The organism is Corallococcus caeni, from assembly GCF_036245865.1.
GTDB lineage: Bacteria > Myxococcota > Myxococcia > Myxococcales > Myxococcaceae > Corallococcus > Corallococcus caeni.
The window spans coordinates 282,231-388,880 of the sequence record NZ_BTTW01000009.1; the positions used below are offsets into that span (position 1 = coordinate 282,231).

Genomic DNA, 106,650 nt, shown 5'->3' on the forward strand with positions numbered 1-106,650 from the left:
CGGCGCGGTGCTGATGGGCCAGTTCCGGAGCGGCACGCTGGGCCTGTTGCAGGTGGCCTACAACTGCCCGGACGCGTACCCCCGGCGCACGCTGGAGCTCATCGGCACGAAGGCGCGCGCGCTGGCGTACAAGACCATGGGCCAGACGCCCGGCGGCTCCCTGTCCCTCACCGACGCGAGGACGGGCGAGGAGACGTGGATCCACCTGTCGCCGGAGGAGGACCGCAGCCCCTTCCTCAACCAGCTGGAGACCTTCTCCGCGTGCGTGCTGGAGGGCCGTCCGCAGCCGTACGCGCCGGAGCGCGACGTGCGGCTCGTGGGGCTGCTGACGCAGGCGACGCAGGACGGGAAGGCGTATCCGTCATGTCACTGACCCGCTACGCCTGCACCCACTGCGGCACGTGGCAGCCGGGCTTCCCGCGCGCGCAGCCCACGGGCTGCCCCACCTGCCTGGACGTGCGCAACGCGCTGCCGCGCGACGGCTGGGAGTTCCACACGACGGGCCAGGTGTCGGAGCGGCTCGCCACGCGCTGGGAGGAGACGCTGCCCGGCATCTGGGGCTTCTCCTGCACGCCGCCCTTCGGCCTGGGCTCCACGGGGTGGCTCCTGCGCAGGCCGGAGGGCAACGTCGCCTTCGAGGGCGCGCCCTGGTACTCGCGGCCCGCGCTGGAGTTCATTGAAGTCCTGGGCGGCATCCAGGTGCTGTCCGCGTCGCACCCGCACGGCTTCGGGGCGCTGTGGCAGCTGCAGGAGCGCTTCGACCCGCTGCTCGTGCTGCACCGGGACGCCGTCCAGTACAGCAAGGCCTTCCGGGTGCGCTGGCCGGTGGACGACGAGCAGGAGCTGGCCAGGGACCTGACGCTGCACTGCGTGGGCGGCCACTACGAGGGCCAGACGGTGCTGTACGACGCGCGCACCCGCTCGCTGTTCTGCGGCGACGTGCTGAAGGTGGACCTGGACGCGCAGGGCAGGCCCACGGCGCTGTCGTGCCACAAGGGCTTCCACTACGCGATTCCGCTGAGCCACGGCGAGCTGCGCCGCTACCGCGCGGTGCTCAAGCAGCTCCCGTTCGAGAACGTCTTCACCCCGTTCGAGTTCGCCCGCGGCGTCACCCGCGAGCACGCGCTGGCGCTGTTCGACCGGCTGCTCGCGGGCATGCCGCACACCCGTCCCCTGCCCTTGGAGGAACTGTCATGACCATTGCCCGAGCCCTGGATGCCTACCACCGCGCCGTGTCCACCGGCGCCCTGCAGATGTTCCGCATCGACCCCATCGACCGGCTGGGAATTCCCGTGGCCTCCGCCAGCCTGCGGCTGGGTGACGGTCCCGGCGCGGTGCTGCACGGCAACGGCTACGGCCGCACGGACGAAGAGGCGCGCGTGGGCGCGCTGGGCGAGCTGGTGGAGGAGACCTTCTGTGAGTACGCGATGAAGGTGATGCCGCGCGTGCACGGAAGCTACACGGCGCTGGTGCGCGCGAGGGGACCCACGGCGGTGGCGGATCCGCTCACGCTGGGGCTGCCCGCGGGCAGCCCGTACACGCCCGACATGCCGCTGGTCTGGGTGGAGGTGCAGCGGCTGGCCACCGGGGAGCGGGTGCTGGTGCCGGAGGAGTACGTCGCCATCCACCCCGGGCAGTTGCAGGGGCGCGCGCCGCTCATCACGCCCATCACCAACGGCCAGGGCGCGGGGCTGACGCGGCCCCAGGCGCTGGCGCACGGCCTGCTGGAGCTGCTCCAGCGCGACGGCAACGGCCTCATGTACCGCGCCATGGACCAGGGCGTGGTGCTGGACCTGGAGGGCGCGGACCTGGCGCCGGACGTGCGCGAGCTGATGGAGCGCTACCGGCGCGCGGGCGTGGAGGTGATGGCGAAGCTGGCCAGCACGGACTTCGGCATGGTGAACCTGTACGTGGTGGGCCGCGACCTGTCCGTGGGGGACCAGCCCCTGATGGTGACGGCGTGCGGTGAGGCGGCCGACCCCGACCGGGACCGCGCGCTGCGCAAGGCGCTGCTGGAGTACGCCTGCTCGCGCGCGCGCAAGGCCTTCATGCACGGGCCGCTGAGCCACGTGGCCCGGGTCGCGACGCCGGAATACATGGAGCGCTTCGTGCCGCAGGTGGACCTGGACGCGGAGGAGCCGCGCGCGCTGAACGCGATGGTGGAGTGGGCGCGGATGCCGGCCGCGGCGCTGCGCGAACTGACGGCGTGCACGCTGATGGTCCGCCAGAAGGTGCGCTTCGAGGACCTGCCCCGCTCGCCCGTGGTGGAGGACCCGTCGCTGCGGTGCGACCACGTGGTGCGGCAGCTGCACGCGGCGGGCTTCGACATCCTGCTCGCGGACCTGTCGCCGCCGGGCCGCCAGGTGCACGTGGTGAAGGCGCTGGTGCCGGGCCTGGAGGTGGAGACGATGACGTACTACCGCGTGGGCGAGCGCAACGTGGCGCGGCTGCTGGAGCGCAGGGACCCGCTGGTGGGCCTCGGGGCGCCGCCGGCGGGAGCGCAGCCGGTGCGGCTGACGCCGGAGGCCGAGGAGCGGCTGGGCGGGCCGGTCTGGTTCAACGTGCGGCTGGCGGAGGCGCGCGTGGGGCGGCTGTACGCGCTCTACCGGGAGCCGGACCGCCACGCGGTGCCGAAGGTGCTCGCCAGCCGTCGCTTCGGGGGGCAGTGAGCCATGGCGCTGCGCTTCGCGTACAACACCAACGGCGTGTCGAATCATCGCTTCGAGGACGCGCTCGGCCTCATCGCGGACAGCGGCTACGACGGCGTGGCCCTGACGCTGGACCACCACCACTTCGACCCGTTCGCGCCGGACTTCGAGCGGCGCACGGAGCAGCTGGCCACGCGGCTGGAGCGGCTGGGCCTGGGGCTGGTGGTGGAGACGGGGGCGCGCTTCCTCCTGGACCCACGCCAGAAGCACGAGCCCACGCTCATCACCCCGGACGCGCAAGGGCGTGCGCGGCGGCTGGAGTTCCTGAAGCGCGCGGTGGACGTGTGCGCGACGTGCCGGGGCGAAGCGGTGTCCTTCTGGGCGGGCGTGCCCCGCCCGGGCGTGACGGAGCAGGCCGCGTGGCCCTGGCTGGTGGACGGGGTGGCGCGGCTCTCCGAGTACGCGGCGGCGCACAACGTGGTGCTGGCGGTGGAGCCGGAGCCGGGGATGCTGGTGGAGACGGTGGACGGCTGGCGCCAGTTGCAGGCGCGGGTGCCCGGGGTGCGGTTGGCATTGGACGTGGGGCACCTGCTGGTGACGCAGGAGCGGACGCCCGCGCAGGCGGTGCGCGAGTTCGCGCAGGTGCTGGGCACGGTGGCGCTGGAGGACATGAAGCGCGGCGTGCATGAGCACCTGCCGTTTGGTGAGGGGGACGTGGACGTACCGTCGGTCCTGCGCGAGCTGACGCGAGCGGGCTGGGACCGGCTGGTGTGCGTGGAGCTGTCCCGGGACGCGCACCGGGCGCACGAGCTGGTGCCACAGGCATTGGAGTGGCTGAGGGAGCGCCTGCCGACGGGCGCGGAGGTGGCGGCGTGAACAGCGTGAACGGGCTGCGGATCTGCTTCATCTCCCGGCGCTTCTTCCCGGCCATCTCCGGGATGAGCGTCTATGCGCTGAACCTGGTGCGGGAGCTGGTGGCGTGCGGGCACGCCGTGACGATGGTGAGCCAGTACCGCAACGACCCGGCGGGCATGGCGGTGTACGGGGGCGGGCCACCGCCAGGGATTCCGGGCGCGCACGTGCTGGGCTGCGAGTCGGTGGGCGAGCAGCGCATCAACCAGGGCCAGCCGGCGAGCTTCGAGCACGACCTGGAGGTGATGGTGGACACGGTGGTGCGCGAGCACCGGCGCCGCCCGTTCGACCTCATCCACGCGCAGTACGGCTATCCGTGTGGCCTGGCGGCGCTGGAGGCGTCGAGGCGGCTGGGCCTGCCCAACGTCGTCTCCATCCAGGGAGGGGACGGGCACTGGGTGGGGACGTGCTGCGGCACGCACAAGCAGGCGATGCTCGCGGTGCTGGGCCACGCGGGGGCGCTGCTGATTGGCAGCAGGAGCTTCGCGGAGGAGGTGAGCGGACATCACGGGACGCCGCTGGAGCGGTTCACCATCGTCCCCGGCGCCACGGACACGCAGCGCTTCCATCCCAGGGATGAATCGGCGCTGGGTGGGACGCGGGACGTGCCGGTGTGGCTGTACCACGGCCGGGTGGACGCTCGGAAAGGCGTGATGGAGCTGCTGGACGCCGTGCGGCGGCTGGTGGCGGACGGGCGGACGTTCCGGCTGCGCGTGTCTGGGATTGGACCGGACGTGGAGGCGGTGCGCGCGAGGGTGGAGGCGGAAGGGCTCCAGCGCGTGGTGGAGCTGACGGGGGTGTCCACCTACGCGGAGGCGCCGGACCTGTACCGGAGCGGGGACCTGTTCGTGTCGCCCACGTATTCGGAGGGGTTCTCCAACACGTTGCTGGAGGCGATGGCGTCCGGGCTGCCCATCGTGTCGACGCGGGCGGTGGGCGTGGTGGACTGCCTGGAGGACGGGCGGGACGGGCTGCTGGTGCCGCCGAAGGACAGCGCCGCATTGGCGGAGGCGATGGGCCGGCTGATGGACGACGCGCCGTTGCGCAAGCGGCTGGCGGCCACGGCGCTGCGCGAGGTGCGGGAGCTGTACTCCTGGCGGGCGGTGGGGCGGAGGATTCAAGGCGTGTACACGGAGCTGACAGGCACGCGGCCGGACACGCGGTGGACGCACCTGTATGACCCGGCGACGACGCAGGAGCGCGCGGATCCGGCGTGCCGGTTCCGGGCGGCGCCGCACCTGCTATGAGCACGGCCCTGTTCGTGTCGCCGCACCTGGACGACGTGGCCTTCTCCTGTGGTGGCACGCTGGCGGCATTGAAGGCGAAGGGGTGGACGGTGGGGCTCGTCACCGTCTTCACGCGGTCGGTGCCGGAGCCGAAGGGCTTCGCGCTGCAATGCCAGACATCGAAGGGGCTGGGGCCGGACGTGGACTACATGGCCCTGAGGCGCAAGGAGGACCGCGCCTTCGCGGCCTGCATGGGCGTGGACCACCTGAGCTGGGGGGACCTGGAGGAAGCGCCGCACCGGGGCTACGGGAGCCCGGAGGCCTTGTTCCAGCCGCCGCGACCCGATGACGTCATCGAAGCGAAGGTGGCGGCCTGTCTGAAGCCGGTGTTGCGGGAGCTGAAGCCGGATCGGGTGTTCGTGCCCCAGGCCCTGGGAAGCCACGTGGACCACGTGCAGGTGGTGCGAGCCGTGAAGGAGCTGGGCCTCCCCGCGAACCGCGTCCTCTACTACCGGGACACGCCCTACGCGGTGCGCGACCCCAGGGCCCATCCGGACGCGGCCGTGCCCCAGGGCCTGCGCCCATGGGCGGTGGACATCACGGAGCACCTGGCGAAGAAGGTGGAGGGCTGCGTCCGCTACGGCACGCAGCTGGCATTCCAGTTCGGCGGAGTGGACGGCCTGGCACGGACGCTCACGGCGTTTCACCGGATGGAAGCACAGGCCCAGGGTCAGGCAGGAGCGGCGGAGGTGTTCCTGGCGGACGGGGTCAGCTGAGGGACCACAGGGAAGTCAGCAGACCCGCTGCATCGAGCAGCTGGTGCACCTCCGTGGCCAGCCGGACGTGTTCCGGGTTCGTCACCGTGAACCGTTCCTCCGTGAGGATGACCAGGGTTCCCAGCGCACCCACGGGTTCCACGCGCACGGGAGCAGGGAGCGGTGGGAGGGTCCCTCTCTGGCGGGAGAAGTAGGTCATCCAGCCCAGGAAGGTGCCTGGTGCCCCCGAAGCAGACGCCTGATCCCGGTACTGCTCGGATGCAACGACTCCCCAGTCAGGCTCCCAACTATGAACCAAGGCACGGAGCAACTCGGCCAAGACAGGTGCAACCATGACGCGTCCAGCCACTTCGCCTTGAGCAGGAAGACTGATCACACAGTTTGCAGTCGGCTGGGCATCCGCGGAGCCGCAGTAGCCACCGACCCCGGTTGTTTCGTCCTCGTGTGGGCCTGTCCAGAGCCAATAGCGAAAGGCATCGCCAATCCGGTTCTTCTTCCGAGCGAACAACTGCAGGAAGGATTCACGGTCTGTCTGAAATGTGCGTGAGCGCGCTGCTTCGAACGTCCATCCGGTTTCGTGCCACTGACGCCACGAAGGTTCAATGCGGCCCAGACTGTCGAACAGCGCTTCCGCTCGGCGGGCGCAAGACTCAGCGTCCTCATGTCGCCCGGGCCAGTAGGTCCCCAGGTAGTAGCTGTCCGTCATGCGGTCCGTGGTGGTCATTGAGCGGGAGGGATGAAGCGTACTTCCACATTAACGCCTCGGAGCCTGAACAGCGCACGCAAGGCGTCCGCGAACCGCTCCTCCGCGACCACCCAGCGAACGCGTACACCTCCAGAGACCCTGAGCTGGCGCTCAGCCTGCTCGACCAGAGGATCAGCTCCCTGAAAGAAGTTTTTTGCCTTCAGGTCGGCACCAAAGAACTGCTCGTAACCAGGGCCCTTGGCCTCCAGCAGAACGCTCTCCTCCGAGTCGAAGCCGTCGAAGTCGACATCCTGGTCCCCCCGCTTGACCCGATACGCGGAGCCCTTCGGCGCTCCCGTCACCTGGGCTTGATAGTCGCGGGCCCGGTCGGACATCGACTCATTCACCTGCACCCATTTGCCCGGGCCTCCTGGACTGCTCGGAGGCGGTGGGCCCACCGTGACCATGGCCACCGCCGTGGACGCGAGCGTCACCTCCACCACTCCGCCCACCACCGCCACGGAGCTCACGTCCCGCACGAGTGCCACGTTGAAGCCCGCCTGCGCCGTGCCCAGCCGCACCGCGTCCGGGAAGCCCGGCATCAACGTCAGCGCCGACGACAGTCCCACCGTCACGCCGTGACTCACCAGCACCGTCACCGCGAGCACGAAGACACGCGCCACGTCTGGCCCCAGCGCTTGCGCGAAGACTTCCGCCGCCTCCTCCAGCTCCTGGAACGTCCGCGCCCGGTCCGTCGCCGCCTTCAGCGCACCGCACGCCCGCACCACCGCGAGGAACGACTGCACCCCCACGTACGCCAGGAACACGGCGGCAATCACCGCGGCGGCCTTCGTAAACACGGGCTCCGGCGCCGCCGCCAGCACCACCCAGGAGGCAATCGCTCCCGATACCACGGACACGAAGAACGCCGGGTTCAGCGTGTCCTCCAGCGCGTCCCCAATGCTCGCGCGCAGTGGGTCCAACGACATGCCCACCGCGAGCGTCAGCCGGTCCAGTTCGCCGAAGCCCGCGCCGTCCTCCAGCAGGGACAGACAATCCCCCGGTGCCTCATGCGCCCGGCACCACCGCCCGTACCGCTCCCGCAGCATGAACCCGAGCCCCCGGTCCAGCTCCGCGCCCTTCCTGGCGACCGCGCGCACCACCCTCGGTGACCGCACTGTCAGCGGCACGTCCAGCACCAGCCGCGTCAGCGCCTCCTCGAACTCCCGAGCGCTGACCGGCACCCGCCGGTCCCACGTCGCAGGGACATACGTCCGCGTCTCCCGCTCCGTGCGCAGCCGCACCGTGGGTCCGCTGGCGCACCCCACCCAGAACACCAGCAACAGCGGCCAGCAAACAGTCCGACTCCACGGTTTCGCATCCAAACCCGTCTCCAGTCCACGGCGTAACGTCACCCTGCTAGGCTTGCTATTCCTCAAATGCCAACAAGGCAGGGAGTGACAATGCGCATCCAATCCATCCTGAGCGGTGTGGTGCTGACGGCGGGCCTGATGCTCGCGGGCTGTGGCGGTGTGGAGCCCACCGAGGAGGCGCAACAGCCGGACCTCGCCACGCGCAAGGACCGGCTCCCCCCCTGCAGCGGGACCGAGCAGTACAGCCGCGTGTTCTACAGCGACCCCGGGTTCACCAATGAAGTGGGCCGTTGGAGGTGTTACTGCGGCGAGGGCAGTGCCTGGGTCTCCGGCCAGTGGCAGGGCGCGCCCTACTCCCGCGAAGAAGACGTGCTGGAGTGCTACTGAGGTTCCTGCCCCACGGCTAGACTGCCCCGAGGATCGCGAATGTCTCCCCGGTCCTCGGAGCCAGGATGACGTCGATTTCGGATGAGACCCACGAGCGCATCACCGACCTCTGCGCCCAGGGAGACGCGGCCGCCGGCGACGACGACTTCGAACAGGCCTTGAAACACTTCAAGGCCGCCCTCGCCTTGATTCCGGAACCCACCCGCGACCATCAGCAGAACACCTGGGTGCGCGCCGCCATCGGCGACATGTACTTCCAGCTCGAGCGCTTCGAGGACTGCCACGAGCACTTCCGCGAAGCCGTCCATTCACCGGGCGGACTCGGCAATCCCTTCATCCACCTGCGGCTCGGCCAGAGCGCCCTGGAGCTGGGAGACGAAGCCCGCGCCGCCGACGAGCTGGCCCGCGCGTACATGGGTGGCGGCGAGGAGATCTTCGAGAGCGAAGACGCGAAGTACCTGGAGTTCATCCAGCCCCGCCTGCTGCCACCCCAGGACGCCTGAAGGACCCGGGAACCCGAGCGCCGGGCCCTCCGCTCGACCCGGCACCTCACGGGCGCGGGGCATGCACACCCTGAGGCGTGAAATCGCTCTCGCGCGGAGGCGCCGATGACACGCCAGCAGCCGAACCCCACGACGACCCCAGCCAAGGCTCCAAGCGCCGTCCGTCCCTTCTTCCCCGAGGGCTTCCGCGAAGGCGACGAGGACGTCAACGGCACGCGGATCCACTTCGTCATCGGAGGCAAGGGCAGCCCCGTCCTGCTGCTGCACGGCTACACGCAGACACACCTCATGTGGTGGCGCCTGGCGCCGGAACTCGCGAAGCAGCACACCGTGATCATCCCGGACCTGCGAGGCGCCGGTGCCTCGGCTGCCCCCGCGCAGGGCTACGACAAGGAGACGATGGCCCGCGACATGCGCGCGCTGGTGAAGAAGCTCGGCTTCGACAAGGTCTCCGTCGTGGGCCACGACATCGGCCTGATGGTCGCCTACGCCTACGCCGCCCAATTCCCCGACGAGGTCGAACGCCTGGCCCTCCTGGACGCGTTCCTGCCGGGAATCGAGCCCTGGTCCGACCAGGTCATGAGCAGCCTGGCCGTGTGGCACTTCACCTTCAACGGCCCCACCGCGGAGAAGCTGGTGCAGGGGCGTGAGCGCATCTACTTCGACCACTTCTGGACCGACTTCGCCGCCAATCCCCAGGCGGTCGGCGAAGCGGAGCGGCAGGCGTACACGGAGGCCTACGCGGCCCCGGGCCGGCTCCATTCGACGTGGGGCTACTTCCAGGCGCTGGAGCAGGACAAGAAGGACTTCCGGGAGCTGGCCCGGAACAAGCTCCCCATGCCCGTGATGGTCATTGGCGGTGACAAGTCCATGGGCGAACCGCTCGTCGCGCAGACGCGCGCGGTGGCGACCCAGGTCGAACCCCACATCCTCCGGGACACCGGCCACTGGGTGACCGAGGAGCGACCGGAGGAGGTCCGCCAGCTGCTCGGCGACTTCCTCCGGGCATGACGCCTGGACTCCAGACACGCTTCAGGCCCCGAAGCCTCCCAGCGCCGTGCGGCTGAAGCTGGCCGCGCCCTGGCTGACGCGCACGGCGGACTGGCTGAACACCTGGAACGCGGCGCGGATCTCCTGGGCGCTCTGTCCCGGCGTGAGGATCCACCGGTCCGCGATGCCCATCTCCTGGAACACGCGCCGGAAGTCCGTCACGCCGTCGTCAATGCCCATCGCCGCGACGATGTGGTTCTCCACCCGGTGCAGGTCCTTCACCAGCGCCGCCACGTCCTTCGCCCGCGCCTTCTGCGAGCCCGCGTCCGCGCCGTCGGTGATCAGCAGCGTCACCGTGCGCACCGGCACCCCGTTGCCGCTGAACTCCTGCGCCTTCGCCAGCACCGTACCCAGCAGCACCACCGCCTGGTCGTACAGCGGCGTCCCCATGTCCGCCGAGTAGTTCCCCGAGTGCATCCGCACCACGTCCTCCAGCGGCCGGAACGGATTGAGCACGTGCCCGTTCAGGTAGCGCGTGTGGAACAACACGCCGTCCTTCTGCTGGCTCGCCAGCAGCGCATCCAGCACCAGGTTGTGCCCGTCGCACACCGTCTTCGTGTGCCCCGCGTGCGAGATGCTCCCGGAGTCATCCGGCATCACCGTCACCAGCACAACCTCGCTGGCCTGCACGTCGTCCACGTGGATGCCCAGGCCTGCTTGAATCTGCGCTCCCAGGTCCACCACCGTGAGCGTCTGCAACCCCGCGGGGCTGAGGATGCCCTCCGCGTGCGCGTCCTCGAAGAGCTTCGTGACACCCGTCCCGTTCGCCTTGCTCATGTCCGTGTCTCCCTTCGTGTCAGTGCCAATGCCAGACGTCACGCCAGGTGCAGGTCCGGCCAGCTCGCCAGCGGATCCGTCGACTTCACCAGGTGCATGCCCGCGTCCGCGAAGCGCTTGAGCGCCGCGTCCGCCTGCGGCGTGAAGTCCGCCGCGAAGCCGCCCTTGCCGTCCGGCACCGTCACCGACGACATGCAGTCCGTCAGCAGGTACACCTTGCGAGCCAGCGCCGCGTCCTGCGCGACGATCTCCCCCAGCAGGTCGTCGATGCTGCTCTTCACGCAGTGGCTGGCGGCCTGCCCGCCAATCACCACCGCGTCCGACGTGAGCAGCGTCTTCAGGAACTGCGTGTTGCGCTGCGCGAGCGGCTGGCCGTCATGCCGCATCAGCACCTCCGGCCGCATCACCGAGTAGTTCTCCGTCAGCGGGTTGCCGCCCTTCACCTCCACCCACGACTGCATGCCGCGCGCGTACGAGTGGAACAGCCGCGCCTCCTGCACCACGCCCGACAGCGCGTGCCCGTCGCTGCCCAGCAGGCAGTGCGGCGGCCACAGGTAGAGCGTGTACTTCCCCGCGCGCTCCAGCTCCTCGCAGTAGAACTTCACCTGCTTGAGCAGCCACGGGTAGTTGCCGCCGCACAGCCACTTCGCCATCGCCGGGTTCGGCCGGGCCTGGCCGCGCTCAAGCTGCTCGCGAGTCACCTCGCGGTACGGCTGGAGCGGCTGGTCGTCCTGGTCCACCCAGAACGACGGGAAGAAGATCTGGTAGGCGAAGTGCGTGTCCAGGGTCGCGGTGACGTTCGTCAGCGTGCCCAGGTTCCGGTAGATGAACTCCGCGATGCGGCGGTTGTCGTCGATGGCCCCCCGCCCGCTGCGCCCCGCCACGTACAGCGAGCCGTCCGGGAAGCAGAAGTCCTTCTGCACGTCGATGAGCAGCAGGTGCAGGTTGAAGCGGTCCGTGGCCGCCGCCGTCACGCCCTGCGCCGCCTTCCAGGCGCCGGCGTCCCGCTGGAGCTTCCCTGCGTTCGGGCCGTAGCCGTACTCCGCCGCGTGGTTGGCATTGTAGAACCCGGGCAGCGGCAGTTCCTTCGCATTCGCCTTCGTCATGTCCATCCCCCTGTCTGTGTTTCAGCTCATCCGCAACACGGTGAGGTCCTGAGCCCCCACCACCGTCAATCCCTCTCGCGACAGCAGCAGCCCCCGGCCCGCGTCCACGAACGGCTCCGCGTCCGGGAACTCGCGCACCGCCTCCAGCCGCCCCTGCCGGTGCTCCACGCGCGTCAGCCCCGCGTCCGTGGCGCAGAAGAGCGCGCCCCCCACCGCGCACTTCCCGCGCAGCGTCCCCAGCCACGAACCGTCCCCCGCGTCGGCCCGGGCGCTCGCGCGCACCGCCCCGTCCGGCCCCAGCAGCACCGCGTGATGCACCGTGCGGCCGCCGGCCTCCTCCGCGAGCAGCAGCCACACCGAGTCCCCGTCGAACACGGCCTCCGCGTCCAGCAGCTGCCCCGACGGCCACGGCAGCGCGAGCCCGTCCCTCAAGCCCTTGCGCTCCACGCTGAACAGGAAGGCCCCCCTCAGCCCCGCCGCGCGGTGGAACCCCAGGCCGAACCGGGGCCCCACGAACAGCCGCGTCTGTCCTTGCAGCACGTCGCCCCACCGCTCGGGGCCGTACGTCCCGTCCCGCCACAGCCCGCCGCCCACCGCCCAGAACCGGTGGCTGGCATTGGCCGCGAACACCGGCCGGTTTTCACAGACGTCCACGCCCAGGAACTCCGGCCCCCGGCCCGGCGTGAACACCGCCACGCGCCCGCCCTGCCCCAGCAGCGTCACGTCCCCCTGCACCGCCCAGCGCAGCGACGGATCCAGCGCGCCCTGCATCACCGTGCGGCCGTCCTCGCGGCGGTACGCGCCGTCCGCGTGGTAGACGAAGCGCACCGTCCCGTCCTCCGCGCTCGCGTGCACCAGCACGCCGCGCGTCGTGAACTTCCGCTTCGCCGTCACCTGCCCGCGCACCGCCGACACGGGCGTGGCCGCCACAGTCGCGTTCGGCTGACACGTGGGGCACGAGGCCCGCGCATGCTCCAGGCCGCACGACCCGCACACCGAGAAGCGAAGCCCCTCCAGCACCGGCAGCGGGAACGCGCCGCGCCGGTCCTCCACGAACACCTGGTGGAACAGGTGCAGCACTTCATCCGGCAGCGAGGCCCGGGGCAGCGCGGGCTTCGGGTACTGCACGTCCGGGTGGAACACGGTGACGCGCTGGAGCAGCCGCCCCACCGCGTTCAGCCGGGCCCCCTGCGCCTTCGGCTTGTGGATGCCGCCCTGCGGCCCCACGCACAGCAGCGACTGCATCACGGTGACGGCGAAGGCATACCAATCACTCTCCACCGTCGCCGGCCGCGCGGGCGTCAGCGCCTGAGCGCCCGCGTCCAACCGCAGCGGGTCCAGGAACTTCTCCGTGAACACCGGGCAGACGTACGGACCGAACTGGAAGCTGTCCGCGTCGATGAAGTACGCGTCCGGGCCCACCGTCAGCACGTTCAGGTCGTTGAAGTCCCCCACCACCACGCCGCCCGCGTGCACCGCCCCCAGCACGCGGTGCAGCCCCGCCAGCACCGTCACCGCGTCCGCGGCCTTGCCTCCCGCGCGCCGGAACGCCGGCTCGCTCCACCGGCGCAGCGGCTCCACGCCGTCCAGCTTGCGCATCGCATAGCCCAGCACCTCCACGCCCTTCTTGTCCGTGGCCAGGGCCTGCGGCGTCACCACGCGCGCCGGCAGGCCCGTGGGGAACGCGCGCAGCTTGCGCTGGTGCTCCGCGAGCCGCGCCTTCGCGGCGGCCTGCTCGGGCACGAGGCCCAGGTAGTCCGGGTGCTCGGGCCGCTTGAAGACCTTGAGGGCGCGGCCATCGCCCAGGTCATACACATCCGCCTCGCCGCCCTTGCCCAGCGCGCGCTGCGGATCCAACCGGACCTTCTTCCCCTCCAGCCAGACGTCCATGGCCTCACGCCCTCCCCATCCTGCGGCGCAGCACCACCAGCGTGGTGTCGTCCGTCAGCAGCCCCGGCGCGCGCAAGAGCCGCCGCTCCGTGAAGTCCGCGCGCACCGACTCGCGGTTGAGCTGCGCCAGCCGCCGTCGCACCGCGTCCGGGTTCGTGAAGTAGCGGTCGTCCGTCCAGAACCGCGACAGCGGGCCCACCGGCTCGTCGCGCTCCGGCAGCCGAGCCTGCGAAAGGCCCAGCAGGTCCCCCACCCCGTCCGTGCCCACCAGCAGCGCGTGCACGTCGTCCGTGGGCAGCAGCGCCCGGGGCACCAGCGGCACGTCCTCGCCGCGCAGCAGCGCGTACGCCAGATACGGCGGCGCGTTGCCCGGGAACGGCCCCAGCGCGTGCACCTGTCCGTTGAGCATCCACACCCCGTCCCCCGACGAGAAGACGAGCGTATGCGCCGGCGTCATCACCGCCCCCACCAGCGTGAAGAGCAGGTCCCCCAGCACGTCCCGCCCCAGCGCGGACGCCAGCCCCTCCATCAGCTCCAGCACGTCCCCGCGCAGCTCCGGAAGGAAGTCCGGCCCGTCCACCGGCTCGCCCCGCGCCAGCCGCGCCTGCGCCGCCTGCGCCAGCCGCCGCACGCCCAGCTGCGCCCCCAATTCGCTGCACGGCTGGCTGCCACACCCGTCCGCCACCACCACCACCAACCCGTGCGCGCTCTCCCGGACGCAGGCGGCGTCCTGGTTGTTGCGTCCCGAGCGCGCGTGCTCCCGGCCCTGCACCGAACCCACCGCGACGTCGAAGGGCAGCGTGGACATGGCTCTCCCGTGGCCCTCGAAGGGCACGCACGACACAGGAACCTGCTGGCGAGTGGACGGCCCCGCGCCGCCCCGACTTCGTGTATCTACGACACAAACATAGTGTCTGAATGACACGAAGTCAAGGCGACGTGGGACAACCTGTCAGCGGAGGGCCTGGGAGGTGGCGGGAGGTGTGGGGCCTACAGCTCGAAGTTGAAGCCGGCCTTCTCGAGCTGTTTGTACTTCTTGTGGTCGAACCGGTAGAGGCGCGCGGCGCGGTGGGAGACGTCCTGCTCCACCTCGTCCAGCTCCTCCAAGAGGTCCATGGCGAGGATCTTCTTGCGGAAGTTGCGCTTGTCGAGCTCGCGCTCCAGCACCGTCTCGTACAGCCGCTGGAGCTGGGACAGCGTGAACTTGGGCGGCAGCAGCTCGAAGCCGATGGGCTGGTAGCGCACCTTGCCCTTGAGCCGTTGCAGCGCGGTGGCCAGCACGTCCGCGTGGTCGAACGCGAGCTTCGGCGTGTCCCAGACGGAGAACCACGCCGCCTCGCGCGCGTCGGTGGACGCCTGGAGGTGGTGCGCGGACAGCTTCACCAGCGCGAAGTACGCCACGGTGATGACGCGCCCCCGGGGGTCGCGGTCCGGCGCGCCGAACGTGTAGAGCTGCTCCAGGTGGCTGGTGCGCAGGCCCGCCTCCTCCTCCAGCTCGCGGCGCGCGGCGTCCTCCAGGGACTCCTCCATGCGCACGAAGCCGCCGGGCAGCGCCCACCGGCCCTGGTACGGCTCCACGCCGCGCTGGATGAGCAGCACCTTGAGGTCCTCCTCGTCCAACCCGAAGACGACGCAGTCCACCGTCACCGCCGGGCGCGGGTACTCATAGGTGTGGCTCATGGGGAAACCCTCCGGCCGGCATCGTGTCCAGAGGACACGGTGCCGGCAAGGGGTGTGTTCAGGACGCCGAGCGCGGCAGCAGCTTGAAGGCCACCTGCCGCCCCTGGCCGCCCTTCACCGCCAGGTGGATCCACAGCACGGCCAGGTGCTCCAGCAGGCTCGCGTTGCGCAGCGGGCCGCAGTCCACGGGCTGGAAGCCCGCCTGCTTCGCGATGGCGGCCACGGTGTCCTTCGCCGCCGCGTCGTCACCGGCCAGCTGCACGTCCACCGCCATGCCCGACAGCGCCGGGTCGCCGTGGAACTCCGCGCCAAAGGTGTTGAACGCCTTCACCCAGCGCGCGCCCGGGACCGCCTTCGCCAGCGCCGCGGTGAGGGAGCCCTCGGGGACCGGGACCACGGTGGGGCCGCTCGCGTCGAAGAGCACCGGGTTGTTGCAGTCCACGGCCACCTTGCCCGTCAGGTCCCCCGCGTCCCGCGCGGCGGCGACGGCGGCCGTGGAGGGCACCGCGAAGAACACCACGTCCGCCCAGGCCGCCACGTCCCGCACGCTGCCCGCCTGGGCCTGGCCACCGCACCGCTCCAGCAGGGCCTTCACGTCCGCGCCGGGCCGGACCCCGAAGCGCACCGGGAACCCGCTCCGCGCCAGCCGCACGCCCAGGTTCCCGCCCACGTTGCCCACGCCAATGATTGCAATCTTCACGTCCGCCATGACCTGCCTCCGCGTGTCCGTCCGTCAGTGTCCCAGGGCCTGGATGACGAGCCGCGCCGTCTCCCGCCCCGAATTCTGCTGCTGCCCGGTGATGAGCTGGCCGTCGCGCACGGCGAACGGCTTCCAGGCCCCCGCGCGCACGAAGTTGGCGCCCCGCTCGCGAGCGACGTCCTCGATGCGGAAGGGCATCACCTTGCGCCCCACCATCTGGTCGGCCGCATCCTCCTCCACGTTGGCGAAGCCCGTCATCGTCCGGCCCTCCAGCAGCGGCCGTCCATCCGACAGCCTCACGTCCAGCAGCGCCGCCGTGCCGTGGCAGAGCGCGGCGGTGACCTTGCCGGCCTCCAGGAAGCCGCGCAGCAGCCCCTGCAGCGCGCGGTCCTCGCGGAAGGTGAACATGGGGGACTGCCCTCCGCAGACGAGGATGGCGTCGTAGTCCTCCACCCGCGCGTCGGACAGCTTGCGCGTCGTCTCCAGCAGGGCCGCGTGCCGGGGGCTGTGAAGAAAGCCCAGGCTGAGGAGGTCGTGCGCGGAGTAGCCGCTGGGGTCGCGCGGGTCGCTCAGCGCGTCGGGCGTCACCCGGCCGCCCTGGGGACTGGCCAGCTCCACCGCGTAGCCGACCTCCGTCATCTCCATGTACGGGTGCACCAACTCCGACGCCCAGAAGCCCACCGGCCCTCCCAGCGTGGTGGAGACAGCGGGGTTGGCCACGACCATCAACACCCGCTTCTGGGAGGACACCTTCGCCTGGGAACCCTGCTCTTGCATCGTCCGCTCCTGTCGCCTGGGCCGGGAGCGTCACGCCCCGGGCCGTTCGTGGAGGGCAAGATGCGGTGGGGGACGGGTTTCATGCCAGTGAATCCCCTGCAAGGTTATGTTTCGCCGCATGAAACTGGCGTCGGTGGACCTGAACCTGCTGGTGGCCCTGGAGGCGCTCCTGCGCGAGGGCAGCGTGACGAAGGCGGGGCTCAGCATGGGGCTGAGCACCCCGGCCATGAGCCACGCCCTGGCGCGGCTGCGCACGCAGCTGGACGACCCGCTGCTGGTGCGCGCGGGCCGGGGCATGGTGCTGACGCCGCGCGCGGTGGCGCTGCGGCCCCGGTTGCAGGCGCTGCTGTCGGAGGTGGGCACGGTGCTGTCGCCCGCGCGCACGTTCGAGCCCGCGCGGCTGGAGCGCACCTTCCGCATCCACGCCACGGACCACGTGCTGACGGTGCTGGGCACGGCGCTGGACCGGCTGGTGCGGCGCGAGGCTCCCGCGGTGACGCTCCAGTTCCTGCCCAACTCGCCGGACGACGGCGCGATGTTGCGCGAGGGAAGCATCGACCTGGCGGTGGGCGTCTACGTGGACCTGCCGCCGGAGCTGCGCACGCGCAAGCTGTTCACCGACCGCTTCGTGTGCGTGGTGCGAAGGGACCACCCCACGGTGAGGCGCACGCTGACGCTGGAGCAGTACCTCGCGCTGGAGCACCTGCAGGTGGCCCCGCGCGGCAGGCCCGGCGGCTACGTGGACACGGTGCTGGCGGTGCGCAACCAGCGCCGGCGCGTCGCGCGCGCGGTGCCGTACTTCCTGGCGGGGCTGCAACTGGTGGAGGGGTCCGACTACGTCCTCACCATCTCCGAACGGGTGGCGAAGGCGGTGGCGCCCCGGCTGAAGCTCAAGCTGCTGCCGCCGCCCCTGCCCCTGGAGCCCTACACCCTCACGCTGCTGTGGCACCCGCGCGAGGACGCCGAACCCGCGCACCGCTGGCTGCGCGACGTGTTCGTCCGGGCCGCGCGCGCCGCCGCGCCGTGAGGGGCCCTCCCTGCGTCAGACCGCGACGAGCCGGCCCAGCCGTCGCCAGTCGACCAGTTGGACGTTCTCCTCCGCCAGGTCGAACTCCAGCGAGCGGCGCATGCCCAGCACGTCGCCGCCCATCTGGAAGGGCACGTCGCGGTCGAAGTCCATCCGCAGGCGCTCCACGAAGAAGTCGTGCATGCGCGGCATGGGGTGCTCGCCGCGCCACAGGCGGAACATGTTGCGCGTGGCCTCCATCACGCCCGCGCCGTACACGCGCACCGACAGCCGGTGCGGCACCGCCTGCGCGAACGGGAACGCCTTGAAGCCGAAGCCCCACTCCGGCGTCGTCGCCGCGCCCGCCACGCCCGCGGGGCCCTGGTACAAGAGCTGCCCCGCGCCGCCGTTGGGCACCGGCCGCACCGCGCCGGTCGCGTCGACGGTCAGCGCGGACGCGCCCAGGTTGTAGACGGAGACGTTCGGGTTGCCCTCGCCGAACAGGTGGCGCGGCACCGTGCGCGTGAACATGGCGCCCAGGTAGCCGCGCAGACCGGACTGCGACTTCTTCAGCGGCCCCGCGGCGGCGAGCTGGTTCTTGAAGTCCTGGATCATCTCCGCGTCCCAGCCCGTGCCCGCGAAGGGCGCCACCCGGCCCTCCACCCGCACCAGGGAGAAGGGACGCAGGGGCGGCAGGCGCTCGCCGTACGCGGCGATCTGCTTCAGGGCCACCTGGGGGCGCGGCGCGCCGGTGACGCGGGCCCAGGCGTTGCCCGTGCCCAAAGGCAGCACGCCAATGGCCGGCAGGGCCACGCCCTGGGAGCGCAGCTCGTTGAGCAGGCCCGTGATGGTGCCGTCGCCCCCGCCCGCCAGCAGCAGGCTGGGCGGGTCATGGCGGAGCTGGTCCACCCACTCCCGCGCCTCTTCCAGGGAACGGGTCAGGGCCACCCGGGCCCGGGGGAGCAGGTCTCTGACGAGCCCGCCCATCCCTTCGGTCCCTTTACGCGCACGCAGATTGACGAGGACGGCGATGTTCATGGCGGGCGCGACTCTTCCCCAGGTCATGTCATGGCCCCGTCACGAAAAGCGCACCCGGCATGGGGACGCCCCTTGGGAACATGGTCATCACGCCCCCAGGGCGTGGGCGAGCCGCGCCTCCAGGTGACGCTCGGCCGCACGCCGGCGCAGCGTCACCGCCGCGGCGGCCAGCCCACCGGCCACCAGCAACCGCCGCAGCCATGTTTTTCCGGTGCCGTGGTAACCACCCGACGCCGTGTCCCCCTCCGCCATGGGCTGGAAGATGTTGCCGGGCGTGGGCCCCTGTCGCTCGTCCTTGAAGTGCAGCACGTCCGTGCCGGACTTCATGGTGCGCTCGAACGTGCGGGGGAGCAGGCCGTGCATCGCCGCGAAGCTCTTCCCGGCGGGGCCGACAATCACCTCGTCCTGCGGGTGGCGCAGCACGCGGAGGATGGTGCGGGCCACGCGCTCCGGCGTGTAGACGGGCTCCACCGGGCGGATGCGCCAGCCGGTGTAGTTGGCGGTGTGGCGCCACAGGGGCGTGTCGATGGCGGCGGGCATCACCGTGCACACGTCGATGCCCGTCTCCAGCAGCTCCTGGCGCAGCGACGCGGAGAAGCCGCGCACCGCGAACTTGGAGGCCACGTAGGCGCTCAGGTACGGCGCGGGCACGGTGCCAAAGGTGGAGGACACGTTGACGAGCGTCCCGTAGCCCTGGCGCCGGAACTGCGCCAGCGCCGCCCGCGCGCCGCTCACGGTGCCAAAGAAGTTGGTCTCCATGAGCTGGCGGAACGCCTCGTCCGGCGTCTCCTCCAGGCTGCCCAGCATGTAGACGCCCGCGTTGTTCACCCAGCCGTCGAAGTGGCCGAAGGCGCCCACCGCCGCCTCCGCCAGCTTCTTCACGGCTCCGGCGTCCGCCACGTCCGTGGGCACCACCAGGGCCTGGACGCCGTGGGACTCGCACTCGGCCGCCAGCTCCTCCAGCGGGTCCTCCCTCCGTGCGGCGAGGACCACGTGGGCGCCCTTCTTCGCCAGCAGCAACGCCGTGGCCCGGCCGATGCCGCTGGAGGCGCCCGTGATGACGATGACCTTCTTCTTCCAGATGCGATCCATGGGGTGGGGTCCTTGTGGCTGGCTCGGCGGCCCCCGGGGCCCGAGCGTTCAAGAGGGTCGGTGGGCGCCTCATCCATGACGCCGCACGTCGGAGAAGGTGGGGACGGCCCCGACGTCCTACCCGGGCCACCGGCGACTCACCTGGAGGGCAGCCAGCGAGGCAGGGGCCCGGAATCCGGACGGAGGTCCACATGCGGGACCGGGAGGCAGGGGGCAGGGGTCGCTGGCCTGGAGGGTGGACAGTCCGGTAGAGGACGGAACGCGGCCTGCATCGTCGGTCCGGCCATCCCTTCCACACCCACGAGCCCATGCCCTTCCGACCGAAGCCGTCCGCGTTCGCGCTGCTGCTGTGCCTGCTGTGCGCCACCGCCCCGGAGGCCGCTCCCCACCGGCTGGTGGTCTCCAGCGGTGACTGCCGGGACGCGGAGCTGAGCGGCCAGTCCAAGGCGTTCTACGACGCCCTGCGCGCCCGCCCCGAGCAGCGCGTGCTGGGCGTCCCCGAGTTCGCCGAGCGCCTCTTCCCCGCGTCCTCGCGCTCCTTCGAGGACCTGCAGCGCCAGCTGGACGCCGCGCAGGACCAGTTCTACGAGGGCCGCAACGCCCGCGCGTCCCAGCTCCTGGACGACGCCCTGCGCGACATCCGCCGCCTGCCGCCGGGCGAGCCGCGCTGGAAGCTCTTCGCCCACGCGCAGCTGCTCCACGGCCTCAACCAGCGGGCGCAGGGGAAGACGAAGGACAGCGACGCGGCCTTCCTCCAGGTGCTGCGCCTCCAGCCGAAGTACCAGCTGGACCCGGACCAGTACGCCCCCTCCATCCGGCAGGCCTTCGAGAAGCTGCGCCGCGACCTGGCCCGGACGCCCAAGGTGAAGCTGTCCTTGAAGTCCACGCTGCCCGCGTCGGACGTGTACCTGGAGGGGCTGGGCGTGGGGCAGACGCCGCTCACGCTGGAGCTGCCCGCCGGGGCGTACGAGCTGTCCATGGTGAAGGGGGACGCGGTGAGCTTCCCCCGCCAGGTGCAGGCGCAGGGGGCGGACACGCCGCTGCTGGTGGACCTGGCCTATGAGGGGTCGGTGACGGCCGCGCCCTTCCCGTGCCTGTCCGCCGCGGACGGCAACGAGGAGCGCACCTGGAGCCACGCGGTGCGCCTGGGCGGCACGCTGGGCGTGGAGGAGGTCATCGTCGTGCGGCTGGAGCGCGCGAGCAGCGGGCCCAAGTGGTTCGCCGCCACGGTGCTCAACGTCGAGGGCGGACAGAAGCTGCGCGAGGGCGGCTTCAAGACGCAGGGCCTGGACGCGCCCGGGGAGGCGCTCTCCGCGCTGGTGGACTTCGTCACCACGGGACGCTCGCCCTCCAACCTCGTGGTGATGAACAGCGCCAACGGCAAGGCGCCCTGGGACGCGGGGAGCACCCGGGGCACGGCGGCCTCCTCCGGCACGGGCGCGGAGCTCACCGCCCCCAACCTGCTGTCGGAAACGGACGTGTCCGGCGCCGCGGCCTCCCCCCGGACGGGCCTGCGCACGGCGTCGTACGTGGCGGTGGGCGCGGGCGTGGCGGCGCTGGGCGGCGCGGGCGTGGTGCGGCTGCTGGCCCAGAAGGACCTGAACGGGCTGGAGGACCGCCGCGCGGCCAACGGCGGCCAGCTCGTCAGCACGGACGCGCGAGCCGTGGCGCTGCGCGACTCGCTCGTGGGCAAGAGCCACCTGATGACGGGGCTGCTCGTGGGCGGAGGCGCGGCGGTCGTCACCGGGGCGGTGCTCTTCCTCGTGTCCTCGCCCGCGAAGGCCCCGCCCGTGACGCTGGGGGTGGCGGCGGACGGCACGGGCGCGGCGGCGAGCGTGTCCGGATCGTTCTGAGGGGACGTTCCCGGCCGGAGGTTCCTGGCCGGGAAGCACCGGGCGCGTAGAGTCGCGCCTCATGCGCGCTTCCCTCCTGCTGCTGCTGTTCACGGCGAGCACCGCCCTCGCCGCGCCCCGGACGTTCCGCGTCGACTACTTCCACACCGGCAACGCCACCGAGGAGCGCTTCAGCCTGGAGCGGCTCGTGGTGGAGCCGCTGCCCTGGCCGGGCCACCCGGCGCGGGCCATCGACGAGACGAACCTGGGCAAGTACCTCTTCGAGGTGCGGGACCGGGAGACGAACCGGCTCCTGTACTCGCGCGGCTTCGCCTCCATCTTCGGCGAGTGGGAGCTGACGGACGAGGCGAAGGGGGCCCACCGCACCTTCAGCGAGTCGCTGCGCTTCCCCTCGCCGGACCGCCCCGTCCAGGTCATCCTGAAGAAGCGCGACGCCCAGAACGCCTTCCGCGAAATCTGGTCCGTGGTGGTGGATCCGAAGGACCCCTTCGTGGACCCCTCCTCGCCGCCCGCGCCGGGCCCGCTGCTCAAGCTGCTGGAGAACGGGCCGTCGCAGGACAAGGTGGACTTCCTCATCCTGGGGGACGGCTACACGGAGGCCGAGCGCCCCAAGTTCGAGAAGGACGCGCGCAAGCTGGTGGACATCCTCTTCAGCTACTCCCCGTTCAAGGAGCGCAAGGCGGACTTCAACGTCTGGGGGCTGATGCCGAAGGCGGCCGAGTCCGGCATCTCGAGGCCGTCCACCGGCGTCCACCGCCGCCCGCCCCTGGGCTCCACCTACGACGCCTTCGGCGCCGAGCGCTACATCCTCACCTTCGACAACGCCGCGCTGCGCGACACCGCCGCCTTCGCGCCCTACGAGTTCGTTGAAATCCTGTCCAACGGCAACACCTACGGCGGCGGCGGCATCTTCAACCTCTTCAGCACCGTGGCCTCCGACAGCTTCTGGGCCCCCTACGTCTTCGTCCACGAGTTCGGCCACCACTTCGCGGGGCTGGCGGACGAGTACTACACCTCCGCCCCCATCTACGGCGCCGCGCCCGCGGAGCGGGTGGAGCCCTGGGAGAAGAACGTCACCGCCCTCCACGACCCCGCCCAGCTCAAGTGGAAGGACCTGGTGGCCCCCGGCACCCCGCTGCCCACGCCCTGGAACCAGGCCACCTATGACGCCCATGCCCTGCAGGTGCAGCAGCGGCGGCAGAAGATTCGCGCGGAGCGCAAGCCCGAGGCGGAGATGGACGCGCTCTTCCTGGCGCAGCGGGACTGGGAGGAGAAATTCCTGGGCACGCAGAAGGTCTCCGGGAAGGTGGGCGCCTTCGAGGGGGCGCACTACGAGGCGAAGGGCTACTTCCGGCCGCAGACGGACTGCATGATGTTCACCCGGGACCGGGTGCCCTTCTGCGCGGTGTGCCAGCGCGGCATCAGCGAGGTCATCGACCTGTACGCGGGTCCAGCGTCCACCCAGACCCGGAAGAGTCCCTGACTTCCTTCGATTCCCAGGCCCCTGTGCATCCTTTCGGGTGACGGGGACGTGGCAGGTGGTTGGGCAAATGGACGCCCCTCGGTTTTCGGGTGTAAGGGGGACCGCATCTGCAGTCTGACCCCATGGGAGGCATTCACATGCTGAAGCGGAGCCTGAAGCGCAGCTGGCTGCCGGCGCTCGTCACCACCGTGTTCGTCACGGTTGGCACGGGTTGCGGCGACGAGTGTGTCGATCAGTTCGACTGTCGTGACAAGGGCACGCCCCCCGAGGGGCAGGTCTACGCCTGCGTGGAGAACAAGTGCGAGCTGCGCACGCTGAACACGCCGGAAGTGGACGCGGGCACGGACGCGGGCACCGGGACGGACGCGGGCTCTGACGCCGGCACGGACGCGGGCACCGGGACGGACGCGGGCACGGATGCGGGTACGGACGCGGGCACCACGACGGACGCGGGCACGGGCCCCACGGCGTGCACCCCGGCCTGCGCGCTGACCGAGTCCTGCAACATCGAGACGAACACCTGCACGCCCTCCAGCGTCACCACGCCCCCCGCGGACACGAGCGCGCAGATCGCCGCGTTCGTCGCGGCCCCGGCGGGCGTGCTGGCCTCGCCGCTGCCGGTCAGCGGCGCGTTCGTGACCTTCATCAAGCCCGACGTGGCGGGCAGCGCGGCCACGGAGGCCTCCGGCTTCTTCCTGCAGGCCGAGGCCGGCGGGCCGGCGATGTTCGTGCGCGGCTCCGCGTCCACCACGACGGTGGCCGTGGGTGACCGCGTGACGCTGAACGTCACGGAGAAGGAGATCATCAGCAACCTCAACGTGGCGAAGACCGTCACGGACCTGACCGTGGTGAGCCAGAACCACGGCGTGTGGAACCTGGACACCGCGACGCCCGCGGGCCTCAAGGTGGACGTGAACGCGGTCAGCACCTTCGAGGACGCCGGCACGACCAGCGTCTACGAGAGCCGCATCGTCACCGTGTCCGGCAAGCTGGCGGCGGGCAACAACAGCGGCGCGGCCTTCACCGCCTTCCCGGTCATCACCACGGGTGAGCCGTCCCCCAGCCCCCTGCTCCTGCGCGTGCCCTCCACCGTGTCCTCCTACCTGGACATGGTCTCGGGCTGCGACGTGGCGGTGCCCACCGGCGTCGTCTGGCGCTTCGCCGCCCAGCCCCAGGTGTCCGTGTTCGCGCCGGAGCAGCTCTCCGTCACCGGGTGCCCTGCCCCGCTGCTGGCGAGCGCCTTCGCGACGTCGCTCACGCAGGTCAAGGTCTCCTTCAGCCGTTCGGTGGACGCGGCCAGCCTCACCGCGGTGCCGACGCAGTTCACGTTCAGCGGTGGCCTCCAGGCGCAGAGCGCGACGGTCAGCGGCAGGGACGTCCTGGTGACCACCAGCGAGCAGACCGCGGGGGCGGACTACACGGTGTCCGTCGCCAACTCCGTGAAGGACACGGTGGGTAGCGCAATCACCACCCCGAACTCGGCGAGCTTCAAGGGCTTCCGCACGGGCGCCGTGCTGCGCATCACCGAGGTGCAGCCCAGCGCGGCGAACAACCTGGACCTCGTGGAGCTGCAGGTCGTCACCGCCGGCACGACGGCGGGCCTCCAGCTGCTGCAGGACGTGAACTCCGCCGTGACCCTGGCCACCCTCCCGGACGTGGCCGTGGCCGTGGGCGACATCATCGTGGTCCACATCGCCGGCACGGGCGAGAGCGAGACCAGCGCGAAGAACCAGTTCCCCACCAGCACCAACCCGGCCAACTACGACACCGCCTGGGACTTCAAGGGCGGGACGACGGGCATCACCTTCTCCAGCCGCGTCATCCTGGTGCGTGACGCGCAGAACGCCATCCAGGACGCGGTGCCGTTCGCGCGCAACTCGGGCACGCCGCCCGCGGCCTTCCCGGGCAACCTCCAGGCCATCCAGGCCGCCGGTCAGTGGCTGCCCGCGGACTGCGGCGGCGCGCTGTGCACGACGGCCACCACCCCCACCGCGGCGGCCGTCTCCGCGGACTGGACCAGCCTGCTGGGGTCCAACGCGACGCCGGCCAGCAACACCGTCCGTCGCGTCAGCGCCACGGACACGAACATGGCCGCCGACTGGGCCGTGGGTGCTCCGTCGTGGGGCGTCGCGAATCCGTAGTCGCCGTCCCTGACACCTTGTCGTGACCTGGGGCCGCGCTCCTCCATCCGGGGAGCGCGGCCCTTCTTCTTGGATGACAGGGGGATGTGTCACGCTACGAAGCCTGGGAACGCACCGCCCGTCATCGCGATGGGCCGTGGTCCCTCTCCGGCATCTGGACCGGATGGCTTCCATGCCCCTTCCTCGCATCGTCGCGCCCCTGCTCGCCCTGCTGCTCGCCGCGTGTCCTGGCTCCACGCCTCCTGGGCCGGGGACGCCCTCCGACAGCGGTGTGCGTTCCGATGGCGGCAGCCCGGGTGACAGCGGTGTGCCCGGTGACGGAGGGGCCTCCACCGACGGAGGCGTGCCCGGCGACGGCGGCACGACTGACGATGCGGGTGCATCCACCAACGACGGCGGCGTGCCCGGCGATGGCGGCACGACTGACGATGGGGGTGCATCCACCACCGACGGCGGCGTGCCCGGCGACGGCGGTCTGCCTTCCGACGGCGGCGTGCAGGGCGATGGCGGCGTCCCGGATGGCGGTGGGGTTCCGACGCTGACGGTGGATTCCCCGGCGCTTGGGGACGGACGCGTGGGGCAGCCCTATGCCGCGCAACTCAGCGCCTCTGGCGGCCTGGCGCCGTTCACCTGGAGCTTCACCGGGACGCTGGCCGCGGGGCTCACCCTCTCCTCGGACGGTGCCCTGTCCGGCACTCCCACCGCCGCGGGCACGACCATCCCCAACTTCATCGTGCGCGACGCGGCTGGCGCGACCGCGTCCCTCCAGGTGGTGGTGCGTGTGCAACCCCCGCTCACGCTGTTCACCGTGGGGCACTGGAACCTGGAGTGGTTCGGCGCGCCCAACCAGGGCCCGGCGAACTCCACCTCCGATGGCGGCGTGACCGACGACCTCCAGATCGCGGGGGCGACGAACGTCATCCGCGGCGCGGGGGCCCACGTCTGGGGCCTGGTGGAGATGGTGGACACCGCGGACTTCAACACGCTCCTGGCGGGGCTGCCCGGTACCTACAGGGGCTTCCTCGCCAACAACACCACCTACGTCCTCAGCGGCGCGTCGCAGTACTCCGCCGGTGAGCAGAAGCCCGGCATCGTCTACGACAGCACGCTCACCTACCGCAGCGCCCAGGTCATCCTCACCGCGCAGGCCGCGGACTTCGGCGGACGCCCGCCGCTGCGCGTGGACTTCACCACCCGCATCCACGGCGAGGACGCGCCGCTGGTCGTCATCGTCACGCACATGAAGGCCTTCGAGGACCGGACGTCCTACGACCAGCGCCTGCGCTCCTCGGTCGCCCTCAAGAACTACCTGGACCAGTGGCTGCCCACGGCCCGCGTGCTCGTCATCGGCGACTGGAACGACGACCTGGACCACTCCATCACCACGGAGAACGGCGTCGCGCTGTCCTCGCCCTACCTGAACTTCCTGAACGACCCCGCGCACTACACCTTCCTCACGAAGGTGCTGACCGACGCCACCATCCGCACCACCACGGAGTACGACGACGTCATCGACCACACGATGGTCACCGACGAGGTGGCCGTGGACGCCGTGCCCGGCGGCGTGCAGGTGCTCCGGCCCGACACGTCCATTCCGGACTACGCGCACACCGTCAGCGACCACTACCCCGTCCTCACCCGCTACGACCTCAGCGGCGTTCCCGGTCCGCGCGTGCGCCTCACCGCGCCCCTGGGCGGCACGTTCGTCACGGGCACCCAGCTGACGTTCACGTGGCGCTCGGTGGGCGTGGACACCGTGCGCATCGAGGCCTCCTACGACGGCGGCAACAGCTGGGACGTCGTGGTCCCCTCGGTGAGCGCGGACGCGGGCTCCTTCGCGTGGACCGTGCCTGCCGTGGAGAGCGACCTGGTGTGCCTGCGGGTGGTGGACACGGCCAACGCGTCGCGCTTCAGCATGAACTCCGACCGCATCTGGTTCCTGCGCACGGCGCCCCGCGTGATCATCAACGAGGTGCTCGCCAACGAGCCCGCGCTCCCCGGCGGCACCGCGCACGAGTTCGTGGAGGTCTACAACGCGGGCTCCGCCCCGGTGGACCTGTCCGGCTGGAGCCTGTGGGACGCCCTGAACCGGCAGCACGTCTTCGCCCCGAGCACGGTGCTGCAGCCGGGCCGGCCCATGGTCGTCTTCGGTGGGCCGGAGGGCTTCACGCCCGGCACGCCTGACACGGTGGCGTCCTCCGGCGGGACGCTGAGCCTCAACAACACGTCGGACATCGTGCGGCTCAAGCGCGCGGACGGGGGCGTCGAGGACAGCGTCGAGTACTTCAGCACCGTGGACGCGGTGTCCATCAACCGCTCCCCGGACCTGTCGCCGGACGCGGGCTTCGTGCTGCACACCGTGCTGACGCCCGGGCGGCAGTCCTCGCCGGGCCGGAGAGCGGACGGCGGCGCGTTCTAGTCAGCGCAGCGGTGGGGACTGGGGGTTGACGCCAGGCGTCGCGGGCACGGGCACCGCCTCCACGTCCCGGGCGATCCACTCCTGGCCCTGGTCCTCGTAGGTGACGCGGATCTCATCGCCCTCGGACAGGTCGCGCAGCTGCGCGTTCTCATCGCCGCGCTTGAGCCGGGTGGCCTCGTCCACGCGGACCTCCTGCTCCTGACCCTGGCCGTCCACGAAGAGCAGCTCGTCGTCACCCACCCAGGACACCCGGCCCGCGGCCCAGCCCATGGGCCGCTGCTGCGAACCGGAGCCGCCCGTTCCCTCGGGGGCTGGAGCGGGGGCCGGCGCCCCCTTCGCCTCCGCGCCCGCGGACTTCAGGGCCTTCGGATCCACGGTCTCCTTGGAGGCCATCAGCCCGCGCAACACCTCCGAGCGTCCTTCGCGGTGCTTCGCGGAGGGCCCGTCCGACGCCGGCTCTCCCCTGTTGCACGCCGACAGCCCTCCGAATCCCAGCAGGCCCGCCACCAGCAGGCCCGCCGTCCCGCGCATTCTTCGCATTGGCCACGTCCTCCCGCATCGTGCGAAGGAGCCCGCGCCCCCATGGAGTTCGCCTCCACGGCGGCAGGGGCCCGCTCTCTCCCCGGTAAAGATGCGGACACCCTGCCCCGCGGGGAACCACGACCGCCCGGGCATAGGCACGGCGGCCCGAAGCCCGCTTCTCCCTGGCCCGGAAGGCAGGCGAGCGAGCCCTGCCCGCATGCACGCCGTCCCTGGCAATGCATATCCGGCCCCCAAGGGCCGAGGCCCGCTGCACACGCGCCGCGGTCAGCCGAACTGGTAGCCGGAGATGCGCGTCCCCATCATGGCGCCGGCCCAGGCGGTGGTGCCCCGGTCCTCACCGGCGGCACCGGCGGCGACCATCAGCGGGAGCAGGTGCTCCTCGCGCGGATGGGCGAGCCGTGCGAAGGGCGCCTGCGTCCATTGCGTGAGCATCTCGTCACGGAGGGACGCGGGGGCGGTCGCGGCGTCCTGGACCCACGCGTCGAACTTCGCGGAGACCTCGTACGCGCGCGGGTCTCCGAAGGCGCGCAGGTTGTGGAACGTCAGCCCGCTGCCGATGATGAAGACGCCCTCGTCGCGAAGCGGCGCGAGCGCCCGGCCCATGGCCAGGTGCTCCGCGGGGTCCAACCCCTGCTTCAGCGAGAGCTGGACGCAGGGGATGTCCGCCTCCGGGTACGTGAGCTTCAACGGGATGAAGGTGCCGTGGTCGTAGCCGCGCGCGGGGTCCTCCGCCGTGGCGAAGCCCGCCGTGGAGAGCAGCTCGCGCACGCGCGCGGCGAGGCTCGGGCTGCCCGGCGCCGGCCAGGTGATGCGGTACGACTCCGGCGGGAAGCCTTGATAGTCATACAGGATGGGCGGCGCTTCGGACGTCATCACCGTGGGGACGGGTTCCTCCCAGTGGGCGGAGATGACGAGCAGCGCCTTCGGCGGTGTCGTCAGGCGCTGGCCCACCTGACGCAGGTACGTCGCGAGCGACTGGACCTCCGCTTTCGGAAGGCCCATCTCCACGAACGGCCACGGGCCGCCGCCGTGCGGGATGAAGACGACGGGCAGGCGTGACGTGCTGGAAGGGTGGGTCGGCATGGTTCCCAGGTGTAACGCGCATCCTCCCTGCGCGCAGGCCGTCGAGCCATGACGCCCCGGGGTGCGCGCCCATGCCGACGAGCGCCGATGTGGACCCAGGCACAGAGCCCGGGGCTACGACACCCTGGAGAGCACCGTGTACGGCGGCAGCCTGGACAAGATGCCCCACCCCCGGTCGCACCCACGATCTCGAGTCCACGTTCCAGGACGAGCTCCTGCTCAAGACCCGGCACCGCACTCCGGGTGGATGACCGCGTCCTCGTGAAACACGGCGCTTCTGCTATGAATCGGCGAGAGGGACGGAGGGGCGGTCCCGTCGCGAAGGGGGTTTCATGAAGAGCATCACTGGAGGCCTGCTGGTCGCGTTCGGCATCCTGGGCGCTGGCGTGGAGATCGACAACCTGCGCACGGGCACGGCGGAACACACGGTCACGGGGTTCCTCCTCGCCATCCTCTTCATCCTCGGAGGGCTGGCCCTGGTCCGCTCCGCGCGGCGCGCGAAGCTGCCGCCCGAGCTGAGGGATGCGCCCGCCGTGGTACGGCCCACCCTGGATGCACGCGACGTCGAGCGGGCCGTGCTCGCCTGCGCCCAGGAGCACGGCGGCCGCGTCACCATCGCCGAGGTGGCGGCAGGCAGTCAGCTGTCGTTCACCGAAGCCAAGGAGGTGCTCGAAGGGCTCTCCCGCGCGGGTGCCTGCAGCGTCGACGTCACGGAGAACGGCGCGTTCATCTACGAGTTCAATGGCCTGATGCCGCGCGAGCCAGCACGCGCGGCCCTCAAGTCCTGAGCAGCGCGCCGGCCGGCCGCGGCTTGACTTTAAATCTACATAGGTAGATTTATGGGGCATGCCACGAACCCGCGCGTTGTCGAATCACGCCCGCTCCGTTCTTGCCGCGCTGCTGGATGCCGGCGCGGGCTGGTCGCACGGGTATGAGCTGTGCCGTCTCGCGGACGTGAAGTCGGGCACGCTCTACCCGCTGCTGATCCGCCTCGAAGCGCAGGGCTATCTCGAAGCCGAGTGGCAGCAACCGGCGGAGGGCGGGCGGCCGCCAAGGCACGCCTATCGCCTGACCAAGACCGGGGTCCAGCTCGCGCGCGACAATCCGCCAGAGCGCAAGGTGGCTGCTCGCTCCGGCCTTCGCACGGCGACGACATGAGCGTCCGAGTCCAACGACGTGTGGCAGACCTGCTGTGCCGTGCCCTGCAGTTCATCCTGCCGCCGCGGCTGCGCGACTGGGGGCTGGCCATCCGCTACGAACTCGCGGAGATCCCCGACGACACCCAGGCCCTGCTGTTCGCGCTCGCGAGCGTCCGTGGCCTGGCGCCGCGTGCCCTCGGCCAGCTCCTGATGCACCCCTTCGTCGCCCTGCTTGGAGCCGCGGTCCGTGCGTCACGGGGTTTCGGTGCGTTGCACGGCCCGCGTGCCGTCGGTGCGCTCTGCGCGGTCGGCGCGGTCGCCCTCGGGCTCGTCTCCATGACGGTCGCCGGCGCGCCTGTCCGCTATCTCGGCGTCAACGCTGGCGCGCTCGTTCTGGGCCTTCTCTTGCTGGCCCTCGTCAGCCGCATCCCGGAGGGGGCTGGACGCTTGTCCGGAGCCCTGATTCTCGGACTCTCGGTCCTCCTGCTCGCCACCGCGCTCGTCGGCCTCCGCATCGAGGGGATTTCTCGCTGGGTCAAGCTCGGTGGCGTGGTCGTGCAACCGAGCCTTGTCCTTCTGCCGTTCATGCTTGCCGCATTCTCCCGGACGCGCACCCCGCTTGCGACGACGGGGATGGTCGTTGCCGCGCTGGCCATGGCGCTCCAGCCCGACCGTGCGATGGCGGCCATGATGACCGCGACGCTGGCGACTGTCGTGGCGACGCGCGCGGACCGGCTGACGTGTCTGGCACTCACGGCCAGCCTCGCGGCGTTCATGGTGACGCTGCTGCGCCCCGACGCGCTTCCAGCCGCCCCCTTCGTCGACCAGGTCCTCCTTTCGTCCTTCGCGGTCCATGCCCTTGCCGGGCTGGCCGTCGTGGCCGGCTCGGCACTGCTGCTCGTCCCTGTGCTCATCGGTGGTTCCTATGACGAGGAGCGCCGCGCGACCTCTCTCGCCTTCGGGTCTGCCTGGCTTGCGGCGAGCCTTGCCGCCGCGTTCAGCAATTCCCCGACACCGGTCGTGGGCTACGGCGGCAGCGCGATCCTCGGCTATCTCCTGAGCCTTTCGACCCTGCCGAGGCCGGTGAGCGCGCGGGGCGGCCCAGCAATCGCCCCGCCCGACAAGCCGCTGGCTTCGCGCGACAGCCATTCAAGAATCGCACTCGCCTAGCCCCCCAAACGGATGCCCAGCCATGACAATGCCTCGCCCTGGACGGCGGGTTCGCTACCTATTGCCTGCGGTACTGCTCGCGGTCGTGCTCTGGTTCACGTGGACGCGGCTCACGCGCAGTCGCGGCGACCAGCGGGCCTCGTTCACGCCCGCGATTCAGCAGTGCGACGCGCTAGGGCCCCTGCGTTACTGCATCAACAGGGCCGCCGGGGGCACCAACGGCGACGTCGTCTATCATCACCACGGGCGCAATCTCGACGAGACGAGCTGGAACGACGACACCTATTTCACCGGCATGCTGCAGGCGCAGTGGCAGGCCACGGGAGCCCTCCCTCCCACGGTGGTGACCGTTTCGTACGGCTCGACGTGGCTCCTGACTCCGAAGGGCGCGAAGGAGAAGAGCGGACTCCTCGATGACTTCATGGCACGTCTGCCCGCCATCGAGGCGAAGGTGGGACGCCCCCGGCGGCGGATGCTGTTGGGGGAGTCGATGGGTGGGCTCAACGTCCTTGTCGCGGGCCTGTCCCATCCGGCGCGGTTCGCGAAGGTCGCGGCGCTCTGTCCGGGCGTCTACACCGACACCCCCTTCTCCTCCTTTGACACCATCAGGGCCTCGATGGAGCGCACCGGGGCCGATCCCAAGATCGTGTTCGGCGTCTGGTTGATGGCGCGCGAATACGTGGCCGACGAAGTCGAATGGCGCCGCGTCTCGCCCCTGGAGCTGGTGGCGCAGGCGGGGCCCGACCATCCGGAGCTCTATCTCTCCTGCGGCCTCTACGATGCCTACGGCAACTACGAAGGCACCCAGCGCCTGGCCAACCTTGCCCGTCAGCGTGGCGTCAGGACCGAGTGGAACCCGCTCTATGGCGGCCACTGCGCGTCCGACGTGGCGTCGCTGGCCGACTTCCTCGTGAGATGAGCCAACGGGCTGCTCCCCTCATGGAGCACTGAGCGCGTGGTTGCTCAAGGTGACGCGGACTGCATGAGCCCTGCCCGTGCCAGCAGTTCACGCACACGCCGCGCCAGCGTGATGTGCTCGGGGTTGGCCACGGTGAAGCGCTCGGGGGTCAAGATGATCAACGTGCCCTTGTCCTCCACGGGCTCGATGCGCACCGGAGCTGGAAGCGGCGGCACCGTGCCCAGGTGACTGGAGAGGTACGTCACCCAGCCAAGCCACACGTCGGCCTTGCCGTCCTTGTCGTCCAGGTCTCGATGCGTGCGGGACATGGCCGCAGCCCAGTCGGGTTCCCAGGCAAGTGCCATGCTGCGCGTCACGTCCATCAGCACGGAGGGCGTGAAAATACGCTCCGCGTTCGCTCCCTGGCTGGGGAGCGACAAGAAACAGGAGTTGGAAACCGCTTCCGCATATCCGCCGCAGTGGATGCGCAGGGCCGCGCAATCACGACTGGCTCCGCCGTTGTCGAACCAGAAGCTAAAGCCCAGGTCCTCAAAGACGGGCCCCCCATTCTCCCGGTTGACGCCTCGCCGGAACATCTCAGCGAGCGTAGGCATGTCGGGCGGCATGAGTGGATGCTTGCGCGCGTCCTTGCGCGACCTGGCGGGCTTGTACCAATGGGCCAGGAACGGGTCACACTCAGCCAAGAAGTTGAGCAAGCGCGCTGTGCGACGGGCGCACTCCTCGGGAGACTCTTTGCGCGGCCCCCAGTAGGCACCTGCAAAGTAGGTATCGGGATAAGTCTCTGAGTCGGCCTTCACGCGCATGAGGTTATCCACTCAGAAAGCTGGGGTGTGGACGATTTCGACCCCCACAACACGCGCGTTCTTGAGGAGTTCGCGGAAGGCATCGGCAGCCACCTTTTCCGCGACATGCCACCGGACGGGAATACCCATGCCACGAGCCATTCTGCTCTGGCGCTCTGCTTGCTCAACGAGCATCTGTGCTCCGGAGTTCCGGAACCAATCCTTGGGCTCAAGGCCATCAAAGAACTTCGCGTATCCGGGTCCCTTGGCCTCCAGCAGTACTCCGTCCTTGAAGCCGTCGAACTTCACGCCACCAGCCTGCGTGCTCGCGCCACCGACCCAATACGCTTCATCCGCGGTGTGCCCGGTGATCTGCTCCTGATAGCGCCGAGCGGGCGGCTTCATGGACTCCTTCGCCGGTCCCCACTGTCCAGGCCCCTGGGAAGGCGCTCCTCCCTTCGGGGCCGTGTTCGCCCGCTGGAGGATGACGGCCGCCCCGGGGCCGCCGCCGAGGGCCGCCGCCGCGCGCCCTGCTGGCACCGCGACGCGCTCCAGCGCCAGCGCGCCCTCCGCCGACAGCGAGAGCACCGGCACCGTGACCTCCGCGCCCAGCGCCATCCCCTTCAACGTCCGCGTCGTTGCTGAAGCCGCGCCCCCGGTCATGAGCAGGCCCGTCGTCAGCCGCGACACCTCGCGGATCTGCTCGCCACGGGTCATGGACTGGAAGCGCTCCCAGTACGCAGGCGACGAGGCGATGAGCGCCGCGACACCCGCTGGCAAGCGGCTCAGCCCCACCAGGCTGTCCACGGGACGCGTGAGCAACTGGCCCAGCGCGTGGTACAGCTCCACGAAGGCGTCCTCCGCTCCATCCAGGGTGCGGCTGATGACGTCCGCGTCGTCGTACACCTCCGCCAGGGGCCGCCAATCCGACGCCCGGAGCTGCGCGTCCACGGCGCGGAAGACACCACCCTTGCCGCTGTAGAATCGGCCCAGCTCGAAGCCATGCGCTCGGAAGGCGCCGTCCTTCCACTCGACGGGGGCCACCTTCTGCTGCGTGCGCCCGGTGACGACCCACGCCAGATGGCCGTCCGGTCGCAACACCGCGATCTGCTCCCGAGAAAAGCGCTCTACCCGCCGCAGGAGTTCCTGCCGCGTGACTTCGCCTCCCTCCATCACCTCGCGCAGGATGAAGCCCGCGGCCATGCGAGGCGGAAAGGCGCTCAACGTGACGGACTTGCCCAGCAGCACGCCCAGCAGTCGCGCCGCTTGCGCGGGCGTGAGTGAGCCTTCCAGGGGGCGTTCGTCTCGCGACTCCAGCCCCGCGTTCGTCAGCAACTGCTCCCAGGCATCCATGCGCACGCCGGAGCCCGTGATGGCGCGAACGGAACTGGAGCCTGGAGCCCGCGCCCGCGCCCGCGCGGAGTCCGCGGACTCCCGGGGCGCGTAGCGCAAGGTCCTGCTGGAGGCAGTCGAGGCACAGCCCGTGAGAAACACGACCGCGCAACACAACAAGATGCCCAGGCGCATGGCTCCACTCCAGGTCCGGACGCCGGTGACGACGTCCCGGCCGGGAGTGTCTCGCATTCAGCCACGTCAGCGGTGAGCCTGGCCGCTGACGTGGCGCCAGCCGCGCCTACTGAATCGCGAAGATGAGCGTCACCTTCGCCTGCACCGTCTGCTCCTCCGGCTGGATGGGCGTGGTGGGCGCGGCTCGCGACTCCGCCATGTCCATGGCGAAGGTGGCCGGGTACAGGCGCGGCGCTTCCGTCACCGTGCTCGCGTCCAGCACCGCGCCCAGCTTCACGTTCAGCGACGCGGCCAGCACGTCCGCGGACTTGCGCGCGCGCGACACCGCCTGCCGCAGCGCCTCTCCCTGCACCGCGTCCTGGCGGCTCAGCCCGAAGCGCACGGAGTCCACCCGGTTCGCTCCCGCCGCCAGCGCCTTGTCCAGCAGGCCCCCCACCTTGGAGAGGTCCGTCACGTGGACGCTCACCAGGTTGCTCACGCGGTAGCCCTTGAGCTTCGGCTCACCGCCCTGCGGCGGCGACGGCGTGTACTCCGGATAGACGTTGTAGTTGCGCGTCTGCAGGTCGCGCTTCGCGATGCCCGCCCCCGTGAGCGCCGCGAGCACCTTCTCCATCCGCTTCGCGTTCTCTTCCCCCGCGGCCTTCGCGTTCGGGGCGGACGTCTCCACCGCCACGTCGATGAAGGCCTCGTCCGGCTGGGCCTTCACCTCGCCCGTGCCCTCCACGCGCAGCGTGCGCACCTGCGGATCCACGGGCGGCCGCGGCTGCGGCGAACCCGACGGCGGGACCTGCGTCTGCGCCGCGGCCGTGAAACCCGCGAGCACCACCAACGTCGTCAACATCCTGCGAACAGCGGACATGGCGCCTCCTTCCCAAGGCTCGAAGAGCCCTCGCGCGTGTAGCGCGAAAGCCCCTCACGCCCCAAGGACGCCCCGACCCCGGCGGACATTCACCAGGACCCGGGCGTCTGGCGCCGAACGCTCGCTTCAGTGCAGCGAGTCGCCCGAGGAGTCCAGCGACATCACGGACTCCAGCGGCTTCCTCAGCTTGCGCGGCGCGGCCTTGCGCACCTGCGTCACCGCCTTGCGGCGCGCGACGCGCAGCGCGTCCCGCCCCATGTCCATCACCGCCGCCACCGCCCCCGTCAGCAGGTTGCCCGGCGGCGTGTCCGGCTGGGCCGGGTGCGGGTGCGTGGGCGCGGCCTTCTTCGCCAGCTCCAGCGCCTCGCCCACCTGCCGCAGCTCCTGCGGCTTGAAGGCCTTCTTCACCTCCGGGAAGAGGTACTGCTCCTCCTCCGTGACGTGGGCGCGCACGTTCTCCATCAGCACGTGCACCTTGGCGTCGAAGCGCTCGGCCTCCGGCGGCAGCGTGTCCAGCTCCGACAGCACCCACTTCACCACGTGGTGCTCCTCCAGCCCGCGCAGCACGTCCGCGGACAGCGACTCCGAGCGCGCGCGCACGGCCGGGTAGAAGACCTGCTCCTCGATGGCGGCGTGGATGGACAGCTCGCGCACCATCTCGTCCACCAGCTTGCGCTTGTGCGCCAGCGCGTGGTCGCCTGCCTTCTCGAACTTGCGGAACAGCTGCTCCACCGTCTTGTGGTCCGCCTTCAACAACATGATGGCATCCATGGGCCGTCTCCCTTCCGTCGAATCAGGGGCCGCGCCTCCCCCGTCGTGAAACCGCCCGGGTCCGGAAGGGCCCTGGCGCAGCGCGGCACGGAGTGAAGGGTGGGGATGGATTCCCGGCCGTGCCCACCCCCGCCGCCCAGGTCCCCGCGTCCGCACGGAGGGCAGGCGGGCGACGGGGCCCGAGTGTCCGGTAGCTGTCGAAAAACCGCACCGGTCCCCACTCCCCGGACGGCCCGGGCGTGCACACCGTGCGCGGCCAGATCGGTCTCGCGCGGGCGGCGGGCAAGGGAACAGGGGCAATACCGTGACGACGAACACGCTGCGTCTGCGGGTGGCGCGCATCACCCGCGAGGCGGAAGGCATCCAGTCCTACGAGCTGGTCTCCCAGGACGGCGGCGCCCTGCCCGAGTTCGAGGCCGGCGCCCACCTGGACGTCCAGGTGCCGGGCCTCAACGGCATGCGCCAGTACTCGCTCTGCAACGACCCGGGCGAGACGCACCGCTACGTCATCGCCGTGCAGCGCGACGCCAACGGCCGCGGCGGCTCCAAGGCGATGCACGACCACGTCCACGAGGGCGACGTGCTCACCGTGAGCGAGCCCATCAACGACTTCCCCCTCCTGTACGGGCGCAGCTATGTGCTCATCGCGGGCGGCATCGGCATCACGCCGTTGCTGGCCATGGCGCGCCTGCTGGAGCGCACCGGCGCGCAGTGGGTGCTGCACTACTGCGCCCGCGACGCGGACCGCACCGCCTTCCGGGAGCTTTTGTCCACGCCGTCCTTCGCGGGCCGCGTGCACCTCCACCACGACGGGGGCGACCCCACGAAGGGGCTGGACGTGCGGGCGCTGCTGGCGACGCGCGGCCCGGGCACCCGGCTGTACTGCTGCGGCCCCGCGGGCCTGATGAAGGCCGTGCGCGAGGCGGCCGCGCTGCACAAGTGGCCCTGGGAGAAGGTGCACTTCGAGGCCTTCACCGCCGAGGGCACCTCCGCCACCCATGCGACCGCGGAGGAGGACTTCGAGGTGGCGCTCAAGAGCACCGGCCAGGTGCTGCGCGTCCCGGCCGGCAAGACGGTGCTCAACGTGCTACGCACCCACGGCGTCAAGGTGGAGAGCGACTGCGAGGCGGGTTCGTGCGGCACCTGCGTCACCCGCGTGTGTGAAGGAACCCCGGACCACCGTGACACGTTCTTCCAGCAGGAGTCCGCAGGCGACGCGCGGATGCTCGTTTGCGTGTCACGCGCCCGGTCCAAGCGGCTGGTGCTGGACCTGTAACCTCCCCGTGCCCGGCGTTTTGGAGCGCGCCAGTGCGCGGCGGGCCGCCTATGCTCGCGCCCCGCTCGTACACGAGAGAGGCTGATGAGCGACGGGACGTTGTTCTCCATGGACACTCCGCCCACCGAGGCCCGGTTCCAGAACCGGCTCTGGGTGGCGGACCTGCTGGACCTCACGGGCGCGGCGCTCGTGGGTTGGGGTGCGGTGCGCGCGGCGGAGTGGGTGTCCACGGCCGGTCTGTTGGGGTTCGCCATGGGGGCCGCCTGGCTCCTCCTGTCCTGCGTGGGCGGGCTGACGGGGCTCACCCCCGGCCGCCACGCCCTGGGCCTCAAGCTGGAGCGCGCGGAAGGGAAGACGCCCGGCCTGGGCGCGGGCCTGCTGCGCGCGCTCACCGCGCCGGTGGAGCTGGTGCTCCAGGTGGTGCTGCAACGCCGGCCGCTGGATGCGCAGCTGGGCGTGCACGCGAGCGTGATTCCGGGCGGCTTTCGCGGCTGGGCGCGCAGCCTGCCCTTGCCGCTGGTGGGGCTGGTGCTGCTCCTGGGCGCGGTGTGGAGCATCGTCACGCCCACGCGTCAGGAGATGCTCCAGTACCTGGACCGCACGCTGACCGGGTGGCACTGCTGCCACGGCACGCGCGAGGTGACGTGGCAGTGCCGCACGTCCCTGTCCCGCGCCGTGCGCAACGCGAGCGGCGGCGACACGGAGGTGGCGGACTTCGTGCGCAACGAGTGCCCCGTGGCCGCCGCGCGGCTGGGGCCGTGAACCGCGGGGAGCCCCGGGCTCCCGTGCCGCGCGCTCAGCGCTTGATCAGCGCGAAGGTGTCCTCGCCCTCGTCGCAGCTCACCCACACGGCCTTCTCCGGCACGGGGGGCGCCTTGTAGTTCACCCGGAAGTAGCGATCCTCCACCGGCACCTTGTGCGTCTGGTAGGGGTCGAGCTTCGCCATCCGGGCTTCCTTCCGCCCGCTCAGGACGATGGCGCAGTTGTGCCAGGTCCGGGTGTCGGAGCTGACCAGGTAGAGGGTGCGGCTGAAGCTGCTCCCCAGCAGGCCATCCATCTCCGCCTGTCCCAGGAGGCGTGAGCGCTCCACGGGCTTCGGCTCGGGCGTGGGCGTCGCGACCGGCGTGGGCTCGGGCTCGGGCGGGGGCAACGTCGGGCCCGAGGGGCGCGCGGTCATCAGCACGAAGCGCGGCTCCTTCGACGCGTCCGCCTCCGCGTCCAGCCGCAGGGTCATGCGCTGGCGGTTCGGGTGGATGGACTCCACGGTCGCCGTCCCCAGCACCGGGCGCTTGCGGGTCCCCTTCTGCGGGGGCCCCACGACCTTGAACACCGTGCCCGCGTTGATGCCCTTGGGCACCTCCGCGTTCACCACGCGCTGGCCGCTGCCCGTTTCGCCGATCTTCGCCACGGGCAGATGCGCGGGCACCAGCTCCACCGGACGCGGCACGGGCCGCTTCGTCCCGGCGACGGGCTTTACCTCCGTCGGGGGCTTCACCGGCTCGGGCTTCACCTCGGGCTCTTCCGCGCTCGCCACCACGCCCGCGTCCACGGCGGCCTCGGGAGGAGGCTCCACGGGCGGCGTCACCGCGGGAGGCGGCTCCACCTTCGGAGGCGCGGCCGCCACCACCGGCTCGGAGGGCGGGAGTGCCTGGGGCACCACGGGCTGCTCGGCCGTGTGCGAGCGGAGCACGAAGGTGGTGATGCCCACGGAGGCGCCCACCAGCAGCAGCGCCGCCACGGCGATCCGCGCCACCGGCCTGCGCTCGGGCCGCGCCGGCACCTCCCCGGACGTGCTCGGGGAGACAGCCCCCTGGGCCGGTGCGGCCGGCAGGTGCACCGCCGTCGCGCCCAGCGCGGCCGCGTCCACGTCGTCGGTGCTCCGCGCCACGCCACCAGAGCCCGGCGTGCTCCGCGCCACGCCTCCGGACCCCGGCGTGCTCCGCACGCCTCCAGAGCCCGGCCCCTCCGCCAGCCCTGGCGAAGGATGGGACACGAACGTGCCCCCGGGCCCCATCGACGGCCCGTCCACTTCGATGCGCCCGGTGTTGGGCCTGTTGCCGGCCGGATCCTCCGGGGTCCGCAGCGCCGTGGCACCGAAGGCCGCTTCGTCCGCGGCCGCGTTGCTCCCGGAGCCGGAGCCGCTGTACAGCGCCGTGCCGGAACCGCTCCGGGGCGCCGGGGACGGCGTGCGCCGCTCGCCGTGCACGCCGGACGTCAGCTTGCGCTGCTCGGCGAAGGCCTCCGGGCAGAGCGCGCGGACGAACTCGCCCACCTCCTCCGCCCCCATGGGGGTGCCCGAGCGCAGGAGCTCCGCGTTGAGCGCCCGCGCGAAGTCGTCCGCCCGCGAGTACCGGTCCGCCGGAGTCGGCGCGAGCGCGCGGCGCAGCACGGCCTCCAGCGACGGCTCCACGTCCGGACGGAAGTCCGTCAGCGGCGGCACCACCGGGTGCGACATGGCCGCCATCATCTCGCCCACGGTGCCGTGGGGAACCAGCCCACGGCCCGCCAGCATCTCCCACACCACCACCGCGCAGGAGTAGATGTCGCTGCGGTGATCCAGCGGCTCCGCGCGGACCTGCTCCGGCGACATGTAGCCCAGCTTGCCCATCACCGTGGACGGCAGCGTGTACTTGCTGCGCGCGGTGGACTTCGCGAGGCCGAAGTCGATGACCTTCACCTCGCCCTCGTACGACACCATCACGTTGTGCGGGGACACGTCGCGGTGGACGATGCCCAGGGGCTCGCCGTCCGTGCCCGTCTTGCGGTGCGCGTACCCCAGGCCCTCCGCCATGCGCTGGCCGACGTAGAGCGCCACCGGCGTGGGCACCGCCCGCCCCTGCACCCGGGCCTGCTCCAAGAGGTACCCCAGGTCCACGCCCGCCACGTACTCCAGCGCCATGTAGTAGGTGCCGTCCGCCTCGCCCATGTCGTACACCTGGGCGATGGAGGAGTGGACCAGGTGCACCAACACCTTGGCCTCGTGGTGGAACCGGTCCAGGAACTGCCGGTCCTTCACCAGCCCCGGCAGGATGGTCTTCACGATGCAGGGCTTCTCGAAGCCCGCCGCCCCGGACAGCTTCGCCAGGTACACCTCTCCCATGCCGCCCTGGCCCAGGAGGTGGACGAGCTCGTAGCGCCCGAAAAAACGGGGGGACTCTGTGGGTGCGGTGCTCATGGCTTGGCGCTCCGGAGCGCAGCACGGACTCCCCCATGGAATCAAGCCGCGCACCACGCGCCTCCCCTTCCTTCCCTGCCTCCAGACCCCGCGGGCGCAAAAAAGAGAAAGTCCCGAGGCCAACGGAATTCCCGAGCCCGTGTTCCTCCTGACAACAGGTCTGTTGTGCACCCCAGCACGTCCGGGCCGCCCTCTGGGCCTGGGGACGATGCGAGTCCGCCCGGGGATGCGTTCCCTCAGAGCAGCACACCGCTTCCTTCCCAGGTGAGGGGGGCGGGCACCTCCCGGTCCTCCGCCATGCGGGGGACCACCCTCGGGAGGGGCGTCCTGCTTGGAAGGAGTCGCGTCATGATGCGTTGGGGTTTCGTCGGGTTGCTGGCGCTGGTCGCGTGTGCGCCGGAGTCGTCCACGCGCGCCTCCGCGCAGGGACAGGTGTGCCCGGGTGTCCTCACCGGAGAGGTCATCGGAGAGACGGCGGCCCGCCAGGGACTGGACGGAACGCAGCCCTCGCGGACGCAGGACGACGGGCGCGAGCCGGTCATCATCCGCTTCCGCCGGGGAGGAGACCCCACCCACGCCTCGGCCGTCACCGCCTCCGGCGCCAGCTTCACCGCGAGCACCGGCGCGAAGGTGAGCGCCGTCTACCGCAACATCCCCGCCGTGGCCGCGCGCGTGTCGCCCACGGAGCGCTTCATGCTGGAGCGCAGCGAGCTGGTGGAGAGCATCGAGGTGGACCAGCTCTGGAGCGCCCAGGGTCTGGCGCCCGCGCCATCCGCGCCGCCGCCGCGCCAGGTGGCGGCCGCCAACCTCACGCCCACCGACGAGTACACGGAGGGGCTGCGCCTGGTGCAGGCCCCGGAGGTGTGGGACGCGAACGGGGACGGCGTGCTGGACGACGGCGCGCCCACGGGCCAGGGCGTGAAGGTGTGCATCATCGACAGCGGGCTGGACCTGGAGCACCCGGAGTTCAAGGGCGCCGTGGCGGCCAGCCACGACTTCCTGGACAACGACGACGACGCGAACGACCGCGGCGGCCAGGGCCAGTGGGGCCAGGGCCACGGCACGCACGTGGCGGGCATCGTCGCGGCGCGCATGGGCCAGGGCGGCGTCACCGGCCCCCGGTCCAGCCCCGGCGGCATGGTGGGCGTGGCGCCCAACGCGTCGCTGCTCATCGCGCGCGTGCTGGACCTGCAGGGGCACACGCAGATGAGCGTGGTGCTCTCCGCCATGGAGTGGTGCGAGTCCCAGGGCGCGCGCGTCGTGTCGCTGTCGCTGGGCGGCGGCACCGCGACGCGCAGCACGGTGGAGGCGTTCCAGGCGCTCCTGGACCACGGCCTGCTGGTGGTGGCGGCCGCGGGCAACCAGGGCGGCCCGGTGCTGTACCCGGCGTCCGACCCGTCCGTGCTCGCGGTGGGCGCGGTGGACTCGCGCGAGCGGCGCGCGAGCTTCTCCAACGCGGGCCCGGAGCTGTCGCTCGTGGCGCCCGGCGTGGACGTGCTGTCCACCTTCCCCCGGGGACTGGGCGCCTTCGCGGAGATGTCCGTGGAGGACGCGTCTCCCCTGTCGCGCTCGCTCCTGTATTCGCCCACGGGTGACACCTCCGGGCGGCTGGTGGACTGCGGCCTGGGGGATTCCCTGGACGCGTGCCTGGACGCCACCTGCGACGGCTTCGTCGCCTACGTGCGGCCGGGCGCGGTGCCCGTGGATCAGGCCATGGCCAACGTGATGCGGCAGGGCGCGCGCGCCGTCATCTTCGGCGCCGAGGACGCCCCCGCGGGCGGCGCGGTGGACATCCTCTCCCTGCCCCGCAACGGCCACTGGGCCCCGGCCGTCAGCGTCAACCAGGCCGCCAGCACCATGCTGCGCCAGCGGCTGGGCGCGGACGCGCGGCTGTCCCTCCTGCCGGTGGACTACACCCACGTGTCCGGCACCTCCATGGCCGCGCCCTACGTGACCGGCGTGGCCGCGCTCCTGTGGAGCGCCCGGCCGGAGCTCACGCCCCAGCAGGTGCGTGAAACCCTGGAGTCCTCCGCGCGCGACCTGGGCACCCAGGGCCCCGACTTCATCTTCGGCCATGGCCTGGTGCGCGCGCGCGACGCCTTGCAGCGGCTGCAGTGAGGCGCGCGTTTCTCAACAGCTGGGAGACGCAGGCCGGACGCGGAGCGCGGGTGTCGGGGAGCGAAAAAATGCTCCGCGTAACGAAATCGAGAACTCACTTCTGCGTGGAATGAAAGCGCGCCGGGATTGTACGTGGCGCGCGCCAATGGCTGCCGGGAAGGCGGCCAATCGGCGCGAAAACCCTTTCATTCTTGAATTGAGGATCTCCATGTTGCGAATTGCAGTTGCCGCCCTGGTCGTTGCCGCTACGGGTTGCGCCTCTTCGAGTGGCGCGGCGGCCGCGGGTCGTGCGGGCAACGCCACGGTCACGGGCAGCGTCGCGTACCCCGCGACGGGCCTGCAGGGTGACCCGTGCTCGGCGGTGCGGGTGACGGTGGCGGAGGGCAACTCCCCGGCCCTGGGTTGGGGCGAGGTGAAGCAGAGCCGCAACAACCGCTGCAGCTTCAACGTGCGCGGGCTGCCCGAGGACAAGGACCTGACCGTGGAGCTGGGGGTGGACGCGGGCCTCAAGTGCGCCAACGGCGCGGCGCCCACCGTCACCCCGGGCCCCACGAAGATGAAGATCGCCAAGTTCGCGGCGCCGGTGGTGAGCTTCAAGCTGGCCTGCGAGTAGCGCTCCTGAAGTCCCGTTGAAGTGCCTCACCGCGTGAAGGCCGGGTGGCCCCCAGAGGGGTCCCCGGCCTTCGTGCGTGGACGGCTGCATGCCCGGCGGGGAGACAGGGACCATTGATTGCTGAACACAAGGGCGCGAAGCTGCCCCGGCCCATGACTGGTCTCCGTCCGCGTACCGCCGTGCTCGCCCTGGCCCTGCTGGGGGCCGGCTGCGAATCCGAAGTGCCCTTCCCCACCGACGACGAGTTGGATGAGCTGAGCGCCCTGCATACGCAGAGTGCGAAGCCGGAGGTGGACCCCACCAACAAGTGGGGCGACAACGCGGACGCGGCGGCGCTGGGCCAGCGGCTGTTCGAGGACCCGGGGCTGTCGCGCTGCGGGACGGTGTCCTGCAAGAGCTGCCACGCCGGGGAGTCCTACACGGTGGAGACGGCGACGGCGGAGGGCTGCGGAGGCCACCCGTCCGAGCGCAACCCGCCCAGCCTCCTCAACATCGGCTACAGCCGCTGGTTCATGTGGGACGGGCGGGCGGACCGGCTCTGGTCACAGGCGGTGCTGCCGCTGATGAACCCCATCGAGATGGACTCGGACGCGACGGTGGTGCGCACGCGGCTGTCCGCGGAGCCCTCGTACACGGCGGCGTACGCGCAGCTGTTCGGCAAGGCGCCCGCGGACGAGTCCGACCCGGACCGGCTGATGACGAACGTGGGCAAGGTGCTGGCGGCGTACCAGCGCACGCTCAACCGCACCGACGCGCCCTTCGACGCGGACGTGCGGCGCTTCCTCCAGGCGGTGGAGGCGGGCACGCAGGAGCAGGACCCGGCGTACCTGGGCCTGAAGACGTTCGTGCGCAAGGGCCAGTGCGTGGTGTGCCACAAGGGCCGCTCGCTGACGGACGACAAGTTCCACAACCTGGGGCTGAAGGACTCCGGCCCGGGGCGGCGCGGGCAGGCGGCCGCCGTGGACGCGCTGCTGGCGTGGCCGCTCAACGCCTCGGGCGCCTACAGCGACGCGCCCGGCGGCACGGACGCGGCGCGGCTGTCCACGCTCAAGGCGCAGGCGCAGGCGAAGCCCACGGAGGTGGAGGGCGCGTTCCGCACGCCGTCCCTGCGCAACGTGGCGCTGAGCGCGCCGTACATGCACACCGGCGCGGAGAAGACGCTGGAGGACGTGGTCGAGTTCTATAACAAGGGCGGCGACCCGGACGGCAGCTTCGCCGGCGTGCGCACGGAGACCATCGTCAAGCTGGACCTGAGCAGCGAGGAGAAGCAGGCGCTGGTGACGCTGCTCAAGTCCATGACGGGCGCGGCGAAGTAGGCCTCAGCGCACCAGGTGGAAGGACGTCTGACGCTGAAAGGCCCATTGCACGGCGCCTTCCGCGTCCACCACGACGTCCTCCTCCTGGGCGGAGCGCACGGGCTGGCCCTTCCATTCCGGCACGGGGCTGGTGGCCTGCAGCTCGATGGAGAACCAGGAGTTGGGCATCACCTTGTGCTCGCCGTTGCCGGGCACGCCCTCCTGGCGGTCCCACATGCCAATCATGGGGCCCGCGCCGTGGCCGTGCAGGCCAATGGGGTGTGAGTACACGCTGCCGTCGAGGCCCTCCGACTTCATCTTCGCGAGCGCGGCGCGCAGGACCTCGTTGCCGGTGCGGCCCGGCTTGATTTCACCGGTGACGATGTCCTGGAGCCGGTTGGACGCCAGGAGCGCGGCCTTGAGGCCCGCGGGGGCGTCCGTCTCCCCGTCGCGCAGCACGTAGCCCATGTGCTGGGTGTCGGTGTTGAGGCGCAGCGCGGTGACGCCGAAGTCGCAGTGGAGCACGTCGCCGCGCTGGATGACGGGGGTGTCGCCCAGCTGTTCGTCGGTGGCGCCCTGGCGCTGCACGTCCACGTCCGGCTGGAACCAGGTGTCCAGGCCTTCGTCGGCCAGCCGCTGGCGCATCCACCACTCCACGTCCTGGGTGGTGGTGGTGCCGGGGGTGATGACGGCGCTGGAGAAGGCGGTCTGGATGAGGTTCCAGGCATACTTCTGGAGGTCGGCGTAGAAGCGGACCTCGTCGGCGCTCCTCCAGCCGAGCACGTCCAGGGGCAGGCCGCCGGCGGGCTTGAGGCGCTTCACCCAGGTGGGGCCCAGGGCCTGGGCCATGCCCTCGTATTCGCCGTGGGTGAGGCCGTCCGCGAAGGCGATGGCGGGGGACACGTTGATGGCGATGGAGTCCGGCTTGCGCTCCTCCACGACCTGCTTGAGGAGCTGCCACTGCTCGGGGCCCAGGAGCTCCGCGGCGCGCTGCGAGCCGCCCCGGTCCACCATCATCGCCGCGCGGCGGGCCTCATAGAGGCCGCCCTGGGTGCTGCCGCCCAGCGCCAGGCGCTCCACGCCCTTGTCCGCGCCGCGGTCGAAGAAGACGTAGATGGTGCGGCGGCGGGCGGAGAAGGTGGTGGGGGAGACGAGCGCCTTGAAGACGGGGTCCTCGTTGTACTCGCGCATGGGGACGACCCACATGCGCACGCCGTACTTGCGCATGAGCTGGGGCACGCCGGTCTCCAGCCGTTCCTGGAGCCACGCCTGCTGGCGCGCGGCCTGTTCGCGCAGCGAGCCGAAGGGGCGCACCGGCGCGGCGGGAGCTGACGGAGCCGCGGCGGCCGGCGCGGCGGCGACCGGGGCCTCGGGCTTCGCGGGAGCGGCGGGCGCGGTGGCGCAGGCGGAGGAGCAGACGAGCGGGACGAGGAGCAGGTGTTTCCAGGAGCGCATGGGCGCGCAGTCTGTCACGCGCCCTGACACGTCGCGCGGCGGAACGACCTTCCGGAACCGCCGTTGTCAGTCATTCGCGGAAAAGCCAGACACGCTGTCCTGGCTTCACTTTGAATCCGTGGACTGTCTGCCCAAGCCCCAGGGCTACTCCAGGGGCGTGGCCTGGGCCACGGCCGGGGCTGGGACGTACTCCTCGCTCGTGGCCAGGGTGCCCAGCTCGTTCACTCCGCCCACCACCAGCACCGTGCCCCGGCGCAGCCACAGCGCTCCAGCTTCGCCTCGCGGCTCATGCAGCGTGGGTGCCTGCGTCCACGTGCCCTGTGCCGGATCGAAGCGCTCCGCGGAGGCCAGCGTGCCTCGCGACGAGTGCTCACCGCCCACCACCAGCACCGCGCCCTCTCCCGTCACCAGCGCCGCGTGGTGCTCTCGCGGCACCGCCGGGGCCTCCACTGCCTCCCAGGCGTTGCGCTCCGGCACGTAGACCTCCGCCGTCCTCGCCGCCTGCGTCGTCGTGCCGCCCACCACCAGCACGCGGCCGTCCGGTAGCAGCGTCACGGTGTGCCCCAGCCGGTGCGTGCCCGCCGCGCCTCCCACCGCTCCCGCCTTCTCCCAGTGGCCCGTCACCGGGTCGTACAGCTCCGACTGCAGGCCGCTCGCGAAGAGCACCTTGCCCGTGCGCAGCACCACCGCCGTGCCCGCGCCGCCTCGCACGTACCCCGGCGCATCCACCGCGCTCCATGTCCCCGACGCCGGGTCGAACAACTCCGCCGAACGCACCGGCCGCAGGTCCACGTCCGTTCCTCCCGCCACCAGCACGCGCCCGTCCGGCAACACCACCGCCGCAGGGTCGTTGCGCGCCTCGGCCATGGGCGCCGCCTGCGTCCACACGCCCGTGTCCGGCGCGTACAGCTCCGCGCTCGCCAGCGCGCCCACCGTCACGCCGTTGGAGCCACCCACCACCAGCACGCGCCCATCCCGCAGCCGCACCGCCGCGTGGTTGCGCCGCGCCGTGCGCAGCGCCCCCGTGGACCTCCACCGCCCCGTGTCCGGGTCGAAGACCTCGCAGCTGCCCAGCGTGCGGCCGCCGTCATGCCCTCCCGCCGCCAGCACCCGCCCGTCCTCCAGCGCGACGTAGGGCAAGAGCCGCCGGGGCGTGGACAGCACGCCCGGCACCGGGGACTCCACGCTGCCCGCATCCGCTCGCGGCGCGGGACCGCACGCGAACACCACCCCCAACCACAGCATCGTGACGCAAGATGTCGAAAACCGTCGCATGACCCCACCGGGACGTCTGGCCGAGGGGTTCGTTTACCGCGCCGGTCTGACACCCCGGCCCGCGCAAGACCCTGTGATTCCAGGGCCTTGCCCTGCCCTCCGGGTGGGCCGCGCTAGTGCCGCGGGGGACCCACGGGGTCGTTCGCGGGCTCCGCTTCCAGGCCCTCGCTGTGGCGCGGCGGCAGGGCGCCGCCGTCGTCGTCCTCCTCCAGCGTGAGCTGGGAATGGTCCGCCGACTTGAGCAGGACCTCATCCCCGGTGACGGCCTCCACGTCGCCGTACTCGACCAGGTAGTCGCGCCGGGGAATGGGCACCAGGCCCTGCTCCAATTCGAAGTGCGTGTCGCCCACGCCCGCCACCCGGCCCAGTTGCTGTCCGTCGGCGGTGCGCACCGACATGCCCTCGCGAACCTCTCCCGCGTGAATCATCGCGTCGCTCCTCGCGCTCATGGGGTCCTCACCCAGAGTGGGGTCGCTCCCGCCGTCGTGCGCGCCGTGGCAGGCAGCCCGGTGGGCCCTCGGGCCGCCTTCTTCCAGGCCAGGGGCCGGCCCCGCGCGCGGCCCCGTCGCGCGGTGCCTAACGTTGACGCAGGAGGCCCCATGTTGCTGGAACTGTCGAACGACGAGTCGCGCGTGCTGAAGGACGCGGTGGACTCCTCGCTGCACACGCTGCTGGAGGAAATCGCCCACGCGGATCAACGCGAGTTCAAGGAAGCGCTGCGCCAGCGCTACGACCGGCTGGCCGCGCTCCAGCGCCGCCTGGAGCCCGTCGTGGAGAGCGAACAGGTCTACGCCTGACTCACACCGCGAGGCCCGTCCTCGCGTCGAACCGGCGCAGGAACCGCGCGTCGTGGCGCAGCCACACCGGGTCTCCGCTCGCGGCGCGGAAGTCCCCGGGCGCCCGCGCCACCAGGCGCTCGCCGCCTGACTCCACCGTCACCCAGACCTCCGCGCCCATGGGCTCCACCAGGTACACGCGCCCCTCGCGCGCGTCCGGCGGACGCGGGCCCTGCCCCACCTGGAGGTGCTCCGGCCTCAGGCCCAGCACCGCGTCACCATCCGACAGGCCCAGCGTCTGGGGCTTCACCAGGTTGATGCGCGGCGAGCCGAAGAAGCCCGCCACGAAGAGGTTCGCCGGCGCGTCGTACAGCTCGCGCGGCGGGGCCACCTGCTGCACCTCGCCCTGGCTCATCACCACCACGCGGTCCGACAGCGTCATCGCCTCCGCCTGGTCGTGCGTGACGTAGATGAACGTGGCCTTGAGCTGTTCGTGCAGCTTCTTGATTTCGCCGCGCATCTGCGTGCGCAGCGCCGCGTCCAGGTTGGACAGGGGCTCGTCGAAGAGGAACACCTTGGGCCTGCGCACCAGCGCGCGCCCCAGCGCCACCCGCTGCCGCTGCCCGCCCGACAGCTCCTTCGGCCGGCGCGCCAGCAGCGCCTCCAGCCCCAGCACCCCGGACACCTCGCGCACGCGCGCCTCGACGTCCTTCGCGTCCAGGCCCGCCACCTTCAGCGGGAACGCCAGGTTCCCCGCCACGTCCAGGTGCGGGTAGAGCGCGTAGCTCTGGAACACCATCGCGATGTCGCGCTCGCGCGGGGACAGGTCGTTCACCAGTTGCCCGTCAATGCGCAGCTCGCCGCCGGACAGCTCCTCCAGCCCGGCGATGAGGTTCAACGTCGTGGACTTGCCGCACCCGGACGGGCCCACCAGCGACACGAACTCGCCGTCCGCGATGTCCAGCGTCACGCCCTTCACCGCCGCCACCCCACCCCGGTACACCTTGCGCACGTCCTGCAGGGACACCGTCGCCAAGGCTCCGCTCCTCCGCGCGGGCCACGCCCCGCGAAAAGCCTCAGCATCGCTGCTTCCTTCCCCCTCGCGGCCCCGTCCCGCCCCGCCCCGTCACATCCCCTACGTGTCGGGTTTTTCAGGCCGGGCGGTTTGTTACAGGCTTAACAGTTCCCTAGACTGCGCCGGCACATCCCACCGGAGCCCGCCCCGCCCATGCCCTTCATCTTCCGTGGCCAGAACCTGGACGCCCTGCTGGGCGACCCGCTCAACGCCGCGAACAGCCTGTACGGCATCATGAGCGCGGCGGAGCCGCAGTTCATGGAGGACCTGCGGCAGCACTGGAAGACGCATGTGCGGACCACGCCCGGCGTGAACGGCACCGCGTGGCGCCCCGCGCTGAAGGCCTTCTCCGCCATCGAGGGCTTCTGGGGCAACACGTACAGCGACCACCGCATCGCGCAGGTGATGTACGGACCGGCGCACTCGGTGGCCACCCAGGCGGTGACGGGCGTGGGCTCCTCCGCCCAGTTCCTGCGCGACTTCGAGGCCGCGCGCGACGAGGCCTTCTACGTCTTCTTCCAGGCCACGTCCGTCAACCAGCTGGCGGGCGTGTCCTTCAAGGCCACGTACTACCACAAGGACGTGTCGTCGCTGTTCGAGCAGCGCCCGCACAGCAAGCTCCGCGCCATCGTGTCCCGCCGGGTCATCGACACCGCGCAGATCATGCTGCGCATCCTCTACGGCAACATGAACATGGGCTGGGGCAGCCTCTACAGCACGCGCACGCTGGCCACGACACTGCTGCTGGCGCAGATGCACAACTCCGCGCTGGCCCACTACCGGTCCGGCTACACGGGGCGGCGTTGCTACAACCAGAGCGCCGTCGCGTTCACGCTGCTGACGTTCTCGTACATCGTCGCGCAGGCGTGGGTGGACAAGAACTACGAGTACAACGAGCAGCGCTGGTACTACTTCTGGAAGCTGGTGGGCTCGCTGTTGGGCGTGGACTCGCGCCTCATCGCGGACGACCACGCGGAGGCCGCCACGCTGTGGGACCTCTTCTTCGCGCGAGGGGAGTGCTTCGGCGGCACGCCCGCGCCCTACCCCACGACGCTGGACCCCAACCGCATCGACGACGACCTGTGGAACGGCTACGCCGTGCAGCCGGAGGCGAACCTCATCCAGTGGGTGCCCGCCTTCGTCGTCACGCAGATGCGCAACAGCGTGCGCTGGGGCAAGTACATGCTGGGCCTCTGAGTCAGCGCTCCACCGTCACGCCCTTCCAGAAGGCCACGTACCCCTGGATGTTGGACGCGGCCGGCTTGGGCTCCGGGTAGTACCAGGCGGCGTCGGCGTTCGTCTTCCCGTCCACCTCCACGGAGAAGTAGCTCGCCTCGCCCTTCCAGGGGCAGTGGGTGTGCGTGGCGCTGGGCTTGAAGTGCTCGCGCACCAGGCTGTCCGGCGGGAAGTAGATGTTGCCCTCCACGGTCTCGTAGGTGTCGCTCTTCGCGAGCACGACACCGTTCCACTTCGCGACTGGCATGGGAAAGCCTCCTTGGGGCTTCTGGCTAACGGCGGGTCAGCCGGCATGCGCGGCCTGATTGGACGCGTGCTGCGTGAGGAAGGGGGCGAGCTCCGCGTTGATGAGCGCGGGCTCCTCCACGCTGGACGAGTGGCCCCCGCGCGACAGGCGCACCAGCTTGGAGCCGGGGATGAGGGAGTGGATGCGCTCCGACTTGGCGGGCACCGTGGCGCGGTCCTCTTCCCCCACGACGACGAGCGTGGGCGTGCGGATGCGCGGCAGCTCGTCCGCGATGGGCTTGCGTTGGATGACGCCGTTGACGGCGCGGTAGATGTCGCGGCGGTTGCCCACCAGGCGCGCGCGCCACAGCGCCCGCTCCTCCGCGCGGCCCGGGTCGGTGAGGAACGACGCGCCGAACATGATGCGCATCACCGGCGTGGCGACGGGGCCCAGGCCCACGTAGCGCGCGACGAGGTTGAGCGCGGTGTAGCGCGGCACGTTCATGGGGGGCTCGGGGTCCGCGGACGTCTCCAGGAGCACCAGCGAGCGCAGCAGGTCCGGCCTGCGCGCCGCCAGCCGCATGCCCACGAAGCCGCCCATGGACAGGCCCACGAAGTGGACGGGCGCCACGCCCAGGGACTCGATGAGCGCCACCGCGTCCGCGTACACCGTCTCCACGTCGATGGCGGACTCGGGCGGCACGTCGCTCTGGCCCTGCCCCCGGTGGTCGTACGCGATGCAGCGGAAGCGCCCGCGCAGCGCCTCCACCTGCGGGTCGAACAGCCGGGTGCTCCAGAGGAGCCCGTGGCTGAAGAGGACCACGTCTCCGGCACCACCGGTGTCCTCGTAGTAGAGCCGGGTTCCATTCACGGACCGCATGGGCATGGACAGGCCTCCCTTCGCTGGGAGCGGACCTTAAACCAGGGCTTGCAAGGACCGCAGCCCTCCCTGGGAGGTCGTTGTCCACTGGAGGAGAAGGGCTTGCCCGGAGCGCCGCTTGTGCCGCCCGGCGCTTGGGAGGAGCATGGGCGGCACCTTCCGGATGCGCTCCTCTCGCCCTGTCCTTGTCGCCCTCGCGGTGGTGGTTCTCGCGGTGGGTCTGTTCTTCATGCTGCGCCCTTCCGCGCCGCCAGCGCCCGCGGTGTCCGCGCCGGTGGCCCGGGCGCCCTCGCCGCCCGTGGACGCGGGGAGCATTGCCGCGCCCGTGCCGGTGAAGACGGTGGAGGCGCCGGCCGCGAAGCCGGCGAATCACTTCGTCGGCTCGCAGGTGTGCGCGGACTGCCACGAGGAGCAGCACGCCGGCTGGAAGCACGACTGGCACGCGCGAGCGCTGTCGCCCGCGACGAAGCCGTACGTGGCGGGCACGTTCACCGCGAGCACGCACTTCAAGGGCGAGTCCAGCGAGGCGTGGATGCGCCGCGACGGAAGCAGCTACCTCATGCGCACCCGGGGCGCGGACGGGAACCTGGGCGAGTGGCCGGTGCAGTGGGTGGTGGGCGGCAAGCGGATGCAGGACCCCATCACGCTGCTGCCGGACGGCCGCTGGCAGGTGATGCCGGTGTACTTCCACGTCACGGGCAAGGGCGAGTGGGTGGACTACTCGGAGAAGAAGCAGGGGGCGCTGTCGCCGGACCACCCGTTCTTCTGGACGAACTTCCGCCGCAGCGCGCAGCACGCGTGCCTGGACTGTCACGTGACGGGGCTGGACGCGCGCTATGACCGGGCGGCCCACCAGTGGGAGACGAAGTTCGCGGACGCGGGCGTCGCGTGCGAGTCCTGCCACGGGCCCGGCGGGCGGCACGCGGAGTCGCAGCTGCCGGCGGACATCATCCAGCCGGCCAAGCTGTCGAAGGACGAGGGCTTCGCGGTGTGCGCGCAGTGCCACGGGCCGCGCCGCACGCTGTTCCCCATGCTGGACGCGCAGCACCGCTTCCAGCCCGGCCAGCGCTACGACGCGAGCTATCAGCCCATGGTGCTGCTGGTGGGCAACGACCGCTCCGGAGACTTCTTCGCCGACGGGCGCCCCAGCACCTCCAGCTTCGAGTACCAGGCGCTCATCCAGTCGAAGTGCCACCTGCAGGGCGGGGCCACGTGCCTGACGTGCCACGCGGCGCCGCACGACGCGAGCGCGCCCAACGAGGTGAAGAAGCAGAAGCCGGTGGCGGCGCGCGCGACGGTGAACGCGACGACGTGCCAGGGCTGTCATCAGGAGGTGGTGGCGCAGGGGGAGAAGCACACGCACCACAAGGCGGCGGCGGCGCAGGACTGCCTGGCGTGTCACATGCCGCCGGTGGTGTCGGGCGTGCTGGACCACTTCGCGGACCACGCGCTGGACGTGCCGGTGCCGCAGAACACGGCGCGCCACGACGTGCCCAACGCGTGCAATGCCTGTCACGCGAAGGAGACGCCGGACGCGATGCAGGCCTCGCTGGTGAAGTGGTGGCCGAAGGCGGAGGCGCGGCAGCAGCGGCGTCTGCGGCTGGCGGACGCGTTCGACGAGAAGACGGCGGCGCAGAGCCGTGGGGCGCTGGAGGCGGTGCTGGCGGACACGTCGGAGGCGGGCACGCTGCGGGGCGCGGCGGCGAAGTTCCTGGCGCGCCGGTTCAAGCACGACGCGGTGCCGGCGCTGCGGGCGGCGTTGAAGGGCACGACGGACAGCACGTTGCGCTCGGACATCATCGACGGGCTGGGCGCGGCGAACGCGCGCGAGGCGACGGAGGACCTGGTGCCGCTGCTCAAGGACGGCTCGCTGTGGGTGCGGCAGGGCGCGGCGCTGACGCTGGCCTCATTCGGGGACACGCGGGCGATGCCGGCGTTGCAGGCCCTGGTGACGGAGCCGGAGACGCGAGGCCTGGTGCAGCCGCACGTGATGCTGGGGCAGCTGGCCATGCGCCGCCGGGACGTGACCACGGCGACGCGCGAGTTCGAGCAGGCGTTGGACCTGCAGCCCTACAACGCGGACGTGCTGGTGCGGCTGGCGGACCTGTACGTCGTCCAGGGCAACGAGCAGAAGGGCCGCGACCGGCTGGAGGAAGCGCTCCGGTTCGACCCGCAGAACCGCGCCGCGAAGCAGCGCCTGGGGATGCTGCCGCAATGACAATGCGCGGCGCGAGTGTGGCGTGGGCAGCGCTGGTCCTCACGGGCTGCCTGCGGTCCACGCCCACGCGTGATGCGTGGGTGAATGACACGTCCATCGAATTCCCCCCGTTCTTCGAGCAGCCCGCCGTGGAAGCGGGCGCGGATGGGGGCACGGTCGAGCTGAGTGGCAGGGTCCTGCATGCGATTGACGTCGCCGCCGCTGACTTCCTGGGCCCACAAGATTCCAGCACCCCATGCGTCGACCGGCGCGAGTCACACCGGTACAGGGTCATCCAGCGACAAAGCATCCTCTTCGTCCGGATCGATGAGGATCCCCAGGCCTGCGGCCTGACCGTCCCCGCGATGGACTCAGGCGCGCAGTACGCCGTCGGAAGCGATGGCCGCATCCTCGGCCGCCTCCGGGATGGCGAGCCGGATGGAGCGCGGGTGCCAATGGATGCGGGGCCCGGCATCCTGGTTCCCACGTCGGAAGTCGGCCGGTCCTCCGATTCACCCCCGGGTCCCTGACCTGGCCGTCATGACCGTCGTGGCGTGCTGAACGCGCGCCCTCCCTTCAAGACAGACGCCTGCACGGCGCTCGTGACGCACGTTGGCGCTTCCCTTGCCACCGCTCGCGTCAGGACGCGCCATGACCTCACGACTCCCAAAGCCTTGCATGCCCCTGCAGTCGTAAGGGTCATCCCGGATCTCCAATCCCTCACGGGAGGTCTGTCCATCCTCTGCTGAGCACTTCCTCGCCCGGCTGTGTTGTCCACTGGAGCGCCAGGGGCGCGAACCGTGGCGGGGGGCTGGCTTCGCCCCTACCTGGGGAGCACCCCTTATGAACGCGCTCGTGTTCGCAGCCCTGCTCGTCCCCGCCGGACTCCCCGGCGCGGCGACAGCACAGCCCGGCTCCGGACAATCCCTGCCGGTCCTCGCGCAGTACACCGCGCCACCGCAGCGCGCTCCACCCGCGCCTCCGCCGCCCACGCCCTCCGTGGCGCCACCGGCCGCGCCCACGCAGGCGCCCAACGCCCAGGCGCCCGGCACGCCCACTCCAAACGCTCCACCTCCGGACGCGCGGCAAGCTCCCGCCTCTCGAAGCGCCCGGCAGCCCGCGGCCCAGAACCCGGACGACGTTCCGGAGGTGCCACCGCCCTTCCAGGCGAACGTGTCGGATCCGCTGCTCACGCCCGCGCCTCCCGCGCCCCAGCAGCTCCAGTCCTGGAACGAAGCGCTCACGCTCCTGCGCCAGCGCTCCACCGACCTCCAGGCGGCCCTGGGCCAGATTGAAGTCGCCGCGGGCACGTGGCGCATCGCGCTCGCCAACCTGCTGCCCTCCGTCGGGGGCGAGCTGTCCGCCCAGTACAACATCCTCAACCCGAACATCCCCGCCGTGGGCGGTGGCGTGGGCGGCGGCGTGGGCGGTGGCGTGAGCGGCGCCGAAGGCTTCACGCCCACGCAGCTGCTGGGCATCGGCGTGCTCACCGCGAACGTGCCCGTGGTGGACCTGGCCAACCTCTACGCCCTGGGCAGCGCGAAGGAGTCGCGGCGCACCGCCAGCCTGTCGCTCGCGGAGACGCGCCGGCAGCTCACCCGCGGCCTCGCGCAGGCGCTGGTCTCCGTCTCCTCCAACGAGCGGCTGGCGGAGGTCAACCGCGTCAACCTGCGCACCGCGCTGGAGCGGCTGGCCCTCGCGCAGCGCCGCTACGAGCTGGGCGCCGGCACCCGCCTGGACGTCGTCCGCGTGGAACAGGACGCGCAGTCCGCACGCCGCAACGTCGTCACCGGCGATGAGAACCTGCGCCAGGCGCGCGAGGCCCTGGGCCTGGCCCTGGGCACCCCGTCCCCCGTGGGCATCAAGCCGGGCCTGGATCTGAACACGTTCCTCGAGGGCGCCAACGCGGCCTGCCGCACGCTGGAGTCGCTGGAGAACCGCCCGGACATCGCCGCCGCGCGCTCACGGCAGGTGGTGGCCGAGCGCGCCATCGGCGAGGTGAAGCGCCAGTACGCGCCCACCCTGGACATCACCAGCACCACCACCGGGCTCACCGTCAACCCGGGCTTCGCGCAGGTGCCCATCTGGAACGTCGGCGCCAGCCTGGTGCTGCCCTTCTGGGACGGCGGCGCGCGCGAGGGCCTCCTGCGCCAGGCGCGCGGACAGCTGGAGCAGGCCCGCGCGGACGTCACCAACCGCGAACGCAACATCGCCGTGGAGGTCACCCAGGCGAAGCGCGCCGTGCAGGTGACCCAAGCGACGCGGGAGCTGGCGGACCGCGAGCGCAAGCTCGCCGAAGAGAACGACCGGCTCACCCGCCGCAGCTTCGAGGTGGGCACCGGAACGAGCCTCGAACTGGTGCAGTCAGCCGGGGCCCTGCGGCAGGCCGAACTGGAGCTCGTCCTCCGTGACTTCCAGTTCCGCCAGGCCCTGGTGGATGCATTCCTGTCGGAGGCCGCATGCGATTGGTGAGGGGCGGTTGGGGCGCATGGGGGCTCGTCCTCGCGCTGGCGGGTGGGTGCAGTGGCGGCAAGGACGCCCCTGGAGGCGGCCCCCAGGCGGGCCAGCAGAGCCAGGGCGCCGGCAAGCCCACGCCGGTGCAGGTGCTGGCGGTGGAGCCCGGCCCGGTGCGCGACACCCGCGAGTACGTGGGCACGCTCATCTCCCGCAGCAGCATCACCGTCGTCCCGCAGGTCGCCGGCTACATCCAGAAGATCCCCGCCACCCCCGGCCAGAAGGTGAAGGCCGGAGACGTGCTGCTCGTGGTGGATCCACGGCAGGAGCAGGCCAACCTGCGCGCCACCCAGGCCCAGAAGGCCTCCGCCCTCGCCAACCGCGAATTCGCTCGCAAGACGCGCGAGCGCAGCGCCCAGCTCCTCAAGGAGGGGCTCGTCAGCCGCCAGGACTACGAGCAGGCCGTGGCCCAGGCCGCGCAATCCGAGGCCCAGGCCCAGGCGGCGGAGGCGCAGATCCAGAACCAGCAGGTGCAGCTGGGCTTCTTCAACGTGAGCGCCCCCTTCGACGGCATCGTGGGCGACATCCCGGTGAAGCTGGGCGACTACGTGACGCCGCAGACGGCGCTCACCATCCTGGACCAGAGCCGCTCGCTGGATCTGTCCGTGCAGGTGCCGGTGGACCAGGCCGCGCGCGTGAAGGTGGGAGTGACGCCGCTGGAGGTGCTCAACGAGGACGGAGAGCCCATCATCCGCGCCCCCGCCTTCTTCGTCGCCTCCACGCCCGCCCCCAACACGCAGCTGGTGGAGGTGCAGGCCACCTTCGAGAACACCGTGGGCCTCCGGGCCGGCCAGCTGGTGCGCGCGCAGCTCGTCTATGACGTGCGCGACGCCTTGAAGATGCCCACCACCGCGGTGACGCGGCAGGGCAGCCAGTCCTTCGCCATGGTGGTGGGGGAAGGCGACGCCGGCACCGTGGTGAAGCGCCAGCCCGTCACGCTGGGGCTGGTGGAGGGCAACGACTACGAAGTGCTCAAGGGGCTGGACGCGGGCACCCAGGTCATCATCAGCGGCGTGCAGCAGCTGCGGGACGGCATGCCCATCCAGCCGAAGCCCGCGCAGCGGGCGCAGGGGCAGACGGAGGGCATGCCCCTGCCGCCCGCGCAGGGCATCGGCGGCGGCTCGGACGCGGGTCGGTAGGGGGCTGCCATGTTCACCGACTTCTTCATCCAGCGCCCCGTCTTCTCCAGCGTGCTGTCCATCCTCATCACGCTCGTGGGCGCCATCTCCATCCCCAGCCTCCCCATCGAGCAGTACCCGGAGCTGGCGCTGCCGCAGGTGCAAATCACCGCCACGTACACCGGCGCGTCCGCGGAGACGGTGGAGAGCGCCGTCACCACCGTGCTGGAGCGCCAGCTCAACGGCATGGAGGGCATGCGCTACATGTCCTCCACCAGCACCAACGACGGCCAGTCCACCATCACCGCGACCTTCGACCCGTCGCGCGACGTGGACCTGGCGGCGGTGGACGTGCAGAACCGCGTGGCCACCGCCACGCCGCAGCTGCCCGCGCAGGTGAACGCGCTGGGCGTCACCGTGCGCAAGGCGCAGACGCAGCTGCTCGTGTCCTTCGGCGTCTACGACAAGGAGAAGCGCTACGACACGGAGTTCATCAGCAACTACGCGGACGTCTTCATCCGCGACGCGCTCTTGCGCGTGAAGGGCGTGGGCGACGTGCGCATCTTCGGCGAGCGCCGCTTCGCCATGCGCCTGTGGCTGGACCCCACGGAGCTGGCCCGGCGCCGGCTCACCGCGCAGGACGTGGTCAACGCCCTGCAGGAACAGAACGTCCAGGTGGGCGCGGGCAAGGTGGGTCAGGCCCCGTCCTCCAAGGACCAGGCGTACCAGCTGTCCCTCCAGGTGAAGGGCCAGCTGTCGTCCGCGGAGGAGTTCGGCGCCATCGTCATCCAGCGCGGACAGGACGGCGCCCTGGTGCGCATCCGCGACGTGGGCCAGGTGAAGCTGGGCGCGGAGAGCTACCAGCAGCTCTTGCGCTTCAACGGCCAGGACGCGGTGGGCCTGGGCATCACGCAGCTGCCGGGCTCCAACGCGCTGGACGTGCGCAAGGGCGTGGAGGCGGAGCTCCAGCGGCTGTCCGCCAACTTCCCGCCGGGCCTCACCTACCAGGTGGCGTTCGACACCACGGCGGCGGTGAGCGCCTCCATCGAGGAGGTGCTCAAGGCGCTGGGGGAGGCCATCCTCCTGGTCGTCCTGGTCATCTTCATCTTCCTGCACGGCTGGCGCAGCGTGCTGGTGGCGGTGACGACGCTGCCGGTGTCCCTCGTGGGCACGTTCATGTTCGTCAACGCGTTCGGCTTCTCGCTCAACACGCTGACCCTCTTCGGCCTCACGCTGGCCACGGGCCTGGTGGTGGATGACGCCATCGTCGTCATCGAGAACGTGGAGCGCGTCATCGAGCACGAGAAGGTGGACGCGAAGGAGGCCACCCACCGGGGCATGCAGCAGGTGGCGGGCGTCGTCGTCGCCACCGCGCTGGTGCTCTCCGCGGTGTTCATCCCGGTGTCCTTCTTCCCTGGCACCACGGGCGCCATCTACCGGCAGTTCGCGCTCACCATCGCGTTCTCCATCAGCCTCTCCGCGCTGGTCGCGCTGACGCTGTCCCCCGCGCTGTGCGCACGCCTCTTGCGCCCCAACGAGGGCCAGAAGTTCGCCCTGGCGCGCAAGTTCGACCAGGGCCTGGACGCGCTCCGGCGCGGGTACGGGAAGCTGCTGGGCCGGATGCTGGGCAAGCTGCGCTGGGTCGTCGTGGCCATCTTCGCCGTGTTCCTGGTGGCCACGGGCCTGCTCTACCGCGCCACGCCCACGGGCTTCATCCCGGACGAGGACCAGGGCTACCTCATCATCGCGGTGCAGGGCCCGGAGGGCACGTCGCTGGAGTACACGCGCAACGTGCTCATCCAGGTGGAGGGCCTCATCCGGCAACAGGAGGAGGTGACCCAAATCTTCACCGTGGGCGGCTTCTCGCTGCTGGGCACGGGCGCCAACTACGGCTCGCTCTTCATCAACCTGAAGCCCTGGGAGGAGCGCAAGAAGAAGGAGTCCAGCGTGGCGGGCCTGGTGGAGCGGCTGCGCGGTCCGCTGGCCCAGGTGGGCGGCGCGCGCGTGCTGCCCCTGCAGCCGCCCGCCATCCGCGGCGTGGGCAGCGTGGGCGGCTTCGAGTTCGTGCTGGAGGACCAGCAGGGCGGCCGCACGCTGGACGAGCTGGCGCAGGCCACCCAGGCGCTGGTGGGCAAGGCCAGCCAGGAGCGGCGCCTGCGCGGCGTGTTCTCCGCGTTCACCGCGGGCGCGCCGCAGCTCAACCTGGACGTGGACCGGGAGAAGGCCAAGGCCCTGGGCGTGCCGCTGTCCTCGCTGTTCTCCACGCTCCAGGTGTACCTGGGCAGCCAGTACGTGAACGACTTCACCTTCTCCAACCGCGTCTACCGCGTGTTCGTGCAGGCCGCGACGCCCTTCCGCGACAACCCGAAGGACATCGGCAGCTTCTACGTGCGCTCGGACACCGGGGCCATGGTGCCGCTGGAGTCGCTGGTGAAGGTGACGCCCATGACCACGGCGCCCAACATCACGCACTACAACCTCTTCCGCTCCGCCAACGTCAACGGCCAGGGCGCGCCCGGCGTCTCCACCGGCCAGGCGCTCCAGGCCATGGAGGACGTGGCGAAGCAGGCCCTGCCGCCCGGCTTCACCTACGAGTGGACGGGCCTGTCCCAGGAGCAGAAGAGCGCGGGCAACACCGTGCTCGTCATCTTCGCGCTGGGCATCGTGTTCGTCTTCCTGGTGCTGGCCGCGCAGTACGAGAGCTTCGCCCTGCCCTTCGTCGTCATGCTCGCGGTGCCCGTCGCCATGATGGGCGCGCTCCTGCTCCAGAACCTGCGCGGGCTGGTGAACGACGTGTTCTGTCAGGTGGGCCTGGTGATGCTGGTGGGCCTCGCGTCGAAGAACGCCATCCTCATCGTGGAGTTCGGCGAACAGCTGCGCGCTCAAGGGCAGGGCGTGGTGGAGTCCGCCATCAACGCGGCGGAGACGCGCCTGCGCCCCATCCTGATGACGTCCTTCGCGTTCCTCTTCGGCGTGGTGCCGCTGATGCTGGCCAGCGGCGCGGGCGCCTCCGCGCGCAAGTCGCTGGGCACCGCCGTCTTCGGCGGCATGCTCTTCTCCACCTTCGTGAACCTCATCTTCATCCCCGTGCTCTACGCGCTGGTGGAAGGGGCTCGCACGAAGGTCCTGAAACACCGCAAGCACGGCAATTCACCTGGCGGACCGCCGTCTCCGCCGCCGTCAATCCCTCCTGAGGGGGAGCCGCCGCGCCCCCAGCCGGCGTAGCCGCGCGTCGCGAAGGCCCCGCACGGCGGGCAAGCACTCCGGCGCGCTATCCGGCGCCGGAGCGTCCTGGTTATCCTTGGGCGACGCATGCCTTCTCCTCTGACTGTCGATGAGCGGCGTCGGTGGCTGTACACGTTGAAGCAGGCTCCCGCGCTGCGCCATACGCGTGCGTCCGTCCTGCTGCGGCTGCTGGAGCGGGCCCGGCCGGTGGAGCCCCTGCCGGGCGAGGGCATCTGCCGCGAAGGCGAGCCGGTGGACGGCATCTATCTGCTGCGCTCGGGCGAGTGGCGGGTGACTGCGGGCGGGGCGGTGCTCCTGCACCTGCGCTCCGGCATGTCGCTGGGCGTGGAGGCGCTCGCGCGCGGCACGTGGCCCGTCACGGTGACGGCGGAGTCCGCGTCGTCGCACGCCCTCTTCCTTCCCCGCGCGGCGCTGGAGGCGGTGGCGGGAACGCCCCGTCACGTCGGAATCGCGCCACGCGTGGACGTGGTGACGTTCCGCACGCAGGGGCTGGAGCTGCCGCCCGCGGTGCTGTCCACGCTGGTGGAGCTGGTGGCGAAGGTGATGGTCCACGACTTCGGGGACCGCGTGCTGCTCGTGCGCGCGGGGACGAAGCGCGCGGAGGGCACGGTGCGCGGCGCGGACGGCGTGTTCCGCCGCACGGTGGGCCCGCGCTCGCCGCTGCTCGAGGAGGGCGAGGACTTCGACTGCGTGCTGGTGGAAGGGGTGCCGGTGCCGGAGGGCCTGACGCCGCGCCAGGTGGTGCTGCTGCCGCCCGGCGGTGAGGCGGACGGCGCGGGGACGCCCGGAGCGCCGGTGCTGCCCACCGTGCTGCTGTCGCCGTGGCGGCCCCAGGCCAGCCCGACGCTGCGCGGGCGCTCGCTGCCGGACGAGGACGGGTGGGACGAGGAGGCGCCGCCGCCCGGGTGCCGGCTGCGGCTGGACTGGGAGCGGCTGGTGGTGCGGCCCGGGGACTCGCGGCCGCTGGTGGCGCTGGAGCTGGACGCGGGGACGCGGGACGCGCTTTCGCGCTGGGCGCGCGCCATCACGGGGCGGCGCGTGGGGCTGGCGCTCAGCGGCGGCGGCGTGTGGGGCTTCTACCACGTGCACCTCCTGCGACGGCTGGCCGCGCTGGACGTGCCGGTGGACCTGCTCAGCGGCGCGAGCATGGGCTCGCTGGTGGGCGCGTACTACTGCGGCACCGCGCGCGACGGCCGCGAGGGACTGGACGGCCTGCGCCGGCTCCAGCACCGCGCCCGCGGCGGGCACCTGTCCGCCGCGGCGCTGTCCTCCGTGGTGACGACGCAGGCCATGGAGTGGCTGGTGCGCGGCGACCTGGGGGAGCTGGCGCTGGAGGAGCTGCCCATGGGCTTCCTGCCGGTGACGACGGACCTGACCACGGGCCGCTGCGTGGTGCTGGAGAAGGGGCCGCTGGCGCTGGCGGTGCGCGCCAGTGGCTCCGCGCCGGGCGTCTGGGCGCCCACGCTCCAGCCGCCCGCGCGCTACGTGGACGGGGCCTTCACCAGCATGGTGCCGGTGGACGTGCTGCTCAACGCGGGCGCGGACCTCGTCTTCTCCAGCAACATCTTCCCCGCGGGCCACCACCACGCCGCGCGGCCGCTCTTGCCCGGGGCGGTGGGGCTGTTCCTCTCCGCGCTCAACCCGGTGGCGAGAGCGAAGGACCTGCTGGCCAGCGGCGTGCTGCTGCTGCACCGCAGCGGCGACCTGGAGTCCGCGCGAGGGGACCTGCGCTACGACGTGGGCACGCGCGACCATCCGCTGCTGGGGTCCATGCGCTTCACGCAGGTGGACGAGGTGCTGGACGAGGCCGCGCGCGACATGGGCCTGGAGCAGAAGCTGCTGGAGTTCAAGCAGGCGTGGGAGTCGCTGCGCGTGCGCAGGACCCCGTCCGGCGGCAGGAGGGCCGCGTGATTCCGGTCCGCATCCTCGGCACAGCAAGCGTGCTGCCCGGCCCCCCCGTGACGACCGCGGAGGTCTGCGCGCGCGTGGGCCGCGACGCGGCGGAGGTGGAGAAGAAGACGGGCATCCGCGCGCGGCACTTCGCTCCGGCGGGGACGCGCGCGGCGGACCTGGGGGCCCGGGCGCTGCGGGAGGCGCTGGAGGCGGCGGGGCTTCCGGCGACGGCGCTCAAGCGCATCCTCTTCGTGTCGTCCATGGGCGGGGACGTCACCACGCCGGCCAACGGCAGCCGGGTGGCGGCGGCGCTGGGGCTGTCCGGCACGTGCGACGCCATGGACGTGGGCAACGCGTGCATGGGGTTCCTGAGCGCGTTCGACCTGGCGGCGCGCTCGGTGGCGACGGGGCTGGGGCCGGTGGGCGTGGTGTCCGTGGAGCTGCTGTCGCGCACCACGCGGCCGGAGGACCCGCGTCCCTACCTGGTGCTGGGCGACGCGGCGGCGGCGGTGGTGCTGGGCGAGGCGCGGCCCGGTGAAGGGGTGCTGGGGGCGGCGTTCGGCAACGACGGCACGCTGCCGCCGGACGTCGTCCTGGAGAACCCGCACCAGACGGGCCAGCGCGAGGGCATGCGCTTCCTCACGCCGTCGCGCGACATGACCCGCGTGGCGCTGGGGGCGCTGACGCGCGCGGCGTCGGCCGTGCTCCAGGGCGCGGGGCTGACGGTGGCGGACGTGGACTGGGTGCTCACGCACCAGCCGAACGGGAGCATGTTCGCGGCCATCCTCCAGGCGCTGGAGGTCCCCGCGCAGAAGAGCGTCACGGTGGTGGACACGGTGGGCAGCGTGGGCTCCGCGTCGCTGGGCACGGGGTTGGACCGGCTGTGGCGCACGCGGCCGGTGAAGCCGGGGGACCGGGTGTTGATGGTGGGCGTGGGCGCGGGCGTGGCGCACGGCGCGGTGCTCTACCGGGTGGGCGGGTGACGCTGACGGCGGTGGCGGCGAAGGCCGCGTGGCTGACGACGTTCCGCCTGCTCCAGCGCTACCACCGCTACGAGGTGGTGAACCTGGAGCCGCTCTTGCGCCCCGGCGCGAAGCTGCTGGTGGGCTACCACGGGCGACCCCTGGCGGTGGACCTGTGCATGCTGACGGTGACGCTGCACGACCGGCTGGGCTACCTGCCCCACGGCATCGCGCACGGCGCGTTCGACCGCATCCCCGGCATGAAGCAGGTGGCGGACGGGCTGGGCTTCGTCACGGGGGACGGGCCGCTGCTGGCGCGGGCCGTGGCGAAGGGCGAGCACGTGCTGGTGCAGCCGGGGGGCACGCGCGAGGGCTGCCGCGACTTCCGGCACCGCTACCGCGTGGACTGGGGAGAGCGGCTGGGCTACCTGCGGCTGGCCGTGCGCCACGGGCTGCCCATCGTCCCCATCGCGGGCCACGGCATGGACGACGCGTACGTGGGCCTCAACGACGGCTACGCCTGGGGCAAGCGCTTGGGGATGCCGGGGCGGCTGCCGCTGTGGCTGGGCGTGGGCGCCACGGGCCTGTGGCCGCTGTCCCTGCCGTTCCCGGTGAAGATGACCCAATGGGTAGGAGCGCCGCTGACGACCCACCTGGCCCCGGGGTTCGACGTGGGGGACCGGGATGCGCTGCGGACGGTGCACCGCGAGGTGACGGGCGCGGTGCAGGGGCTGCTGGACGCGGCGCGCGACTACCAGCGGATGCGGTAGGTGGCCGCGCGGCCCTGGCGGGCCTCCACCACGGTGGTGAGCCCCTTCACGCCGGTGGCCAGCGTCGCGTGGTGGCAGATGGAGCCGATGAACTCCGGGTACGTCCCGCCCTCGCTCACCTTGATGCGGTAGTCCGTGTCCGACAGCCGCTCCACGTCCACGTGCAGGAAGTTGCTGCCGGAGGCCAGGTTGCGAGACGTGCGCTCCAGCGCGCGCGCGGGGCCCAGCAGCTTCAGCACCGTCTGCAGCGCCCGGCCCATGTTCGTCTCGAAGTAGCCCGAGATGAAGCGCTCGCCCAGCAGCCACTGCGCCTCGTTCATGGTCACGTTCGGGAACAGCTCCGTCGCGACGGTCTGCAACACGCGCTGCCAGACGGCGTTGGGGTACGCGGGCTCCAGCTTCCGGTCCAGGTCCAGCCCGGCGTCCTTCAGCTTCGCGCGCAGCGGGCCTTCCAGCCGGCCCTTCAGGGCCAACAGCAGTCCTTCGACCGTATGGCCGAAGACGATCTCGGACGGGTTCGACACAGGGGGCTCCTCCCGCCGCGGCTCGGGGGATGACGCGGCTGGGTGCCCCCTGGTTAGACCGGATACCAACTTGTGGACAACCCCTACATCCCCGGGGTGATGACGATTTCACAGCGAGGACAGTCGCACCTCCCCGTCGACAGAGGCGTCCAGGCAGGCCCCACGGCAATGATTGCTCAGCTGTCCATGGACGGCGGTATTTCACGTTTCGGGGGACCTCATGAGCTGGAGCATCCAGATTCCCGCGGTGAACACGCTGAAGCTCGCGCTGGGCAACGCCGCCCATGAGCAGGCGCTGGGCCACGCGGAGTTGAACGGCCACCCGGCCATCCCCATCCAGGGCGGCAAGGTGTCGCTGATGGGCGCGCTCAAGGTCCCCGTGGAGCTCTTCAACGACCGGGATGACCAGGACGCGTACGGCATCATCGGCGTGCCCCCCAAGGAGCTGGACGGCTCCACGGCGGAGCCGCTCTTCTCGCCGGACGGGGCCGCGTGCTGGCTGAAGTACGCCGCGGAGCTGAGCGCGGAGGCCAACGGCCAGGGCAACTTCCCCTTCGTCGAGCTGAGCGGCGGCGGTTCGCTCCAGGTGAAGGTGGCGGACTACCGGCACCACGCCGCGACGAAGACGCTGGAGGACGCGCTGGGTTCGGACGCGAAGTCCCTGCGCCTGCCGTTCGTGCTGGGGGATGTGCAGGCGCTCCAGCCCGGAGACGCGCTGTCCTTCCAGACGCGCGTGGAGCTGAAGGCCGGGGTGAAGGTGTCCTGGTCCGCCATCAGCACGTCCCTGGTGGCGGCGCTCGCCAAGCGGCTGGCCGGGCAGCTGGTGTTCGAGCTGAAGGCGGAGGCGGGCGCGTCCATCGGCGGCACGGTGTCGCTCCAGGACGAGTTCCGCATCGTCTTCTCGCGGCCGAAGGACGGCGGGCCGTTCCGCGTGTCGGTCCGCAAGGCCACCTCGGACGCCGCGGCGGTCCACGTGTCGGCGGGCGTGTCGCTGGACTACTCGTCGCCGCTGCTCGCCTCCGTCCTGGGCGCCGCGGACGCCAGGGTGCAGGACGCCTTGAAGGTCGTCGAGGGCCTGGAGCAGGGCGCGCTCACGCCCGCGCTGCTCCAGGTGGCCGCCGCGCTGCTGAAGCAACTGGGCTTCCTCAAGGCGGCGGAGCCCACGCTCGCGTCGGTGAAGGCCGCGTACGAGGAGCTGAAGGACCTGGTCGAGAGCGTGGTGAGCGGGGCGCTCAAGGCGGGCTTCGAATACGAGTACGCGCGGAGCACCGAGGACGCGACCCTCCTGGAGCTGGAGGTACCCGTCCAGGAGCTGGCGGGCGCGCACGGCGCGTTCATCTCCGGCGACCTGGCCTCCATCCAGCACCGGGTGAAGGACGCGTGGCTGCGGCGCTACTTCCACATGAAGTCCGTGGAGTCCCAGCGCGTCTGGGGCCTGGGCCTGGGCTGGCGCGACGTCAACTTCGCCTCGCAGGAGGACCGGCGGAAGCTCAAGTCCGTGGTCCAGCACGCGTCCCGCGACCACCGCCAGGGCCCGCGCCGCTACGCCTTCCTGGGGGCGCGCAGCTACACGAGCTCCGGGCTGCTCTACGGGAAGACCTCGCGCTGGGGCCTGGACTTCAACGCCCAGATGCCGCGCTTCAGCCTCACGCCCAGCGCGGACGAGTTCGACTACTCCCTCTTCGCGCAGAGCGAGGTGGAGGACGGGCTGTCGAAGGAGCTCATCCAACGCGCGGTGGACGCCGCCACCGTCTGGGGCGCGGTCCTCCCGCAGGACGCACCGGCGCTGGTGGAGCGCCTCTTCCGCGCGGCGCCCGCCGGCACGAAGACCACCACGCGGCTGGAGCTGCGGGTGGACAGCGCCAGCTTCCGCAGGCTGCTGGCGAAGCTGGGCAGCGAGCCCGTCTTCGAACGCAACGCCTTCGCGCGAGGCCTGGCGCGAGCCCTGCCCCGGGCCAGCCAGCCCGTGCGCGCGAGCCTCCAGCGCCGGGAGGAGCTCTACGCGCCGCTCTGGGACGCGTACCTCAAGGACGGGGCGAAGGACTGGACGCTGGACAAGGCGAGGGCCACCGTGGCGTACCACCTGAAGACCCAGGCGGGCGCGGACGGCTTCGTCGCGTCGCACTGGGAGCAGGGCGGCGCCACGGGCACGTTCTCGGACGTGCTCGTGCAGGCGTCGCGCTACGGGGGCGACATCGGGAGCCGGCCGTACGGCAAGGTGTACGCGTTCTGGAAGGACCTGCTCGACAAGCTCAGCGCGCTGAACAAGGCCATCCAGCTGGAGACCGTCATCGCGGAGAACGACGCGACCTCCGCGGTGCAGCAGGTGTTCACGGCCCTGGATGACCTGGTGTGCGACGACTTCCGCGTCGCCGCGTTCGTGGCGTGGCTGGATCAGCTCTGCGTGCGGTGGAAGCTGGGCTCGGGCGTGCAGCGCACGCTCCAGGTGCGCGTGGCGGACCAGGAGTTCGTCGTCTCCCACGGCTGAAGGGCCGGGGCCCTCCCGCGGCTACCAGCGCATCCGGTACGTCGCGGAGGCCTCCTCGTGGGCCTCCACCACGGTGGTGAGGTTCTTCACCCCCGTGGTCAGCGTCCCGAAGTGGCACAGGGCCCCGATGAACTCCGGGTGGACGCCGCCTTCGCTCACCTTCAGCCGGTAGTCCGTGGGCGCCAGGCGCTCCACGTCCACCCGCAGGTAGTTGTTGCCGGAGGCCATGTTGCGCGCGGTGCGCTCCAGCGTGCGCGCCGGGCCCAGCAGCTTCAGCACGCCTTGCAGCGCGCGGCCCATGCGGGTGGAGAAGTAGGCGGTGACGAACCGCTGGCCCAGTTGCCAGTGCGCCTGCGCGGGAGCCAGGTGGGGGAAGAGCGCCGCCGCGCCCAGGAGCAGCATCTGGTGCCACTGGTGCTTGGGGTAGGCGGGCGCCAGCTTCGCGTCCAGGTCCAACCCCACGTCCTTCAAACTCGCCCGGAGCGGGCCCTCCAGGTGCCCTTCCAGGACCGCGAGCAGACCTTCGACGGTGTGGCCGAACACGACCTTTTCCGGCGGACGCACGATGGGAGGCTCCTCTCCACGGCCCGGGGATGCGTCCTTCTTCGGTAAACGCTCCTGGACCCGGGAACAACCCACCCCTCCCTTCGTGCAGCGGGATTTCCACCAGCGGACGGAGCAACTCCACGAAGCCCGTGGACCGTGGGGCATCCGTGGCTTCATGCCGCACATGTTGCTCAAGGCCTGTCTCAACGGAGCCCGCGCGGCCACGGATCATCCCCGGCTGCCCGTCACCGCCGAAGCGCTCGCGCGGGACGCCGCCGCCTGTCACGCCGCGGGCGCGGGCGCGTTCCACGTGCACCCGCGAGCCGCGCACGGCGGCGAGTCCCTGGACGCGGCGGACCTCGGTGTGTCGGTGTCCGCCATCCGCCGCGCCTGTCCGGGCGTGCCGGTGGGTGTGAGCACCGGCGCGTGGATCCTCCCGGACGTGACGGCCCGCCGCGCGCGGGTCGCCAGCTGGAAGGCGCTGTCCGCGAGCACCCGGCCCGACTTCGCCTCCGTCAACCTGTCCGAGCCCGGCTGGGAGTCCGTCGCGGACGCGCTGCTCGACGCGGGCATCGGCGTGGAGGCGGGCGTGTGGTTCCCGGAGGACGTGTCCCGGCTCATCGCGTGGCCGCATGCGGCGGAGTGCCTGCGCGTGCTCGTGGAGACGCAGTCGTCCCAGCCGGAAGCGGCGTGTCAGGAGGCGCGGACGCTGGTGGACCTGCTGCGCGCCACGGGCCTCGCGCGTCCCCTGCTCGTGCACGGCTCCGAGGGCGGTGCGTGGGCCGTGCTCGAATGGGCACGGCGCCACGGCTTCGATGCGCGCATCGGACTGGAGGACACGCTCACGCTGCCGGACGGCCATCGCGCGGAGGACAACGCCGCGCTGGTGACCAGGGCCCTCCAGCTCCTGCACGGATGACGCGCTGGAGCGCTCACTTCTCGCACGGCCCTCTTCGCCTGGACTCGGGCAGGTAGACACAGGTCAGGTACCGGGCCTCCCGGACCTGGGGTGCATCCGCTGTCAGCTTCCCGAACTCCTCGAGGAACCGCGCCTTCAGGCCGCAGCCGGTAGCGTCCTTCAGCGAGCACGCCTGCGCGGCGCGCGCGAGCATCGCGTCCAGGTCGAGGGGGGCGCCTCCACGGACGCCTCTGTAGTACTTCGCCAGCTGTACGCAGGCCGTCGCGCTACCACCGTCGCAGCCCTGCGCCGCCACACGGATCTCCTCCGCCCGGTCCCATTCAATCTCCCGTCCTTGCTGGTACGCCTGGGCCAGCTCGCCGCAGGCATCCGGGTCTCCCGCATCGCATGCCACCTTCAGGCGGCGGACGCGCACGACGTCCTTTGGCATGGGCAGTCCCAATGCCGCGCACTCGTCCTTGATCCGCGTCTTGCAGCCCTGGGCCTGATAACGGGGAAGGGCCTGCTCCGCGGCCGTCCTCAGCTCCGCGGGACCGTTGCTCACGGCCTTTCGCGTCATGATCAGCAGCTTGGCGCAGCTGAGGCGGTCCTCCTGCTCGAAGCAGGCGGACTGCCAGATCTTCAGTGCCCGCGCGAGGTTGTCCTCGAAGAAGGCGTCGCCCAGGCGCTCGCAGGCCTCTCCCCCATCCGGCCACGAGCAGCCCAGCTCCAGCATGCTCAGCCCCTTGCGCTCATCCTTCGGCACCTTTTCGGTGTTGTGGCCCAGGGACCACACCCGCCAGAGCTGCAAGCAGGCCTCCACGCCGCGCCGGTTGCATGCCTGCTCCAGCAGGAGCATGGCCTTCGCGACGTCGGGCTTCTGTCCAGAGCTCCCCAGCAGCAACACCTTGCCAAGGCGGGTGCAGGCATCCGCCTTGCCTCTTCCGTCCTGGCACTGCTGGGTCCAGCGCTCGATGGGGTCGCGCGGCGGCTTCGCGTTGGCCCCCACCCGCGCGGGGTCCAACTGGAGCGACTCCAGCACGGACTGCTTCGGCTTCTCCGGAGCGACCTTCGCCGGGTCCAGCTGGAGCGACTCCAGCACGGACTGCTTTGGCTCTTCGGTCTTCGCGCCCTCCGCCGTGAGCCCCAGCATGCGCCGCACGTCGCCGCACGCCTCCGGCACGTCGTGGTCGCACGCGCGCTGGTAGTACATCGTCGCGCGGCCCGGGTTCACCGCCACGCTCGCGCCCTTCTCGTACGCGGAGCCCATCACGTAGCACGCCATGCCCAGGCCCGACTCACACATGGCGCGGATCTTCTCCAGCTTCGCGCCCTCCTCCGGCGTGACGGCCGGGGCCGGCTCCGGCTTCACCGCCACCGCCGCGCTCGCGGAGGCGCACGCCTCCTTCTCACCCATGCCGCACGCGGTGCGGAAGTAGCTGGCCGCCAGCCGCGCGTCCTTGCGCGTGCGCACGCCCTGGTCGAACTCGCGCGCCACCGTGAGACAGGCGACCCCGACGTCCCGGTTGCACGCCTGCACCAGCATCCCCATGCCCGCCGCCACGTCCTGCGTGACGCCGAAGCCGCCCATCAGCTTCAGCACGCCCAGGTTGTTGCACGACAGCCCGTCATCCCCCGCGCAGCCGCGCTCGTAGAAGCTCACCGCCTGCGCGAGGTCCTTCGCCACGCCCCGGCCCTCGCCGTACAGCAGCGCCAGGTGTCCGCAGCCCTCCGGCAGGCCCTGCTCACAGCCGCGCGCGTACAGCCGCGCCGCTTCGGCCTCGTCCTTCGCGACGCCCCGGCCCTCCTCCTTCAGCACTCCCAGCGCCACGCACGCCCGCCGCTCGTCGCCGTTGCAGCCCAGCTCGTGGAGCGTCGCCGCGCGCGCCTCGTCCTTCGCGACGCCGTCGCCCATCCGGAGGCGCTCGGCCTGCTCGAAGCACGCTTGCGCGGTCCTCCCACCGCAGGTGCGCTGGTACAGCGTGGAGAGCTGTTCGGCCTCCGACGTCGGTTCATCCGAGGAGCCATGGGCACACGCCACGAGCAGTGCGAGGACGGGCACCACCCGCCACGCGAAGAGGATTTTCACTGAGGGCATGGGCGGATCCTTTCACTCCGTCCCGTTCCCGTCGAGGACCCCACCGTCTCCCGAGCCCCGCCCCACCGCGCTTCCTATGATGGGCGCACCATGCACGTGCCACCAGCAGCAGGCGGAGCTCCTCCAGCCTCATCGGAGGGTGCTCCCCCGGCGTGGGCGCTCATCCTCGGTGCCTCCTCCGGGACGGGCGCGGCCATCGCGGAGGCCGTCGCGCGCAAGCCGGGCCTGAACGTCTTCGGCGTGCACCGGGGCCGCTACGCGGACACCGCGCGGGAGCTGGAGGCCCGCGTTCGCGACCTGGGCCGGGACGTGCACCTGCGGCAGGCGGACGCCTCCACGCCCGAGGCCGCCGAGACCGGCGCGGACGCGCTGCTCCAGCACGCGGGCCCGCGCAGCGTGAAGCTGTTCGTGCACGCCATCGCCGGCGCGTCCGTGGGCCACTTCCTCTCCGACGGCCCGGACCGGCTGCACCCGCGCCGCATCCAGCGCACGTTCGACTGCATGGCGCACTCGTTCGTGTACTGGGCGCAGGCGCTGGTGAAGCGCGACCTGCTGGCCCCGGACGCGCGCCTGCTGGGGCTGCAGAACCCCCTGGATGAGACGCACCTGAACAACACCGGCCTCATCAGCGCCGCCAAGGCCGCGCTGGAGATGTACGTGCGGCATCTGGCCATCGAGCTGGGCCCGAAGGGCCACCGCGTGAACCTGCTCAAGTTCGGCACGGTGATGACGCCCGCGCTGCGCCACGTCTATTCGCCCGAAGCGCTGGCCCTCTTGGAGGCGCGCCACGCGGCCATGACCCCAGCGGGGCGCATGGGCACGCTGGACGACGTGGCCCGCTTCGTCACCGTGCTCGTGGGCGACGACGCCGCCTGGTTCAACGGCGCCACCATCGACTTCACGGGCGGCATGACGCTGCGCCTGCTGGACCTGGTGCTCAACCCGTGACGGCCGCCGGAACGCGGAACGTGAGGCAGTAGTAGAACGGTGACACCTGTTCCTCGATGACACCTTCGGCGCCCTGCGGCAGCAGCGCGCGCGGGCTCTTGGCCTCGCGCGTGTAGAACGTGAGGGCGCGGAAGGCGGCGCGCTGGAACAGCGACGGGCGGAAGGCCGCGTCCAGCTGCTCGTCCACCACCACCAGCGGCGTGCCGGGCAGGGCCACGCGCGCCATCTCCCGCAGCGCCACCGCGGGCTGGCGGTAGCTCCCAATCCCTCCCACGTGGAAGACGCGGTCGAACGTCGCGTCGCGGAACGGGAGCGCGTGCGCGTCCGCCACCATCAGCCGCGTGTCCTTCACGCCCCGGCCCTTGCGAAGCCGCTTCTCGCACTGGGCCAGCATGCCGGTGCTCAGGTCCAGGCCCCACACCTCCACGGGCAGGCCCGGCGGCAGCGAGCCCCGGATGCGCGGCAGGTTCGCGCCCGCGCCCACGCCCACCTCCAGCACGCGCACGGGCTGGCCGTCGTCGCGCGGCTTGAGCGCGCCCAGCTCCAGCCGGCGCATGTACCCGTCGCGCATGCGCGACTCGGAGACGGACTGGAACAGCGGCGTCAGCGCGGCCGTCAGCGGATCATGCAGCGCGGGCAGGCCGTCGTAGAGGTGGCGCATGAGGCGGTCCGTGCCCTGCACGCGGTCCTCGCGGTACAGCCGGGCGAGCCCGTCCGCCACCTCCCACGTCTCGCCGCAGCCGCCGCACAGCAGCCGTCCCTCGTCCAGCCGGCCGTCCTCGCTCTGCCCGTGCCACACCAGCTGGCCCCGGCAATCCGGGCACGCCAGCAACGCCACGTCCCGCACCCACATCATCGCTTCGTCACCCTGCCGTCCCCTGTTCGGCCAGGGCCCGCGCCAGGTCGTCGCGCGCCTCCAGCCGGGTGAAGTCCTCCACCGCCCGCCGCAGCAGCCTCGCGCGCTCCGGGTCCTCCGGGGGCAGGTGCCGCGCCCACTCCAGCCGCGCGCGCGCCGCCTCGTAGGGCATGCCCCGCGCGTCGGAGACCTCGATGCAGCGCTTCCACGCGAGCAAGGCCCTGGGGTGCTTCCCCGCGAGCCACGCCTCGCAGCCGCGCCACAGCCACGCGGCCGGCTCGCCGAAGGGGAACACCCGCGCGAAGCCCTCCACCGCCTTGAGCGCGGCGCGCGCGCTGTGCGTGAGCGCCTGCAGGCCGGGCCCGGGCGTCTCGCGCGCCCACAGCGTGAGCAGCACCTCCGCCACCGCGATGGCGCCGAAGTAGACGAAGTGCGCCACCGGCTTGCCCGCCGACAGCCGCACCAGCGCCTTCTCCGCCGCCGCGCGCGCGCCCGCCGCGTCGCCTTCGCGCAGGCACAGCAGCGCCAGCGTGCCGTCCACGATGATGCGGTCGGTGGCGCCGCCGTGCGCCTCCGTCCACGCGAGCGCCGGCTCCAGCGCCGCGCGGGCCCGCGCGTGCTCGCCCAGCCGCAGCAGCATGTGCGCGCGGTAGTGCTGGGCCCAGTGCCGCGTCTGCTCCGCGCCCCGGCGCACCGCGGACGCCTCCAGCCAGTCCATCAGCGGCAGGCCCCGCGAGAACTGGCCCCGGTACATGGCGGACACGGTGAGCAGCGCGCGGCACTCCTCCGCCAGCCGCAGGTCCCCCAGCGAGTCCACGAGGGCCGTCGCCCGCTGAAGCCACGTCTCCACGTCCTGCCAGCGCGCCTGGTACACCGCGCACACCGCGTTGCGGTTGAGCACGTAGGCCAGGTCCACCGGGCGGCCCACGCGCTCCGCCACCTCGTGCGCCCGCTTCACCCACGCGTCCGCCACGCGGTGCACCGGCACCGTGCCCGCCACCACCGCCATCACCGTGTAGCCGCGCGCCAGCTCCGGCGTGGGCCCCGCGGGCTCGCACAGGTTGAGCATGCGCAGGCCGCTCCAGAGCACCGGCAGCGCCTCCTGCGCGTAGATGAACGCGTCCGTCAGCCGCATGAGCAGCCGGCCCGCCAGCCGCCGCGCCTCGCGCCGCCGCCGGGAGTCATCCACGTACGCGTCCGGCCGGGCGCTCTGCGCCAGCCGCGACAGCACCTGCCCCAGCGTGCCCAGCACCCACGCCACGCGCGACGTGGGCACCCGCCAGCCGAAGTGCGCGAGCGCGGCCTCCGCGTGCCCCCGGAAGCCCTCCAGGTCACCCAGCTGGAAGCGGGCCTCCGCCAGCAGCGCCTCCACGCGGCCCCGCTCCATCGGCGGGGCCTCCGGCATGACGGTCAGCGCCCGCGTGAGCAGCGGCAGCGCCTCACGGCACGCGCCCACCGCCAGCGCCTCCTCGCCCGCGAGCCGCGCGTAGTGCGCCTCGCGGGCCGGGTCCCGCGCCTGTCCCCAGTGGTACGACAGCGCGGACGCGTGGCCCGTGGGGTGCGCCGCCTCCAGCGCCTGGGCCACGCGCCGGTGGAGCGCGGGCCGGTCCGCCGGGGTCAGGTCCTCCAGCAGCCGCTCCCGCAGCTTGTCGTGCGCGAAGCGCCAGCGGCCGTCGCTCACGTCCAGCACCGCCGCCGCCGCGCAGTCGGTGAGCCACGCCTCCACGTCCACGCCGGGCGCGGCCCGCCCCAGCACCGCCAGGTCCAGCTCCCGGCCGAGCAGCGCCGCCAGGTCCAGGAGCCCCCGCGCCTCCCGGGGCACCTTCTCCAGCCGGCGCTGCACCAGGGCGCGCACGCCGCCCGCCCACACGCGCTGGGGCAGCGCGACGGCGCCCAGCCGGTCCAGGCCGCCCGCGTCCTCCGCCAGCGCGCGCACCACCTCCACCAGCAGGAAGGGGTTGCCCTCCGACTCGCGGCGCAGCAGGTCCACCACGTCGGGCCGGCGGCCCACGGCGCCCAGCATGGACTCGCCCAGCTGGGCGATCTCCTCCGCGTCCAGCCGGAGCAGCCGCAGCATGCGGGGGCCGGCCAGGCGCTCGGGGAGCTGCGGGGACTCGTCGTCGCGGAAGCTCGCGAGCAGGAGCAGCGGCAGCCCCGGCGCCCTCGTCGCCAGCTGCGCGAGGAGCTGGAGGGACTCGGCCTGCGCCTGGTGCAGGTCCTCCAGGATGACCACGGTGGGCTGCGACAGGCGGGCGAAGAGGTCCTCCACCGTCTGGTGCAGGCGCAGCTGCGCCATGTCCGCGTCCAGCTCCGGGGCGACCGGCACCTCGCGGCCCAGCAGCGCCTCCAGGTCCGGCACCAGCGGCCGGAGCACGCGCGCCTCGCGGTCGGACAGCTCCGTGAGCATGGGCAGCCAGCGCAGCACCGTGCGCCACTCCTGGTACGGCACGCCGCCGGTGTCCACCGCCTGGCCGCGCAGCACCACCGCGCCGCGCACCAGCGCCAGCGCGCGCACCTCCTCCAGGAGGCGCGACTTGCCCACGCCGCTCTCCCCGCCAATGAGCCACGCGCCGCCCTGCCCCGCGAGCACCGCGTCGAGCACGTCCGTCAGGTGCTCGCGCTCCTTCACGCGCCCCACGAAGCGCGCGGACTGGAGGAAGCTCTCGCGCGTGGCGGCGGACTCGGCGGGCGGGGGCTCGCCCACGGCGGCGCACAGCGCGGCGATGACGGCCTCCGCGTCGCGCGGCCGGCGGTGGGCCTCCGGCGCCACCAATTGCTCCAGCACGGCCTTGAGCGCGGGCGGGAAGCCCGGCGTGGCGAACACCTGGCCCGCGTGCGGCAGCCGGCCGAAGAACATCTGGCACGCCATGGCGCCGAAGCCGAAGAGGTCCGTCAGCTCCGAAGGGGGCTGGTCCTCGAAGAGCTCCGGGGCCAGGTAGCCGGGGGTGCCCGCGGGCTGCGCGCGGCGGCCCTGCTGGTCGCGGCCCACGGCCAGGCCGAAGTCCAGCACCTTCACCTGCCCGCGCACCACCAGCACGTTCCCGGGCTTCAGGTCGCGGTGGATGATGCCGCGCCGGTGCAGGTACGCGAGCGCGTGGAGCGTCTGGATGAGCAGCCCCACCTGCGTCGCCAGGGGCGCGTCCGTGCCGGCCTCCACCAGCGTGCGCGCGTCCTCCAGCAGGTCCATGGCCAGGTAGGGCCGGCCCTCCGCGTCGAACCCGTAGTCCAGCACGCGGATGACGTTCGGGTGGCGCAGCGACACCAGCGTCTGGAACTCGTGGGCCAGCGACAGCGCCATGCCCTGCGTGGCGAAGGCGGAAGGGGTGCCCCGGCCCGGGCGCCGCGCCAGGTCCGCCACCGTCTTGTGCAGCCGCTTGAGGGCCACGGGGCCGGACAGGCCGTCCTGCGCGCGCCACACCGTGCCGGCGCCCCCGCGCCCCAGCAGGTCGAGGACGCGGTAGCGGCGTCCCACCACTTCCGGATCCATGCCCGGAGACGTGTCGGCGTCCGGAGCGTCCGTCCGGGGGGAGGTCTGGCAGGAAGGGGGGTGAGACATAGGGGGAGCCGCCCTGTGTTTCAGGATATCCCCCCTTCTCGTGCGGGAGGAGATTGAATGTGTCGGGGGGCAGGCGAAGCAGGAGGCGCTTCGGACCCCGGGGAGCAGCCCGGGGGGCGGGGCCCGGCAGGGCTCCTTCCCTTGCGCGCCCTGAAACACCATTTCTGATGACGGGAGGACACCGATGGCGGGCTACGACTTCGACTTGTTCACACTGGGCGCGGGGTCGGGCGGCGTCGCGGCCAGCCGGCGTGCGGGGGCCTCCGGGGCAAAGGTGGCCATCTGCGAGGAGGGGCGCGTGGGCGGCACGTGCGTGCTGCGCGGGTGCGTGCCCAAGAAGCTGCTCGTGTACGCGGCGCACTCCCGCTACGACATGGAGGACGCGGCGGGCTACGGCTGGACGGTGAACGGCCCCGCGCTGGACTGGAAGAAGCTCCAGGCGGCGAAGGCGAAGGAGCTGGACCGGCTGACGGGCATCTACGGGCGGCTCTTGCGCGACGCGGGCGTGACGCTGGTGGAGGGCCGGGGCCGGGTGGTGGACGCGCACACGGTGGAGGTCGCGGGCAGGCGCTACACGGCGGAGCGCATCCTGGTGGCCACGGGCGGCCGGCCCTACCTGCCGGAGGTGACGGGCATCGAGCACGCGCTCACGTCGGAGCAGGCGCTGGAGCTGCCCACGCTGCCGCGCCGGGTGGCGGTGGTGGGGGGCGGCTACATCGGCGTGGAGTTCGCGGGCATCTTCGCGGCGCTGGGCGTGAAGGTGACGATGCTCATCCGCGGCGACACGGTGCTGCGCGGCTTCGACAACGACATCCGCGCGGCGCTGACGCAGGAGATGCGCAAGAAGGGCGTGGACATCCGCCCGGAGACGTTCGTCCAGGACATCGAGAAGCGCGATGACGGGACGCTCAGCCTGCTGACGCGCATGGGGGAGACGCTGGAGGTGGACGCGGTGCTGTACTCCACCGGCCGCGTGCCCAACACGCAGGGCCTGGGCCTGGAGGAGGCGGGCGTGAAGCTGGACGCGCGCGGGGCGGTGGTGGTGGACGCGCAGTCGCGCTCGTCAGTGGAGAGCATCTACGCGGTGGGGGACGTGACGGACCGGCTCAACCTCACGCCGGTGGCCATCGCGGAAGGACGGGCGATGGTGGAGACGCTCTACCGGAACAACCCCGTGACGATGGACCACGAGAACGTCCCCTCCGCGGTCTTCAGCCAGCCGCCGGTGGGCACGGTGGGGCTCACGGAGCGCGAGGCCATGGAGCGTTACGGCAAGGTGGACGTCTACGTCTCCAGCTTCCGGCCCATGAAGCACACGCTGACGGGCCGGGACGAGCGCTCCATGATGAAGGTGGTGGTGGAGCGGGGCACGGAGCGCGTGCTGGGCTTCCACATGGTGGGCGCGGACGCGCCGGAGATCATCCAGGGGCTCGCGGTGGCGCTGAAGTGCGGCGTGACGAAGAAGCAGCTCGACGCCACCGTGGGCATCCACCCCACGGCCGCGGAGGAGTTCGTCACCCTGAGGGACAAGCGGCCCGACCCGTCGGAGAGCGCCACGATGCTGGAGCTGGGGCGCGAGGTGGTGGCCACTCCGCCGGGGGATCAGCGCAAGTAGGGCGGGCGCTCAGTCCGTCTCGCCCAGCTCGAAGGCCGACGTGCCGGTGTGGTGCTTGCGCTTCGTGAGCTGGTGCTCTTCGCGGAGCTGGTTCTCGTAGAAGGGCAGGTGCTCCGCCGTGCGCTGTTTGCGCAGCGCGCGGATGGTCTCGTGCTCCGTGGTGTTGCTGTAGCCGTGCTTCGAGTGCTCGCGCGAGTACGCCAGGGGCTCCAGCACCATCCGCGTCGGGTAGCGGTTCTGCAGGACGTGGATGAGCTCGTGCCCGTACACGATGAAGGCCGGCGCGGGGATGGGGTGCTGCTCGCGGGAGTAGTTGCGCTGCGTGCTGTCGCGCAGCCCGGAGCGCAGGCTGAGCCTTGAGCCGCGGCCGGACCCCTTGCCCGCGAGCCCGGGTGCCGGTTCGCTCAGCAGGTAGTCCTCGCCGTGGCCGTCCTCGTCGTACCAGCTCAACTCCACCTCCAGCTTCCCGATGCGCTTGCCCACGGCGTCGCGCCGCGTGCTCAGCTCCGCGTAGGGCTTCGACGACGCCTCCAGGCGCTTGCGCAGTTCGCCCCAGCTCTCGCTGCCTTGCCGCGCGGACTCCTCCAGGTGGGTCAGCTCCTCGCTCATCCCTTCGTACTCGTCCTTCAGCCGCTGGAACTCCTCGGACGTCGCCGTCAGGCGCTGCTTGTTGACCACCACCTTCTGCCGGAAGTTGGCGGACGGCGTGAAGGCCTGGGTCAGCACCAGCGTCACCGGCCACGCCGGATCCTCGTGGGTGGCGGCGAGGATCCACCGCATCAACTCGCGGCCATGCGGGCGCGACAGCAGCCGGGCGTGGATGGCGCGCACCTCGCGAAGGCCGCGCGCGTACTGCGCGCCGGTGGGCAGCTTCACCGCGCCCGTGCCGTTGCGCAGCGCATCCCAGTCCGCGTCCAGCTGCTGGCGGGCCGCGGTCCCCAGCGTCGCGCGGTCCGGCGTGTAGAGCAGCAGGTTCTTCGTGTGGACGTAGTCCACCAGCTCGATGTGCTTCTCCTGGATCTCCACGGCCAGCCGCATCAGCAGCAGGCGTGAGGCCTTGGAACTCGCGAGCCGCTCGCGCTCCAGGTCGAACAGCCGGTACAGCAGGTGCTCCGCCGTATCGAGCGCCTTCAGGCGCGCGTCCACCCACGCCTGCTTGCCGGTGAAGTAGTACGTGGCCTTGCCGCCCCACCCGCTCCAGTCCGCGTGGAACGCATCGAGCGCGGCGCAGAACGGCCGGACGAACTCCTCCAGCCGCGACACGATGGGCAGCAGCCGCCGGGGCTCCAGGCCCAGGTCCATCTTGAAGTCCGCCGACGTGCTCAACGCCATGTCCGCTCCCGGTGTCTCACTCGGGGTGTGACGCTAGCACGCACCTTTCACCCACCTCGCCACCCTGTGCGCACACCCACTCCGTGCGACCAGCGAACACTCGTCTCGTGCTCGCGGGTGACACGTCACCCGGGGGTGCCTACCCCTGATGTTCAGGAGGCGCGGGCAACGGACGTGGGCAAGGGCGGACGATGGTGTTGGGGGGTCGTGGGGGCGTTGCTGCTCGCGGGATGTCCGTCCGCGTGCAACACGAAGGAGTCGTCTCGCCCGTTCCAGCTCACGGGGCAGGTGGGTTCGCGTGGGGCGGGCTTCGCATCGGCGCTGTACCAGACGACGGGCGTGCGGATGGAACCGCGCAACCGCATCCGGTGGGCGAACAACGGCGCCGTATTCGACGTGATGGTGGAAGAAATCGGCCGGGCCCGCGCCTCCATCAACATCGTGATGTTCATCTGGAGGCCGGGCCGGGCCTCCGAGCGGATGATTGAAGCGCTGGCCGAGCGGACCCGCGCGGGCGTGCACTGCCGCGTGCTGGTGGATCCGCTGGGCAGCGGCCCCTTCGAGAAGGAGGTGAAGCCCCGGCTGGAGGCGATTGGCTGCGAAGCGCACCTGTTCCGCCCGCTGCCCGCGGACGAGAACCTGGCGCGCAACCACCGGAAGATCTTCGTGGTGGACGGCCGGGTGGCCATCACCGGCGGGCTGGCCATCCAGGACGAGTGGCTGGGTGACGCGCGCAACGAGAAGGAGTGGCGCGACACCAACGTGCGGGTCCAGGGCCCGGTGGTGGCGCAGCTCCAGCAGGCCTTCGCGGAGAACTGGCAGGAGGCGACAGGCGCCCTGCTGCCCCAGACGGACTTCCCCACGCTTGCCGCGGACCAGCCCGGCCTGGACGCCGCGGGCGAAGGCTGGGCGGCCTTCGTCAGCAGCACGGCGAACCCGGAGGTGACGCGCGCGGAGCGGCTGACGCAGCTCATGGTGAAGGCCGCGAAGAAGCGGCTGTGGATTTCGCAGGCGTACTTCACGCCCAACGACGCGCTGACCGCGCTCCTGGTGGAGAAGGCGCGCGCGGGCGTGGACGTGCGGGTGCTGGCGCCGGGGGACAAGAACGACCAGCGGGCCATCACGGTGCTCCAGCGTCAGACGTACGACACGCTGCGGGCGGCGGGCGTGCGCCTCTGGGAGTACCAGCCGTCGATGATGCACGCGAAGACGATGCTGGTGGATGACCGGCTCGTGCTGGTGGGGTCCATCAACTACGACGCGCTGTCGTTCAACCTGCTGGAGGAGGGCTCCCTGGTCCTGGAGGACGTGGACGCGGCACGGCAGCTGGAGGCCATCTTCCTGGAGGACCTGACGCACGCGCGCGAGGTCCAGGCCGAGCAGGCGCAGCGCTGACGCCGGCTGTCAGGTTTCACGCGCGGCCCTGGGAAACACTGGGCAAGCGGTGGGGCCGTGTGCTCAAGAAGCGCTCCGGGGGCCAGGAAGGTCACGGCCCGGGAGGCATCGCCATGAGCAGCGCAGCTCCTCGTCATCTCTTCGTCGCGGGCGCCACGGGCGCGACGGGCCGCACGTTGATGCGGCAGGCCCTGGCCAGGGGCGTGCCCGTGACGCCGCACGTGCGCCCCAAGAGCGCGAACACGGAGCCCGCGAACACCTGGCCGAAGAAGGCGGTGCTGGAGCTGGCGGACGGGCCCGCGCTGGTGGAGGCGATGAAGGGCAGCACGACGGTGCTCCAGCTCATCGGCACGATGCGCAAGCGCTTCGCGGCCGGGGACACCTACGAGACGAGCGACATCGGCACCACGCGGCAGCTGGTGGACGCGGCGAAGGCGGCGGGGGTGGACCACTTCGTGCTGCTCACGTCGGTGGGCGCGGGGAGCCCGGTGGGCGCGTACCTCAAGGCCAAGGCGGAAGCGGAGCGCATCGTCCGCGAGAGCGGCATCCCCTACACGATGGTGCGCCCGCCCGCGCTGGAGGGCGAATACCACGCGCCGCCCGGCATCCTGCACGCGCTGGGCAAGCTGCCGCTCTTGGGCAACCTGAAGCCCATGCACCTGGACCAGCTGGCCGCGGTGCTGCTGCGCATCGCGGAGCGCCGGGCGCCGCTGGACACGGCGCTCGAAGGCAAGCGCCTGTGGGCGGAGGTCGAGGCGGTAGGCCGGTAGCTGTCAGACCCTCCAGGTAGGAAGGCTCCTCCGCTGCACGAGCAGGCATAACGCCTGCGCGCGAGCGCATGACTCGCGGAGGAGCTACAATGGTGGTGATGGCGACCGTGGATGAGTTGATTGCCCAGGTCTTGCGACTTTCGCCGGACGACCGTGCCCGACTCGTGCGTGAGGTGTCGGACAGCCTGGATGAAGGCGTGGAAGCCTCGGATGCCGAGGCGGCCTGGGGCGAGGAAGTCAGGCGCCGTGCCCAGGAAGTCCTCGACGGCACCGTGAAGCTCGTCAGCCTCGAAGAAGTAGAGAGAAAGATGGAGGAGCGTGCACGTCGGCGTCGATAAGGGCCCACGCCACGCATGCCCATCCAACTGCATCCCGCCGCCGACTCGGAACTTGATGCGGCATCGGACTGGTATGAGGAGCAGCGCCTTGGACTCGGAGGCCTCTTTGACTCCGCCGTTCGCCAGGCGTTGAGGGACATCGCAGCGAATCCGGACCGCTGGCCCTTCTGGCCGGGCCTCCTCCACACGCCGCCCATCCGCCGCTTCCTGCTTCCGGAGCACCCCTTCGCCCTCCCCTACCTCGTTCGCGACGAGGACGTGGTGGTGCTCGCCATCGCGCACCTGCGTCGCCGGCCTGACTACTGGCTGCCCCGCGCTACTCCTTCACCGCGCCGGCCGTGAGCCCGGACACGATGCGCCGCTGGAACAGCACCGTGAGCACCACCAGCGGCAGCGTCGCCACCACCGACGCGGCGGCGATCTCTCCCCACGGCTCCTTGTACTCACTGGCGAAGAGGCTGATGGCCACCGGCACCGTGCGCTTCTCCGGCGTGGACAGGAACGTCAGCGCGTAGAGGAACTCGTTCCACGCGAAGATGAAGACCAGGATGGCCGTCGTCGCCAGCCCCGGCGCCGCCAGGGGCAAGAGCACCCTCCGGAACGCGCCTACCGGCGTGCACCCGTCCACGCGCGCCGCCCGGTACAACTCATCCGGCAGCTGGCGGAAGAACGACGTCAGCACCCACAACGTCAGCGGCAGCGCGAACGTCGTGTACGGCAATGCCAGCCCCACCAGGCTGTCCCGCAAGCCCACCGCGTTGAGGATGAGGTACAGCGGGCTCACGGTCGCGATGGGCGGGAACATCGACACGCCCAGCGCCGCGGACAGCAAGAGCCCCCTCCCCCGGAACTCCAGCTTCGCCAACGCGAACGCCGCGGACGCGCCCACCGTGAGACAGAACACCGTCGTCAGCGTCGCCACCACCAGCGAGTTCAACACCGCCCACAGGAACGGCCGCCCGAACAACACGCTCTCGTAGTTGGCCCCCGTCAGGTGCGAAGGCCACGGCCGCGTCAGCTCGCCGTCCGGCCACAGGCTCGTCAGCACCTGCCACAGGAACGGCCCCAGGAAGAACGTGAGGAACGCCACCACGGCCAGCGCCGTGCCCAGCCCCGGCCGCTTCATCGCCGCCCCTCCTCTCGCCCCAGCCAGCGCAGCCACACCACCGCCAGCAGCACCACGCACAGGAACGTCGCCACCGACAGCGCGCTGCCGTACCCGAAGTCCCCGGAGCGCATCAGCGTCTTGTACGCATAGATGCTCAGCGTCTCCGTCGTGTTCGCGGGCCCGCCCTCCGTCAGCACGTAGATGGCGTCGAACACGCGGAACGCGTCCAGCGACCGGAACAGCACCGCCAGGAGCAGCGCGGGCTTCAGCAACGGCAGCGTGATGGACCGAAACTGCCGCCACCCCGACGCGCCGTCCACGCGCGCCGCCTTGTAGAGGTCCTCCGCAATGCCCTGCAGCCCCGCCAGCACCAGCAGCGCCACGAAGGGCGTCGTCTTCCACACGTCCACCAGGATGGCCGCGTGCAGCGCATACCCCGGCGCGCCCAGCCAGTTGATCTCCGCCCCACCCAGCATCCGGTTGATCAGCCCGTAGTCCGGGTTGAACATCCACGCCCACAGCCGGGCGCTCACCACCGTGGGGATCGCCCAGGGCACCAGCACCGACGCGCGCAGCAACCCCCGTCCCGGGAACGCGCGGTTGAGCAGCAGCGCCAGCGGCACCGCGAGCAACAGCTCCACCGTCACCGCCACCGCCGTGAAGTACGCCGTGTTCCCCAGCGCGGACCAGAAGCGCGCGTCCCCCATCAGGTAGACGTAGTTCTCCAGCCCCGTGAAGCGCCGCTCGCCGAATACCAGGATGAAGCGGTGCAGGCTCAGCCACACCGCCGCCAGCACCGGGTACAGCGCCACCACCGCCAGCACCAACACGGCCGGCGCCACCAGCAGGTACGCCTGCCGCCGCTCCCGCGCCTGCGAACCCGCGCCCCTCACTCCGCCTCCTCCTTCGGCTGCTCACCCGTCAGGTGATCCACCTGCTTCTGCGCGCGGGTGAGCGCCACCTCCGGGGTCCGCAGGCCCGCCACGGCGGCGGAGAACTCGCTCTGGAGCACGTCCGCGATGAGCAGGTAGTACGGCGTCACCGGCCGGGGCCGCGCCCGGGTCAGCGCCTCCTTGAGGCTCGCGATGAAGGGCTCCTCGGCGCGCAGCTCCGGGTCGTCATACAGCGCCAGCCGGGGCGGGTTGCGCGCGTAGTGCAGCGCCAGCACGCGGTTCGCCTCCGGTGACGTCAGGTGCGCGATGAGCCGGGCAGCGGCCTTGCGGCGCGCGGGCGACACGTGCGCGTTCACCGCCAGCTGCCATCCGCCCAGCGTCCCCCACCCCGGCTGTCCATCCTTCGTCGGCAGCGGCGCGATGCCCACCTTGCCGCGGATGGGAGAGCCCTCCGCCTGCGCCTCGCTCCACGCATAGGGCCAGTTGCGCATGAACACCGCGCGGCCCTCCTGGAACACGCGCCGAGACTCCTCCTCGCCGAAGCCCGTGACCGTCTGGGGGGACAGTCCGTCCGCGATGAGCCCGTGCAGGTACGCCAGCGCCTCGCGCGCGGGCTCCGTCTCCAGGAGCACGCGCCCGTCCGGACCCAGCGACTGCCCGCCATGGCCCCACAGCGCCTCGTACACGTTGCAGGTCAGGCCTTCGTATTGCCGGCCCTGCCACACGTAGCCCTGGATGCCGGGCACCTTCGCCATCGCGTCGCGGGTGAAGCGCCGCAGCTCCTCGTAGGTGCGCGGCGCGCGAGGCACCAGGTCCGTGCGGTAGTAGAGGACGCCCACGTCCACGTACCAGGGCACCGCGTACGTGCGGCCGTTCATCACGACGGCGTCCACCGGCCCGGGCAGGAACTCCTCGCGCAGGCGCGCGGGAGGGAACTCCTCGGACAGGTCCGCCACCCAGCCCGCGCGAGCGAACTCCGGCACCCAGACGACGTCCGCCACCAGCACGTCGAAGTCCGTGGCCCCGCCCTGCAACGACGTGAGGAAGAACTGGTGCGCCAGGTCCGACGAGTTGGGCAGCGCCTCCGTCACCAGCTCCACGTCCGGGTTGGCGCGCTCGTATCGAGCCAGCAGCTCCCGGAACGGCTTCGGGTCACCCCACAGCGGCTGGAACTTGAAGACGATGCGCGTGCGGCCCCCGGTGCCCGCCTCCTCGGACGAGCGCCGGCACCCTCCCACACCGAGGCCCAGCGCGACGAGGAGGACGAGGAGGCGGCCCATGCGCCCGGATGACTCCAGCGCGAGAGGCCACCGTCAACGACAAGCCCCGCGCCCGGTCATCCAGGAGACATGCCCGGCACGGGCACCAGCGGTCCCGGTCCTGGCGAGAACAGCCGCCGGGCCGTCGCCCCCACCGCGCGGCACGCGAGCGCATCCACCGCGCCGCCCACCAATCCACCGGCCAGCGGCACCACCTTCGACAGGTTCACGACGCCCTTCTGCGACGCCTTGCTCACCAGCCGGAAGCCCACCGCGCGGTTGATGCTGCCAAGCGCGTGCTTCGGCACGGCCTCCAGCGCGCGCATGCCCAGCTGCTGGCTGACCTCGATGCCGGCCTGCTTCACCACTTCCTTGCCGATGTCCCCCACGATGGCCAGCAGTGTGAGGGTCCGCACGCGGTCCTCCTCCACGTCGTGTCCGTGGATGCGAGCGATGGCGCCCACCAGCCGCGCCTGCACCGCCCACGACACGCCCAGGCCCGCGGGCAGCGACACCGGCAGCGTGAGCAGGCCGCCCAGCCCGGACAGGAAGCCCGTGGTGAACAGCTTCCCCGTCTCCCAGTGGATGAGCGAATCGATGCGCGCCTCGTGGTTCGCGTAGCGCGAGTCCGCCAGGTACTCGTCCGCCAGCCCCGTCGCGCTGCACAGCGGCCCCAGGCCCTCGAAGCCCGCGTCCAGGACGGCGTTCACGACTTCCAGCGGCTTCGACATGCGTCCACCTTCCACTTGAGACCACGACACGGATGCAACCCGGTGACAACCGCTACGGCGTATCCCGCACGGGCACGCGCGGCAGGCGCACGGTGAACACCGTGCCCTCCGCCGCGGACGACTGCGCGTCCACCGTCCCGCCGTGCGCCAGCACCAGCTGCCGCACGATGTAGAGCCCCAGCCCGATGCTGCGCTCGGAGCGGCCCACTGTCGTCCCGCGCTGGAGCGGCTCGAAGATGCGCGGCAGCATCTCCGGGGGGATGGGGTCGCCCTTGTTGCGCACGTGCACCACGATGGCGTCCGGCTCGCCCCGGCTCTCCACGCGCACCGGCGTGTCCTCCGGGCTGTACTTCAGCGCGTTGCCCAGGATGTTGGACAGCACCTGCGCCATCCGGTCGGAGTCCCACGCCCCCTGCCCGTCCCCCACCTGCTCCACCTGAAGGGTGCGCTCCGGGTGCGCCGTGCGCGCCTCCTCCACCACCTGCAACGTGAGCGCGTGGAAGTCGCACGGCGCCGCGTGCACCGGGATGCCGCCGCCCATGCGCGCCTGCGTGAAGTCCAGGAGGTCGCGGATCATCCGCGTGGCCCGCTCCGACGCGGACAGGATGCGCGCCGCCGCCTTCGCGTGCCAGGGCTGGATGTCGTCGCGCCTGAGCATCAGCGACGCGCCGGTGAGGATGGCGCTCAAGGGGTTGCGCAGGTCGTGGCTCACGATGCCAATGAGCTGCTGCTCGAACTCCACGCGCGCCTGCGCCTCGTGCACCAGCTTCTGCCGCTCCTCCTCCGCCCGCCGCCGCTCCGTGATGTCGCGCATGGCGCCCACGATGCGCCGCGCCTTCCCGCTCGCCCCGCGCAGGATGGAGCCCTGCGCCGCCACGTACGCGTACTCGCCGTCCTTGCGCAGCACGCGGTACTCGTCCTGCCACCGGTCGTCGTCCGACTCGAAGGCCCGCTGCAGCCCCGCCAGCACCCGGTCGCGGTCCTCGCCGTGGATGTGCCGGCGCCACCACGCCGCGTCCGCGCCCACCTCTTCCAGGGGGAAGCCGAAGACCTCCTCCGTCGCGTCGCCAATCCAGTGCATCGCGTCCGTCTGGAGGTCCAGGTCCCAGATGGCGTCGAAGCTGGCGTGCGCCACCAGCTGGTAGCGCTCCTCGGACTGGCGCAGCGCCTCCTCCGTGCGCTTGCGCAGCCGCACCCCTTCCGCCTCGCGCAGCGCCCGCCGCACGCTGGGGCCCAGCCGCTCCAGCCGGTCCTTGAGCACGTAGTCCGTGGCGCCGCGCTTGAGCAGCTCGATGGCGCGGTCCTCGCCCAGCGCGCCGGACACGAAGAGGAACGGCGTGTCCGGACACACGGCCTGCGCCGCCTCCAGCGCGCTCATCCCGTCGAAGCCCGGCACGTTGTAGTCCGACAGGATGAGGTCGAACCGGCCCTTCTCCAGCGCCGCGACGAAGGCCGCACGGCCCGGCACGCACTCCAGCGTCGAGGGCAGTCCGCCCTCCTCCAGCTGCGCGGCCACCAGCTGCGCGTCCAGCGGGCTGTCCTCCAAGAGGAGGATGGATAACGGCCGGTCCGTCGAAGGCAGGGGCGTCAGGTCCCGTGCGGCATTGCCGCGTCCGTTCATTTCGAGGCTCCGGTCGCGCCAGGCGAGCCCGGAGGCGGCTGGTTCACCACCGCCCAGAACAGCCCCAGCTCGCGCAGCGCGGACACGAAGTCCGGGAAGGCCACGGGCTTCACCACGTAGGCGTTCACCCCCAGGCCGTAGCTGCGCGCCAGGTCCCGCTCCTCGCGCGACGAGGTGAGCATCACCACCGGCACCGCCTTCAGCTCCGGGGCGCCCTTCACCTTCTCCAGCACCTCCAGCCCGTCCACCTTCGGCAGCTTCAGGTCCAGCAGCACCACCGCCGGGTGGCCGTCCCGCCGGTTCGCGTACTCGCCCTTGCGGAAGAGGTAGTCCAGCGCCTGCTGCCCGTCGCGCACCACCACCACCTCGTTGGCCAGGTGCACCTCCTCCAGCGCGGCCAGCGTGAGCGCCACGTCGTTGGCGCTGTCTTCCACCAGGAGGATTCGCTTCAGCTCGATCACGCGTGCGTCTCGACTTTCTTCTCCGCGGGAGAAGTCCGGGGCAGGGTGAAGGTGAAGGTCGCGCCCTGCCCCACGGCGCCCTCCGCCCAGGTCCGTCCGCCATGGCGCGACACGATGCGCCGCACGTTCGCGAGCCCGATGCCGGTGCCCTCGAACTCCTCGGCCGTGTGCAGGCGCTGGAAGACGCCGAACAGCTTGTCCACGTACTGCATCTCGAAGCCCACGCCGTTGTCGCGCACCCACACCGCGACCTCGCCGTCCGTCTCTCGCGCCCCCACCTCGATGGAGGCCTCCGGCTTCGGACGCGTATATTTCAGCGCATTGGCCAGCAGGTTGTGGATGACCTGCCGCAGGAGCGCCGGGTCCCCCTCCACCGTGGGCAGGCTCCCCACCCGCCACTCCACCTGCCGCCCGGTGGCCTCCGGCATCAAGTCGCGCCGGGCCTCCTCCACCAGCTGGCCCAGGTCCACCCGCGACTGGCGCAGCTCCGCCCGGCCCATGCGGGAGAACGCGAGCAGGTCGTCCACCAGCGTGCCGCCCTGCTTCGCCGCGCCCGCGATGGTGGAGAGGTAGCCCTTCGACACGTCGTCCAGCTTCGCCCCCGCCCGCCGCTCCAGCAACTGCGCGAAGCCGGTGATGTGGCGCAGGGGCGCGCGCAGGTCGTGCGACACGGAGTAGCTGAAGGACTCCAGCTCCTTGTTCGCCTCCTGGAGCTGGGCGGTGCGCTCGCGCACCCGGCGCTCCAGGCCGGTGTTCAGGTGGCGGATCTCCTCCTCCGCCTGCTTGAGGCTCTCCAGCGTGCGGCGCTCGTCGTCGATGTCCGTGTTGGTGCCGAACCAGCGGGCGATTCCCCCCTCGCCGTCCCGCACGGGCATGGCGCGCGACAGGAACCAGCGGTAGCTGCCGTCCGCGCGGCGCAGCCGGAACTGGTCCTCCCACAGCGTCCCCTCGCGCAGGGCCGCGTTGAAGCGCTCCTGCACGCGCGCGGCGTCCTCCGGCTCGATGAGGTCGTTCCAGTCCTTCTCCCCCACCTGCGCCGCCGTCGTCCCGGTGTAGTCGTACCAGCGCTGGTTGAACCAGAAGAGGCGTCCGTCCGGCTCCGCCATCCACGCCAGCTGCGGGATGGAGTCCGCCAGCGTGCGGAACTGCTGCTCGCGCTCCTTCAGCTCCGCGGCCAGCGCCTCGATGCGCCGGCGCGCCAGCACCTGCTCCGTCACCTCCCACGAGACGGACACGATGCCGTCCACCTTGCCCTCCGCGTTGAGCAGCGGCTGGAAGGTGAGGTTGAAGTAGCCCTCCGGCGCGTCCTGGCCCACGTCGCGGCCCAGCCGCATGGGGACCTCGCGGCCCTGGTAGGTCTGTCCGGTGCGGTAGACGTGCTCCAGCTGCTCCACCTGCCCCTGGTCCTTCAGCTCCGGCAGGGCCTGGCGCACCGTCAGCCCTAGCAGCGGCCGGGAGCCGGTGAGCTTCAGGCGCAGGTCGTTGGCCATCTCGAAGACGAGCTCCGGTCCGCGCAGCACGGTGATGGCGGCCGGCAGCTGCTTGAGCACCGCGAACAGGTTGCGCCGCTCCGCCTGCGCCGTCTCGTAGAGGCGCGCGTTCTCCAGCGCCACGCTGGCCATCTGCGCCAGCTGCACGGCGACCGTCTCGTCCTCCGCGTCGAAGTCGCCCTCCACCTTGTCGGACACCTGCACCAGGCCCAGGTTGCGGCCGTCGTGGCCCACCAGCGGCACCGCCAGGAAGCCCTTCAGGGGCAGCGCGGGCGGGGGCGCGGGGGGCGCTTCGGCGTAGGCCGTGAGCTTGCGCAGCTCCTCTCGCGTCAGGCGCAGCGGCCGGTTCTCCTGGCACACCCGCGCGAAGAGGCCGCGCTCGTCCACTGACACCTCGGCTGCGCCCGGTGCCAGCGGCTCGTGCTCCACCGCCGACAGCGCGGCGAGCGGCTGCGCGTCGCGGCCGTCCGCCACCTGCACCGAGGACTGGTTCGCGCCAATCAGCTTGCGCGCCTTGAGCGTCACGAGCTCCAGGATGGCCGGCACGCTGCCGGCCGCGTTGAGCGCCAGGCTCGCGCGCGACAGGCCGCGCAGCTGTTCGGTGCGGCGCAGCTCGCCCGCCATCAGCCGGGCCCGCTCCGCGTCGGCGCGCTTGCGCGCGGTGATGTCCTGCACGGTGCCCACGAAGCGCACCGGCTGGTCGTCCTGGAAGTACGTGCGGCCCGTGGCGCGCACCCAGCGCTCCACGCCGTCCTTCAGCCCCACGGTGCGGTAGGCCACGTCGTAGTCGCCCCGGCCGGTGGGGTCCCAGCTGAGCGCCACCGCGCGCTGCACGGCGTCCCGGTCCTCCGGGTGCAGGCCCGCGAGGAACAGCTCGTAGGACGACTCGGCCTCCGGCGGCAGGCCGAAGAGCGCCTTGCAGCGGGCGTCCCACTTCAGCTCGCCCGTCACGATGTCCATGTCGAAGGTGCCCAGCGCGGTGGCGGTCAGCGCCAGGCGCAGGCGCTGCTCGCTGTCCGCCAGCGCGGCCTGCTGCCGGCGCAGGTCCTGCGCCAGCGCCTCCGTGTGGCGGCGCGCGCGCACGAACTCCGTCACGTCGGTGGCCAGGGTGATGATGCCGGACGCGGTGCCGTCCAGCTCCACCATGGGGTGGTAGATGACGTTGAAGAAGACGGAGTCCGGCTGGCCGTCGCGCTCCAGCTTCACCTCGAACTCCGGCCGCACGAAGGGCTGCTTCGTGCGCACCACGCCGCGCAGCACCTCCAGGACCTCCGGCTGCGTGGCCATCTCCGGGAACACGTCCAGCAGCGCCTGGCCCGGCGTCACCCGCCGCCCCACCAGCAGCTCGTAGTACGGGTTCGCCAGCTCGAAGACGAAGTCCGGGCCGCGCGTGATGGAGATGCCCACCGGGGCCTGCATGAAGAACGCGTGCAGCCGCTCGCGGTGGACGGCCTCCAGGGCGTGGCGCTCGCGCTCGCGCAGCGACTCCTCGCGCAACTGCACGGCCTCGCGCGCCAGGTACAGCTCCACGAACATCGACACCTTCGCCAGCAGGATTTCAGGCCGCAGCGGCTTGCGCAGGTAGTCCACCGCGCCGTGCGCGTACGCGGCCAGCCACTCCTTCTCGTCGCCGTCGCCCGCGGTCATGAGCAGCACGGGGGTGCGCCGGCTGCGCTCGCGCTCGCGCAGGAGGCCCAGCACCTCCACGCCCGTCATGTCGCCCAGGTTCATGTCCATCAGGACGGCGGCGAAGTCCTCGTCCAGCACGCGCCGCAGGGCCTCGCGTCCGGAGGTGGCCCGCACCAGCCGCTGCCCCAGCGGCGTGAGGATGCCCTCCAACGCCAGCAGGTGCCCGGGCGTGTCGTCGACGATGAGGATGCTGGCCCTTTGGGGGGACATGGGCAGGGGCACGGCGGCGGAGGGCATGATGGTGGAGGCTCGGGGAGCGGGCTCCCCTTCCCTTTAGGCTGCTTGCAGGCACGCGGGGGAAGGACGCGCCCGGCTTCGGAGCGTCCCCGTTGACGGCAGGACAACACTCCGCGCCGCAACCTGCCTCCTCCCCCCCGCCGATTCCAGCAGAACCCCATGGACCCCCTACGATCGCCGCCTCCCCGTCTGCTCGGAGACGCAGCGGGAAGGCGCTCGCCAGGCCGTGGCTCATTTTGTGTTTCATGTTTCATTCCCGTCACGGCGACGGCAGGCGGCGCAGCGACGTCATCGGGAAGGGCACCCAGAAGGGCGTCGCCACGCTGTCGCCCTCCAGGGAGAACCAGGGCCCGTCCTTCCCCGCCAGCACGTGGAAGTCCTGCGCGGGGGTGAAGCCCTGGCCCACCAGCGCCACCCGCTCCCCCTTCGCATTGGAGGCCACGTCCAGCACCAGCACGGTGTGGCCGGGGCTGCCGCCCAGGACGAAGAAGTCCCCGGGGCGCAGCTGCTCCCGCGTGGGCCGCGCGCCCTCCGCCTGGAGGGACAGGGTGCCCGCGTAGGTGAAGAGCAGGTCCAGGTAGTTCCGGAACGCCGCGCGCGAGCTGTCCGCCGCGCTGCCCGGCACCCATGTCACCTTCGCGCCGGAGACGCGCGCCCGCTCCCCGGCCGCGTACCGGGGCCACGACGCCAGGTGGCCGCTGGTGAAGCGGTAGGCGATGCGCTCCGCATGGCCGGACGCCCAGCGCCATTCGGCGTGGAGGCGCAGGATGGAGTCCGCGCACTGCTGGAGGTTGGCGCTGCCCACGTCCAGCTCCCCCACCGCCGCGAGCCGGGCGTCGGAGGCCGCCAGCACCGTGCCGCCCTGATGGTCGCGCACGGGGGTGCCCTCGGGCCGCAGGGGCAGGCCGCGCAGCCACGCGCCAAAGGAGCCCGCCTCCAGGGGCACTCGCGTGTAGCCCTCCGGCGGCGCGAAGGTCTCCTCCAGCGCGCGCACCTTCGCGGTGGCCGTCAGCCACGGGTAGCGCGTCCGCTCCTCCGCCGTGGGGGCGTGAGGCGCGACCTTCGCCCGTCCGGCCGCCTCACAGCTCGCCAGGGGCAGCGCGACGGCGGCCAGGGTGGCCAGGACCAGCAGGGGGCGGCAAGGGCCCATCGCGTTCACGGGGCGGACTCCAGGGGGACGGGCCGGGGGAAATCCCGGGCATTCCCCTGGGACACCGCACGCGGGGCCGCGGGTTCCCCTCCGGGCGCGGGTCCGCTGGGGCGCCGGGGGAGTCCTTCGCTGGTCGCTCGCCACGCCGGACAGGTGCGTCCCGGGTGCCGAGCACTACCTTTTGAAGGTCATGCACCGTCGGGCAAGCCTCGTGCTGCTCAATACGCTGTCCCTGTCGCGACTGCCGCTCGCCGCGGTGTTCATCGCGGTGTCGGACCTGCGTCTGCGGGCCTTGCTGGTGGTGCTGGCGGCGGTGACGGACTTCCTGGACGGCTGGATTGCCCGGCACCGGGGACTGGCCACGCGCCTGGGAGCGCTCATCGACCCGGTGGCGGACCGCGCCTTCATGGTGACGGCCTTCATCGTGTGTCTGCTGGACGGGCTCATCGGGCCGGTGGAGCTGACGCTGTTGCTCCTGCGCGACATCGGCACGGCCATCGGCTTCATCGTCGCGAGGCTGCGGCCGGACATGCGGGCCATCGAGCTCAAGGCGCGGATGCTGGGCAAGCTCGTCACGGCGCTGCAGCTCGCGGTGTTGTTGTGCGTGTTGCTCTACCCACCGCTGGTGCGTCCGCTCGTCGCGCTCGTCGCGCTGCTGTCGCTGGCGTCGGTGGTGGACTACACGCGGGCGGTGTGGCGCCAGCGCCAGCGCCGGGGACTGCCGCCCTCCCGGCCGTCCTCGCGCCTTCCCCACGGGCCAGCGGGTGCGCCCATGGGGTCCGTGCGGGAGTGACGCGTCACGCGGGCACGGCGCGCGTGAGGGGAGCCACGGCCAGCCGGGCGCGTTCGCGCTCCATGGCGGCGCGCTCGCCTTCGGACAGGGCGTCCCAGACCTCGTCCATCGTGTCGAGAAGCGCGTCCGCTTCCGGCGAATCTCCGCCCGGCGCGCGGGCGCGGACGAGGGCCAACTTGTGCAACAGGGTGCGGTATCGGTCGTAGACCGTCATGGTGAAAACCTCCGTCCGGGAGACGCGGACGGAGCCATGCGGCTGACGTCACCGGCGGCGCTGGGTTTCCGCGTCGCGGCGGGCCTCGGCGCCGGTCAGCACGGCGATCTCCCGGGTGTGGCTGCGGCCCACCAGGTTCACGGTGGCGCGCACCCGCTCGCCCTCCTTGAGCTGCGTCACGCCAATGTCCTCGCCGTCGCGGACGATGCGCGTCTGGGTGCCAATCTCCAGCGGCAGGCGCGAACCCTCGTTGTCGATGACGACCTCCTTCGAGGACACCGAGCGCACCGTGCCCCGGTAGATGGCATCCACCACCGCGACGCCCGGCGAGGAGGAGGAGGCCGGGGGCTTCGCCGCGGTGGGAGCCCCCGTGCCCGAGTTGCCCGTGCCCCCCGTGCCCGCGTTCGGAGCCGTGCCCGGGTTGGGAGGCGTCGTGCGCCCCTCCGCCTGCGGGTTCGGCTCCGCGTTGGGGCTGGTCGGCTCCGAAGCCTGGGCGTCCCCGGAGCCCCCTGTCTGCGGCGCGGCGCGGGTGCCCTGCTGGGGCGCGGTGGAGGGAGCCGTCCCAGCGGGGGCCTGCGTGCCCGTCCCGGATCCACCGATCCCTGGCTGCTGCTGGGTTGCGGGTTGCTGAGGGGAGGCTGCCGCCGGAGCGGTGGGAGACTGCGTCGGCAGCGGCTGGTAGGCGGAGGGAGGCGTGCCCTCCTCGGACACCGCGTCATCCTCCATGCCTCCGGGCGGACCTCCGGCGCACATCAGCAGGCTGGCCACGCCCGCGATCCCCAATCCCAGCCAGATGTCTCGCCTCATGCGCGGCGCGCCTCCATCCTGGGAAGGTGCGTGCGCACGCGGCGGGAACCACCGCCCCGGCGGCCGGGGGCTCGCCCGTCCGCCCGCGATGCCAACCCACGACATGGCGCCTGCCCGGGCCAATGAAACGCCCCCGGCCCCACTCAAGGGACTCGGGGGCGAGGGGCCTGACAGGCCGTGCCGCTACGGCAGCGGGAGCGGACCGCCGCCCTGGGGCAGCGTGCGCGCCAGCGCCACGGCCTTGGCCGCCTGCACCAGGCCATGGCCGTACTTCTCATCCACGCCCGGCGCCACCTTGTCGTCCTGCGCCGTCTTCTCCAGCACCGCGCGCACGTGCGCGGCGCTCAGGTCCGGCCGGGCGCTGAACACCAGCGCCGCGACGCCCGACACGTGCGGGGTGGCCATGGAGGTTCCCGACTCGCGCTGGTAGTCCAGGCCGGTGACGGACACCGTCACGTCCTGTCCCACGAGCCCCTTGAGGGCCGCGCCGGACGCCATCGACACCGACACCGTGGGCACCCAGTGCGCGTTCGCGGAGCCCAGCGTGAAGCCGGGGCCCTCCTCCTCCACGTTGTCGCCGATGATGACCGCGCGCGCGCCGGCCTGGATGACGTTGCGGGCCTTCTCCTCGAAGAACAGGTCGCCGCGGTCCACGTACGCGACGAAGCCGTCGCAGGTGGCCGCCTCACCGCACGCCGCGCGGTCCGCGCCCAGGCCGCAGTTGACCAGCCGGCCCGTGTACGTGCCCTGCGCGGTGTACGTGAGCGGCTGCGAGGTGACGGACACCGACGCGGCGGTCAGCTGGGACAGCGACGCCCCGCCCAGCACCGTGGCGCTCAGCACGTTCACGCCCGGCGCCACCACGGACAGCTCCTGGCCGTACTGGGAGAAGTCCGCGATGTCGCCCTTCAGGTCCACCGCGCCCACCGCCATCACCGACGGCAGGTACGCGGCCGGATAGGCGATGCCGCGCTTGCCGTCGTTGCCGCTGGCCGCGACGGACAGCATGCCGTTGCCGTTGTTCCAGACCCGCTCGAACACGGTCTGCTCGTCCTCGGACGGGTCCGGCGCGCCCAGCGACAGCGAGGCCACCCGCGCCCCCTCCGAGTTGCACCAATCCACCGCCGCGATGACGTCATCCGTCCTGCCGCCGCCGTCCGTGTCCAGCACGCGCGCGACGAGCAGCGACGCGCCCGGCGCCACGCCCACCACGCCGTTGGGGTCCTCGCCGGGCCCCACGCGCGCGCCGGAGCCCGAACCCAACTGCGCCAGGATGGTCGCGGACACGTGCGTGCCGTGGCCGCCGCCCACCGTCACCACGCCCTGGGACACGCTCTGGTCGGTCGGGTCGTCGTCATCGTCGACGAAGTCCTTGCCCTTGAGGAACGCCGCCTTCAGCTCCGGGTGCTTGCTGTCCCAGCCGCTGTCGATGACGCACACCTTCACGCCCTCGCCCGTGGGCGCGCCGGGGTCGATGACGCCGTCGTTGTTCGCGTCCCACACCTGCGGGGCCTGGATGAGCTTCAACCCCTCGGTGTACTCGCCCACCGACCCCTGCGTGCTGAACGCGCCCTGCCACGACACCACCGGCGGCAGCGTGGGCAGCCCCATCGCCTGCACGCGGCGGTTGGGCGTCACGGAGAGCACGTCCGGGCGGAGCTTCAGCGCCGCGATGGCCTCCGGCGACAGCCGGGCGGACACCATGTTCAGGTTCGGGATGCGGCGACGCACGGTGCCGCCCTCGCGCTCCACGGCCTTCACGATGTCCGACGACGCGGCCAGCGCGCTGGCGGTCACCTTCGGCTTGTAGGTGATGATCACCCCGTCCGCCGCCGTGTCCGTGCGCAGCGCGGAGACGGCCGTGTTCGTGCTCATCGCGGAGACCGCCGGGTCCGGCAGCGCCGCCTCCGCGGTGCCAGGACACGCCTGGGGCAGCACGTCGATGATGGGTTCGGGTTCGGAACCGCAGCCGCTCGCCACCAGTCCGGACAGCCCGAGCCCAAGCCAAAGCCAACGCTTCATGGGGTGCATCTCCTTCGTGCCCGGCCAACGTGAGGTACCGCGCCGTGACCCGCTGCCCCCGGAAAAGGGGGGCCGGGAAGAACGGGCCAACCCTGCTTCCCGTTCCCACGACGATTTAAGCATGGACGAAGGACGACTGCTCGGGCGGCTGTCGTGCGCCCGACGGCCATCCGGTGCCAGGCCAACGTGAGGCGCCCAACGCTCGCGTGGAGCGGCCCGTGGGCGGCTCGGCATCCGGGCCCCGCCTTGAACCTGGCCGCGAGCGCCGGGATGACGCACCGGGCCCGGCGCCCGGCACGGGGACCTCAGGCGTCGGAGGGATCCACGCCGAAGATGCGCTGGGCGTCCACGGCGTAGGCCGCCAGCTGGCGCTCCCGCTCCGCCGCGTCCCAGCCGAGCAGCGGCGCCATCACCTCCGCGGCGCGGACGGCGGCGGCGCGGCCCTGGTCGCGCGTCTCGAACGCGACCTTGAGGCGGCGGATGAGCAGGTCGGCCAGCGTCTGGACCATCTCATGGGTCACGCCCCACGCGGCCTCGGCGCGGCGGTACGGCAGGCCCTCCACCAGCGGCTCGGCCAGCGCCGGCGTCTCGCGCGTGAGCGCCCACACCGCGCGCCAGCGGCTGCCGTACGCGCGCACCAGGTGCTCGCCGGTGGCCGCATCCCCCACCTCCTGCCGCGCCGCCTCGAGCTCCGCGTCCAGCTTGAGGAGGTCGCCGCCGGGCAGGGGCTGCTCGTGGGTGACGGGCTTCTTGTGCGGGAGGGCCAGGTGGCGCTCCACGGCGTTGACCACGTCGCGGGCCATGACCCGGAAGGTGGTGAGCTTGCCGCCGCTGATGGCCAGCACGCCGGACGGGCTCACGTCGATGGTGTGCTCGCGGCTGGCGCTGCCCGGGTTGCTGTTGCCGTGGTAGCCGCTCGCGGCCAGCGGGCGGATGCCGGCCCAGGCGCTGACCATGTCCTCGCGGGTGAGGTGGGCCTCGGGGAAGAAGGCGTTGGCGGAAGCGAGCAGGTAGGCCACGTCCGCCTCGCTCGCGCGCACCTCTGCCGGGTGGGCGCGGGTGGCCGTCTCCGTCGTGCCGATGAGGGTGAACGCGTCCGAGGGCAGGATGAACATCACGCGGCCGTCCACGGGGGACAGCAGCGTGAGCGCGTCCCCGATGTTCAGCCGCGAGCGGGGCACGGCGATGTGCACGCCCTTGCTGCCGCGCACCGAGGGGCCCGTGCGCGCCTTGTCCGAATCCAGCTGGCGGATCTCATCGCTCCACGGTCCGGTCGCGTTGACGACGGCGCGAGCGCGCACGGTGTGCTCCAGGCCGGTGAGGTGATCCACCACCACCGCGCCCTTCGCCTTGCCGTCCTCCAGCACCAGCCGCTTCACGGACGCGTGGTTGAGCACCACCGCGCCGGCCTCGCTCGCGCCCAGCGCGTTGGCCAGCGTGAGGCGCGCGTCGTCGGTGGCCGCGTCGTAGTAGCGGGCGCCGCCCTTGAGCCCCTCGGCGCGGATGCCGGGCTCGGCCTCCACCACCTGCTTGAGCGACAGGCGCTGATAGGCCTTCACGTTCCGGAACAGGGACAGGGCGTCGTACAGCATGAGGCCCGCGTTGAGCTTCCAGCGCGGCACGCGAGCCCCCGCGTAGACGGGCCAGATGAAGGCCAGCGGACGCACCAGGTGCGGCGCCAGGTTGAGCAGGCGGCGCCGCTCGATGCTCGACTCGAAGACGAGCCCCAGGTGGCCGTGCTCCAGGTAGCGCAGGCCGCCGTGGATGAGCCGCGACGAGCGGCTGGAAGTCCCGCTGGCGAAGTCCTCGCGCTCCACCAGGGCCACCTTCAGGCCCCGCAGCGCCGCGTCCCGAGCGGCCCCCGCGCCCGTCACCCCGCCACCAATCACGAGCAGGTCGAAGGACTCGCTCCCCAGCGAGCGCAGGCGGTCGGCCCGCGAGGGCGGGGCGGGAACCTCCGTGGAGGCAGGCAGCGAACGGAGCACGGCGGATTCAGAACGCACGCATGGAGTCTATGACGGGAAGTCTTCGGCCGCAGCGGATTCCAATGCGATGCGTCAAGAGGTCCACGGGGTCATGGCACTGGGTGGCGGGACACTGTCCGGCAGCGAGCGGCGGTACCGGCCTTGCGTGTCCTGGGGAGGACGGATAGGCAGGCGGGCGCATCACCTCCCCCGTCCTGGACGCTCAGCCGCCGCCCCCGAATCGCCGTGTGGGACTCCCGAGACCGACGTGACCTGGCGTTCCTGGGACTGTGGGTCCTGGTGTACGGGCTCGCGGTGGCGCCGGTGCTGCACGCGGTGGTGGGGCACGGAGGAGGCCTGGGGCGCCACGAGCACGGCGCCTCCAGCCACGTCCACCGCGTCCAGGCGGCATGCGACGCGGCGAAAGCCAGGTGTCCGTCGGAGTCCGGGCAGGGCACGCTGGACGGAGCGAAGCGGGGCCATGGCCACCAGCACCTGACGGGCTCGGTGGAGCACCTGCTGGCGGTGGCGGCGAGCTGGGCGGTGTTTTCGCCGCCGAAGCCGCGCCAGGTGTCCTGGTGGGTGGAGCTGGCGAGGGGCCCGGAGTGGTCACCGGGTCAGCGGTTGCGGTCCGCGGCGATGCCGCAGGGCCCCTAGTGACATCCGGGCACTTCGGACTTCCGTAAGGATGACTTGCGAGCATGCGGACCGTCTGGCCTGGGCCAGAGACGGGCCTGCGTGAGCGTGTGTCTTGCGCCGTCCCATCCCGCGTGACCTGGAGCGCGTCGCGACGCGAGCCGGGGACGTGTCGCCATCTCCTCGTGCATCCCCTTCCGTGACCATGTTGCTCATCGCGTTCGCCACGCTCTCGACGTGTCTTCACGCAGCCCCGCCTGTCGCAAAAGAAGGGCCGCGCCCGGAGGCCACCGGCCACGCAGTGACAGAAGCCACGAAGCAACAGCAGCAACCCATGATGCGGCAGCCCACCGCGCCCCTGAAGCAGGCCGGGCAGCCAACGGAAGCACTGGCCTCCGGGCAGACACGCACGACATCGTCCGAGCAGCGGACGCCGGAGGAGCCTCCCCCCAGCGAAGCAGTCGCATCTCCCACCGGGCAGCAGCCGACGGAAGCCCCCAGCCCCAGCGAAGCAGTCGCAGCTCCCGCCGAGCAGCCATCGCCGGAAGCCCCCAGCCCCAGCAACGCGGTTGCATCGCCCGCCGAGCAGCCGCCGACGGAAGCCCCGGCCACCACGCCACCACCAGAGTCCTCCGGCAAGCAGCGCTCCACGGTAGTGCGAGGCACGCGTCCTGCGCAGAGCGCCTCCGAGGTCACGCTGGGCCGGGACATCCTCGACACGGCACCGCGCATGAACGCGACGGACGTGCTCCGCGTCGTCCCAGGCCTCGTGGCCTCGCAGCACAGTGGCGAGGGCAAGGCGCAGCAGCTCTTCCTCCGGGGCTTCGACGCGCTCCACGGTCAGGACGTGGAGCTGAACGTCGGAGGCCTGCCTGTGAACGAGGTGAGTCACATCCACGCGCTCGGCTACGCGGACACCAACTTCATCATCCCGGAGCTCGTCCAATCCCTGGAGGTGACGGAGGGCTCCTACCGCGCGTTCCAGGGGGACTTCGCGGTCGCGGGAACGGTGCGCATGGACCTGGGCGCCCGGGAGAAGGGCGTGGAGTTCGCAGGCACGCTGGGCCAGTTCAACCAGCGCCGGCTCGTCGTGACGGTGCGCCCCGGCGAGGACCCCGGCACCTTCGCGGCGGCGGAGCTCGGAGAGAGTGACGGCTTCGGTCCCCAGCGAGGCTACGGCCGGGCCACGCTGCTCGCCCAGGCGAACCTGGACCTGGGCCACGGCCTGAGCGCGCGCATCCTGGGAGGCAGCTACGTCACGCGCTTCGACTCCCCGGGCGTGGTGCGCGAGGACGACCTCGAAGCCGGGCGCCGCACGTTCTACTCCGGCTCCTTCCCGCGTCAGGGCGGCACGGTCTCCAGGCATCAGCTCCTCATCGGAGTGGACCTGCCACGTGAAGGCACCGCGCGCACGAGGCTGGAGGCCTTCGGAATCCTCTCGGACCTGCGCCTGCGCAACAACTTCACGGGCTACCGCGTGGACGACCGCGGCGACGGTCTGGAGCAGACGAACGACGGCTCCACGCTGGGCCTGCGAGCGGAACACCGCCGCCAGCTCATCCTCTTCGACCGTCCCGTCGCGCTGGAGCTGGGCCTCGGAGGAAGGCGCGACGGCATCCACCAGACGCAACGCCGTTACCGTGAGACGGACGGCACCTTCTTCGCGGACGAAGTGGACGCGGACCTCACACAAACGGATGTCTGGGGTTACGCCGAAGCGAGGCTCCCCCTGGGCCGCTGGGCCTTCCGGCTGGGAGGCCGGGCCGACGCGCTGGGCGTGGAGGTCTTCGACGCGCTCGCCTTCCGCGACCCGCGCTACTACGACGGGCAGGGCTACTCACGCAGCGCCTTCGGGGTGCACTGGGGAGCCAAGGCCGGCGTCGAATACGCGCTCACGGACACCTGGGCCCTCTTCGCCAGCTACGGGGACGGCTTCCGTTCGCCGCAGGCACGAAGCCTCGCGGAAGGAGAACAGGCCCCCTTCGTCAACGTGCACGGCGCGGAACTGGGCACGCGGAAGGAAGGAGAACGGCTGTCCTTCCAGGCGAGCGTCTTCGGCTCGCAGGTGGCGGACGACTTCTTCTTCGACCACACGGTGGGCACCACCGTCTTCACGGGAGAGACGCTGCGCACGGGCATCTCCGCGGCCCTGCAGGCGCGCCCCCTCGAAGGAGTCACCGCCGCGCTGAGCGCCACGGTGGCGAACGCGACGGTGACGAAGACAGGCGCGAAGCTCCCCTACTTCGCGCCCCTGGTCGCGCGAGCGGACGTGGGCTGGGACAAGCCGCTACCCGGCATCGACTCCGTCCTGTCCCTGGGCACGGGCCTCACGCTCATCGGGCCGCGCCCCCTCCCCTACGACGAATACAGCCACACGGTGTTCCTCGCGGACGTGCAGGCCGCGCTGCGCCGGGGAGCCCTCGCGTTGCGGCTCGACGTGAAGAACCTGCTCAACACGCGCTGGCGCGACGGCGAGTTTGTCTACAGCTCGCGCTTCGACCCCAGTTCCCAGCCCAGCCTCGTTCCAGCCAGACATTTCACCGCGGGGTCGCCACGCGTGGCCTCGCTCACCCTGGAGGTCCATCTGTGATGAACCCATTCCCCGCCCCGCTCCGAGCGCTGGCGCTGATCGCGACCCTCATGAGCCTGGGCTGCGGCGGCAAGACGGAAGCGGAGCGCCGCACCTTCGCGGTGACGATGACGGCGACGGCGCCCACGGCCCCCAACGAGTACGGCTGGACGGTGACCCCCGAAGCCGCGCAGCTCTCGGTGGGCTCCGTGCGCTTCTTCGAAGGCCGAGTGCTCTTGTCGAGCCGCGCCCCGCGCTTCGACTGGTACTCGCTCATCGGAGGCACCGCGAACGCGCACCCCGGCCACTACGTCCCCGGCGACGCGCTGGGAGAGGTGCTGAACGTCCAGACGGTGGACCTGCTCGAGGGCGCCACGCTGGGTGACGCCAACGCCGTCACGGGCTCATACGGCTCGCTGGAGCTGACGCTCGTGACGCCCACGGCGGCCACGGACGCGCGGAACGTGCTCGCGGGCCACCAAGCGCACGTGCGCGGCACGGCGACGCACACGTCCGGAGCCACGGTGCGCTTCGACGCGACGGTGGACCTGCCCAAGGCCATTGAAGGCGTGCGCTTCGAGCGCGACCTCCAGAAGGAGGCGGGCTTCGTGCGCATCGCGGTGGACCTGGGGAAATGGATGGACCGCATCGACTTCGCCACCGCGTCGCCTCCGGACGCGGCCGGCGTTTCCACCTTCCCCGCCGGCAGTCAGGCCCAGAACGGGCTGGTGCGCGGCGTGGAAGACACCAGCGCCTACGTCGTGACGTGGGTGGAAGGAGCCGCGCAATGAAGCAGCATTGGCTGATGGGAGTGTCCTGCCTCGCCCTGGTTGCCTGCTCGTCGGGTCAGGGCAACGTGACGTTCACCACGTACGGCGAGGACTTCATCGAGAAGCAGATCCCCGCCAGCGCCTTCGAGGACGGCTGGAGCGTAAAGTACGACAAGTTCCTCGTGAAGCTGGGCGAGGTGAAGGTCGCCAACCACGAAGGGCAGACCGCCGCCGAACAGACGGCCGCGAAGGTGTACGACGTGCACCGTCCGGGACCTGTGGACGTCGCGACGTTCAACGACCTCGCCGCCGAGGAATGGGACGAGGTGAGCTACGCCATCGCCCCCGTCGCGGACGCCACCGCCGGCAACGCGGACGCGGAGGACGTGACGCGGATGAACACCGAAGGCTGGTCCGTCTACGTGGAGGGCACGGCCACCAAGGGCACCGCGACGAAGCGCTTCCACTGGGGCTTCGCCACGAACACCCTCTACGAGCACTGCGAGAACGAGGACATCGGCAACGGCGTGACGGTGCCCAAGGGCGGCACGGAGACGGTGCAGCTCACCCTCCACGGTGACCACCTCTTCTTCGACGACCTCCAGTCGTCCGACGCGAAGATGCGCTTTGACGCCATCGCCGGAGCGGACAGCGTGGGCATCGTCGGTCCGGACGGTGAAATCACGCTCGACGAGCTGGGCCTGGTGGACCTCACGTCGCTGCCGTCGAACCAGTACGGCACGGGAGGCGCGGGCAGCGTGCGGACGCTGCGCGACTTCGTGACGGCGCTCGTGCGCACCGTGGGCCACTACCGTGGCGAAGGCGAGTGCTCGCCGCGCGTCCGCTGACCTTCTACCGCCAGAGGGGCCGGCCCGAACGCGCGGCCGGCCTCTCCGGTTGCGGTCAGCGCTTCGAGGAGTCGTCCCCGCCCGTCGTGCCACCGCCGTGCGAGGGCATGTGGGACGGCGGGTTCGGAGGACGGTTCGGGTTCATCTGGTTGGCGCGGTTGTCCTGAGCGGACTTGTGCTCCGGGCGCTCCGGGTTCTTCGTGTTGGAGCGCTGATCATTCGGGCTCGGGTTCTTGTGCTTGCTCATCGTTCGGCGTCCTCCCTGTGTCCGGACATGGGCGCCCGGACGAAGGCACGGTAGGGAGACGCGCCCGGGAAGCGCAGGGGCCCAGGGGGCGCTGCACACTGTCCGGCATCGGTCGCTCGGGCTGTCGTTCCGGGATCGGGAGCGCCCGGGCGCGGTTTCCTCCGGATGCGAAGGAGGAGGCGGATGCCTACTCCTGAACCCAGGGAGGTACGGCGCGTGAAGACGGTGACCTACGAGCGCAGTGGCCGGACGAACACCGGAGCGCAGGCGCTGCGAGTGGAAGGCCTGAAGCACCTGCGCGTCCTGGAGCAGGGCGAACCGGTGGTGGAGCGGGACCTGACGCAGGAGGAGATCCGCCGGCTGGGGCCCATGCTGGAGACCCTCCAACGGGAGCCCGAACCCGCCACCCTCGTGCCCCAGGCTGGAGGCCCGGACGGACTGGCGGTGACCCTGGCCTTCGAGGACGAGGAGACGCCCCGGCTGAGACTCGCCACGGAGCGGCTGCCTGCGAAGGGCGCCGGGGGCGGGTATGATCGCCTGCTCGCGGAGCTGGATGCCCTGCTGACGGCGGAGCTCCACGCCCGGGCCCCCCGCCACGCCCACGCCGTCCTGCCGCATCAGCTCCGTCACGACGAATGACGAGGGGCCGCACGGCCCGTGAGGGCCAGGTCCGCCAAGGCACAGCAGGGGAGCAACCGGGGCGGGTTGCCCTGACGGCCCGGTTCTGACAGACAAGCAGCATGAAGCGCGTGCAGTTCTCCGTGCACCGCACGGTCGGAGAGGCACGGATGTTGGCGGGAGCCCTGGAATCTGCCGGGCTCTCTGTCGACATCCGCGGTGAGTCCCTGGTCCCGCTGAGCGGAGAGATTCCCAGCACGGAGGCCTGGGTGGAGCTGTGGCTGTGGTCCGAGGAACTGGAGGCCGGGCGCCAGGTCCTCGCGGAGCTCCAGGCGAACCAGGAAGCCGCCAATCGTTCGGTGACATGTCCCCGCTGCGGCGAGGAGAACCCGGCGAACTTCGAGCTGTGCTGGAGCTGTGAGCTGGAGCTTCCCTCGGGGCTGCGCCCCCACCTGCGCGCCGTATAGAAACCCGTCATGAGCGAGCCAACGAACGAACCGGGGCAGAGGACCGGCCGGCGCTGGAACCAGGGGCTCCGGGGCGTCCTCTGGGTCTGCGGCGTGGCGCTCGCCATCCACGTCATCCCCCTGTTCCTGCCCCGCGACATGCCCGAGCAGGAGCTGGCCATCGCCCGCGCCACGGAGAACGTGGAAGGCCGCCTGCGGTTCCTGGTGCCCCTGAAGCACAACGACAAGGCCACGGCGGCGGACCTGCGCACGGCGGCGGAGCTCCTGCGCGAAGGCGCTCCGGCGGAAGCCCACGACCTGGCCTTGGAAGCCGAGCGAAGGGATCCGAACGCGCTGGAGACCCAGCTCCTGCTCGCGCGCATCTGCGACCGGGAGCGCATGACCCGTTGCGTGGAGCAGTCACTCGGCAAGGCCCAGAAGCTCGCGCCAACGGACCCACGGGCGGAGCTGCTCCGGGCGGACCTGAGCGAGGAGAAGGGCGACATCGAGGGCGCCACGGAGGCCCTGTCCAGGGCCTACAGCCGGGCTCCGGGGGATCCGCTCGTCGGCGTGCGCTACGGCCGGCTGCTCAGCCGGATGGGAAGGCCCGAGGACGCCCTGAAGGTCTTCACTTCCCTGGAGGGCAAGGTGCCCGCGGCCCGGCTCCTGGTGGAGCAGGGGTTGGTGCTCACGAAGGAGGGCCGCAGCCGCGAAGCCGTGAGGCTGTTGCAGCAGGCGGTGCAGAAGGACCCGAAGCTCGCGGAAGGCCACTTCCAGCTGGGCATCGCCTGGTTCCAGCTGGGCAACCAGGACGCCGCGGAGGAGGCCCTGCGGCAGGCGGACCGGCTGGACATCTCCGATACCCGCGCGCTGGGCACCCTCTGCACCCTCCAGGTGAAGGCAGGAAGGCTCGAGGGAGCCCGCCAGACGCGCACGGACCTGGAGCGGCGCTTCCCCCAGCGGATGGACGCCATCCGGGAGCAGTGCCGGCTGCCCTAAGCGCAGGGCATGCTCAGCGAGGCTCCTGCCCCCGGATCTGCCGGAGCATCCGGGCGGAGGCGATGACCGGCGCGTCCACGGAGCCATCGGCCCGTTCGGTGCGCACCACGGCCTGGAGGAAGGGGATTGCCTCTTCATCCCGGCCCTGCTGGAAGAGCAGCTCCCCCAGCGCGAACCGGGCGTGGGTGAGGAGGACCAGGTCCTCCGCCGCCACGGCGGCATCAATGGCGTCACTCAGCGCGGACTCCGCCAGCTCGGGCTGTCCGCGTCCAAGCAGCTCACGGGCGCGCTGTAGGTATTCAAGGGTATTCATGGGGCACGGTCCCCGAGCGGAGGAGACGGCAATGGAAGACAAGCGCCTGGTCGAGCTGGAAATCCGCTACACGCAGCAGCAGGAGCTGCTGCAGGAGCTGAGCGACGTGCTCTACCAGCAGGGGCGCGTCATCGACGCGCTCCAGGCAGAGCTGGAGCGCCTCAAGCGCAAGCTGGACGCCGAGCCGGGCCTGGTGGACGCCCGTCAGCAGGAGCGTCCCCCGCACTACTGAGCCACGGCGGCCTCTAGAACTTGTAGCCCAGCCGCAGGCCGATGATGGGATTCGGATCGAGGTAGCCGACCTCGACCCCGATGCTCGCGGCCTTGCCCTGGAGGCCAAAGCCAAACGCTGCGTGGGCCTTGAAGGTGTCACCCTTGAAGAAGATCCACGGGCCCGCGAGCCCCTCGATGTAGACGGTGCGGCCCACCGTCGCGCGCAGCGAGATGTCCAACGGAACGCCAATGATGTTGCCGTCGGTGACGAGCACCGCGCCGAAGCGGGCCCCCACGAAGAGTGGACCCGCGACATGCCCTTCAACGCCCAGCGTGAAGTTGAAGGCCGCGCTCGTGTCCACCCAGTAGTCCGCGCCCACGCCCAGGCGGACTCCAGACTGCTGTGCCTTGGATTCAGCGGGAACCAGCAGGAGCCCCAGAGCGAACAGTCCGGCGGCGTAGATTCGAAGCAGATGCATGCGAGTGGCTCCTGTCCAGAAGGGGGGATGGAGCGCCACTCAAGCAAAGCAGGCAGGGTCAGGCCAGCCTCAAAGCCAGGCCCCCGTACGTTCGCACCTCGTCGGATCAATCCACGAGGACGCGCACGGCAATGCCAGGTGTCACAAGCCCGCAAAGACAAAGCCCCCGGCGCCTTGCGGCACCAGGGGCTTTCAAAAAGAATCCGGCAGCGACCTACTCTCCCACGCGGTTTCCCGCGGAGTACCATCGGCTCTGGAGGGCTTAACTTCCGTGTTCGGGATGGGAACGGGTGTG

Annotated in this window: 95 protein-coding genes and 1 rRNA gene (1 of these 96 cut by a window edge); 50 read left to right on the forward strand and 46 right to left on the reverse strand. The window is 71.6% G+C overall.

The features are described 5' to 3' along the window. The 6 genes in view from AABA78_RS32370 to AABA78_RS32395 are tightly spaced (at most 3 nt apart) and all read left to right on the forward strand, a layout consistent with a single transcriptional unit that may run on beyond the window. On the forward strand, window positions 1-373 hold the 3' portion of the coding sequence (locus AABA78_RS32370; RefSeq protein ID WP_338269139.1) for a Gfo/Idh/MocA family protein. 662 nt of this gene lie to the left of the window's left edge; only the last 373 of its 1,035 coding nucleotides appear in the window; its start codon lies beyond the left edge, outside the window; it ends in the stop codon at window positions 371-373. After that, the gene (locus AABA78_RS32375; protein ID WP_338269141.1) at window positions 364-1,197 is read left to right on the forward strand and encodes an MBL fold metallo-hydrolase; all 834 of its coding nucleotides are present in this window, start codon (window positions 364-366) and stop codon (window positions 1,195-1,197) included. The genes AABA78_RS32370 and AABA78_RS32375 overlap by 10 nt, the downstream gene beginning before the upstream one ends. Beyond that, window positions 1,194-2,669 (forward strand): YcaO-like family protein, encoded by a 1,476-nt coding sequence (locus AABA78_RS32380; protein ID WP_338269143.1) that lies wholly within the window; start codon window positions 1,194-1,196, stop codon window positions 2,667-2,669. The genes AABA78_RS32375 and AABA78_RS32380 overlap by 4 nt, the downstream gene beginning before the upstream one ends. A gap of 3 nt (window positions 2,670-2,672) precedes the next feature. Further along, window positions 2,673-3,524, forward strand: coding sequence for a sugar phosphate isomerase/epimerase family protein (locus AABA78_RS32385; protein ID WP_338269146.1), 852 nt, complete (start codon window positions 2,673-2,675; stop codon window positions 3,522-3,524). Further along, complete coding sequence (locus tag AABA78_RS32390; RefSeq protein WP_338269148.1) at window positions 3,521-4,807, forward strand: glycosyltransferase family 4 protein; 1,287 nt, start codon at window positions 3,521-3,523, stop codon at window positions 4,805-4,807. The genes AABA78_RS32385 and AABA78_RS32390 overlap by 4 nt, the downstream gene beginning before the upstream one ends. Beyond that, window positions 4,804-5,562 carry a PIG-L deacetylase family protein gene (locus AABA78_RS32395; RefSeq protein ID WP_338269149.1) on the forward strand — a complete coding sequence of 253 codons (759 nt, stop codon included), beginning with the start codon at window positions 4,804-4,806 and terminating at the stop codon, window positions 5,560-5,562. The genes AABA78_RS32390 and AABA78_RS32395 overlap by 4 nt, the downstream gene beginning before the upstream one ends. Here the strand turns inward: AABA78_RS32395 and AABA78_RS32400 are convergent. Together AABA78_RS32400 and AABA78_RS32405 are read right to left on the reverse strand one after the other, a co-directional pair. Continuing rightward, window positions 5,555-6,268, reverse strand: a complete 714-nt coding sequence (locus AABA78_RS32400; RefSeq protein WP_338269151.1) for an immunity 52 family protein — start codon at window positions 6,266-6,268, stop codon at window positions 5,555-5,557. The genes AABA78_RS32395 and AABA78_RS32400 overlap by 8 nt on opposite strands. 14 nt (window positions 6,269-6,282) lie before the next feature. Continuing rightward, a complete protein-coding gene (locus AABA78_RS32405; protein WP_440588517.1) occupies window positions 6,283-7,632 on the reverse strand; it encodes a restriction endonuclease fold toxin 5 domain-containing protein in 1,350 nt (449 codons plus the stop codon). A 78-nt stretch (window positions 7,633-7,710) separates the two neighbouring features. Between AABA78_RS32405 and AABA78_RS32410 the strand changes: the two genes are divergently transcribed. From AABA78_RS32410 to AABA78_RS32420, 3 genes are all read left to right on the forward strand, one after another. Next, window positions 7,711-8,007 carry a hypothetical protein gene (locus tag AABA78_RS32410; RefSeq protein WP_338269153.1) on the forward strand — a complete coding sequence of 99 codons (297 nt, stop codon included), beginning with the start codon at window positions 7,711-7,713 and terminating at the stop codon, window positions 8,005-8,007. A gap of 65 nt (window positions 8,008-8,072) precedes the next feature. Then, complete coding sequence (locus tag AABA78_RS32415; RefSeq protein ID WP_171418070.1) at window positions 8,073-8,510, forward strand: tetratricopeptide repeat protein; 438 nt, start codon at window positions 8,073-8,075, stop codon at window positions 8,508-8,510. Window positions 8,511-8,615: 105 nt separating this feature from the next. After that, entirely contained in the window at window positions 8,616-9,521 is a 906-nt protein-coding gene (locus tag AABA78_RS32420) for an alpha/beta fold hydrolase (RefSeq protein ID WP_338269156.1), read from the forward strand. A gap of 21 nt (window positions 9,522-9,542) precedes the next feature. Here AABA78_RS32420 and AABA78_RS32425 read toward each other — a convergent pair whose 3' ends face one another. From AABA78_RS32425 to AABA78_RS32455, 7 genes are all read right to left on the reverse strand, one after another. Then, on the reverse strand, window positions 9,543-10,337 hold the full coding sequence (locus AABA78_RS32425; RefSeq protein ID WP_207055370.1) for a hypothetical protein: 795 nt from the start codon (window positions 10,335-10,337) through the stop codon (window positions 9,543-9,545). Window positions 10,338-10,375: 38 nt separating this feature from the next. Next, window positions 10,376-11,443 (reverse strand): cysteine hydrolase family protein, encoded by a 1,068-nt coding sequence (locus AABA78_RS32430; RefSeq protein WP_338269159.1) that lies wholly within the window; start codon window positions 11,441-11,443, stop codon window positions 10,376-10,378. Window positions 11,444-11,464: 21 nt separating this feature from the next. After that, window positions 11,465-13,333: a hypothetical protein gene (locus AABA78_RS32435; RefSeq protein WP_338269160.1), complete on the reverse strand. Its 1,869-nt coding sequence runs from the start codon at window positions 13,331-13,333 to the stop codon at window positions 11,465-11,467. 4 nt (window positions 13,334-13,337) lie between these two features. Continuing rightward, window positions 13,338-14,141 carry a protein phosphatase 2C domain-containing protein gene (locus AABA78_RS32440; RefSeq protein WP_338269162.1) on the reverse strand — a complete coding sequence of 268 codons (804 nt, stop codon included), beginning with the start codon at window positions 14,139-14,141 and terminating at the stop codon, window positions 13,338-13,340. A gap of 182 nt (window positions 14,142-14,323) precedes the next feature. Further along, window positions 14,324-15,013 (reverse strand): NUDIX hydrolase, encoded by a 690-nt coding sequence (locus tag AABA78_RS32445; protein WP_120529862.1) that lies wholly within the window; start codon window positions 15,011-15,013, stop codon window positions 14,324-14,326. 58 nt (window positions 15,014-15,071) lie between these two features. Further along, window positions 15,072-15,722: an NADPH-dependent F420 reductase gene (locus AABA78_RS32450; protein WP_338269164.1), complete on the reverse strand. Its 651-nt coding sequence runs from the start codon at window positions 15,720-15,722 to the stop codon at window positions 15,072-15,074. 24 nt (window positions 15,723-15,746) lie between these two features. Then, entirely contained in the window at window positions 15,747-16,490 is a 744-nt protein-coding gene (locus tag AABA78_RS32455) for a type 1 glutamine amidotransferase domain-containing protein (RefSeq protein WP_338269166.1), read from the reverse strand. Between the two features lie 118 nt (window positions 16,491-16,608). Here AABA78_RS32455 and AABA78_RS32460 point away from each other — a divergent pair, with 118 nt between their 5' ends. Beyond that, window positions 16,609-17,517 (forward strand): LysR family transcriptional regulator, encoded by a 909-nt coding sequence (locus AABA78_RS32460; RefSeq protein WP_338269167.1) that lies wholly within the window; start codon window positions 16,609-16,611, stop codon window positions 17,515-17,517. Window positions 17,518-17,532: 15 nt separating this feature from the next. On the opposite strand, the gene AABA78_RS32465 is transcribed toward AABA78_RS32460, so the two are convergent. Both AABA78_RS32465 and AABA78_RS32470 read right to left on the reverse strand, forming a co-directional pair. Beyond that, a complete protein-coding gene (locus AABA78_RS32465; RefSeq protein ID WP_171413274.1) occupies window positions 17,533-18,534 on the reverse strand; it encodes a diacylglycerol/lipid kinase family protein in 1,002 nt (333 codons plus the stop codon). An 87-nt stretch (window positions 18,535-18,621) separates the two neighbouring features. After that, window positions 18,622-19,626 carry an SDR family NAD(P)-dependent oxidoreductase gene (locus AABA78_RS32470; RefSeq protein ID WP_171413275.1) on the reverse strand — a complete coding sequence of 335 codons (1,005 nt, stop codon included), beginning with the start codon at window positions 19,624-19,626 and terminating at the stop codon, window positions 18,622-18,624. Between the two features lie 308 nt (window positions 19,627-19,934). Here AABA78_RS32470 and AABA78_RS32475 point away from each other — a divergent pair, with 308 nt between their 5' ends. The 4 genes from AABA78_RS32475 to AABA78_RS32490 all read left to right on the forward strand — a co-directional run bounded on the left by AABA78_RS32475 (window position 19,935) and on the right by AABA78_RS32490 (window position 27,522). Then, a complete protein-coding gene (locus AABA78_RS32475) occupies window positions 19,935-21,479 on the forward strand; it encodes a PEGA domain-containing protein (protein WP_338269172.1) in 1,545 nt (514 codons plus the stop codon). A gap of 61 nt (window positions 21,480-21,540) precedes the next feature. After that, window positions 21,541-22,962 carry an IgA Peptidase M64 gene (locus AABA78_RS32480; RefSeq protein ID WP_338269174.1) on the forward strand — a complete coding sequence of 474 codons (1,422 nt, stop codon included), beginning with the start codon at window positions 21,541-21,543 and terminating at the stop codon, window positions 22,960-22,962. Between the two features lie 137 nt (window positions 22,963-23,099). After that, a complete protein-coding gene (locus tag AABA78_RS32485) occupies window positions 23,100-25,103 on the forward strand; it encodes an Ig-like domain-containing domain (protein ID WP_338269177.1) in 2,004 nt (667 codons plus the stop codon). Window positions 25,104-25,275: 172 nt separating this feature from the next. Then, a complete protein-coding gene (locus tag AABA78_RS32490; protein ID WP_338269179.1) occupies window positions 25,276-27,522 on the forward strand; it encodes a lamin tail domain-containing protein in 2,247 nt (748 codons plus the stop codon). Here AABA78_RS32490 and AABA78_RS32495 read toward each other — a convergent pair whose 3' ends face one another. Beyond that, on the reverse strand, window positions 27,523-28,062 hold the full coding sequence (locus tag AABA78_RS32495; protein WP_338269180.1) for a hypothetical protein: 540 nt from the start codon (window positions 28,060-28,062) through the stop codon (window positions 27,523-27,525). It lies immediately after the preceding gene. Window positions 28,063-28,329: 267 nt separating this feature from the next. Next, window positions 28,330-29,148, reverse strand: coding sequence for a DODA-type extradiol aromatic ring-opening family dioxygenase (locus AABA78_RS32500; protein WP_338269181.1), 819 nt, complete (start codon window positions 29,146-29,148; stop codon window positions 28,330-28,332). 332 nt (window positions 29,149-29,480) lie between these two features. On the opposite strand from AABA78_RS32500, the gene AABA78_RS32505 reads away from it, so the two are divergent. Genes AABA78_RS32505 through AABA78_RS32520 form a run of 4 tightly spaced genes read left to right on the forward strand, consistent with a single transcriptional unit; the run spans window position 29,481 to window position 32,376 of the window. Beyond that, window positions 29,481-29,936 (forward strand): hypothetical protein, encoded by a 456-nt coding sequence (locus AABA78_RS32505; RefSeq protein WP_338269183.1) that lies wholly within the window; start codon window positions 29,481-29,483, stop codon window positions 29,934-29,936. Between the two features lie 58 nt (window positions 29,937-29,994). Next, the gene (locus tag AABA78_RS32510) at window positions 29,995-30,306 is read left to right on the forward strand and encodes a PadR family transcriptional regulator (protein WP_338269185.1); all 312 of its coding nucleotides are present in this window, start codon (window positions 29,995-29,997) and stop codon (window positions 30,304-30,306) included. A gap of 20 nt (window positions 30,307-30,326) precedes the next feature. Next, a complete protein-coding gene (locus AABA78_RS32515) occupies window positions 30,327-31,457 on the forward strand; it encodes a hypothetical protein (RefSeq protein WP_338269187.1) in 1,131 nt (376 codons plus the stop codon). Window positions 31,458-31,479: 22 nt separating this feature from the next. Beyond that, entirely contained in the window at window positions 31,480-32,376 is an 897-nt protein-coding gene (locus AABA78_RS32520) for an alpha/beta hydrolase-fold protein (RefSeq protein ID WP_338269189.1), read from the forward strand. 44 nt (window positions 32,377-32,420) lie between these two features. Here the strand turns inward: AABA78_RS32520 and AABA78_RS32525 are convergent, their stop codons facing one another. The 4 genes from AABA78_RS32525 to AABA78_RS32540 all read right to left on the reverse strand — a co-directional run bounded on the left by AABA78_RS32525 (window position 32,421) and on the right by AABA78_RS32540 (window position 36,315). Beyond that, entirely contained in the window at window positions 32,421-33,179 is a 759-nt protein-coding gene (locus AABA78_RS32525; protein WP_338269191.1) for an immunity 52 family protein, read from the reverse strand. A gap of 12 nt (window positions 33,180-33,191) precedes the next feature. Continuing rightward, window positions 33,192-34,685 carry a restriction endonuclease fold toxin 5 domain-containing protein gene (locus tag AABA78_RS32530; protein ID WP_338269193.1) on the reverse strand — a complete coding sequence of 498 codons (1,494 nt, stop codon included), beginning with the start codon at window positions 34,683-34,685 and terminating at the stop codon, window positions 33,192-33,194. A 106-nt stretch (window positions 34,686-34,791) separates the two neighbouring features. Further along, entirely contained in the window at window positions 34,792-35,544 is a 753-nt protein-coding gene (locus AABA78_RS32535) for an SIMPL domain-containing protein (RefSeq protein ID WP_338269195.1), read from the reverse strand. Window positions 35,545-35,670: 126 nt separating this feature from the next. Beyond that, complete coding sequence (locus AABA78_RS32540; protein WP_338269196.1) at window positions 35,671-36,315, reverse strand: hemerythrin domain-containing protein; 645 nt, start codon at window positions 36,313-36,315, stop codon at window positions 35,671-35,673. Between the two features lie 304 nt (window positions 36,316-36,619). Between AABA78_RS32540 and AABA78_RS32545 the strand changes: the two genes are divergently transcribed. Next, a complete protein-coding gene (locus tag AABA78_RS32545; RefSeq protein ID WP_338269198.1) occupies window positions 36,620-37,591 on the forward strand; it encodes a PDR/VanB family oxidoreductase in 972 nt (323 codons plus the stop codon). An 84-nt stretch (window positions 37,592-37,675) separates the two neighbouring features. Continuing rightward, the gene (locus tag AABA78_RS32550) at window positions 37,676-38,353 is read left to right on the forward strand and encodes an RDD family protein (RefSeq protein ID WP_338269199.1); all 678 of its coding nucleotides are present in this window, start codon (window positions 37,676-37,678) and stop codon (window positions 38,351-38,353) included. Window positions 38,354-38,387: 34 nt separating this feature from the next. Here the strand turns inward: AABA78_RS32550 and AABA78_RS32555 are convergent, their stop codons facing one another. After that, entirely contained in the window at window positions 38,388-40,766 is a 2,379-nt protein-coding gene (locus AABA78_RS32555; protein ID WP_338269200.1) for a protein kinase domain-containing protein, read from the reverse strand. 348 nt (window positions 40,767-41,114) lie between these two features. Between AABA78_RS32555 and AABA78_RS32560 the strand changes: the two genes are divergently transcribed. The 3 genes from AABA78_RS32560 to AABA78_RS32570 all read left to right on the forward strand — a co-directional run bounded on the left by AABA78_RS32560 (window position 41,115) and on the right by AABA78_RS32570 (window position 44,813). Next, entirely contained in the window at window positions 41,115-42,884 is a 1,770-nt protein-coding gene (locus AABA78_RS32560; protein ID WP_338269201.1) for a S8 family serine peptidase, read from the forward strand. Window positions 42,885-43,092: 208 nt separating this feature from the next. Beyond that, complete coding sequence (locus AABA78_RS32565; RefSeq protein ID WP_338269202.1) at window positions 43,093-43,497, forward strand: hypothetical protein; 405 nt, start codon at window positions 43,093-43,095, stop codon at window positions 43,495-43,497. A gap of 152 nt (window positions 43,498-43,649) precedes the next feature. After that, complete coding sequence (locus tag AABA78_RS32570) at window positions 43,650-44,813, forward strand: cytochrome-c peroxidase (RefSeq protein ID WP_338269203.1); 1,164 nt, start codon at window positions 43,650-43,652, stop codon at window positions 44,811-44,813. A gap of 3 nt (window positions 44,814-44,816) precedes the next feature. On the opposite strand, the gene AABA78_RS32575 is transcribed toward AABA78_RS32570, so the two are convergent. The 3 genes from AABA78_RS32575 to AABA78_RS32585 all read right to left on the reverse strand — a co-directional run bounded on the left by AABA78_RS32575 (window position 44,817) and on the right by AABA78_RS32585 (window position 47,971). After that, window positions 44,817-46,247, reverse strand: a complete 1,431-nt coding sequence (locus AABA78_RS32575) for a M24 family metallopeptidase (protein WP_338269204.1) — start codon at window positions 46,245-46,247, stop codon at window positions 44,817-44,819. Window positions 46,248-46,391: 144 nt separating this feature from the next. Continuing rightward, window positions 46,392-47,522 (reverse strand): Kelch repeat-containing protein, encoded by a 1,131-nt coding sequence (locus tag AABA78_RS32580; protein ID WP_338269205.1) that lies wholly within the window; start codon window positions 47,520-47,522, stop codon window positions 46,392-46,394. 113 nt (window positions 47,523-47,635) lie between these two features. After that, the gene (locus tag AABA78_RS32585) at window positions 47,636-47,971 is read right to left on the reverse strand and encodes a DUF2171 domain-containing protein (RefSeq protein WP_338269206.1); all 336 of its coding nucleotides are present in this window, start codon (window positions 47,969-47,971) and stop codon (window positions 47,636-47,638) included. A 150-nt stretch (window positions 47,972-48,121) separates the two neighbouring features. On the opposite strand from AABA78_RS32585, the gene AABA78_RS32590 reads away from it, so the two are divergent. Beyond that, window positions 48,122-48,319, forward strand: a complete 198-nt coding sequence (locus AABA78_RS32590; RefSeq protein WP_338269208.1) for a hypothetical protein — start codon at window positions 48,122-48,124, stop codon at window positions 48,317-48,319. Window position 48,320: 1 nt separating this feature from the next. On the opposite strand, the gene AABA78_RS32595 is transcribed toward AABA78_RS32590, so the two are convergent. After that, window positions 48,321-49,334, reverse strand: a complete 1,014-nt coding sequence (locus tag AABA78_RS32595; protein WP_338269209.1) for an ABC transporter ATP-binding protein — start codon at window positions 49,332-49,334, stop codon at window positions 48,321-48,323. A gap of 192 nt (window positions 49,335-49,526) precedes the next feature. Between AABA78_RS32595 and AABA78_RS32600 the strand changes: the two genes are divergently transcribed. Then, on the forward strand, window positions 49,527-50,570 hold the full coding sequence (locus AABA78_RS32600; protein WP_338269210.1) for an oxygenase MpaB family protein: 1,044 nt from the start codon (window positions 49,527-49,529) through the stop codon (window positions 50,568-50,570). 1 nt (window position 50,571) lies between these two features. Here AABA78_RS32600 and AABA78_RS32605 read toward each other — a convergent pair whose 3' ends face one another. Both AABA78_RS32605 and AABA78_RS32610 read right to left on the reverse strand, forming a co-directional pair. Next, window positions 50,572-50,856 carry a DUF427 domain-containing protein gene (locus tag AABA78_RS32605; protein ID WP_338269211.1) on the reverse strand — a complete coding sequence of 95 codons (285 nt, stop codon included), beginning with the start codon at window positions 50,854-50,856 and terminating at the stop codon, window positions 50,572-50,574. A 36-nt stretch (window positions 50,857-50,892) separates the two neighbouring features. Continuing rightward, the gene (locus tag AABA78_RS32610; RefSeq protein WP_338269212.1) at window positions 50,893-51,720 is read right to left on the reverse strand and encodes an alpha/beta fold hydrolase; all 828 of its coding nucleotides are present in this window, start codon (window positions 51,718-51,720) and stop codon (window positions 50,893-50,895) included. 139 nt (window positions 51,721-51,859) lie between these two features. Here AABA78_RS32610 and AABA78_RS32615 point away from each other — a divergent pair, with 139 nt between their 5' ends. The 8 genes from AABA78_RS32615 (at window position 51,860) to AABA78_RS32650 (ending at window position 64,414) form a co-directional block, all read left to right on the forward strand. Continuing rightward, entirely contained in the window at window positions 51,860-53,932 is a 2,073-nt protein-coding gene (locus tag AABA78_RS32615; protein ID WP_338269213.1) for a HEAT repeat domain-containing protein, read from the forward strand. An 80-nt stretch (window positions 53,933-54,012) separates the two neighbouring features. Further along, a complete protein-coding gene (locus tag AABA78_RS32620) occupies window positions 54,013-54,441 on the forward strand; it encodes a hypothetical protein (protein WP_338269215.1) in 429 nt (142 codons plus the stop codon). Window positions 54,442-54,754: 313 nt separating this feature from the next. Next, window positions 54,755-56,383, forward strand: coding sequence for a TolC family protein (locus tag AABA78_RS32625; RefSeq protein ID WP_338269217.1), 1,629 nt, complete (start codon window positions 54,755-54,757; stop codon window positions 56,381-56,383). Next, entirely contained in the window at window positions 56,371-57,564 is a 1,194-nt protein-coding gene (locus AABA78_RS32630; protein WP_338269218.1) for an efflux RND transporter periplasmic adaptor subunit, read from the forward strand. Before AABA78_RS32625 ends, AABA78_RS32630 begins: the two co-directional genes overlap by 13 nt. A 9-nt stretch (window positions 57,565-57,573) precedes the next feature. Further along, the gene (locus AABA78_RS32635) at window positions 57,574-60,768 is read left to right on the forward strand and encodes an efflux RND transporter permease subunit (RefSeq protein ID WP_338269219.1); all 3,195 of its coding nucleotides are present in this window, start codon (window positions 57,574-57,576) and stop codon (window positions 60,766-60,768) included. A gap of 87 nt (window positions 60,769-60,855) precedes the next feature. Further along, window positions 60,856-62,700, forward strand: a complete 1,845-nt coding sequence (locus AABA78_RS32640) for a cyclic nucleotide-binding and patatin-like phospholipase domain-containing protein (RefSeq protein WP_338269221.1) — start codon at window positions 60,856-60,858, stop codon at window positions 62,698-62,700. Then, window positions 62,697-63,665 (forward strand): 3-oxoacyl-ACP synthase III family protein, encoded by a 969-nt coding sequence (locus AABA78_RS32645; protein ID WP_338269223.1) that lies wholly within the window; start codon window positions 62,697-62,699, stop codon window positions 63,663-63,665. The genes AABA78_RS32640 and AABA78_RS32645 overlap by 4 nt, the downstream gene beginning before the upstream one ends. Then, window positions 63,662-64,414, forward strand: coding sequence for a lysophospholipid acyltransferase family protein (locus AABA78_RS32650; RefSeq protein ID WP_338269224.1), 753 nt, complete (start codon window positions 63,662-63,664; stop codon window positions 64,412-64,414). The genes AABA78_RS32645 and AABA78_RS32650 overlap by 4 nt, the downstream gene beginning before the upstream one ends. Here AABA78_RS32650 and AABA78_RS32655 read toward each other — a convergent pair. Next, window positions 64,396-64,938 carry a DUF2378 family protein gene (locus tag AABA78_RS32655; RefSeq protein ID WP_338269225.1) on the reverse strand — a complete coding sequence of 181 codons (543 nt, stop codon included), beginning with the start codon at window positions 64,936-64,938 and terminating at the stop codon, window positions 64,396-64,398. The genes AABA78_RS32650 and AABA78_RS32655 overlap by 19 nt on opposite strands. A gap of 220 nt (window positions 64,939-65,158) precedes the next feature. Here AABA78_RS32655 and AABA78_RS32660 point away from each other — a divergent pair, with 220 nt between their 5' ends. After that, the gene (locus tag AABA78_RS32660) at window positions 65,159-67,426 is read left to right on the forward strand and encodes a hypothetical protein (protein ID WP_338269227.1); all 2,268 of its coding nucleotides are present in this window, start codon (window positions 65,159-65,161) and stop codon (window positions 67,424-67,426) included. Between the two features lie 21 nt (window positions 67,427-67,447). Here the strand turns inward: AABA78_RS32660 and AABA78_RS32665 are convergent, their stop codons facing one another. Next, the gene (locus tag AABA78_RS32665; protein ID WP_338269229.1) at window positions 67,448-67,990 is read right to left on the reverse strand and encodes a DUF2378 family protein; all 543 of its coding nucleotides are present in this window, start codon (window positions 67,988-67,990) and stop codon (window positions 67,448-67,450) included. A 157-nt stretch (window positions 67,991-68,147) separates the two neighbouring features. Here AABA78_RS32665 and AABA78_RS32670 point away from each other — a divergent pair, with 157 nt between their 5' ends. Further along, window positions 68,148-68,891, forward strand: a complete 744-nt coding sequence (locus tag AABA78_RS32670) for a 3-keto-5-aminohexanoate cleavage protein (protein ID WP_338269231.1) — start codon at window positions 68,148-68,150, stop codon at window positions 68,889-68,891. Between the two features lie 13 nt (window positions 68,892-68,904). Here the strand turns inward: AABA78_RS32670 and AABA78_RS32675 are convergent, their stop codons facing one another. Beyond that, complete coding sequence (locus tag AABA78_RS32675; RefSeq protein WP_338269233.1) at window positions 68,905-70,968, reverse strand: SEL1-like repeat protein; 2,064 nt, start codon at window positions 70,966-70,968, stop codon at window positions 68,905-68,907. 90 nt (window positions 70,969-71,058) lie between these two features. Between AABA78_RS32675 and AABA78_RS32680 the strand changes: the two genes are divergently transcribed. Next, window positions 71,059-71,916, forward strand: a complete 858-nt coding sequence (locus AABA78_RS32680) for an SDR family NAD(P)-dependent oxidoreductase (protein ID WP_338269234.1) — start codon at window positions 71,059-71,061, stop codon at window positions 71,914-71,916. Here the strand turns inward: AABA78_RS32680 and AABA78_RS32685 are convergent. After that, a complete protein-coding gene (locus tag AABA78_RS32685) occupies window positions 71,906-72,772 on the reverse strand; it encodes a methyltransferase domain-containing protein (protein ID WP_338269235.1) in 867 nt (288 codons plus the stop codon). The two genes, AABA78_RS32680 and AABA78_RS32685, sit on opposite strands and share 11 nt — an antisense overlap. 7 nt (window positions 72,773-72,779) lie before the next feature. After that, on the reverse strand, window positions 72,780-76,259 hold the full coding sequence (locus AABA78_RS32690; protein ID WP_338269236.1) for a protein kinase domain-containing protein: 3,480 nt from the start codon (window positions 76,257-76,259) through the stop codon (window positions 72,780-72,782). 253 nt (window positions 76,260-76,512) lie between these two features. On the opposite strand from AABA78_RS32690, the gene gor reads away from it, so the two are divergent. Next, complete coding sequence (gor, locus tag AABA78_RS32695) at window positions 76,513-77,943, forward strand: glutathione-disulfide reductase (RefSeq protein ID WP_338269238.1); 1,431 nt, start codon at window positions 76,513-76,515, stop codon at window positions 77,941-77,943. A gap of 9 nt (window positions 77,944-77,952) precedes the next feature. Here the strand turns inward: gor and AABA78_RS32700 are convergent, their stop codons facing one another. Continuing rightward, on the reverse strand, window positions 77,953-79,275 hold the full coding sequence (locus AABA78_RS32700) for a hypothetical protein (protein WP_338269240.1): 1,323 nt from the start codon (window positions 79,273-79,275) through the stop codon (window positions 77,953-77,955). A 207-nt stretch (window positions 79,276-79,482) separates the two neighbouring features. Here AABA78_RS32700 and AABA78_RS32705 point away from each other — a divergent pair, with 207 nt between their 5' ends. From AABA78_RS32705 to AABA78_RS32720, 4 genes are all read left to right on the forward strand, one after another. Next, entirely contained in the window at window positions 79,483-80,670 is a 1,188-nt protein-coding gene (locus tag AABA78_RS32705; protein WP_338269242.1) for a phospholipase D-like domain-containing protein, read from the forward strand. 113 nt (window positions 80,671-80,783) lie between these two features. After that, a complete protein-coding gene (locus AABA78_RS32710) occupies window positions 80,784-81,440 on the forward strand; it encodes an NAD(P)H-binding protein (protein ID WP_338269244.1) in 657 nt (218 codons plus the stop codon). An 89-nt stretch (window positions 81,441-81,529) separates the two neighbouring features. Continuing rightward, the gene (locus tag AABA78_RS32715) at window positions 81,530-81,778 is read left to right on the forward strand and encodes an addiction module protein (RefSeq protein WP_338269245.1); all 249 of its coding nucleotides are present in this window, start codon (window positions 81,530-81,532) and stop codon (window positions 81,776-81,778) included. Between the two features lie 15 nt (window positions 81,779-81,793). Then, window positions 81,794-82,120: a type II toxin-antitoxin system RelE/ParE family toxin gene (locus AABA78_RS32720; RefSeq protein WP_338269246.1), complete on the forward strand. Its 327-nt coding sequence runs from the start codon at window positions 81,794-81,796 to the stop codon at window positions 82,118-82,120. Here the strand turns inward: AABA78_RS32720 and AABA78_RS32725 are convergent. From AABA78_RS32725 to AABA78_RS32760, 8 genes are all read right to left on the reverse strand, one after another. Further along, window positions 82,095-82,904: a carbohydrate ABC transporter permease gene (locus AABA78_RS32725; RefSeq protein ID WP_014392992.1), complete on the reverse strand. Its 810-nt coding sequence runs from the start codon at window positions 82,902-82,904 to the stop codon at window positions 82,095-82,097. The genes AABA78_RS32720 and AABA78_RS32725 overlap by 26 nt on opposite strands. Next, the gene (locus AABA78_RS32730) at window positions 82,901-83,779 is read right to left on the reverse strand and encodes a carbohydrate ABC transporter permease (RefSeq protein ID WP_338269249.1); all 879 of its coding nucleotides are present in this window, start codon (window positions 83,777-83,779) and stop codon (window positions 82,901-82,903) included. Before AABA78_RS32730 ends, AABA78_RS32725 begins: the two co-directional genes overlap by 4 nt. Beyond that, on the reverse strand, window positions 83,776-85,059 hold the full coding sequence (locus AABA78_RS32735) for an ABC transporter substrate-binding protein (RefSeq protein ID WP_338269250.1): 1,284 nt from the start codon (window positions 85,057-85,059) through the stop codon (window positions 83,776-83,778). Before AABA78_RS32735 ends, AABA78_RS32730 begins: the two co-directional genes overlap by 4 nt. A gap of 56 nt (window positions 85,060-85,115) precedes the next feature. Continuing rightward, on the reverse strand, window positions 85,116-85,769 hold the full coding sequence (locus AABA78_RS32740; RefSeq protein ID WP_338269252.1) for an EcsC family protein: 654 nt from the start codon (window positions 85,767-85,769) through the stop codon (window positions 85,116-85,118). A 52-nt stretch (window positions 85,770-85,821) separates the two neighbouring features. After that, complete coding sequence (locus AABA78_RS32745) at window positions 85,822-87,390, reverse strand: hybrid sensor histidine kinase/response regulator (RefSeq protein WP_338269254.1); 1,569 nt, start codon at window positions 87,388-87,390, stop codon at window positions 85,822-85,824. Further along, entirely contained in the window at window positions 87,387-87,851 is a 465-nt protein-coding gene (locus AABA78_RS32750; protein WP_338269255.1) for a response regulator, read from the reverse strand. The genes AABA78_RS32745 and AABA78_RS32750 overlap by 4 nt, the downstream gene beginning before the upstream one ends. Next, window positions 87,848-91,267, reverse strand: coding sequence for a PAS domain-containing protein (locus tag AABA78_RS32755; RefSeq protein WP_338269256.1), 3,420 nt, complete (start codon window positions 91,265-91,267; stop codon window positions 87,848-87,850). Before AABA78_RS32755 ends, AABA78_RS32750 begins: the two co-directional genes overlap by 4 nt. 259 nt (window positions 91,268-91,526) lie before the next feature. Then, on the reverse strand, window positions 91,527-92,417 hold the full coding sequence (locus tag AABA78_RS32760) for a DUF4846 domain-containing protein (protein WP_338269284.1): 891 nt from the start codon (window positions 92,415-92,417) through the stop codon (window positions 91,527-91,529). Window positions 92,418-92,607: 190 nt separating this feature from the next. Here AABA78_RS32760 and AABA78_RS32765 point away from each other — a divergent pair, with 190 nt between their 5' ends. Further along, window positions 92,608-93,210 carry a CDP-alcohol phosphatidyltransferase family protein gene (locus AABA78_RS32765; protein WP_338269257.1) on the forward strand — a complete coding sequence of 201 codons (603 nt, stop codon included), beginning with the start codon at window positions 92,608-92,610 and terminating at the stop codon, window positions 93,208-93,210. A 4-nt stretch (window positions 93,211-93,214) separates the two neighbouring features. Here the strand turns inward: AABA78_RS32765 and AABA78_RS32770 are convergent, their stop codons facing one another. From AABA78_RS32770 to glpD, 4 genes are all read right to left on the reverse strand, one after another. Next, the gene (locus tag AABA78_RS32770) at window positions 93,215-93,424 is read right to left on the reverse strand and encodes a hypothetical protein (protein ID WP_171419632.1); all 210 of its coding nucleotides are present in this window, start codon (window positions 93,422-93,424) and stop codon (window positions 93,215-93,217) included. Between the two features lie 48 nt (window positions 93,425-93,472). Continuing rightward, window positions 93,473-94,231, reverse strand: a complete 759-nt coding sequence (locus tag AABA78_RS32775) for a hypothetical protein (RefSeq protein WP_338269258.1) — start codon at window positions 94,229-94,231, stop codon at window positions 93,473-93,475. Between the two features lie 183 nt (window positions 94,232-94,414). Beyond that, window positions 94,415-96,253 (reverse strand): S8 family serine peptidase, encoded by a 1,839-nt coding sequence (locus tag AABA78_RS32780; RefSeq protein ID WP_338269259.1) that lies wholly within the window; start codon window positions 96,251-96,253, stop codon window positions 94,415-94,417. A gap of 305 nt (window positions 96,254-96,558) precedes the next feature. Continuing rightward, complete coding sequence (glpD, locus tag AABA78_RS32785) at window positions 96,559-98,256, reverse strand: glycerol-3-phosphate dehydrogenase (RefSeq protein WP_338269260.1); 1,698 nt, start codon at window positions 98,254-98,256, stop codon at window positions 96,559-96,561. Between the two features lie 207 nt (window positions 98,257-98,463). On the opposite strand from glpD, the gene AABA78_RS32790 reads away from it, so the two are divergent. The 4 genes from AABA78_RS32790 (at window position 98,464) to AABA78_RS32805 (ending at window position 103,040) form a co-directional block, all read left to right on the forward strand. Beyond that, window positions 98,464-98,874 carry a hypothetical protein gene (locus AABA78_RS32790; RefSeq protein WP_338269261.1) on the forward strand — a complete coding sequence of 137 codons (411 nt, stop codon included), beginning with the start codon at window positions 98,464-98,466 and terminating at the stop codon, window positions 98,872-98,874. A 313-nt stretch (window positions 98,875-99,187) separates the two neighbouring features. Then, a complete protein-coding gene (locus tag AABA78_RS32795; RefSeq protein ID WP_338269262.1) occupies window positions 99,188-101,443 on the forward strand; it encodes a TonB-dependent receptor domain-containing protein in 2,256 nt (751 codons plus the stop codon). After that, window positions 101,443-102,213 carry a hypothetical protein gene (locus AABA78_RS32800; protein WP_338269263.1) on the forward strand — a complete coding sequence of 257 codons (771 nt, stop codon included), beginning with the start codon at window positions 101,443-101,445 and terminating at the stop codon, window positions 102,211-102,213. The genes AABA78_RS32795 and AABA78_RS32800 overlap by 1 nt, the downstream gene beginning before the upstream one ends. Continuing rightward, entirely contained in the window at window positions 102,210-103,040 is an 831-nt protein-coding gene (locus tag AABA78_RS32805; RefSeq protein ID WP_338269264.1) for a hypothetical protein, read from the forward strand. Before AABA78_RS32800 ends, AABA78_RS32805 begins: the two co-directional genes overlap by 4 nt. A gap of 55 nt (window positions 103,041-103,095) precedes the next feature. Here the strand turns inward: AABA78_RS32805 and AABA78_RS32810 are convergent, their stop codons facing one another. Further along, the gene (locus AABA78_RS32810) at window positions 103,096-103,287 is read right to left on the reverse strand and encodes a hypothetical protein (protein ID WP_171419619.1); all 192 of its coding nucleotides are present in this window, start codon (window positions 103,285-103,287) and stop codon (window positions 103,096-103,098) included. Window positions 103,288-103,503: 216 nt separating this feature from the next. On the opposite strand from AABA78_RS32810, the gene AABA78_RS32815 reads away from it, so the two are divergent. From AABA78_RS32815 to AABA78_RS32825, 3 genes are all read left to right on the forward strand, one after another. Further along, window positions 103,504-103,926 carry a hypothetical protein gene (locus tag AABA78_RS32815; RefSeq protein ID WP_338269286.1) on the forward strand — a complete coding sequence of 141 codons (423 nt, stop codon included), beginning with the start codon at window positions 103,504-103,506 and terminating at the stop codon, window positions 103,924-103,926. A gap of 101 nt (window positions 103,927-104,027) precedes the next feature. Next, window positions 104,028-104,372: a DUF7577 domain-containing protein gene (locus AABA78_RS32820; protein ID WP_338269266.1), complete on the forward strand. Its 345-nt coding sequence runs from the start codon at window positions 104,028-104,030 to the stop codon at window positions 104,370-104,372. 9 nt (window positions 104,373-104,381) lie between these two features. Then, a complete protein-coding gene (locus tag AABA78_RS32825) occupies window positions 104,382-105,350 on the forward strand; it encodes a tetratricopeptide repeat protein (protein ID WP_338269267.1) in 969 nt (322 codons plus the stop codon). 13 nt (window positions 105,351-105,363) lie between these two features. On the opposite strand, the gene AABA78_RS32830 is transcribed toward AABA78_RS32825, so the two are convergent. Further along, complete coding sequence (locus tag AABA78_RS32830; RefSeq protein ID WP_120527567.1) at window positions 105,364-105,663, reverse strand: tetratricopeptide repeat protein; 300 nt, start codon at window positions 105,661-105,663, stop codon at window positions 105,364-105,366. Between the two features lie 31 nt (window positions 105,664-105,694). Between AABA78_RS32830 and AABA78_RS32835 the strand changes: the two genes are divergently transcribed. Then, window positions 105,695-105,895, forward strand: coding sequence for a SlyX family protein (locus tag AABA78_RS32835; RefSeq protein ID WP_120527568.1), 201 nt, complete (start codon window positions 105,695-105,697; stop codon window positions 105,893-105,895). Between the two features lie 13 nt (window positions 105,896-105,908). On the opposite strand, the gene AABA78_RS32840 is transcribed toward AABA78_RS32835, so the two are convergent. Beyond that, window positions 105,909-106,355, reverse strand: coding sequence for a hypothetical protein (locus AABA78_RS32840; protein ID WP_171419611.1), 447 nt, complete (start codon window positions 106,353-106,355; stop codon window positions 105,909-105,911). Between the two features lie 201 nt (window positions 106,356-106,556). Continuing rightward, window positions 106,557-106,650, reverse strand: a 5S ribosomal RNA gene (gene rrf / locus AABA78_RS32845); the annotation flags it as partial.

Bases quoted from the DNA above. Each gene is read 5' to 3' on its own strand.
- AABA78_RS32375 (WP_338269141.1), top strand. From the start codon at position 364: ATGTCACTGACCCGCTACGCCTGCACCCACTGCGGCACGTGGCAGCCG.
- AABA78_RS32380 (WP_338269143.1), top strand. From the start codon at position 1,194: ATGACCATTGCCCGAGCCCTGGATGCCTACCACCGCGCCGTGTCCACC.
- AABA78_RS32385 (WP_338269146.1), top strand. From the start codon at position 2,673: ATGGCGCTGCGCTTCGCGTACAACACCAACGGCGTGTCGAATCATCGC.
- AABA78_RS32395 (WP_338269149.1), top strand. From the start codon at position 4,804: ATGAGCACGGCCCTGTTCGTGTCGCCGCACCTGGACGACGTGGCCTTC.
- AABA78_RS32400 (WP_338269151.1), bottom strand. From the start codon at position 6,268: ATGACGGACAGCTACTACCTGGGGACCTACTGGCCCGGGCGACATGAG.
- AABA78_RS32410 (WP_338269153.1), top strand. From the start codon at position 7,711: ATGCGCATCCAATCCATCCTGAGCGGTGTGGTGCTGACGGCGGGCCTG.
- AABA78_RS32415 (WP_171418070.1), top strand. From the start codon at position 8,073: ATGACGTCGATTTCGGATGAGACCCACGAGCGCATCACCGACCTCTGC.
- AABA78_RS32420 (WP_338269156.1), top strand. From the start codon at position 8,616: ATGACACGCCAGCAGCCGAACCCCACGACGACCCCAGCCAAGGCTCCA.
- AABA78_RS32425 (WP_207055370.1), bottom strand. From the start codon at position 10,337: ATGAGCAAGGCGAACGGGACGGGTGTCACGAAGCTCTTCGAGGACGCG.
- AABA78_RS32430 (WP_338269159.1), bottom strand. From the start codon at position 11,443: ATGACGAAGGCGAATGCGAAGGAACTGCCGCTGCCCGGGTTCTACAAT.
- AABA78_RS32435 (WP_338269160.1), bottom strand. From the start codon at position 13,333: ATGGACGTCTGGCTGGAGGGGAAGAAGGTCCGGTTGGATCCGCAGCGC.
- AABA78_RS32440 (WP_338269162.1), bottom strand. From the start codon at position 14,141: ATGTCCACGCTGCCCTTCGACGTCGCGGTGGGTTCGGTGCAGGGCCGG.
- AABA78_RS32445 (WP_120529862.1), bottom strand. From the start codon at position 15,013: ATGAGCCACACCTATGAGTACCCGCGCCCGGCGGTGACGGTGGACTGC.
- AABA78_RS32450 (WP_338269164.1), bottom strand. From the start codon at position 15,722: ATGGCGGACGTGAAGATTGCAATCATTGGCGTGGGCAACGTGGGCGGG.
- AABA78_RS32455 (WP_338269166.1), bottom strand. From the start codon at position 16,490: ATGCAAGAGCAGGGTTCCCAGGCGAAGGTGTCCTCCCAGAAGCGGGTG.
- AABA78_RS32460 (WP_338269167.1), top strand. From the start codon at position 16,609: ATGAAACTGGCGTCGGTGGACCTGAACCTGCTGGTGGCCCTGGAGGCG.
- AABA78_RS32465 (WP_171413274.1), bottom strand. From the start codon at position 18,534: ATGAACATCGCCGTCCTCGTCAATCTGCGTGCGCGTAAAGGGACCGAA.
- AABA78_RS32470 (WP_171413275.1), bottom strand. From the start codon at position 19,626: ATGGATCGCATCTGGAAGAAGAAGGTCATCGTCATCACGGGCGCCTCC.
- AABA78_RS32475 (WP_338269172.1), top strand. From the start codon at position 19,935: ATGCCCTTCCGACCGAAGCCGTCCGCGTTCGCGCTGCTGCTGTGCCTG.
- AABA78_RS32480 (WP_338269174.1), top strand. From the start codon at position 21,541: ATGCGCGCTTCCCTCCTGCTGCTGCTGTTCACGGCGAGCACCGCCCTC.
- AABA78_RS32485 (WP_338269177.1), top strand. From the start codon at position 23,100: ATGCTGAAGCGGAGCCTGAAGCGCAGCTGGCTGCCGGCGCTCGTCACC.
- AABA78_RS32490 (WP_338269179.1), top strand. From the start codon at position 25,276: ATGCCCCTTCCTCGCATCGTCGCGCCCCTGCTCGCCCTGCTGCTCGCC.
- AABA78_RS32495 (WP_338269180.1), bottom strand. From the start codon at position 28,062: ATGCGAAGAATGCGCGGGACGGCGGGCCTGCTGGTGGCGGGCCTGCTG.
- AABA78_RS32500 (WP_338269181.1), bottom strand. From the start codon at position 29,148: ATGCCGACCCACCCTTCCAGCACGTCACGCCTGCCCGTCGTCTTCATC.
- AABA78_RS32505 (WP_338269183.1), top strand. From the start codon at position 29,481: ATGAAGAGCATCACTGGAGGCCTGCTGGTCGCGTTCGGCATCCTGGGC.
- AABA78_RS32510 (WP_338269185.1), top strand. From the start codon at position 29,995: ATGCCACGAACCCGCGCGTTGTCGAATCACGCCCGCTCCGTTCTTGCC.
- AABA78_RS32520 (WP_338269189.1), top strand. From the start codon at position 31,480: ATGACAATGCCTCGCCCTGGACGGCGGGTTCGCTACCTATTGCCTGCG.
- AABA78_RS32525 (WP_338269191.1), bottom strand. From the start codon at position 33,179: ATGCGCGTGAAGGCCGACTCAGAGACTTATCCCGATACCTACTTTGCA.
- AABA78_RS32530 (WP_338269193.1), bottom strand. From the start codon at position 34,685: ATGCGCCTGGGCATCTTGTTGTGTTGCGCGGTCGTGTTTCTCACGGGC.
- AABA78_RS32535 (WP_338269195.1), bottom strand. From the start codon at position 35,544: ATGTCCGCTGTTCGCAGGATGTTGACGACGTTGGTGGTGCTCGCGGGT.
- AABA78_RS32540 (WP_338269196.1), bottom strand. From the start codon at position 36,315: ATGGATGCCATCATGTTGTTGAAGGCGGACCACAAGACGGTGGAGCAG.
- AABA78_RS32550 (WP_338269199.1), top strand. From the start codon at position 37,676: ATGAGCGACGGGACGTTGTTCTCCATGGACACTCCGCCCACCGAGGCC.
- AABA78_RS32555 (WP_338269200.1), bottom strand. From the start codon at position 40,766: ATGAGCACCGCACCCACAGAGTCCCCCCGTTTTTTCGGGCGCTACGAG.
- AABA78_RS32560 (WP_338269201.1), top strand. From the start codon at position 41,115: ATGATGCGTTGGGGTTTCGTCGGGTTGCTGGCGCTGGTCGCGTGTGCG.
- AABA78_RS32565 (WP_338269202.1), top strand. From the start codon at position 43,093: ATGTTGCGAATTGCAGTTGCCGCCCTGGTCGTTGCCGCTACGGGTTGC.
- AABA78_RS32570 (WP_338269203.1), top strand. From the start codon at position 43,650: ATGACTGGTCTCCGTCCGCGTACCGCCGTGCTCGCCCTGGCCCTGCTG.
- AABA78_RS32575 (WP_338269204.1), bottom strand. From the start codon at position 46,247: ATGCGCTCCTGGAAACACCTGCTCCTCGTCCCGCTCGTCTGCTCCTCC.
- AABA78_RS32580 (WP_338269205.1), bottom strand. From the start codon at position 47,522: ATGCGACGGTTTTCGACATCTTGCGTCACGATGCTGTGGTTGGGGGTG.
- AABA78_RS32585 (WP_338269206.1), bottom strand. From the start codon at position 47,971: ATGAGCGCGAGGAGCGACGCGATGATTCACGCGGGAGAGGTTCGCGAG.
- AABA78_RS32590 (WP_338269208.1), top strand. From the start codon at position 48,122: ATGTTGCTGGAACTGTCGAACGACGAGTCGCGCGTGCTGAAGGACGCG.
- AABA78_RS32600 (WP_338269210.1), top strand. From the start codon at position 49,527: ATGCCCTTCATCTTCCGTGGCCAGAACCTGGACGCCCTGCTGGGCGAC.
- AABA78_RS32605 (WP_338269211.1), bottom strand. From the start codon at position 50,856: ATGCCAGTCGCGAAGTGGAACGGTGTCGTGCTCGCGAAGAGCGACACC.
- AABA78_RS32610 (WP_338269212.1), bottom strand. From the start codon at position 51,720: ATGCCCATGCGGTCCGTGAATGGAACCCGGCTCTACTACGAGGACACC.
- AABA78_RS32615 (WP_338269213.1), top strand. From the start codon at position 51,860: ATGGGCGGCACCTTCCGGATGCGCTCCTCTCGCCCTGTCCTTGTCGCC.
- AABA78_RS32625 (WP_338269217.1), top strand. From the start codon at position 54,755: ATGAACGCGCTCGTGTTCGCAGCCCTGCTCGTCCCCGCCGGACTCCCC.
- AABA78_RS32630 (WP_338269218.1), top strand. From the start codon at position 56,371: ATGCGATTGGTGAGGGGCGGTTGGGGCGCATGGGGGCTCGTCCTCGCG.
- AABA78_RS32635 (WP_338269219.1), top strand. From the start codon at position 57,574: ATGTTCACCGACTTCTTCATCCAGCGCCCCGTCTTCTCCAGCGTGCTG.
- AABA78_RS32640 (WP_338269221.1), top strand. From the start codon at position 60,856: ATGCCTTCTCCTCTGACTGTCGATGAGCGGCGTCGGTGGCTGTACACG.
- AABA78_RS32660 (WP_338269227.1), top strand. From the start codon at position 65,159: ATGAGCTGGAGCATCCAGATTCCCGCGGTGAACACGCTGAAGCTCGCG.
- AABA78_RS32670 (WP_338269231.1), top strand. From the start codon at position 68,148: ATGCCGCACATGTTGCTCAAGGCCTGTCTCAACGGAGCCCGCGCGGCC.
- AABA78_RS32675 (WP_338269233.1), bottom strand. From the start codon at position 70,968: ATGCCCTCAGTGAAAATCCTCTTCGCGTGGCGGGTGGTGCCCGTCCTC.
- AABA78_RS32680 (WP_338269234.1), top strand. From the start codon at position 71,059: ATGCACGTGCCACCAGCAGCAGGCGGAGCTCCTCCAGCCTCATCGGAG.
- AABA78_RS32685 (WP_338269235.1), bottom strand. From the start codon at position 72,772: ATGATGTGGGTGCGGGACGTGGCGTTGCTGGCGTGCCCGGATTGCCGG.
- AABA78_RS32690 (WP_338269236.1), bottom strand. From the start codon at position 76,259: ATGGATCCGGAAGTGGTGGGACGCCGCTACCGCGTCCTCGACCTGCTG.
- gor (WP_338269238.1), top strand. From the start codon at position 76,513: ATGGCGGGCTACGACTTCGACTTGTTCACACTGGGCGCGGGGTCGGGC.
- AABA78_RS32700 (WP_338269240.1), bottom strand. From the start codon at position 79,275: ATGGCGTTGAGCACGTCGGCGGACTTCAAGATGGACCTGGGCCTGGAG.
- AABA78_RS32710 (WP_338269244.1), top strand. From the start codon at position 80,784: ATGAGCAGCGCAGCTCCTCGTCATCTCTTCGTCGCGGGCGCCACGGGC.
- AABA78_RS32715 (WP_338269245.1), top strand. From the start codon at position 81,530: ATGGTGGTGATGGCGACCGTGGATGAGTTGATTGCCCAGGTCTTGCGA.
- AABA78_RS32720 (WP_338269246.1), top strand. From the start codon at position 81,794: ATGCCCATCCAACTGCATCCCGCCGCCGACTCGGAACTTGATGCGGCA.
- AABA78_RS32725 (WP_014392992.1), bottom strand. From the start codon at position 82,904: ATGAAGCGGCCGGGGCTGGGCACGGCGCTGGCCGTGGTGGCGTTCCTC.
- AABA78_RS32735 (WP_338269250.1), bottom strand. From the start codon at position 85,059: ATGGGCCGCCTCCTCGTCCTCCTCGTCGCGCTGGGCCTCGGTGTGGGA.
- AABA78_RS32740 (WP_338269252.1), bottom strand. From the start codon at position 85,769: ATGTCGAAGCCGCTGGAAGTCGTGAACGCCGTCCTGGACGCGGGCTTC.
- AABA78_RS32745 (WP_338269254.1), bottom strand. From the start codon at position 87,390: ATGAACGGACGCGGCAATGCCGCACGGGACCTGACGCCCCTGCCTTCG.
- AABA78_RS32755 (WP_338269256.1), bottom strand. From the start codon at position 91,267: ATGCCCTCCGCCGCCGTGCCCCTGCCCATGTCCCCCCAAAGGGCCAGC.
- AABA78_RS32760 (WP_338269284.1), bottom strand. From the start codon at position 92,417: ATGGGCCCTTGCCGCCCCCTGCTGGTCCTGGCCACCCTGGCCGCCGTC.
- AABA78_RS32765 (WP_338269257.1), top strand. From the start codon at position 92,608: ATGCACCGTCGGGCAAGCCTCGTGCTGCTCAATACGCTGTCCCTGTCG.
- AABA78_RS32770 (WP_171419632.1), bottom strand. From the start codon at position 93,424: ATGACGGTCTACGACCGATACCGCACCCTGTTGCACAAGTTGGCCCTC.
- AABA78_RS32775 (WP_338269258.1), bottom strand. From the start codon at position 94,231: ATGAGGCGAGACATCTGGCTGGGATTGGGGATCGCGGGCGTGGCCAGC.
- AABA78_RS32780 (WP_338269259.1), bottom strand. From the start codon at position 96,253: ATGAAGCGTTGGCTTTGGCTTGGGCTCGGGCTGTCCGGACTGGTGGCG.
- AABA78_RS32795 (WP_338269262.1), top strand. From the start codon at position 99,188: ATGATGCGGCAGCCCACCGCGCCCCTGAAGCAGGCCGGGCAGCCAACG.
- AABA78_RS32800 (WP_338269263.1), top strand. From the start codon at position 101,443: ATGAACCCATTCCCCGCCCCGCTCCGAGCGCTGGCGCTGATCGCGACC.
- AABA78_RS32805 (WP_338269264.1), top strand. From the start codon at position 102,210: ATGAAGCAGCATTGGCTGATGGGAGTGTCCTGCCTCGCCCTGGTTGCC.
- AABA78_RS32810 (WP_171419619.1), bottom strand. From the start codon at position 103,287: ATGAGCAAGCACAAGAACCCGAGCCCGAATGATCAGCGCTCCAACACG.
- AABA78_RS32820 (WP_338269266.1), top strand. From the start codon at position 104,028: ATGAAGCGCGTGCAGTTCTCCGTGCACCGCACGGTCGGAGAGGCACGG.
- AABA78_RS32825 (WP_338269267.1), top strand. From the start codon at position 104,382: ATGAGCGAGCCAACGAACGAACCGGGGCAGAGGACCGGCCGGCGCTGG.
- AABA78_RS32830 (WP_120527567.1), bottom strand. From the start codon at position 105,663: ATGAATACCCTTGAATACCTACAGCGCGCCCGTGAGCTGCTTGGACGC.
- AABA78_RS32835 (WP_120527568.1), top strand. From the start codon at position 105,695: ATGGAAGACAAGCGCCTGGTCGAGCTGGAAATCCGCTACACGCAGCAG.
- AABA78_RS32840 (WP_171419611.1), bottom strand. From the start codon at position 106,355: ATGCATCTGCTTCGAATCTACGCCGCCGGACTGTTCGCTCTGGGGCTC.